The following is an 82,245-nucleotide window of genomic DNA, read 5'->3' as shown; positions in this document are numbered from 1 at the left end:
CATCCGAAATTCATCGTCTCAGCTCACGCTGCAGCGGGTGTTTTGCAGACCTTCCCAAGGCGGCATGTTTGCCCGCCCAAGCCGTACGATGTGCGGCCTGGGCAGGCGCAATGGGGTTTCTGGCGGCTGCAGCGCCGGTCATGGCCCAGAGTGCTGCGCCCGTGGTTCGTGAATCTGGAGTTTTGCAGCCGGTCTCGATGGACATTGTGGAAGATGATGAGATTCGCGCCGGCCAACTGCAGGTCAATTTGTCGGAGAGTCTGGGCGCGTTCCGGGCCTTGTGATTCTTGATCGACAAAACAATGTGCAGAACCTGCAAGGTGAGATACGTGAGGGCAATGGCCGATATTTCGAAGCAGCGACCGGCCGGGCGGCGGTTGTTGGTTCGGCGTTTCGACCAGGGAATTCATTAACACAAGGCGAGCAGCATGAAGTGGCAGATGTTTGGGCGTGCGCGCGTGGTGGTCATGATTGCGGCGCTTGCAGGCTCCGCAGTTTTTGCGGCTGAGCACACGCACGGCGTTCATGGATCACACGCCATGTCCCAGAGCGGCGCGGCGAAGGACACGAAGGAACTGCCACGGCTGCGCATCGTGTCGCCGCTTTCCGGGGCGCAGGTCGAGCCCAACATGGAGGTCGAGTTCGAGACCGATGCGGATCTGGCGAACATGACGATGAGCGCCAAGTCCACTGGTGTTCATCTGCATGTTGGTATCGACGGTACGTCTCTGATGCCGATGATGGCGGACCTGGCACGCGTGGGGAAAAACCGTTACCGCTACAAATTTGACCTGCCCGCCGCTCTTGGTCAGCGCGTCATTTGCGTGTACTGGTCCGATGCATCCCACAAGACCATCGAATCCTCGGTACAGAAGGTGAGTGTGGTGGTCGTACAGAATCAGGGCAAGGTCAAACCATAAACGGACGGTCAAATCGTCCCTGGGGCCAATGAATATGAGTGCAAGTCGCTAATAGCATCGTCGGCACATGAAGTCGTTTCCCGTATACCCACAATGAAATAGAGCCGCCTCATGAAAATCGAAAAAACGTTGAAACACGTACTCGCCATCGCTGCCGTTGCCTGGGCAGCCGGTCCTGCTTTTGCGCAGGACACGCCTGTCGGTCTCTGGAAGACGATTGACGACGACGGCAAAACGGTGAAAACCTTGATACGCATCACCGAATCGGCTGGCGTGCTCAGCGGCGTGATCGAAAAGCTCCTCGATCCCAAGGCAGCGACAGTTTGCGAGAAGTGCACCGGCGAGCGCAAGGACAAGCCGGTGGTCGGGATGACGATTATTCGCGGCATCAAGCGCAATGCCGATGACACCACGCTGTGGGACGGTGGCGAGGTGCTCGATCCGGAGAACGGGTCGACCTACCGGCTGCGTCTGCGGCCCGCCGAGGGCGGCAAGAAGCTCGAGGTTCGGGGTTTCATCGGCGCTCCGGTGTTCGGGCGCTCGCAAACTTGGGTGCGTGCCGAATGAACGCCCGGCGCAAGATGGTTTCGTGGCTCGTCGCGCTGCTGGCAATGACCGCCACTGGCACGGCGCTGGCGCATGCCGCGCTGGTCAAGTCCGAACCGGCACGGCGGGCGACGCTGTCCAAACCACCGCTGCAGGTCAGGCTGTGGTTCAACGAGCGGCTGGAGCCCGAGTACGCGACGATCAGCATGATCAAGGAAGGTGCCGGCCCGGTCACGACCCAGAAGGCCCGGGTTGACAAGGACGACCCCAAACTGCTGGTGTTGGAGTTGCCCATGCTCAGCCCGGGTGCCTATACGGTGAAATACCGGGTGCTCTCGGTCGATGGCCACACGGTTGATTACGGTTATACCTTCACCGTGAAGGCCGAGGGCTCCGGGAAGTAAATGGAGTTCCTCGGCACGGCACTGCGCTGGCTGCAATTGACCAACGGCCTGGTGCTGTTGGGCAGCTTTGCCGTGCTGTTGCTCGCTGGGCCTGGCCGAAGCCCGGATGCAGCGCGCTGGCGCGCAGCGATCCTTGCCGCCGCGCCATGGCTGGTGGCACTGCTGCTGGCCACAACGGCAGGTCTGTTGATGTTGCAGGCGGCTTCGGTCAGCGGCCGCGGAGAGGCAGTTTTTGAATGGTCCGAATGGACCCGGTTGCTGGAGCGAACGCGCTACGGTGCGGTATGGAAACTGCGGCAGGCGACGGCGCTGATCTTGTTGCTGCTGCTGTTGGGTCGTGGGCCTCTGATCGCGCGGTTCGGCGAGCGCGTCGTCGATGTGGTGCTGCTCATCCCGGCGCTGCTGATTAACGCAGCCGCGGTATTTACAGGGCACGGCGCAGCCACGGAACCGCTTTGGCTTGCAGGTGTCGGCCATGTCGTGCATCTGCTGGCGGCTGGCGTTTGGGCTGGCGGCCTGCCGGCGCTGGCCTACGGACTTCACATGGCTGCGGGAGGTCGGGATCCGCTGTTCCGGAAGATGTTCCTCGGCGTGGTGCGCCGCTTCTCGGTGCTTGCGACGGTTTGCGTTGCACTGATCGTTGCGTCCGGAGCCCTCATCGCGTACCTGCAGTTCGGCGCGCCGACCCGCTGGCCCGCGCGGACAGACGACATCTTCGGCGGTCTGATGACGGTGCTCGAACGCAGCCTGGCGCCGCTGCTCGCCACGTCGTTCGGTCTGCAGGTGCTGGCCAAGATGGTTCTGCTGATGCTGGTGCTGCTGGTTGCAGCGCGGGTTCGCTGGGTCTGGATGTCGCGTATGGGCCAGGGGGCATTCGAGCAGGGTCTTGCGTGGCAAGGCGCGGCCGGTCTGGTCCGGGTGGAACTGGGCGTTGTGCTGCTGATTCTGCTCTTCGCAGCCAGTCTGACAGGTACGCTGCCCGCGGCCCATGCTCAGATGGCGTGGCCGCTTCCGTTTCGTCTGTCGCTCGCGGCGACCTGGGACCAACCCGGGGTGGCGGCCACCGTCGTGGGCGCGTCGCTGCTGGCGATGGGGGGGCTGGTTTGGTCGCTGCACACCATCGTTTCAAGGCCACGCACGGGCGCAGCGCGGGGTGTGGACCGCTGGCGTTTGGGTATCGCAGTGCTGGCGATTTCTTCAGGCTTAACCACCGGTTTGTACGCGTTGTCGGTGGACGCCTATCCCGACACTTACCGGCGCACGAATGTCAGTTACAACGCGGTGTCGGTCACGCGCGGGGCGGTGCTGTATTCCCAGCACTGCGTGTCCTGTCACGGTCCGGGTGGCAAGGGAGACGGTCCGCAGGCCACCCGCTTGCCCACCAGGCCCGCGAATCTCACCGAGCCGCATACTGCGCTGCACACTGCGGGCGATCTCTTCTGGTGGCTCACCCACGGCAAGCCGAGAACCGCCATGCCCGGCTTTGCGCAGGAAATGACCGAAGAGGAACGTTGGGACATGGTGAACTTCCTGCGTGCGTTCTCCGCTGGCTTCCAGGCTCGCATCCTGACGCCCCAGGTGGTGCCCGGGCGGCCCTGGCTCGGTCCGCCCGATTTCGATTTTGTGACCCGGTCGGGACTGACCGCGGCGCTCAAGGAGTACAGGGGGCGCAAGTCCGTGCTGCTTGTCTTCTACTCGCAGCTCTTCTCCGCGAAACGTCTGGTCGAACTGGCGCGTGTCTATCCGCAGTTGCAATCAAGCGGCACCGAGGTGATTGCGATTGCGTTGCCGGGTGCCACTTCTTCGCTGTCGTTGCCGTTTTCTGTCGTCACCGACGGGGCGCAGGAGGCGGCGACCGCCTATTTGCTGTTCCGGCGTACATTGAACGACCCCGGCAAGACCGTCTTGGGGGCGCCACCGTCTCACATGGAATTCCTGCTTGACCGATTCGGCTATGCGCGTGCGCGCTGGGTGCCGCAGGACGAGGAGGGCGCCGGTGAAGGATGGCGCGACACGCAGTTTCTGCTCGGCCAAATCGAACGCATCAACCGCGAGCCGCAAATCCTTCCCCCGCCCGATGATCATGTGCATTGAGCGGCAGTGCTTTGCCGGGCGGTCTCCGCCGTGCACCGGTCAGATCGCTTTGACCAGCGACTTGGTGTAGATGCGGTAGGTGCCGATGCCGCGCGACACGATGTCTCCGTCGAGTGCGTCGAGCGTCACCTTCACCGAGACGTAGGCCAGCGTCTTGCCGATGTGGTCGGGTATTGCCGATGCAAACAGGATTCCTGTGCCGACCGCACGCATGAAATCCACGGTCAGGGTGACCGTTACCGACGACTGGATGATCTGGCCGCCGCCGGGGATCGGGCGGTCGATTAACGTTCTGCCCCCAACCGCATCGAGCAAGGTCAAGGGCACGCCGCCCTGGAGCACGCCGTGGGGTTGAGTTGGTCGCGCCGGATCGGTAGCCGGAAATACGGGCCACCCTCGTTGTGCAGGATGTCGTACCCTACGAGCTGCTGAAAAGGCCCGTGGAAGTAACTTGCCGACGGAGGAGGGGCTGCGCGCTCAAGTTGGCTCGACTTTGAAATAGTCCGGCTTGCCAGCAGGCCAGAATTCGCCCCACAGCAGCATCCCGCCTTCGACGTTGAGCACCTCGCCGGAAATGAACTTGCCCGAGGGTGCGGCGAGGTAGACCACCGCCTCGGCGATGTCCTGCACGTCGCCGGCCCGTTTCATCGGATTGCACGAGTAAAAGGTTGCCACATTCTCTTCGTGGTAGTTGTTGAAGCCGTTGCTCTCGATGGCGCCGGCGCCAATGCAGTTCAGGCGGATGCCGTGTTCTGCCCACTCAATGGCCAGCGTACGCGACAGCGCGATGACGCCCGCGCGCGAGGCGGTGGTGTGCGCCATGCCGGTGAGGCCGCGGTCGATGGCGGCGGTGATGTTGACGATGTTGCCGTGCCGGCCATGCTCCACCCAGCGTTTGGCAGCGCCCTGCATCATGTACCAGGTGCCGTTCAAGTTGGTGTCGATCACCGCGTTCCAGCCCTTGACGTTGAAGTCCATTGCATGGGCGGCAAACTGGCCGCCGGCGTTGTTGACCAGAACGTCAACGCCGCCCAAACGTTCCCACACGGCACTGAGCATGGCGTCCACCTGCTCGGGATCGCGGATGGTCATCGGGTAGGTAAATACCTCACGGCCTGATAAGGCGCGCAGTTTTTCGGCACAGTCCTCGAGCTTGTCGGCCTTGCGCCCGCAGATGGCGAGCGTGGCACCCAGTCGGGCAAACAGAAAGGCGATCGCCTTGCCGATGCCGCTGCCGGCGCCCGACACCAACACCACTTTGCCGGCGAAAAGGTCGTCGCGATAGACCGTCGGGAGCGCGGCCAGGGCTTCGTCGCCCGGGCCGAACTTGGGGTGTTGCGTATCGGCCGAATTCATGAGTTCACCTTGAAGTAGTCGGGTTTGGCGATGGTCCAGACTTCGCCCCAGAGCACGCCTCCGCCATCCACCGTGAGCAGTTCGCCGGTGACGAACTTGCCGCTGGGCGCGCTGAGGTAGACCGCGGCCTCGGCCACGTCCTGCACGTCGCCGACATGTTTCATCGGGTTGGCTCCGGCGAAGGCCTTCACCGCCTCGGGGGAGTACTGACGAAAGCCGGTGCTGGCGATCGCTCCAGGCGCGATGCAATTGACGCGGATGCCATGCTGCGCCCACTCGACGGCAACCGTTTTGGACAGATGGGTAACGGCGGCGCGCGCAGCGCAGGTGTGCGCCACGCCCGGCATGCCCCGCTGGAAGGTGGCGACGATGTTGACGATGTTGCCCTGCGTACCGGTGTCGCGCCAGCGGCGAGCCAGCGCATGCATCATGTACCAGGTGCCGTTCAGGTTGGTGTCGATCACCGCCTTCCAGCCCTTGACGCTGTAGTCCAGCGCTCGCTGCGGGAATTGCCCGCCGGCGTTGTTGACGAGCACGTCGATGCGTCCGAAGTGCAGCCAGGCCACGTCGATCAACTGTTCCACCTGCTCGGGCTCACGGATCGTCATGGGGTGCACCAGCACATCAGGGCTGCCGAGCCGGCGCAGCCATTCGGCGCAGGTCTCTAGCTTGGCTGGGTCGCGCCCGCAGATGACCAGCTTGGCGCCCAGGCGCGCGTACAGGAAGGCGATGGCTTTTCCGATGCCGCTGCCGGCGCCGCTGACCATCACCACCTGGCCTTCGAAGAGTCCGCTCTGGTAGACGGTGGGGCGGGTTGCGAGGGCTTCATCGTCGAAGCCGAAGGTAGTGTCTTCTGTCATGTTGTCCCTTCAGAATCGGAAAATTCCATAGTGCGGGTCGGCGATCGGGGCGTGGGCGGCGGCTGAAAGTGCCATGCCCAGTGCGTTGCGGGTGTCGGTAGGTGCCAGCAGACCGTCATCCCACAGGCGCGATGTGGCAAAGTAGGCGTTGGACTCGCGCTCGGCCTTTTCGTACACACGTTGGCGCAGTTGCGCCATCTCGGCCTCATCGGGCGCGTGGCCCTTGCGCCGCAATTGGGCGATTTTCACGTCGGCGAGGGTGTTGGCGGCCTGATCGGGGCCCATCACCCCCATGTGCACGTTCGGCCAAGCCCAGATCATGCGCGGATCCCACGCCCGTCCGCACATGCCGTAGTAGCCCGCACCGAAAGCTGCACTGGTGATGACGGTGAACTTGGGCACCTCGCTGCCAGCCTGCGCCATCAACATCTTGGCGCCGTCCTTGGTGATGCCTTCCATTTCATAGTTGCGGCCGATCATGTAGCCGGTGGTGTTTTGCAGAAACACGAGAGGTGTGCGGTTCTGGTTGCACAGCGATATGAAGTGCGCCGCTTTCTTGGAGCTGTCGCTGAACAACACGCCGTTGTTGGCGAGGATGCCCACGCGGTAGCCCCAGATGTAGGCGTAGCCGCAAATCAGGGTAGTGCCGTAGGCGGGCTGGTACTCGTGGAAGCGGCTGCCGTCCACCATGCGTGCAATCAGTTCACGCTGATCGAATTGCACCCGGTGGTCGGGTGAGACGATACCCAGCATTTCGTTGGGGTCGTAGTAGGGTGGCTCGGCATCGCGCTCGGGCAGATAGCTTTTTGTTGCGGGCTTGAACTGCGCGACGATCTCGCGGCAAATCGCGATGGCGTGGGCTTCGTTGTCGGCCGGATAGTCGACCGTGCCGGATACCTGGGTGTGTAAATCACAGCCTCCGATCTCGTCGGCGGTGTGCTCCTCGCCGGTGGCGGCCTTGACGAGCGGTGGCCCGCCGAGAAACACGCCGCCAGCGCCACGCACGATGATGCTGTAATCGCACAGCGCGGGGATGTAGGCACCGCCGGCGGTGCAGTGGCCGAACACCATCGCGACCTGCGGCACGCCGGCCTTGGACAGCAGGCATTGGTTGCGGAACACCCGGCCACCCTCGATGTACACGCCTGACAGTTCTTCAAGGAAGGCGCCGCCGCTATCGCACAGATGCAGGACCGGTAACTGGTTTTCCAGCGCGATGTCCAGCAAGCGTGCGAGCTTGCGTGGCGTCAAGGTGTACCAGACACCGCCCTTGACGCTGGAATCGTCGGCGTGGATCAGCACCTCGCGCCCGCTGACCACGCCCAGACCGGTGACCACGTTGGCACCCGGTATCTCGCCGTTGTAGTCCTCGCAGGCGGCCAGCGCCGAGAACTCAAGAAAGGGCGTGCCGGGATCGAGTAGCAAGTCCAGCCGTTCACGCACCAGCAGTTTTCCCTGCGCGCGCACGCGCTTGATCTCATGCGGCGGACGTTGGTGGCGAGTGATTTCCATGCGCTCGCGAAAATTCGCGACGATGGCGCTCATGGCTTGATGGTTTCGCCGGAACGCTTCGGATGCGGTGTCAATGCGGGAGTCGATGCGTTTCATCAATCGGTTCTCAGAGGTCTTGCAGCGTCACGAGGGCGGACTTAAGAGCGAAGGTGTTGCCAACGACAAAGTGCACCGCCTTGACCCGGGCATCGCGCGGCGCCGTCAGCGTGGTTTCCAGTTTCATGCTTTCGATCACGATGAGCGGTTGACCAACGCACACTGCATCACCGACGGCCACATGAACCGCGATCACCGTGCCGGGCATCGGTGCCTGCAGCAAGTCGGAAGCGGTACCGGTCTGGTCGCAGCCAGAAGGTCCGCTGAGATCGATCACCTCGACCTCGAGGGCGCCGGTGGCCGCGCTGTGCACGAATCGGCTGTCGCCCCGTGTGGCGATCCAGACGGCTTGCGACCGCTGATCCACGGCTACCCGCCAACGGCCATCAGCCAGCGCCTTTCCCTGCATCTCGAATTTGCGTTCGCCATGGCTGACGTGGAACACGCCATTCGCTCCACGTGTCACCACGAGGTCATGGGCCTGGCCATTGATGACATAGCGGCGGCGCATCGTCAATTCCTCCAGGGTCCCATGGCGGCGTGCATCGCGGGAATAGCGTGCACGGCGCGCAACAGTTCGCGGTCGGCGAGCACCGCCGATGCCAGTACCAGGTCGATGTCATCGGGGGTGAGAGACTCGCGCAGCTCTTCGGCACAGCGTGCCAGCATGCCGGTGTCGGCCTGGCCAGCACGGAACTCGGCATGGCGCAGTACCCGCGTGAGGTAGCGTGCGTTGGTGGTCAGACCCAATAGCACCGATTGCCCAAGCGCCAGGATGGAGCGTTCTATTGCCTGCGCACGCGTGTTTCCATGGCAGATAATTTTGGCGATCATGGGGTCAAATGCAGTGCTCACCGCCTGACCTTCGCGCACGCCGGCATCAACCCGCACGCCGGGACCGGATGGCGGCCGCCAGCACAGGATGTCGCCGGTGGAGGGGCGGAAATCATGCTCGGCATCTTCGGCGTAAAGCCTGCATTCGATGGCGTGACCAAGCTGCACGATGTCCGCCTGGGTGTAGCCGAGCGGCTCACCCTGGGCAACGCGCACCTGTTCGCGAACGAGGTCAAAGCCCGTCACCATTTCGGTGACCGGGTGTTCCACCTGCAGACGCGTGTTCATCTCAAGAAAGTAAAACTCGCCACCGGCGCCGTAGATGAACTCCACGGTGCCGGCGCCGCGATAGTTGGCTGCGCGGGCAATGCCGGCTGCGGCTTCGCAAATATCGTGGCGCTGCACCGGTGAAAGAGCCGGGGAGGGGGTTTCTTCAATGATTTTCTGGAAGCGTCGCTGCACTGAACATTCACGCTCCCAGAAATGCACCAACTGGCCATGCGCGTCGCCCATCACCTGCACCTCGATGTGCCGGGGGCGCTCCACATAGCGTTCGACAAACAACCGACCGTCGCCAAAATAGCGCTCACCTTCGCGCCGTGCGGTCTCGATCTCGCGATCCAAAACGGACAGGTCACGCACGATGCGCATGCCCTTGCCGCCCCCGCCGGCTGAAGGTTTGATCAGCAGTGGCGCGCCGAGCGCCCTGGTGCGCTCGACGAAGCTGGCCGGGTCATCATCCTCGACGGCGCTCGGTGCTACTGGAAACCCGCGTTTGGCCACGAAGCTGCGCGCGCGCACCTTGTCGCCCATCAGTTCGATGCTGTCAGGACGCGGGCCAATGAAGACGATGCCTGCGGCCTCTAGCGCACGCGCAAACGCAGCGTTTTCAGAAAGGAAGCCGTAACCGGGATGCACCGCCTGTGCCCCACTGTGCCGACACGCTTCGACCAGTTGCGCGATATCGAGGTAGGAAGCCACGGGTGTCGAGCCGTGCAATTCGACCGTCTCGTCAGCCTCCAGCACGGCCGGGCTATCGGCATCCACCGCGTGGTGGGCCACCACGGTGACGAGCCCCATGCCCTTGAGTGCACGCAGGATCCGCAGCGCGATCTCGCCACGGTTGGCGATCAGAACCTTTTGAAACACGGGCGGGCCCCTGTTGTATGGCCGGTGACGGTCACTCAACGGTGTCTGGTGTCAATCGAGCACAGGGATGGGGTCGGACACGCGCTCGAAGCGGGAGTTTTTGGCGTCCGAACGCAACACGAGCACGCTGCTCGGCGAGTGCCGGTCATTGGGGCCAAAACTGATGGGAGAAGCCAGTCCATCGGTGCCGAAGTTCTTGGTTGTTTCCAGCTTCTCGACGACACAGGCGCGAGTCAGCGCCTTGCCACAGCGGCTGATCGCGTCTTCCATCAGCAGCGCACCAACGTAGGCTGTGATCGAATAGCGGTTGAGCGACTTCAACTCGTCGGCTGACAGATATTTCTGTGCCAACCCCATAAACTTGGCCATGCCTGGCACCGACAGGTCGGTCAGAGGCGGGACATAGTCTGCGACGAAGTAGCCGTCGCCCGCGGCACCGGCGAGCGCCTGAACAGGGGTCAGGTGGGCCGAATGCACGGCAAGGAAGGTCAGCGACATCTGGTTTTTAGCGGCTTCCTTCATCAGCATCGAATGCTCGGCCACCACGCCGCCCGACGCGAGAAAGGTCGCGCCCACCTGCTTCAGACTCAGCATCTCGGCCGAGAAGTCCTTGGTGCCACGCTTGAAGGAAATCTCGGACACGCTGTTAAGCCCCAGATCCTTGATCGCCTTCTGGTAGCCGCAACGCACGTCGCTGCCAAACTCGTCATCCTGATAGACCAGCGCAAACTTCTCCTTGTGCAACTTCTTGCTAGCGACCATGTTTTTCATGGCGGCGCTCAACTCCTGACAATAGGTTGGCCCGACCACAAATACCGTTTTGTTCGGTGGAGTGAAGTGCGCTGCTGCCACTGCCATCGCGTTGATGGTTGGCAAGCGTTGCTCGTTTATGTAGGGCAGCATGGCTTGCAGCATGGCTGAGCCCGAGGTGCCGATGAGGCCGAAGATGCCTTCCACGTCGACCAGTCGCTTGACGCCTTGCACAGCACGCTGAGGCACATAGCCGTCATCTTCCTGGCGAATTTCCACCTTGCGGCCATTGATGCCACCGCGGGCGTTGACATCCTGCTCCCATACCCGCAAGGCAAGCATGTGGGCCTTGCCCAAGAGGCTAGGGGGGCCGCTGACGGGCGTCACCGAGCCGAGGACGATTTTGGCGTCGGTCACACCGGGGTCAGCAGCAACGGCGGTCGTGGCCGTCAGGCCGATGACCATGCCGAGCAGACTGGTGGCGGCATATCGAAAGTATTTGCGTGTCATGGAAAGGCACTCCTGGAGGAGAAATGGGGGTGGGGCTGGTAGCGCGTCGTCAGAATCACTTGGAACTCAGAAATTCAGAGGCTCGCTCGAATTTCCCGACGCCGGCATTCGCCTTGAGCAAAATGGGGCGGGTCCCCGACTGTCGAATATTGGGCCCGAAGGTCAAGGGGGCCATGATGCCGTCGCTGGTGAAGTTCTTGGTCTGCTCGAGCTTTTCGACCACGCAGGCACGCGTGAGGTTTTTGGTGCAGGCGTTGAGCGCTGATTCGAGTAACTGGACACCCACGTAGGCGGTCAATGAATACCGGTTCATGTCCTTGACCTCATTGGCTGAAAAGTATTTGTAGGTCAGTGCGGTGAGTTTGCCAATGCCCTGGGTTTGAGTGTCGGTCACTGGAGGCACATACTCGGCGACGTACACGCCGTCAGCTGCCGGGCCGGCCAGGGCCAGTACCGCAGGCAGATGCGAAGGGTGAGCGGCCAGACGCACGACTTGCATCTGGTTCTTCGCGATCTCTTTGAGCATTGCGGCGGTTTCGGTGATGATGCCGCCGGTCAGCACGAAGGTGGCGCCGGCGCGCTGCACGCTCAACACCTCCGCGGAAAAATCCTTCGCCCCGCGTTTGTAGGCAACTTCGATGCTGCTTTTCAAACCGAGCTCTTTCAGGGCCTGGTCGTAGCCACACTTGACATCGACGCCATAATCATCCTCCTGAAATATCAGGCCGAACTTGGAGCCTTGCAGCTTCTGGGATGTGACCAGATGCTTCATACTGGCAAAGACCTCCTGGCAGTAAGTTGCCCCGATATTGAACAGCGTCTTGTGCGGTGGGTTGAAGTGGGCGCTGTTGACGGCGATATGGTTGATGGCGGGAATTTTCTGTTCGTCGATGATGGGCAGCATGGCCAGCAACTGCGACGAGCCGGAGGTGCCGATCAATGCAAAGATCTGTTCGACATCCATCAGTTTTTTGAGACCCTGGACGGCGCGCTGTGGCACATAGCCGTCGTCCTCGATGCGAATGTCGACTTTGCGTCCGCCGATGCCGCCGCGCGAATTGACATCCTGCTCCCAAACTTTCAGGGTCGTGGCAATGGCCTTGCCAATGATGCTGGGCGGGCCGCTAAGCGGGATGACCGCGCCAAGCACGAGTTTGTCCTTCGTGACCCCGGGATCTGCCGCCAGTGCGCTGCCGAAGGTCAGTGTGGCGAGTGCGCTGAGGCAAAGGCGCTGGGTCAGCTTCTGTAGTGTTCGCATCGCAGGTCTCCTATGGAATAAGCAGCGCGTGTGCTGCAGGGTCAGAATCGGAATGGCCAATGGGTCCAGTAATGCTTGATGTCGCGCCATCGCCCCATCAGGCCATCGGGCTCAAAACGCAGGAACAACACAATCGCGAGCCCATAAATGACGCCTTTGATCTCATAGGCGGCAGTGGAGCCCGACCCGCCGAAGCTGGCGCCGATCATGCCGAACACGAAGCCCAGGCTCTCGTTGAGCAGGACGATGAATGCCGTGCCGAGCAAGGCGCCGGCCACCGAGCCCAGGCCACCCACGATGAGCATGGAGAGCGCCTCGATCGAGATCAGCAGGCTGAAGCTGTCCACGTTCAGGTAGCGTGTGTAGTAGGCCAGCAAGCCCCCGGCGATGCCGGTGTAGAAGGCGCTGACCATGAAGGCCAGCAGCTTGTAGCGCACCAGGTTGACGCCCATGGCCTTGGCGGCGATGTCGTGCTCCCGGATCGCCAAGAAGGCCCGACCAATGCGGCTGCGCAGGATGTTCAGGGTGATGAAGGTGAACACAACTACAAAGCACAGCACCACGTAGTAGTAGCCACGTTCTGCCCCCAGCGCCTGGCCGAACAGCGAGGGTTGCGGCACCGTCAGGCCTTCCGAGCCTCCGGTCAGGCTGCCACCGTTGAGGATCAGGTGGTTGATGATCACGGCAAACGCCATCGTCGTGATGGCCAGGTACAGCCCTTTGAGACGCAGCGATGGTATGCCCACGATGATCCCGGCGATGGCCGCGCTCACGCCGCCGGCGAAGATGGCCGCCAGCATCGGCCAGCCGAGTTTGCCGGCCACGATACCGGCCGTGTAGGCGCCGACCGCCAGAAAGCCCGAGTGCCCGAGCGAGATCAGCCCGGTGGTCCCGGTCAGTAGGTTCAGGCCCAACACCCCCACCGCTGTGATCAGCAGCAGCAGAATGACAGAGACATAGTACTTGGACAGCAGCAGTGGCGCGGCCGCCAGCAGCGCAACCAGCAGGCACGACCAGACGATGACAGGGACCGAGTCGGTCAGTGCCAGCAGTTGACGATAGCTTTGTTTGAAATTTCCGCTCTGCATCAGACACGCTCGATATCAGGTTTGCCGAACAGGCCATAGGGTCTGACCATAAGAACGACGAGGATCAAAACAAAACCGGCGATCTCCTTCATGCCGCGGCCGATATAGCCTTCCGACAAGTTCTCGACCACCCCGATCAGGATGCCGCCAAGTGCGGCGCCGAACACCGAGTCCAGCCCGCCCAGAATGACCGCCGGAAAGCTGCGCAGACCTGTCGTCCACATGCCGGGGTTGACGTCGTAGATCACGCCGATCAACACGCCGGCAATGGCGGCGAGACCGGCCGACAGAGCCCAGGACAAGGCGAAGATGCGCTTGACATTGATTCCCATCAGTAGGGCTGCAGTTTGGACGTTGGCGGTGGCGCGCATGGCGATACCGATCCGTGAATAGCGAAAGAAGGTCCACAGGCCGAGCAGTACAGCCGCCATCAGTCCAACGGCATACATCTGCGCCGGATACAGGCCGGCCGGGCCGATCTTGATGATTTCGGTCGGCAGGCCGGCATTGAGTGGCATGGGGTCGGCGCCCCAGATCAACACCACCACCGAGCGCAGGATCACTGCGAGGCCAATGGTCACCATCACCGTGGAAAACACCGGCTGACCGAGCATCGGACGGATGAGCAAGACCTCGATCAGCAGGCCGATCAGCACCGAGGCGATGGTCGTCAGAAGCAGCATCGGCCAGAAGCCAAATTGGAAGGTGCCGGCCAGGGTGAAGGCGATGTAGGACACCAGCATCATCAGCTCGCCCTGGGCGAAGTTCACCACGCCGGTGGCGCGGTAGATCATGGCAAAACCCATGCCGATGAAGCCGTAGACTAGGCCGACGGCAATGCCGGAAATGACCAGTTGCAGAAAATAGTCCATCAGACCGCCCCTCCACCGTAGATGATCGCGATCTCTTTTGCGAAGGTTTTTTCGATGACGTTGCGACGAACCTTCTGGGTAGCGGTGAGTTCGCCGTCGTCGTGGTCGAGTTCCTTCTCCAGAATCAGGAACTTGCGGATGTTTTCGACCCGGGCAAACAGTTTGTTCACGCGTTTGACGTCCTCGTCAACCAGTTCGCGCACCTCGGGCAGCAAGGCCAGGCTCTTGTAGGTGGTGTATGCCAGCTTGCGCTCCTGCGCCCACTTGCCCACCGTGTCAAAGTCGATCTGGAGCAATGCAGACAGGTAATGGCGCCCATCGCCCAGAACGATGGCTTCGCGCACATACAGGCTGTCCTTGAGCGCGTTTTCGATCTCGGACGGTGCGATGTTCTTGCCGCCACTGGTGATGATGATGGCTTTCTTGCGGTCGACGATCATCAGCTCGCCGTTGTCAGCCAGCGCCACGATGTCGCCCGTGTGCAGCCAGCCGTCGACGACGGTTTTGGCGGTGGCGCTCTCGTCGTGGAGATAGCCCTTGAACACGGCGGGGTGCTTGACGATGAGCTCGCCGTCGTCGGCGATCTTCCAATTCAGGCCGTCGATGGGCAGGCCTGTGGCGCCCAGTTTGACTGCTTTTTCATGCTGGAAGAAGATCACGCCGCCGGACTCGGTCATGCCGTAGACCTGGTACACCGGGATGCCTAGAATACGAAAGAATTTCAGTACCTCGGGCGAGACGCTGGCGCCGCCACAGAAGCCGCATTGCATGCGGTCTAGGCCGATGAATTTCTGCAGATTGCGAAACATCAGCAACCACAGCACGAAGAAGTGCAGGCGATCCGACAGGCTGCGTTGGCCCTCTTGCGCCTCGATCTTTTCGAACAGACGACGCCCGGCATCGAGGCAATGCTTGAAAGCCCAGCGCTGAAAGCGCGAGGCGTCCTGCATGCGAATCAAAATGCCTTGCTGCAGCTTTTCCCAGATGCGCGGCACACCCAAGAACACCGTAGGTGCGATCTCGCGCAGATTGACGGCCACCGTGTCGATCGATTCGGCGTAGTTGACCACACCGCCGGTGAGCAGATGCAAGACCGTGGAGAAGGCTCGCTCGGCCACGTGGCACAACGGCAGGTAGCAGACCACCTCGTAGTTTTGGCGGTCCAGTTTGAAATGAGTTTTGAGCTTTTCAACGGTGACGATCAGGTTGCGGTGCGAGAGCATCGCGCCCTTGGGCGGACCGGTGGTGCCCGAGGTGTAGACCAGCATGCAGGTGTCGTCGGGCTGGGTGTCCTCGATGCCGCGATCAAAGGTACCCGCGTGCTGGGTCGATGCCGCAGCGTATTGGTCGCCAAGCTCGAGCACGTCGTCAAACGACATCAGCTGGTCGTGCTTGTAGCCGCGCATTCCCTTCATGTCGACGCAGATAATCTTCATCAGGTCGGGCAGGCTGTTGGCGTGCTTGTCCAGGGCGTCGAGCACTTTGTCGACCTGCTCCTGGTCGCCGCAGACCACGAACTTGCTGTTCGAGTGGTGCACGATGTACTGCAGCTCCGGCCACGGGTTGGTGGGGTAGATGCCGACCACAATGCCACCGATGGCCTGCGTCGCGAGATCGGAGAACATCCAGTGGGGGCTGTCCTCGCTGGCAATGGCCAGGCGGTCCCCCTTTTCGAATCCGAGGGCCTTCAGGCCGTGAGCGAAGCGGCGCGCGGTCTCCAGATAGTGCTGCCAGCTCATGCGGTTCCAGATGCCATAGTCTTTCTCGCGAAACGCGAGCGCATTCGGAAACCTCTGAGCCCAATGCTTGAGTAGCTTGGGCAGGGTGGTGTTGCCGTCGCACAGCGAGGCGTCCAGGTTATCGATCACGCGGCCTCCTTGGTTTTGCTGCCCAGGTAGGCGTCGATCACGGCCGGGTTGGCCGATATCTCGGCCGGCGTGCCCTCGCCGATCTTGCGGCCGAAGTTGAGCACGCAGACGCGGTCGGAGATGTCCATCACGATGCCCATGTCGTGCTCGACCATGAGGACCGAAATGCCAAGTTCGTCCCGGATGTCAAGCACGAAGCGGGCAATGTCTTCGGTCTCCTCGCTGTTCATGCCCGATACCATTTCGTCCAGCAGGAGCAACTTGGGCTCGGTGGCCAGCGCGCGCCCCAGCTCGACCCGCTTTTGAAGGCCATAGGACAGGGTGCCCACCGGCATGTCGCGAATTTCCTCGATTTCAAGAAAGTCGATGATCTCTTCCACCTTGCGACGATGTTCTAGCTCTTCGCGCCGCGCCCGTCCAAAGAACCACGAGGCATCCAGCACGTTGGTGGCCATGTGGCAATGGCGGCCGACCAGCAGGTTGTCCACCACGCTGGCATGTTTGAATACCGCCAGGTTCTGGAAGGTCCGACCGATGCCGATGGCGGCCAGGCGGTGCGCCGGCATGCCGGTGATGTCGCAGCCATCGAAATGCACGGTGCCGCTGCTGGGCTTGACGACGCCGCTGATCATGTTGAAGGTGGTCGTCTTGCCGGCCCCATTGGGGCCGATCAGGGAATAGATTTCACCGCGCCGGACGTGAAAACTGACACCGGCAACGGCTTCGACGCCGCCGAAGCGTTTGGACAGGTTTTCGACCCTTAACAATGTGTCGTTCATGTTTTTCTCAGGACAGCCAGCGCTTTCGCCGCTTGTAGTGCTTCACGTCGCGCATGTTCTTGCGCGATCCACCTTCGCTGAAGCCGAGGTAGAACTCGCGCACGTCGTCGTTGCGCAGCATCTTGTCGGCCTCGCCGTCTAGCACCACGCGGCCGTTTTCCATGATGTAGCCATAGTCGGCAATGGCCAGCGCCATCTGTGCGTTCTGCTCTACCAGGAGAATGCCCATGCCTTCCTGGCGGCACAGGCGGGTGATGATGTCGAAAATCTCTTCGCTGATTTGTGGCGCCAGACCGAGCGTGGGCTCGTCGAGCATCAGCAGTTTCGGGGACGACATCAGCGCACGGCCAATGGCCACCATCTGCTGTTCGCCGCCTGACAGGTAGCCCGACACCGTGCTGCGTTTTTGCACCAGACGCGGGAACAGCCCATACACCATCTCCATCTGGCGCCTGGCGTCAGTCAGACTGCGCGTGTAGCCGCCCATCACGAGGTTTTCCTCGACTGTCAACTGGTCGAACAGGCGGCGCCCCTCGGGCACCATGACCACGCCGGCGCGTACGATCTCGTCTGGCGCCAGGCCGGTCAGCTGGCTGTTTTCAAACGTGATCTGACCACCTTTGATCTCTCCGTCTTCCGGATACAGTACGCCCGAAATGCCTTTGAGTGTGGTTGATTTTCCTGCCCCGTTGGAACCGAGCAAGGCGACTATGCGACCTTTGCCAACGGCCAATGAGGCCTCTCGCACCGCCTCGATGGTGTTGTCGTAAACGATCTGGACGTTGGTGAGTTTCAGCATGACAGACCGTTCCTTGCCCCGTTCTGTAGGGGCCCAACCATTGAACGGGTGTGCCGGTCGAGCGTAGTGGAGGGGTGCGCCAAGATGGCGGCCGCAGTCGTGCAGACCTTCGGGTCGGATGGGCCGGATTCGTGGGCACGACCGTGGCCTTTGGTTTCCAGGGTGCAGGTTGGGGGGGCAGTGAATTTACTCAAAGTTTGTCCCGTGTTGGCCGTGTTGGGTCGGCGACGTGCCTGCCCTGTGCCTTGCCGTTTGCCGAGTTGTGCATCTTGCCTTGTTTAGATGTCTCTAATCTAACGGTAGTTAGGTTAGAGGCTATTCGGGAAATCCCTATGCCACTGCCATCAAGTCCCGTTTCGAGTGCGAGCGGTAGCGCCTGCCCAGGCGCGCTTCCGAACGAGAGCCGGTGACTCAGCGTCGGCGGATCAAGACTGAAGTGCAACACCTGCTACCGAGAAAGGTCCGCAGCTGCAATGCAGCCCACTCAAGCGCTATCAACAACTCCAGCCCGTAGACCGAGTGACACTGGCCAGCCTGGTCCAGCAAAAGCACAGCGTTCGAACCATGGTTTTGGTCCTGGGACGCTCCCCGAGCAGCATCCGCCGAGAGCTGCGGCGTAACGCACAGCCCGCAGGCTACGCCTGCACTGCAGCACGTGCCTGTGCCCTGCAGCGCCGTCGACAAAGCGATCCGCTAAACAAGCTCCATCGCGATGGCATCCTGTACGGCCTGATGCGCCACTTTCGGGTCAGCGCTGGTCGCCCGAACAGATTGCCCTGGAGCTGATCGCCACCCTGCGTCACGCCCACAACCGATGACTACCTCGCAGCAAAGGAGAAGACCGAAGAGGTCAGATCCCTGACATGGTGAGCATCCACGTGCGCCCGCCCGAGATTGAAGACCGACAGTTCCCCGAGCACTGGGAAGGCGATCTCATCAAGGGATCGGTCAAGGCAAGTGCAGTGGGCACGCTGGTCGAGCGCACCAGCCGGCTTCTCATGCTCATCAAGCTGCCCGAGTTCAAGCCCGCCAGCGCGGTCAATGTAATGCAGGCCTTCTCTGACAAGCTCTTGGGGATCGCTGAGCCTATCGGGTCATGGCTGCCAACGCCTTGCTGTTGCCCAAGGCGCCACGGCGAGCGCAATCGAGCCGCAGGCACACCGGCCCCGTCTCTGTGCAGGCCAGCGACACGCGCTGGTGCTCTGACGGCTTCGAGATCAAGTGCGACTCGGGCTAGACCGTGACAGCCGCGTTCGCCAAAGACTGCTGTGATCGCGAGATCATGGCCTTCCTTGCATGGGAGGGCAAAAGCCTGCCAGGCGAGCCGGTGCGCGAGATGCTCATCGAGGCGGTGGAGAAGCGCTTCGGTGCGGTGGAAGCCTTGCCCTCGGGCTACCCGCTGCAATCCCTGACGGACAACGGCAGCGCCTACATCGCCCATGAGACTCAACGCATCGCACGCTCACTGGGGCTGGCGCCGGTCAATACGCCGGCGTGCAGTCCGCAGAGCAATGGCATGGCCAAGAGCTTCGTCAACACGTTCAAGCGCGACTACGTCGGGCGCATGGACTTCAGCAATGCATCGACGGTGCTGGCGCAGTTGCCAGCTGCGTTCGAGCACTTCAACGAGATCCACCCGCACTCGAGCCTGAAGATGAAATCGCCGCGCGAGTTCAGGCGGCAACGGGTTGAGCAACTACGCCGCTCTCAACTTGAACAACCGGCGCTACATTGCGTATAGGCCGTGTCCTGAAATACGGGGGCAAGATCACCGATCAGATCAATAACCGGACGCGGAAGGGTGTACTGGGCGTACGGTCCCCACTTGCGTTCCATCGGGAGCTACTCCTGAACAGCCCGCAACATTCCACACTCGATCAGTGAAGCCCATGGGGTTGTACTTCAGATTTGAATCCGCCGTCCCTCGGCTACATTCCCGCGTAGTTCGGCCCGCCGCCGCCTTCGGGCGTGACCCAGACGATGTTCTGCGTCGGGTCCTTGATGTCGCAGGTCTTGCAGTGCACGCAGTTCTGCGCGTTGATCTGTAGGCGGTCGCTGTTGTCCGGGTTTTTGACGAACTCGTAAACGCCGGCCGGGCAGTAACGGCTCTCGGGGCCGGCATATTTCGCCAAGTTGATCTGCACCGGCAGGCTGGCGTCTTTTAGTGTCAGGTGCGCAGGCTGGTTTTCTTCGTGGTTGGTGTTGCTGACGAACACGCTGGAGAGCCGGTCGAAGGTGAGCTTGCCGTCGGGCTTGGGGTAGCTGATCTGCGGCATCTCGGCGGCAGGGCTCAGGGTGGCGTGGTCGGCCTGAGTGCGGTGAATCGTCCAGGGCGGACGCTTGATGCCGAGTCTAGGCAGCAGCCACTGCTCAATGCCGACCATCAAGGCACCGACGAGGTGGCCCTTCTTGAACCATTGCTTGAAATTGCGTGACTGGTCGAGTTCGGTGTGTAACCAGCTGTTTTCGAACGCAGCTGGGTAGGCGCTGAGTTCGTCGCTGCTGCGTCCGGCGGCCAGGGCTTCAAACGCGGCTTCGGCGGCCAGCATGCCGCTCTTGATAGCGGCGTGGCTACCTTTGATGCGTGCGGCGTTCAGGTAGCCGGCATCACAGCCGATCAGCGCGCCGCCCGGGAACACGGTCTTGGGCAGGCTGAGCAGGCCGCCGGCGGTGATGGCGCGCGCGCCGTAGCCGATGCGCTTGCCACCTTCGATGTGGGCGCGAATGGCCGGGTGGGCCTTCCAGCGCTGCATTTCCTCAAAGGGACTGAGCCAAGGGTTTTTGTAGTCGAGCCCGGTGACGAAGCCAAGCGTGACCTTGTTTCCTTCCAAGTGGTAGAGAAAACCGCCGCCGTAGGTCTGGGTGTCCATTGGCCAGCCGGCCGTGTGTACCACACGGCCGGGTTGGGCGCGGGTCGGGTCGATCTCCCAAAGTTCCTTGATGCCGATGGCATGGCTTTGCGGATCGCGGCCTTCGTCAAGCTTGTATTTAGCGATGAGTTGCTTGCCCAGGTGGCCGCGCGCGCCTTCGGCAAAGATGGTGTACTTCGCGTGTAATTCCATGCCGAGCTGGAAGCCGTCGTGCGGCTGGCCGTCCTTGCCAATGCCAAGGTTGCCGGTAGCTACTCCTTTGACCGAATCGTTGTCGTCGTACAGAACCTCGGCGGCTGTGAAACCCGGGAAGATTTCCACGCCCAAGCCTTCAGCCTGCTCGCCCAGCCATTGGGTCAGGGCGCCCAGGCTGATGACGTAGTTGCCCTCGTTGTGGAAGCAGTCGGGCACCAGGAAGTTGGGTGTGCGCCTGGCACCGGTTTCGCTCAGGAAAAGCACGTCGTCGCCGGTAACGGGTTGGTTCAGCGGTGCGCCCAGATCCTTCCAGTTGGGGAATAGTTCGTTCAGTGCGATTGGGTCCATGACCGCGCCGGAAAGAATGTGAGCGCCGGGCGCGGAGCCTTTTTCCAGCAGCACCACCGAGACGTCCTCGCCCTTTTCAGCCGCGAGCTGCTTGAGGTGGATGGCCGTGGCCAAACCGCCGGGGCCGGCGCCCACCACCACCACGTCATACTCCATCGCTTCGCGGGGACCGTATCGATCGAGGAGTGAGGTAGGCTTCATGCAGAGAGAATCAAAGAGTTGGCGGCCCTGGGGCCTAAGTTGACGAAATGGGGCGGTTCAGTGGCTGTTGTCGGCCGGCAGCGGCGGTGCAGTGCGCGGTGCGCCGTCACGTTTGTAGACCATGACCGTGCGCTTGAAGGTACAGACAATGACGCCGCTCTGTTTGTAGCCTTCGGTACGCACCGTGACTACGCCGACATTGGTCCTCGACCGAGACTCACGTTTGGCCAGTACTGTGGAGCGGGAGTAAATCGTGTCGCCTTCGAACACCGGATGCGGCAACCGGACTTCATCCCACCCAAGGTTGGCCATGACGTTTTGCGAGACATCGCTCACCGTCTGCCCCGTCACCAGGGCGAGCGTTAGGCAGGAGTTGACGAGCGGGCGGCCGAACTCCGTCTGCGCGGCGTAATGGGCATCAAAGTGCAGTGGAGCCGTGTTTTGCGTCAGCAACGTGAACCAGATGTTGTCGTTCTGGGTCAGGGTACGGCCGAGTGCATGCCGATACTCGTCGCCGACCTCGAAGTCTTCATAGAATCGGCCGCGCCAGCCTTCTTTGATGGTCATTTGCTGCTCCTGCGGCGGGTTGTCCAATTTGGGAGTCCCCAGACGCAGCCGGTCAGCGTGCCACTGCGCAACGTAGGCGACATGTGGACTATTGCTGTCAGTTTCTCGGCCCGGCTTGTTGAAGTTGCCGGCAATGCATCGCGACTATGCTTTGTCATGCGTGAGAATTCCATCGAACACGATCCCCGTGATTTGACGCGAGAAGTCACGAAAAGAGCCGCGTTGGGGGTTGTACCATTCGACGGTCCAGTTCAATGCCCCAATCACGAAAAGCCGAATCATGGCCGTGCTGGTGTCGTCGCGCAATTCGCCACTGGCGAGCGCTGATTCGAGCAGCCGATCCCAATAGTCTGCGTAAGCCCGCCGCACGACCCGGTGGCGATTTTTTGCGCTGGTCGGGATTTGGCCGTAGATGCGGATGTTGGCTGACGTGAAGTCGCCATAATGCAGCATTCCCCAGAGATGGCCTTCAATGCCAGCGGCGATTCGATCTCGCCAGGGTGCACTTTCGGGAAGAGCCGCAACACGGGTGCGTACGGCATCTGCGACGATGGTGATGCCTTTGTCCAATACCTCGCCCAGGATCTGCTCTTTCGATTCGAAGTGATAGTAGATACTGCCGGCTTTGACGCCGGCAGCATCCGCAACCTCGCGCAAAGTAGTTGCTGCATAACCATGATGCCTGAATAGCCTTGCAGCTTCGAGCAGCACGCGTTCGCGTGTGGCGGGACCATCTACCTCATTTTTGCTGGGTTTTGCGTCTGTATTTGACATCATTTGACCGTTTGGTAGATCCAAATTACGAATCGTATCAAACCTAGCTTTGGTCGAAGGGGCGGCCTTGAGCAACGTCTCGTCGCATGGGGTTGCTCACTTGCGACCATTCGCCCACTGCCTGAAATCAGGCCGGCGTTTTTCCAGGAAAGCGCTCACGCCTTCTTTGGATTCTGCCGTGTCATAGTACAGGCTCAGCGCTTGAAGTCCCAGGCTGCCGATGCCGCGAATGTGCTCGGTGGATGCGTTGAAAGAGCGTTTCGCGATCGCCAGAGCGGTCGGGCTTTTTTCGACAATTTCCTTGCACCAGCGGGCGACTTCGGCGTCGAGTTGGTCGTGGGGAACGACGGTGTTGCACAGCCCCATGGCCAGGGCTTCCTGCGCACTGTAGCGGCGGCACATGTACCAGATCTCGCGTGCTTTCTTTTCTCCAACCACATGGCTCAGGTACGCCGTGCCCCAGCCAGGATCGACCGAGCCAACCTTCGGGCCGACCTGGCCAAACACGGCCTTTTCCGAGGCAATGGTCATGTCGCACAAGGTGGCCAAGACATTGCCACCGCCAATGGCGTAGCCCTGCACGCGGGCGATCACGGGCTTGGGTACGTCACGAATGGCGCTGTGAAACTCTTCCACCGGGATGCCGATGGTGCCGCGGCCGTCGTACTGGCCGGCATGAGCCGACTGATCGCCGCCGGTGCAGAAAGCACGGTCACCCGTTCCCGTGAGCACAATGGCGGCGATTCGCTTGTCCCAGCCTGCTTTCATGAATGCCTGCAGCAGTTCCTCGACGGTCTGGCCGCGAAACGCATTCATCACGTCAGGGCGGTTGATCGCGATGTAGGCCACCGAGTCGCGTTCTTCGTAGAGGATGTCCTTGAATTCCATGAGTTTTCCTTTTTGTCTGGTATTTCGACTTCGCATGTCTGCCGGCCATGCCCAAGCGTTTACCCAATCATGCTGTAACCGCCAGACACTGAAAGAACCTGTCCGGTGACATGACCCGCAGCCTTCGCTGAAGACAGGAAGACGACTGCATTGGCAATATCCTGTGGCCGCCCCACCTTGCGCAGTGGCAGCGCCTTGGCGACTTTTTCCAGTTGCTCCGGCGTGAACATGCTGCCAGCATCGATCCACATGCTGCTTCCGCCCACTTCGTCGGTGGTGCTCGGGATCGTGACGCCGGGGCATACCACGTTGCAGCGGATGCCATAACGCCCGTTTTCCTTGGCGATCGTTTTCATGAAGCTGTTGATGGCGGCCTTGACGCCGCCATACACCGCTTCACGAGGCTCACCTTGTCGGCTGGCGTCGGAACTGATGGAGACAATGGAGCCGGCGTTACGAGGAACCATGACTTCAAGCGCAGTCTTGGTGCAGTTGAGAACGCCGAGGTAGTTGATGTTGATGATCTTTTGCCACAGATCGGGGGTCGTCTGCGTGAAGAACATCAACTGGTCCCAGCCGACGTTGTTGACAAGGACATCGACGCCGCCGAACTTGTCCGTGGCCGCCTTGAACATGGCTTGCACCTGCTCAAGCCTGGTGACATCGGTCGTGACAACCTGCGCCGACGCTGCGCCGCTCGCCAGCGCGAGCTCTGCCGTTTTTTGCGCCTGCTTGTCGTCGATGTCCCCGATGGTGATGTTGGCGCCTTCTGCGGCGAAGCCGAGCACGATGCCGCGGCCAATGTTCGAGCCACCACCAGTGACGATGACCGATTTTCCTTTTAGATCGAGATCCATATTTATTGCTCCTTGGGCTTTTGGCGCCACGTTCGTGAGATTGATATTTTAACTGTCAAACAGTAGTTAGATTATGTGGCGAAATCTTTCTGTGTTTGGTCGTGGGCTTGGCCCCTGCCATGGCAATTCGCTGTGGCATTGGGTGTCACCGGTCGATTCAAGAGAGGGATGAAAATCCGAAAAACAGGATGGGAGGGGCATGATCGGTGCGCAACACACCTGACCACGCCCCTCCCAGGGGATGGCAATTACTGTTTGTTCTTTGCGAACTCGCCGGATTCTTTCTTCACGATGTCCTGGATCTCGTCGTCATACGCCGAGAACCAGTCAGTCTGAGGCACCCACTTGGCGCCATCCCACATGTCGATGCGGGTCTTGCCGCCGCCGCCATGGTCCTTGGCGGTCACCGTCACGGGGGCGAGCAGGTCTTCGGCGTCAAAGTTTTTCAAGCTTTCCAGACCGCGCTTCATCTTCTCAGGCGTGATGGGCCAGCCATTTTGTTTGATGGCCAAGCGAGCGCCCTCGAAAACGCTGGCATAGATGGCCAGACCGGTGTTGTAGTAAACATCGCTGAGATGCTTGCGGTCACCGCTGCCCTTGCCTTTCTCATACAGGTCCTTAATGATCTGCTGCATCAGCGGGTGGCTCTGTCCACCTGTAACGTTGGTGCCGCGCTTGAGGCCCTTTGCGTTTTCCAGACCGATGTTGGCGAGGTCAACTTCGTTGAGCCAGTTGACGGAGATGTATTTGTCCATCGGAATGCCGTTGCGCTTCATCTCACGCGCTGCGACAACATGCATGTTGGACAGATTCCAGCTGATAACCCAATCGGGGTTGATGCGGCGGATCTGGGTCCAAGCTGCGGATTGGTCATTGCCCGGCATCGGGTTGGGTATGAGGTGTAAATCAAACCCTTCCTTGGCCGAGAGTGTCTTCAGCACGCCGATTGGCTCCTGCCCGAATGGATAGTCGGGGTAGATGAATGCGATTTTCACGCCCTTGAGGTTGCCGTTTGCCTTGGTTTTAATGTAGTGAATATTGTTGGCCATTTGTCCCCAGTAGGTTGGCCCAATGGGGAAAATCCATTTGAACACATCGCCATCGACCGCATCGCCGCGACCTACGAAGGATTGCACCATCACATTGCCATCCGCCATGGCGCGAGGCAGAACGGCGCGGGAAACCGGAGTAGACAGAAAATCGAAGGCAATGGCGCCTTCGCGTTTCATCTTTTCGTAGCACTCAATACCTCGTTGCGGCTCGTTCCCATGGTCCTGAACCAAGATCTCGATGGGGTGGCCTTCGATGCCGCCCTTCTGATTCAATATCTTGGCGTAGTCATTTGCCGCTTGGGAAATTTGCGGCGTGACAAAGCCGTAGGACTTGCTCAGGTCATAACAAAGAGCGAATTTGATGGGTTGGGCTTGCGCCTGCGCAGACTGCAGACCGGCAAGCGCCAATCCCAGACCTGCCACGATAGAAAGCAACTTGGATCTCATGTCTGTTCTCCTAAGAATCGTACGGGTTAAAAAAGTCCGTTGGGCACGCCGTACACTACGCCCCAAGATTGAACGCGAAACCGGATACCGATGCCGACAGGGTTTCACCCTCGGTCAGGTCAGCCAGCGCTTGCGCCGGCGATAGTGCTTGATGTCATGAAAATTGTGACCTTCAGCGCCTCCGAGGTAGAACTCCTGGATGTCCGGGTTTCTCTTCATGGCCTCCGCGTTGTCATGCATCACCACGCGTCCGTTCTCGATCAGGTAGCCATGTGAGACCACGTCCAGAGCAGCAATTGCGTTTTGCTCCACCAGCAGAACAGAGAGCCCTTCTTCCCTGTTGATGCGGCGCACAATATCAAAAATTTCGGCCACGAGAAAAGGCGCCAGTCCGAGACTGGGCTCATCAAGCATCAATAGCTTGGGCTGCGTCATCAGGGCGCGACCGATGGCCAGCATCTGTTGCTCGCCGCCTGACAGGTAGCCGGACTGCGCGGTGCGCCGCTGGTGCAAGCGCGGGAAGTAGGTGTAAACCATGTCTTTGTTTCGCAGCATGTCCTGGCGGCTGCCGCGAACGGCGGAAGCCGCGATCAGGTTCTCGTCAGGGGTCATGTGCTCAAACACACGCCGCCCTTCCAGCACATGAACGATACCAAGTACGACGCGCTCCTGAGGCGCTAGCGCATCGATGTTTTGTCCCATGAAGCGCACTTCACCGCGGGTTACCAGGCCCCGCTCGGGGCGTAGTAAACCGCTGATGGACTTAAGCGTTGTGCTTTTGCCGGCGCCGTTGGCCCCCAGCAGCGCCACCATGCCGCCTTGAGGCACATCAATCGACACACCTTTGATGGCGAGCGACACGTGGTCGTAGATGACCTCGACGTTGTTTAGCGACAGCACCGGTGCGGGGCTCGCTGTAGGGTTGTGCATCAGCGTCGGGGTGGAAGTCAAGTTGTCAGTCGCGTGCATGTTGTCATCTTTACTTTCGGGCGTAGCCGAATGGCCAGACCAGCAGATAGTTGCGCAGGTTCGTGTACATCTTGCCCAGCCCCATCGGCTCAACCAGCAGGAACACAATGATCAAGGCACCATAGACCGCATGCGGGATGTGGGCCAGCGTTTCAACGCCGAGCGAGGCACCTGCGAGCTGCGCCAGCCAACCGATCAGACTGTTCATCAGACCAGGCATCAACAGAATGAAGGCGGCCCCAAAATAGCTGCCGATGACGCTGCCCAACCCGCCAACAATTACCATGGCCAGCAACTCGATGGAGACATTGACGGCAAACTGCTCCGGTGTGGCCGCCCGGTAGAAGGTGAAAATCAGGATGGCGCCGCTGACGCCGCCAATGAAGGACGAGGTCGCGAAAGCGACCAGCTTGTAATACAGGCTGTGAACGCCGATGACTGCCGCGGCGAAGTCCTTTTCACGCACGGCTACGAGCGCTCGGCCAAGCGCACTGCGGCGCAGATTGAGCATGAAGACTGTTACGAGCAGGCACCAGCCCAGCGCCACGTAATAGAGGCCAGTTTCCGACGTGACGGCTTGACCGAGCAAGCGCATCGCTGGTGCTTGCAGCGTGGCCTGGGAGCCGCCGCTGATGGCCGGCACGTGGGAAATCACCCAGTCCATCACGAACTGCAGGGCCAGCGTGCTGAGTGCCAGATACAGACCCTTCACGCGCAGCGCCGCGAAAGCGAAAACGATGCCGATGACCGCAGCCATCACGCCTCCGAGTACCACCGCGATCTCCCAGGGGACGCCGTTGCGCGCGCCATGCACTGCCGTGTAGGCGCCGATGCCCATGATGGCTGCGTAGCCGAAGTGGAACTGCCCAGCCCAGCCCAGGATCAGGTTCAAGCCGAGCACTGCCGCAGTCCACACCAGCCAGGGTAGCAGGTGGGTGCTGAGGACGAGCGAGCTCATGGTGAAAGGCGCGGCTAATGCAAAGGCCAGCAGCAAGCCGATCATCCAGCGATCAGCAGGCAACGGGAAAAGTGCCCGCGCGTCCGCGTAACTGGTGTGAAAAATTCCTGATTGACGAAAAAGCATGACCTTCAGATCCTTTCAATGTCGTGGCGCCCGAACAGGCCGTGGGGCCGAATCAGGATGGTCAGAATCAGCGTTGCGGCAACTACCAGGTCGCGGCTGCCACCACCCACCAAGGGGTCGAGATAGCCTGAAGCAACACCTTCAAGAAGGCCCAGTAGCAACCCGGCCAGAATGGCTCCGCCGATGCTGTCAAGACCGCCCAGAACGGCGACGGTCAAGCCCTTGAGTAAAAGCAGCGCCAGCCCTTGATTGACACCTTGAACCGACCCCCACAACACGCCGGCCGTTGTCGCTAGAACCGAGGACATGGCCCAGGAAAAAGCCACCCCGCGCTCAACCGATATGCCGATTGACCAAGATGCGATGTAGTCATCGGAGATGGCTCGCAGGACAATGCCCCTGCGCGAGCGAAAGAAGAAAAAGAAGATTGCAAACAGTGCCGTGGCAACCACGGCCCCCACCACGTAGGAGCGATTGAGCAGCAGCGGTCCCAGAAACAGCGGTTCGTCGCTGATGCCGATAGACATTGGACGACTTGAGCTGCCCCAGATTGCCATTGTTGTCGCGCGTATGAAGATATCCAGTCCCAGCGTCATCATCAGAATCATGATGATGGGGCGGCCCGCCAGCCGGCGCAAGGCCACCCGCTCGATGCCCATGCCGACAAAAAACATCGTCCCCATGGCCAGAGGGATGGCCGTCCACATGGGAAGGCCGATTCCATTGGCGATGGCCAGAACCACGTAGGCGCCCAGCATGGTCATTGCACCTTGCGCCAGATTGGGCACGGACGACGATTTGTAGATGAGCACAATTCCCAGCGCCACCAGGGAGTACATCAACCCCGACAGTGCGCCATTAATGGCCAATTCGGCAAATAGTGAAAAATCCATGATTCAAATCTCCTGCACCGAGAGTTGGCGCTCGATGGTGCCGACCTCCCCGGATTCGTATGTGATCCGCGCTTTCATCGTGACCGTTTTCTGGCCGCCGTAGATCGCATCGATGATGGGCGCATAGCGCTCTTCCACCACATTGCGGCGCAGCTTGCGGGTGCGTGTGATCTCGCCGTCATCGGGGTCAAACTCCTTGTGCAGCGACACGAAGTGGCACAGTTTCAGCCCATCCGGCAGGATGCTGTTGACGCGCTGCACTGCGGTCGCGATCAGATCCATCACCTCGGATTTTTGCGAGAGGTCAGCGTATGACATGTAGGAAATGCCCCGGACCTCGGCCCAATGGCCTACCGTTTCCTTGTCGATGCAGATGATGGCCGAAAGGGTGTTACGGCCGTTCCCGAGCACCGCTACATCCTTGATGTACGGACTGAACTTGAGACGGTTCTCGATGTAGTTCGGGATGTAGCGTTCGCCTTGGGCGGTATGCACCACCTCCGACAAACGCCCGAGCACCACGACATGCCCATAAGGTTCGATATAACCGGCATCGCCCGTGCAGAGCCAGCCATCCGTCAGCGCTTCCTGAGTCGCCTTCTCCAGCTTGTAATAGCCGGAGAATACGCTCCCGGAGCGCACCATGATCTCGCCGTTGTCGCTGATTTTGACTTCGACGCCCGGCAATGGCCTGCCGACCGTGTGCAGGCGTACTTCTTCGGTGTCTTGCAAGGCATTGAATGCGCTGCTCTCGGTTTGACCATAGAACTGCCGTAATTTCACGCCCAGTGCGCGGTAAAAAACAAAAGTGTCTTCGCCAATGGCCTCGCCTCCGGTGAAAGCATTTCGCAGGCGGGTCAGGCCTAGCTGATCTTTGATCGGCCCGAAGATTAGCCATTCTCCCAGCTGTCGCATCAGACGCTCTTTCAAGCTGGGCTGTTTTTCCTCGAGCTTGCGCCGTTCCGCTGCCAGCGCGGAGTTCATGAAAACATCGTAGAGCCATTTCTTGAACGGCGTCGAATCCTCCATGCGAACCTGGATGGTGGTCAGCATGTTGTCCCAGCTGCGGGGTGCGGCCAGATAGAAAGTAGGCGCGACCTCGCGCAGGTCGTGCAGCACCGTCTCCTGGCGTTCAGGGATATTGATGGTGAAGTGCAGCGCAACACCAGCGCCGACTGTGATCGCAAAGTCGCCCACCCAGGCCATGGGCAGATAGGCGAGGATGGTCTCGCCGAATGTGAAAGCCCCTCCGCGATGGGCATTGCCAACGCCGGCCAACAGATTTCTGTGGCTCAGCACGACCCCTTTGGGTTTGCCCGTGGTGCCCGACGAGTGGACGAACACGGCGGGACCGTCGGGCTGGGCCCTTTCGATCAAGGCATTTCGCAGTTTCGGGTCGGCACGCAGGCGATCCGCACCGATGGCCAGCAGCTTGTCCCATGAGAGCAGTCCTGGATTGGGATAGCTGGCCAAGCCGCGCGGCTCATCGTAAATGATGTGGTCAATTGGTTTTCCCTGATCACCCAGATCGAGCACCTTGTCGACCTGCTCCTGGTCTTCGGCCAGGACGAAGCGGACATTCGCCTCGTGCATGAAGTGGCGAATTTCGTCATGCGTGGCGTCGGGGTACACCGGCATGGCGTAACCGCCCAGCATGCCGGTGGCGAGCATACCCATATAGAGTCGAGGCCTGTTGTCGCCCATTACCAGCAAGGCATCTTCGCTACCAAACCCAAGATGCTCCATGCCAGCGGCGCAGGCCAGGGTGTCGTCGAGCAGCTGTGACCAGCTGGTTTCCTGCCAGATGCCCAGATGCTTTTCGCGCATAGCCACGCGCCGCCCCAGCAGATCGGCGTTGCGGGCCAGAATCCGGATGAGGGTTGTGTCGGCGCCAAGATCCCATGTGGTGTTGGCGTTTTTGGTGGTGTCGATGTCAGCGCGTTGCATGCGCACCTCCCAGATAGGCCTTGATCACGCGTTCATCCTTCATCACCTCGGCAGGAATCCCGGTTCCGATGGTCTCGCCATAGCTGAGCACCATCATGCGGTCGCAAATGCCGGTGATCACGTCCATGTGGTGCTCGATCAGCAGCACGGTGACATGGCGCTCATCACGCGCGTCGAGAATAAAGCGCGCCATGTATTCTTTTTCTTCTTGGTTCATGCCGGCCATGGGTTCGTCTAGAACGAGAAAGCTGGGTTCCGCCACTAGCGCACGTGCCAGTTCGACGCGTTTTTTCAGCCCGATCGGAATGCTGTCCACCAGTTCGTCACGCACGCCTTGTAGCTGAAGGAAATCTATGATTTCCTCGACCTTGAGGCGGTGCGCCATTTCGTCCTTGCGACCCAGCCACCAATACAGGGCGGTTTTTGCCACGCCGGGTTTCATGTGGATGTGGCGCCCAAGCAGGATGTTGTCAAGCACACTCATGCCGTTGAAGAGCGCCAGGTTCTGGAACGTGCGCGCCACGCCCAAGGCGGCGACCTTGTGTGGTGCCATGCCGGTGATGTCGCGGCCATTGAGCCAAATACTGCCGACCTGGGGTGGAAAGAAGCCGGTGATGGCGTTGGTCATGGTCGTCTTGCCGCTGCCGTTGGGGCCGACAAGGCCGAAGATCTCCCCGCGCTCAACACGCAAATTAACCCCCGTCAACGCGACCAAGCCGCCGAATCGCCGTTCCAGCCCCCGGCATTCGAGGACGGGTACTGCCGCCGCTTTGCTGGCCTTCATCGGAATCGGCCCCTCTTCTCCGGTCTTGAGATTGGTACTGATGGTGTTTATCACTGAAGGTGCCTATGACATTGCACGGTCGACCACCTGCCTGTGCGCAACTTGTCGACCTGACTTTTTGTTCTGCATAAAAGATTTCCATTTTGGAACCTAACATTAGTTAGGTATGAGGGGGTTTTCCCTAGTCTTTGGCAGGCAGTGGTCATGCCGCAAGGTGTTCCACGATGGTTCCTCGCGAGATCAGGGCGTCAATGGTGGCGGCGCCGTAGCCGTGCTCAATGAGTAGTTCGCGTGTGTGTTGGCCGAAGCGCGGCGGCGCGCTGTGGGCGCGCCCCGGTGTGCGTGACAGCTTGACCGGGATGCCGATGCCAGGCACACCCTCCACCTGCACCACCATGTCCCGATGCAGGGTGTGGGGGTCCGTCAATACCTGCGGAATGGCCCTGACGGCGCCGGCCGGAATGCCGGCGGCCAGCAGTTCCCGGCACAGCCACTCGCCATTTACCTGCAGCAGATGGGACTCCAACAGAGCGCGGAGCGCGTCGCGATTCCGAAAACGGTCGGCGTTGGTGGTGAAGCGCGGCTCATTCGCCATTTCGGGATGGCCGAGGAACTCGCACAGCTTTTTCCACTGTCCGTTGTTGCCGATGCCCAGGAAGACCTCACAGGTCTGGGTCGAGAACTTGTCGTAGGGCACGATGTTGGAGTGCGCATTGCCGCTGAGCTTGGGTGTCTGGCCCGACTGCAACCAATTGGCACTTTGCGGGTGCAGCAGCGACACGGCGGTGTCGTACAGCGTGGCCTCGACGAATTGCCCGCGCCCGGAGCGCTGCCGCTCGATCACCGCCAGCAGTACGCCGATCACGGCCGACAGGCCGGTGGCGATGTCGACCACCGGGACACCGACCCGCAGCGGGCCGGTGTCCGGCGTGCCGTTGACGCTCATCAGGCCGCCCAGTGCCTGTGCCACCGCGTCGTAGCCAGGCGCGCCGCCGAGCGGCCCATCGGCACCGAAGCCGCTGACCCGGCAGTGGATCAGGCGCGGGAAGCGCTCGCGCAGCGTTTGCTCATAGCCGATGCCCCAGCGCTCCAGCGTGCCGATCTTGAAGTTCTCGATCAGCACGTCGGCGTCCACCAGCAGCTTGAGCACGATCTCGCGCCCTTCGGGCTTGGACAGGTCGATCACGATGTCGCGCTTGTTGCGGTTCAGGCCGTTGTAGTAGGCCGCCGTGCCGTCGTCGGCAAAGGGCGGCCCCCAGGCGCGGGTTTCGTCGCCGGCGGGCGGCTCGACCTTGATGACCTGCGCGCCGTGGTCGGCCAGGATCTGTCCGCAGTACGGGCCACCGAGCACGCGAGAGAGGTCGATCACCTTCAGGCCGGCCAGGGCACCGAAGGAGGGAAGGGGAGCGTTGTTGCTCATGGTGGCCTGTCAATACGAGCGCGGTAGGCCCATCACATGCTCGGCGATGTAGTTCAACACCAGCTCGCGGTTCAACGGGGCCGTGCGCAGCAGTCGAACCAAGCCGTACAGGTCGTAAATGCCGTATTCCTTGGTGAAGCCGTTGCCGCCATGTGTCTGGATGGCTGCGTCAACTGCATGGATGCCGGCTTCGGCACCAGCGTACTTGGCGATGTTGGCAAACTCCCCCGCAGGCAGGCCCTGGTCGAAGGCCCAAGCGGCCTTGAGCGCCATCAGCGAGGCCATTTCGATTTCGCTGCGGGCAATCGCCAGCGGGTGCTGCACGCCTTGGTAGGCGCCAATGGGGGTGTTGTTGAACACCTTGCGATCATTGGCATAGGCAACCGCCTTCTTCAAGGCGAAACGCCCGACACCGGTGCACAAGCCCGAGAGGATGATGCGCTCGGGGTTGAGCGTGTCGAACAAGATGTTGAAGCCCTTGCCGACTTCGCCCAGTACATCGGCCTCGGTGAGTTCCACGTTGTCGAAGAACAGTTGCCATTGTGTCTCGGGAACAGGGAAGGCAACCGGAATCAGCGTCTTGCTGATGCCCTTTTTTTTCATGTCGACCATGAAGATGGTGAAGCCGTCGGTTTTCTTCTTCACGTCGGCGCGCGCTGTGGTGCGCGTGACGACCATGGCGTAGTCGGCGCAGTTGGCATCGGTGATGAAGACCTTCTGGCCGTTGAGCTTGAATCCGCCCTGTCCGTCGGACTTGGCGATGCTGGTGATCTCGATCGAGTTCGAGCCGGCGTTCGGTTCGGTGATGGCGAAGCAGAACTTGATGTCGCCGGTGCAGCCGCCCGGCAGAAAGCGGCGCTTCATCTCCTCGCTGGCGTGCTTGGCCAGCAGGCCCATGGTCATGGTCGGGCCGACCACCAGGTTCAGCAGCGGAATACCGTTGTTGGCAAGGCCCTCCATGAAGAGCAGCATCTCGGTCATGCCTTGGCCGGCACCGCCATAGGCCTCGGGGACCATGATGCCGAGAAAGCCATCGTTGGTGATTTGCTGGTACAGCTCCGTGGGGCGCTCGTTCTTGTCGGCGTAGCCGCGCCAGTAGCTGTGGTCGAACTGCTTCGAGATACGGTCTCCGTACTCGTAGATCATTCGTTGTTCTTGGTTCAGTGCGAAATCCATGGGGTGTTCTCCTGTGTGTTCGGGAGTTCTGGCTCCTTCCCTCAGAGGGAGAAGGAGCGAACTCAATCAGACCTGGGCCGAGGGGAACTTGGGCGCGCGCTTCTCGCGCACCGAGGCCACGCCCTCCTTGGCATCCTCGCCCAGGAAGCACAGCATTTCCATAGCCAGCGAGCTTTCGAAGATCGGGCGCGCCATGTTCATCCAGCCGTTGAGCGACCGTTTGGTCAAGCGGATGGCTTGCTGGCTGCCGGCGGCAAGCTTGTTGGCCACGGCCATAGCCTTGTCCATCAGCTCGGCGCGCGGCACGCACAGGCTCACCAGGCCGATGCGCTCGGCTTCCTTGCCGTTGACGAACTCGGCCGTCATCAGGTAGTACTTGGCCTTGGCCATGCCGCACAGCAGCGGCCACAGGATGGCGGCATGGTCGCCAGCGGCGACGCCGATCTTGACGTGGCCATCGGTGATCTTGGCCTCCTCGGCCATGATGCTGATGTCGGCCAAGAAGGCGACAGCCAGACCGGCACCGACGGCCACGCCGTTGATGGCCGAGATGATGGGCTTGTCGCAGGCCATCATGTTGTAGACCACGTCCGAAGCCTCGGTCATGGTGTTGGCGATTTCCTTGGGATTGCCGACCATGCCGGCCACCCATTCCAGGTCGCCGCCGGCCGAGAAAGCCTGGTCGCCCGCGCCGGTGATGACCGCCACCTTGGTCTTGGCATCGTCAGTGACCACGCCCCAGATCTTGGTCAGTTCCCAGTGCAGCCGGCCGTTGGTGGCATTCATGACTTCGGGGCGGTTGATGGTGATGACCAGCACACCGTTGGGCTTGTGGTCGAACTTGAGGAATTGAAAGTCAGCGTAGTTCATCTGGAGGCTCCTTGAAAAAAAGAAAACGAAAACGAAAACGAAAACGAAAGGCAATGGACGGTCATCGCAGCTCGGCGCGTCCGTTGTTCAGCACGACGATGTCGCGTTCGACGGCGCTGGCGCGAAAGGAAACGACGTTGCCGTCCACCCAGATCTCGGTGCGTATCGTTTCACCGGGATAAACGGGTGACGAAAAACGCACATCCAGCGACTGCAGGGCGCTCGGGTCGCCGTCGCAGACGCGCTGGGTGAGTGCCCAGCCCGCGATGCCGTAGGTGGCCAGGCCGTGCAGGATGGGCTGCTTGAAGCCGGCGGCGCTTGCCACCGCGGGTTCGGCGTGCAGCGGGTTGTAGTCGCCCGAGAGCCGGTAGATCAGCGCGGAGCGCGGCTGGGTGGCGAAATCGACACTGTGATCAGCCGCGCGCGTGGGCAACTCATGCACGGTTTTGACCGGCCCTGCCGGGCCGCCAAAGCCACCGTCGGCGCGGCAGAAGGTGGTTGAGGTCAGCATGGCCAGCAGTTCGCCGCTGGCGGCGTCCGTCACCGTGCGCTCGGTGTAGATCAGCGCCCCCTTGTCCAGCCCCTTGTCGATGATCTGGCTCACCCGCGTGCGCCCGATCACTTCGCCCTCGGGGGGCACCGGCCGGTGCAGCCGCAGACCCTGTTCGCCATGCACCAGTCGCACCCAGTCAATACCGGTGGCCGGGTCCTTGAGCCACATACCGGGATAGCCAAGCACCACCGGCAGTGTGGGCAGCGCCAGCAAGTCTTTCTCATAGACAAAGCGAAGCTCGGTCTCGTCGGTCGGGTCGGTGCCCAGGCCGACGCCCAGCGCATAGAGCATGGTGTCGCGCTGGGTGTAGTGATGGCGCACGTCCTCGAACGGCCATGCCATCAGTTGCTCGTAGTTGATCGCCATGGTGGATGGCGTCAGACGGGATCCCAGGAGAACACGATGTTCGAGCTCTCAAGCGGATAGAAGTTCTGCTTCATGGCGGGCAGCACGCGCTCGGCGATGGTCTCGGGTGTCCAGCCCTCGGCGGTGTGCATGCCGCGGATCGGGCGCGACTGGCTCATGAGGAAGATCTCGTTGCCGCGCACGGCGAAGATCTGGGCCGTGACGTCGGCCGCGGCATCGCTGGCCAGGAAGGTGGCCATGGGCGCAATCTGCTGGGTTCCAAGTTTTTTTAGTTTTTCCACGCGCGCCTGCTGCTCGGGCGTGTCGGTGGGGATGGCGCCGATCATGCGACTCCAGGCAAAGGGCGAGATGCAGTTGGATCGCACGTTGTAGCGCTGCATGTCGCCGGCGATGTGGCGCGACATGGCCACGATGCCCAGCTTGGCAGCGGCGTAGTTGGCCTGACCCAAGTTGCCGATCAGGCCCGAGGTCGAGGTCATGTGCACATAGGCGCCCGACTTCTGCGTCTTGAAATGCGGGGCGGCGGCGCGCGAGGTGAAGAAGCTGCCGTTGAGGTGCACGTCGATGACGGCGCTCCACTCCTCGGGCGACATGTTGAAGAACAGGCGGTCGCGCAGTATTCCGGCGTTGTTGACGACGATGTCGATGCGGCCGAAGGTGTCGGCAGCGCACTCGATGATGCGGTTGGCCGTGGGCCAGGTCGAGACGCTGTCGGTGCTGAGAACGGCCTGGCCGCCAGCGGCCTTGATCTCGTCGACCACCTGCTGGCCGTGGCTGGCGTCATTGCCTTCGCCGCCTACCGAGGCGCCGATGTCGTTGACCACCACCTTGGCCCCTTGCGACGCCATCAGCAGTGCGATGTCGCGGCCGATGCCCCGGCCCGCGCCGGTGACCACGGCCACTTTGTCTTGCAGCATGGTGCCCTTGTTCATGAAATGACTCCTGGTTGTTGATGTAAAAAATCAGACGGTGGCGGCCGTGCCCAGCAGGGCCGTCACCTGGCTGGAGAGAACGCCGCCGTTGCCGTGACACAGGGCGATCTCTGCGCCCGGTACCTGGCGGTCGCCGGCCTCGGCGCGCAGTTGCTGCACGGCCTCGATCAGCAGGAACATGCCGTACATGCCAGGGTGACAGCACGACAGACCGCCGCCATTGGTATTGACCGGCAAATCGCCCCCCGGTGCGATGCGCCCGTTGCGCACGAAAGCGCCACCTTCTCCCTTGGCGCAAAAGCCCAGGTCTTCGAGGAACAGCAGCGTGTTGATGGTGAAGGCGTCGTACAACCCCAGCACGTCCACGTCCTTCGGGGCCAGTCCGGCCATGGCGAAGGCGCGCGGCCCGGACTCGGCGGCGGCGGTGACCGTCAGGTCGGGCATGGAGCCGATCTGGCGGTGCCAGGTGGCCGCGGCCGCGCCCAGCACATAGACCGGTGGCTTGGGAAAGTCTTTCGCCCGCTCGCTGCGCACCAGCACCAGAGCGCCGCCGCCGTCGGTGACCAGGCAGCAATCGAGCACCGACAGCGGATCGCTCACCAGCCGCGAAGCCAGCACCTGTCCGATGCTGAGTGGATCTCGCGTGTGGGCCAGCGGATTGAGTTGTGCCCACTGGCGCGCTGCCACCGCGATGTGCGCCAGGTCCTCGCGCGTGGTGCCGTATTGGTGCATGTGGCGCGCTGCGGCCAGGGCGTAGCTGGAGATCGGGTAGCGTGGCTCGTATGGCGCCTCGTACAAGGGCGTTTCGGCCATCGACTTGAGCTTGCCGAAGCCCGAGCCCTGGTTGCTGCCGTAGCAAATGAGCGCCACGTCGCACTGGCCGGTGTGCAGCGCCATGGCCGCAGTGAGCAGGTGGCCCACATAAGACGAGCCGCCGACCATCGTGGCTTCGCAGAACTTGGGATGGATACCCAGATATTCGGCCACCGATAAACCTGCAAGGAAGTGATAGGACGAGCCGGTGAACAGGCCATCGACATCGGACAGCTTCAAGCCTGCATCGGCCAGCGCGCCGTGCACCGCTTCAGCCAAAATTTCGAGCGCGCTGCGACCAGGGGCCATGGGCACGCCGCCCAGGCTGGCGCCTACAATAGCTGCCGCGCCGCGCAGGGAAGAGGTGGCGCTCATGGTGTGGCGCCTTCGGGGATGAAGACCAGCAACTTGCCCTTGGCAGGATCATCGATCACGAGGGCCTGCACGCGCATGCCGATGTGTACCTGGTCAGGCGCAATGCCGTCGATGCGCGACATCAGCCGCGGCCCTTCCGCCAAGTCCACCAGCGCCACGTTGTAGTCGCCGCCGGCCTGTGGCTTGCGGCGCACCGTGGTGCTGGAATAGACGCTGCCGACCCCACTGGGGTCCACCCATTCGAGTCGGGCCGAACCGCAATGGGTGCACAGCACGCGCGGATAAAACACATGCTGACCGCAGGCGCTGCAACATTGGATTTTAAAGCGACCTTGCGCCAACCCTTGCGCGAACAGCGCGTCCGGGCCGCAGCCGTCAAATGCCGGATAGCCCGATGCGCTCATGACGGCAACTTCAGCACGCTGGAAGCCAGGATGTTGCGTTGCACTTCGTTGCTGCCGCCGTAGATGGTGGCCGGGCGCGCATTGTAGAAGGTGGTCAACGCATCGGTTTTGCCACCGGGCAGGGCTGTGGAGCCGGGCGTGCCGCCACTCGATCCCATGACATCGACCAGCAGGTCGGCCAGCCGCGAATAGGTTTCGGTGGCGAACAGCTTGAGCATCGAGACATCGGGTCCCAGGGTTTCGCCGCGCTTGACTTGATCGATGAAACGGCCATAGAGCGCGCCCAGGTCGGACACGTCCAGCGCCAGCTTGGTGTAGCGGTCCACGAAGCCGGTGTCTTCGAACAGGCCGAGGCGCTGCGCGGCTTCCTGCACGCGCGCCAGCGCGTACTGGCTTTGTTTGGGGCTGCCCAGGAAGATGCGCTCGAATCCGAGCAGCGCCTTGGCGATGGTCCAGCCCTTGTTAAGCTCGCCGACGATGCTGGTGCGCGGCACGCGCACGTTTTCCAGGAAGACCTCGCAGAAGTCTTCGCTGCCCGCGATGTTGCGGATGGGGCGCACCGTGATGCCCGGCGTGTTCATGTCGACCAGCAAAAAGCTGATGCCTTCCTGCTTCTTGGCCGATTTGTCGGTGCGCACCAGCAGGAAAAAGTGGGTGGCGTCCTGTGCCAGCGTGGTCCAGGTCTTTTGCCCGTTGACGATAAAATCGTTGCCACCGACCACCGCCTCGGTGCGCAGACTGGCCAGGTCGGAGCCCGAATTGGGTTCCGAGTAACCCTGGCACCAGATGTGCTCACCGGAAATGATCTTGGGCAGGTAGTAGGCGCGCTGGGCGTCGTTGCCATGGTTGATCAGCAGCGGGCCGACCATGGTGATGCCCATGTCGGGCGCGCGCGCCACGCCCCAGCGCTCCTGCTCTTCAATGAAGATGATGAGTTTCTCGGGTGAGAGTCCCATACCGCCGTACTGCGTGGGCCAACTCGGCGCGACCCAGCCTTTTTCTGAAAGCCTCAGGTACCAAGGGCCGATTTCGGACCAGCGCAGGCGCCGTTGCGGGTAGCGCCATTCGCTGGGGAAATGTTCTTCAAAGAATTCGCGCAGTGTGGCGCGAAAGCTGGCGTTGTCGAACGCATTCCAGTCAGTGGAAGTGGAGGCGGTGGTGTTCATGCGTGCTCCTGCGCGGTGGCGTTTTGGGTGAGGTTGGCGTAGCGGCGGCGCTGCTGGTTGCCATTGCCCAGCCAGGCGGCCAACACCAGAGCACGCTGCAGATACAGGCCCAGGTCGTATTCGTCGGTGACGCCGATGGCGCCGTGCAGTTGCACCGCCTCCCGCGCCACCTGCAGCCCCGCATCCGACGCGCGCGACTTGACGCGGCTTGCCAGGGCAGAGCGCGCGCTGGCGTCGGCGGCCGGGTCATCTAGCAGGGCCAGAGCCTGCGTCACCACGCTGGCAGTCAGTTCCTGCTGAATCAACAGGTCCACAGTGCGGTGCTGCAGTGACTGGAAGCTGCCTATCGGCTTGCCGAACTGGATCCGCGTTCGCAGGTAGTCTTGTGTCATGGTCAGCATGCTGCGCACAAGGGCCAGCAGTTCAACGCTGGCCAGTACCAGGGTTTCGTCGTAGGCGCGGGTCAGCGCGGCCGCGGCGGCGGCCCCTTCGGCCAGCAGGTGGCTGGCGGGCAGGCGAACGCTGTTCAAGTTGAGCTGTGCTGCATAGCTGCCGTCGGCCAGCGGCTGGCTCGACAGGGTAAGGCCGGATGCATCGGCCGGCACCCACACCAGGACCAGACCTTGTGGGTTGGTGGCGCTGACGATGTAGCCGTCGGCCCCGGCACCGGGGCGTACATGGCGCTTGTAGCCATGTATCAGCAGGGAGTCGCCCTGGCGCTCCAGCCGGGTCGCGGCCAGACCGGGCTGGTCTTTCGCGCCGGTTACATCTTCCTGCCAGGCCACGGCGGGTAGCGTGCGACCCTCGGCGAGTTCGGTCAAGAGACGCATCGATAGCTCGGTGGCACCCACATGGGACAGCAGTCGGCCGGCAAACACCAGCACCGGCACCACCGGTTCGGGCGCGACCTGAGAAGCCAGGGCGGCCGCCACCTCGGCCATCTCAGCGAAACCCTGGGCGTAGCCGCCCAATTGTTCGGGCACCAGCAGCCCGGTCCAGCCCTGCTCGGCCAGGGCGCTCCAGAAGCGGCGGTCGTAGCCCGGCACCTGTTGGCGCAGGGCGCGGGCACGGTTGAGTGGTGATTCTTTGGTGACGAAACTGAGCGCGCTTTCGCGCAGCATGGTCAGTTGTTCAGCGCGTTCGCTGTCGTGGGTGGTAGTCATGATGGGGTGGGTGCTGGCCTGGGTAAAAATAGGGTATTGCTGGCCTCAGCGGGAAGAAAATCGGTCGCGAGCTCGTGAATGTCAATAGGATTTGGGCAGGCCCAGCACCTTCTCAGCGATGAAGCACAGGATGAGTTGCGGGCTGATCGGCGCGATGCGCGGAATCATCATTTCGCGCAGATAACGCTCGACGTGGTATTCCTTGGCATAGCCATAGCCGCCCAGCGTGGCCATGGCGCGCTGGCAGGCGTTGAAACCAGCCTCGGCCGCCATGTACTTGGCAGCATTTGCGTCGGCGCCGCAGGGCAGGCTGTTGTCGTATTTCCAGGCCGCGCGCATCGCCATCATTTCAGCGGCCTCAAGCTCCATCCATGATTGCGCCAGCGGATGCTGGATAGACTGGTTCTGCCCGATGGGCCGGTCAAAGACCACGCGCTCGCGGGCGTACTTGACGGCTACCTGCAGCGCCGCCCGACCCAGGCCGACGGCCTCGCCCGCGATCAGCACCCGCTCCGGGTTCATGCCATGCAGGATGTACTCAAAGCCGCGGCCTTCTTCGCCGATGCGGTCTCCTACCGGCACGCGCAAGCCGTCGATGAAGAGTTCGTTCGAGTCGACCGATTTGCGTCCCATCTTTTCGATTTCGCGCACCTCGACAAAACTGCGGTCGAGGTCGGTGTAGAACAGGCTCAGGCCGAAGGTCGGTTTCTTGCAGTCCTCGATCGGAGTGGTGCGCGCCAGAATGAGCATCTTCTCTGCCACCTGGGCGGTCGATATCCAGACCTTCTGGCCAGACAGCACATAGTGGTCGCCTGCCCGTTCGGCGCGGGTTTTCAGACGGGTGGTGTTCAGGCCGGTGTTGGGCTCGGTGACGGCGAAGCAGGCTTTCTCCTTGCCCTGGATCAGCGGAGGCAGCATGCGGCGTTTCTGCTCCTCGTTGCCAAACACCGCCACGGGCTGCAAGCCGAAAATGTTCATGTGCACCGCCGATGCGCCAGACAGCCCCGCACCCGACTGTGAGATGGTCTGCATCATCACGGTCGCTTCACTGATGCCCAGTCCGACGCCGCCATATTCCTGTGGCAGACAAACGCCGAGCCAGCCGCCGTCGGCTAGAGCGCGGTGCAGCTCATGCGGAAAGCCGCCCAGCCGGTCCCGTTCGAGCCAGTAGCTGTCGTCAAAGCGAGCGCAGATTTTGCCGATTGCTTCGCGTATCGCTTCATGTTCCTGGTTGTGGGCGAAATCCATGGTGGTGTTCCAGTGGACTCAAATCGCCAGACCGAGGCGTGTGCCTTGGTCAATGGCGCGCAAGGCGTCGAGTTCGGCGGCCAGCTCGGCGCCGCCGATGACATCGGGCGCCAGGCCGAGCGCGCGCAATTCGGCGACCAGCGCGTTCTCGCTGTCCTGGCCGGCGCAAATCACGATGGTGTCCACGTTCAGCGTCTGCGGTACACCGTTGACGCGCAGGTGCAGCCCGGCGTCATCGATGTGTTCATAGACGCATCCTGGCAGCGTGCGCAGGCCGCGCCGCGCCAGCTCGGCCTTGAGTGCCCAGCCAGTGGACATACCCAGACTGCGTCCAGGCTTTTCAGGTTTTCTCTGCAACAGGGTGACTTCGCGTGGCGCGCTGATTGGCTGTGCCGGTTTGAGGCCACCCGCAGCTGCGGGCGAGGTATCGACGCCCCATTCAGCGTAAAACTGCTCAAGCGCCTGAGGCGCGTTGGCAGCGTTACCCTCATGCTCGTCATGCAGCAGGAAGGTGGCTACATCGAAACCGATGCCACCGGCGCCGATCACCGCGACCCGGCGGCCTGCCTGCACCCGACCCGACAGCAGATCGGCATAGCTCATCACTTTCGGGTGAGCCATGCCCAGGAGCTGCGGCAGGCGCGGGCGCACGCCGGTGGCTATCACGATGCGGTCGTAGTGACCGGCAGCGAGAGATGGGGCATCCGCCCGGCTGTTGAGCCTGAGCGTCACGCCATGCCGAGCCACGCCTTGCCTGAAATAGCGCAACAGTTCGTTGAACTCCTGCTTGCCCGGCACGGCCCGGGCCAGGTTCAACTGGCCGCCAATCTCGGGTCCAGCCTCGAACAGGGTGACCGCATGACCGCGTTCCGCCGCAGTCAGCGCGCAGGCCAGTCCGGCCGCGCCGGCACCGATCACCGCCACCTTGCGCTGCATGGCCCGTGACGGCATCAGCGAGAACTCCAGCTCGCGCCCGGCGCGTGGATTGACCAGACAGGTGGCGGGGCGGTCGGCGAAGATGTAGTCGAGACAGGCTTGGTTGCAGGCGATGCAGGTGTTGATCTCATCGGCGCGGCCCTGCGCCGCCTTGCGTACGAAGTCGGCATCGGCCAGGAAGGGGCGCGCCATCGACACCATATCGGCGTCACCGCTGGCCAGGATTTCTTCGGCCAGATCGGGCGTGTTGATCCGGTTGGAGACGATGACAGGAATCGTCACTGCTTGTTTGATGCGGGCCGCCGCAAAGCGCCACGCCGCGCGCGGCACCACGTAGGCAATGGTCGGGATGCGCGCTTCGTGCCAGCCGATGCCTGTATTGAGGATGTCAGCGCCTGCGGCCTGCACCGCCTGGGCGAGCTGGATGATGTCGTCAGCCGGGGCACCGCCCTCGACCAGATCGAGCGCCGAAACCCGATACATGAGCAGAAACTGCGACCCCAGGCGTTCGCGCGTGCGCCGCACGATCTCCACCGGCAGGCGATGACGATTTTCCATGCTGCCGCCAAATTCGTCGCTGCGGTTGTTCGTGCGCGTGACGGTGAACTGGTTGAGCAGGTAGCCCTCCGAGCCCATGATCTCGACGCCGTCGAAGCCGGCGCGTTGCGCCAGTTCGGCACAGCGTACATAGTCTTCCACCGTTTGCCAGACTTCGGCCGTGCTCAAGGCGCGAGGCGCGCGGGAGTTGATCGGGGAGGGGATGTCAGAAGCGCCCACTGGCCTGGCGACTTTTGCGTAGCGCCCTGTGTGCAGGATTTGCAGAATGATCTTGCCGCCCTCGGCGTGCACCGCCTGAGGGATCGGTCTGAGCACATCGGCTTGTGCCGTCGTGACAAGCAGGGGACCCGTTTCATCCAGCAGGCCGTCCTGGCAGGGGGCATAGCCGCCCGTGACAATCAGGCCCGCGCCGCCGCGTGCGCGCTCGGCATAGAACAGGGACAGCCGGTCGATCGACCGATCCAGCGACTCCAGACGTGTGTGCATCGATCCCATCAGCGTTCGGTTGCGAAAGGTGTGCGCGCCTACCTTCAGGACGGAGAGTAGCGTCGGAAAGAAAACAGTGGCTTCGGTGGACATGGGGAACGCCTCTTTAAAAATCTAACTAACACCTGTTCGATGATATCATGCGACAACGACCAGCCATGCAATTGGCGAGCACCTCAAATTCTTCGTCCGGATTGACGGTGTGATGCAGGCGGCGATTTCGACAACAGTCAGTCAGGAGATTTACCCATGATGTTCGACGATGACCAGATTGCGCTGCGTGACGTGGCGCGCCGCTTTGCACGAGAGAAGCTCAGGCCCGATTACCAGAAGCGCGAATCGCAACCTGGCATCGACCGGGCGTTGTTCAAGGAAATGGGTTCACTCGGTCTGATCGGTGTTGATCTGCCCGAGGAATATGGCGGTTTGGGCTTGAGTGGTGTCACGGCTGGCCTCATCACCGAGGAGATCGCCTATGGCGACTTCAACGTCAGCTACATGCAGTTGCTCAGTTCGCTGATGGGCGCCATCATTCATGCCAATGCGTCCCCCGAGCTGGCGCGCACCTGGAACAGCCGGATCGTGGCGGGCGAGGCCATCGTCGCGCTGGGGCTGACCGAACCACGGGGCGGCTCGGATGCCGCCAATCTGCAACTCAAGGCGCGTCGCGTGGGCGACGAGTACGTGCTTTCCGGCGAGAAAACCTCGATCACCTTTGCCGACCAGGCCGATGCCATGGTGCTGTTCGCGCGCACCGGAAAGCCCGAGGATGTCGCGCGCGGTATCAGTGCCTTCTTGGTCGATCTGAATCAGCCCGGCGTGCAACGCACGCGATTCAACGATGTTGGCAGCAAGATCATCGGCCGTGGCTCGGTTTTTTTCGACGATGTGCGGGTGCCGGTCGAGAACCGGCTGGGCGACGAGGGCAAAGGCTTCACGCAGGTGATGCAGGGCTTCGACTTCAGTCGCATTCTGATCGCACTGCAATGCGTAGCCGCCGCACAGGCGTCGATCGACGAAACTTGGGAATACGTCAAGGAGCGCCAGACCTTTGGCGCGCCGCTGGCGCAGTACCAGGGCGTGAGCTTTCCCATTGTCGAGTTTGAGACCCTGATTGCCGCCTGCCGCCAGCTCTGCTACCACGGCCTGGCCTTGCGCGACGCCGGCCAGCCGCACACCGCGGAAGCGGCCATGGTCAAGTGGATGGGCCCCAAGACCGCTTTCGACGCGATCCACCAATGCCTGCTGACGTTTGGGCACTACGGCTGGTCGATGGACCTGCCCCACCAGCAGCGTCTGCGCGACGTGATGGGCTTGGAAATCGGCGACGGCACGGCGCAGATCATGAAGTTGATCGTTGCTCGCGAGCGCGTGGGCCGCGCCGCCGTGCAGTACGCCAAGGAGAGCAAGAAATGATTCAGACATCCCCAGTGGAGATCAGCCGTGCCGGCGCCGTTGGAATTATCGAGTTAGCCCGCCCCGAAAAATTCAATTGCCTGTCGATGTCCGTTCATGCGGCCATCGAGGCCGCCATCGACGGGTTCGAGAAACCCGACTCCGGTGTGCGCGCCATTCTGATCCGGGCGCAAGGCAAGCACTTCTGCACCGGCGCCGACCTGGATGAGGTGAAGTCGCTGCGTGGCGATCCAGCCAGGCTCAAGCACTTCATCAGCTATGGTCACAGCGTGCTCAAGCGCCTGGAACGCAGCGATTTGCCGGTGGTGGCGGCCTGCCAGGGTCTGACCCTGGCCGGTGGCAGCGAACTGATGCTGGCCTGCGACATCATCTTTGCGGCCAAGGACGCGCGCTTTGGCGACCAGCATGCCCAGTTCGGCCTGATTCCCGGCTGGGGCGGCAGCCAGCGCATGCCACGCATTGCGGGTCTGCGCCGTGGCCTGGACCTGTTCTTTTCGGCGCGCTGGATCGATGCCGCCACCGCCGAGCAGTGGGGGCTGGTGAACTATGTGGTCGAGCCTGAGCAGTTGGGTGAAGCGGCGCTGGCGTATTGCAGCAAGATCGCCACGCGCAGCCGCATCGGCATGGCCACCATGAAACGTTTGGCACGGCAAGGCATGGAGGGTTCGTCGGAGGTCGGTCTCCAGCTTGAGGAAGACCTGGCCAGCGCGGCTCTGCTCGATGACGACGTCAGCGAAGGTCTGGCGGCCTTCGAGGCGCGCCGTACACCGGTGTTCAAGGCCTGAGAAGCTGAATGCTTTGTCTCGCGAATAGGCGCAATCACATATGACCATCCTCTCCTCCCGCATATCGACTTCCGACGACGAATTTCGGCTCAACCAAAAAGCCTACCAGGCCGTGATTGCGGACCTGCAGAGTCGTCGCCAATTGGCGCTGGCCGGTGGCCCTCTGAAAGCGCGGGAAAAACACCTGGCGCGCAACAAGATCCTGCCGCGCCATCGCGTCGAGGTGCTGCTCGATCCAGGTTCGCCTTTCCTAGAGGTCGGCATGCTTGCCGGCGAGGACATGTACGACGGCGTGCCGCCGGGTGCCAGCATCATCACCGGCATCGGTCTGGTGCAGGGCCGTCCGTGCATGATCATTGCCAACGACGCCACCGTAAAGGGTGGCACCTACTACGGCATGACCTGCAAGAAGCATGTGCGGGCGCAGCAAATTGCCTGGGCACACCGATTGCCCTGCATTACGCTGGTGGACAGCGGTGGCGCCTTCCTGCCGGAGATGGCCAACATCTTTCCCGATGTGGGGCAGTTCGGCAGCATTTTCAACAACCAGGTACGCATGTCGGCCGAGGGTATCCAGCAGATTGCCGTGGTGATGGGGCCTTGCACGGCTGGTGGCGCCTACATCCCGGCGCTGTGCGACGAGGCGGTGATTGTCAAGGAACAAGGCTATATGTACCTCGGTGGCCCCGAGTTGACCTTTGCCGCCACCGGCGAGACGGTGGATGCAGAGTCGCTGGGCGGCGCCAAGATGCACTGCAGCGTCAGCGGTGTCACTGATCATATTGCCGAAGATGACCGCCACGCGCTGGCCATCACGCGTGAAATCGTACGGGACCTGGGTGAGCAGCCCAAGCCACGCTGGACGCGTCAGCCGTCGGTGCCTCCGCGCTTCGATCCGCGCGAGATTTACGGCATCATCAGCCGCGACACCAAAATCCCGACCGACACGCGCGAGATTCTGGCGCGTTTCGTCGATGACAGCCGGTTCCAGGAATTCAAGCCGATGTACGGCGACACCCTGCTGACCGGCTTTGCGCGCATCCATGGCCACGAGGTTGGCATCCTGGCCAACCAGGGCGTGCTGTTCCCGGAAAGCGCGATGAAGGCGGCGCACTTCATCGATCTGTGCTGCCAGCGAGACATCCCGCTGCTGTTCATGGCCGACGTGACCGGCTTCATGGTCGGGCGCGCCGCCGAGCAGGCTGGCATTGCCAAAGCCGGGGCCAAGATGATCACGGCGATGGCCTCGGCCAACGTGCCCAAGTACACCATCATCATGGGCGCCTCTTACGGCGCCGGCTACCTGGCGATGTGTGGCCGCCCGTTCAACCCGACCGCGATGTTTGCTTGGCCGACCGGTCGCGCGGCCATCATGGGTCCGGATCAGGCCGCCACAGTGATGGCGCTGGTGCGCAAACAGATCAACAAGACCGAGGGAAAAGAGTGGACGCCCGAGGAAGAAGAGGCGTTCAAGGCGCCGGTACGCAAGATTTACGAAGACTTCCAGCCTGCTGCGAACTTCTCCTCGAATTTGTGGGTGGACGGCATCATCGATCCGGTGGAAACACGCGACGCCATGGGACTGCTGCTCGACCTCGCATCCCGTACTGCCGCCAAACCGACGCCGTTCGGTGTCTTCCGTTTTTAACAAGGACGCCAGCCATGCAACGCATCCACACCGTATTGATGACCCACTTCGCCGCAGGAGTTGGGCATGCTTAAGAAAGTCCTCATTGCCAACCGCGGCGAAATCGCCTGCCGCATTGCCCGCACCTGCCGCAAGCTCGGCCTGGAAGTGGCCACCGTGCACTCCAGTGCCGACCGGTTTTCCCGCCATGTGCGTGAGATCGGTGAATCGGTCGAACTCGGGGGTGCAGCGCCCAGCGAGAGTTATCTGAACATCGATGCCATCATCGCGGCGGCCCGGCGTGTGGGCGCCGACGCCGTTCATCCGGGCTATGGTTTTGTCTCGGAAAATCCGGCCTTTGTGCGCGCACTGGATGCGGCTGGCTTGACCTTCATTGGACCCCGGGCCGACACCATTGAGCGCGTCGGCGGCAAAGCCAGTGCCAAGCGCGAGGCAGCCCGCCTCGGCGTGCCGGTCATTCCCGGCAGCGAAAGCGGCATGACCGACCCAGCCGAGGTGTTGAATCTGGTGCGCGGTATGAAGCTGCCCGTGCTGCTCAAGGCCGTGGCTGGTGGCGGTGGCCGTGGCATGGCGGTGGTCGAGACGCTGGAGGGGCTGGAGTCGCGCATCGAGAGTGCCATGCGCGAGGCCGAAAAAGCCTTCGGCAACGGCGAACTGATCGTCGAGCGCTACCTGCCGCATGTGCGCCACCTGGAGGTGCAGGTGGCCGGTGATGGCCAGGGCCACGCCATCCACCTGTTCGAGCGCGAGTGCACCTTGCAGCGGCGCCATCAAAAAGTGATTGAAGAAGCGCCGTCAAGCGGTCTCAGCCCGCGTCTGCGTGAAGCTATCCTGGCCGATGCGGTCAAGCTGGCCTCTGGCGTGAATTACCGCGGCCTGGGCACGGTGGAGTTTGTCGTCACGGGCGAGGAACATTATTTCCTGGAGGTCAATCCGCGCCTGCAGGTCGAACACCCGGTGACCGAAGAAGTCACTGGCCTCGATCTGGTCGAACTGCAACTGCGCATTGCCGACACCGACAGCCTGCCGCTGGCGCAAGCCGACGTGCGGTGCACCGGTCACGCCTTCGAGGCCAGGCTGTGCGCTGAAGACGCCGCTGCGGGATTTTTACCGGCCACCGGGCGGCTGCAGGTGGTCGATTTTTCGCGCGCGGGCGTGCGCATTGAGTCCGGGGTAGACAGCGGCGACGAAATCTCGCCGCACTACGACTCAATGATCGCCAAGCTCATCGCGCACGGGCCCGACCGCGAGTCGGCGCGCCGGGCGCTGGTGGCCGGATTACGCGAAAGCACGGTGATCGGCCTGGTCACCAACCTGGAATTTCTGCATGAACTGCTGGAATGGCCGGAGACCCGCGATGCCACATTTCACACCCGCCTGATCGACGAGCGCCACGCGCAGCGCGGCGTGGTGGCTCCCGCCGCGCCGCCTCTTGAGCATCTGGCTGCTGCCGCGCTGCACTGGCTGGCGCAACGGCGTGCCGAGTCGTCCGCGCTGGGCTGCTGGACCCTCTGGGACGGTTTCACGGGCTGGCGCCTGAGCAGTGGGCCGATTCAGGCCGCACCCCAGCCGGTCCTTGTGTTGAAGGCGGGCGCGGCGGAGTGGCCAGTGCGGTTTTCGATGCGCGATGACCAGGGCAGCAGTACGCTGGTCATTGGCGAACAGCAGGTGAGCGCCACGCTCCAGCCGCTCGCGGCCGGACGCTTCCTGCTGCAATGTGGCGGGCGGGCGCTGGAACTGACGATCCGGGGCGACGCGCGGCAGACCGAACTCGCCAGTGCGTTGGGCAGCAGCTTGTTCACGGCACGACCCTATCTGGGGGGGGGCGCCGGTGACGCTGCCGCCAGCGGGCAACTGGGCGCGCCGATGATGGGCAAGGTGGTGGCGGTCAAGTCGGTGGTCGGTGAGAAGGTTGCCATCGGCCAGACCGTGATCGTGCTCGAATCGATGAAGATGGAGTTGCACGTCACGGCGCCGTTCGAAGGCAGCCTGAGCAGCCTGCGCTGCCGGGTTGGCGACATGGTTGAGCGCCACCAGGTGCTGGCCGAAGTCAGCCCGGCTTGATCGAAGGAGGTACAAGCGATGAGCAACTTGCCTGCCTCCGTCGAGTTCCATGAGGAGGGCCCGCGCGAGGGCTTCCAGATGGAGCCAAAAACCTATCCGCGGGCGGACCGCGCCGCGCTGATTGACGCTTTGAGCCTCTCGGGTCTGAGGCAGATCCAGGTTGCGTCCTTTGTCAGTGCGCGCGCGGTGCCGCAGATGGCCGACACGTCCGAATTGTTCGCCGCCATCATCAAGCGCCCTGGAACCCGCTACACGGCGCTTTGGCTCAACGACAACGGCTTCGAGCGGGCGCGCGCCTGTGAACAGGTGGATCTGGACGGCAAGCTGATGTTCTACACAACCGAGCCGTTTTCGCAGCGCAACAACAATTGCAGCGTGGCCGAGATGCGTGAACGCCAGCTCGGCTGGCTGGACCGCTACATCGCCCTGGGCATTCCGGTGGAAAAGGCCTACGTGATCACGGCCTTTGGCTGCAATCTCGGTGGCGCCGTGCCGCTGTCGGTCCTCACCGATCAGGTCCGCTGGCTGGTCGATGCCTGCGCCGACCGGCGTGTGCCGCTGCCGGCGGTCTACTTGGCCGACACCATGGGCTGGGCAAATCCCGAGGAGATCAAGCGCCGCGTCGGCGCGGTGCGCGCGATCGTGCCGGAGGCTCAGATCGGCCTGCACCTGCACGACACGCGCGGCGTCGGCGGTGCCAACGTTTATGCCGCCTTGCAAATGGGCGTGCGGCTGTTCGACAGTTCGGTCGCCGGTCTGGGCGGCTGTCCGTTCGCGGGTCACACGCACGGTGGCGCGGCCGGCAATATCTGCACCGAAGACATGGTGTTCATGTGCCAGGAACTGGGCATCGAGACCGGCATCGATTTAGAGGCGCTGATCGAGGCGTCCCTTCTGGCCGAACGCGTCATCGGCCGCACCCTGTCGGGCCATGTGATGCACAGCGGCTCGCTCAAGGGATTTCGCGCCGGCCAGCGAATGCAAGAGATTTGTGGGGCGGTGCGCTGAATCACATGACAAGGAGAAGGTCATTGGTCGAGTACAGGACAAGGTCATTCTGGTGACGGGCAGTGCGATGGGCATGGGCCAGGTCCACTGCGAGCTGCCTGTCGCGGACATGAACGCCGGGATTGGCGAAACCGTCGCGGCGGGCGTTCGTCAGCGCGGCGGAGTGGGACCGCATGTTCAACGTCAACGTGCGCTACCCCTTTTTCGGCACGCGGACGGGGGTGCCGACGATGAAGCAGGCAGGTGGTGGCTCGATCATCAACATCCTGTCTATCTACGGCCGTTAGGCGCACCCTGTGCCTATGGGGCTTCCAAGGGCGAGGTACGGCTGTTCAGTATGGCCAGCGCGCCCTATCTCGCCCCTTTCAATATTCGTGTCAATTCGGTTCACCTTGGCGCCATCGAGACGCCGATGACCAAGGACTTGTTGAGCGATCCGGCCGATCACAAATCGCTGCTCGGCACCACTCCAATTGGGCGGGCGGTGCAGCATCAGGAAGTGTCGGCGGTGGTGCTGTTCCGGGGCCTCCGATGAGTCGTCCACCGTCATGGGTGCCGAGTTGGTGGTCGATGGTGGCTACGCCGCGGTCTGACCGCGCTTCAAAGGACGAAACAGGATGTCCGTGATTCAAACGCTGGTCGATGTGCAAGGTCCGGGCTTCCGCGACAACCTTGCACACCACGCGGGCCAGATCGCTCTTCTGCGCGCACGCCTGGCCGAGGTGGCCACCGGCGGGCGCGACGCGCACATCCAGCGCCACCGCGAGCGCGGCAAGCTGCTGGTGCGCGAGCGCATCGACTTCATCGTCGATGACGGTAGCGCCTTCCTGGAACTCTCGCCGCTGGCGGCCTGGGATCAGTATGGCAACGAGGTGCCGGGTGCGGGCATCGTCACCGGCGTCGGGATGGTGGCCGGGCGGCCCTGCATGTTCATTGCCAACGATGCCACCGTCAAGGGCGGCTCGTTCTTCCATGAAACCGTCAAAAAACACATACGGGCGCAGGAGATTGCCCAGCGCCTGCGCCTGCCCTGCCTGTACCTGGTGGATTGCGGCGGCGCCTTTTTGCCGGAGCAGGACCGCGTGTTTCCCGACAAGGACCACTTCGGCAACAGCTTCCACCGCCAGTGCCGCATGTCGCAGGCTGGCCTGCCGCAGCTCTCGGCCGTGTTCGGCGGTTGCACCGCGGGCGGCGCCTACATTCCCGCGCTGTCGGACGAAGTGGTGATGGTGCGCGGTAACGCACGCATTCATCTGGGTGGCCCGTCCATCGTCAAGATCGCGATCAACGAAGTGGTCGACGGCGAAACCCTGGGCGGCGCGGAGATGCACAGCCGTGTCTCCGGTGTCAGCGACCACCTGGCCGAGGACGAGCATCAGGCGCTGGCCATGCTGCGTCAGATCGTCGCCAGCCTGCCGCCCGAGCCGCCCATGGTGCCGCCGCTGCCGCCCAGCGCACCACGTTACGACCCGATTGAGCTCGATGGCGTCGTACCGGTCGACCCCAAACAGCCCTACGACGCGCGCGAAATCATTGCGCGGCTGCTCGACGGCAGCGCTTTCCACGAGTTCAAACCGTTGTGGGGAGATACGCTGGTGACCGGCTTTGGCGCGATCCACGGCCAGCCGGTCGCCATCCTCGCCAACAACGGCGCGCTGCTGGCCGAGTCGGCTCTGAAGGGCGCGCATTTCATCGAACTGGCCAACCAGCGCGGAGTACCGCTGCTGTTTTTGCAGAACATCCCCGGCTTCATGGTTGGCACCGAGGCCGAGCGTGGCGGTATTGCCAAGCACAGCGCCAAGATGGTGTATGCCATGGCCTGCGCGCGCGTGCCCAAGCTCACGTTGGTGGTTGGCGGCTCTTATGGCGCCGGCAACTACGGCATGTGCGGCCGCGGCTTTGAGCCCGAATTCCTGTTCGCCTGGCCCAGTGCCAGAGTTGCCACGATGAGCGCCGACATTGCCAGCAACGTGATGGTCGAGCTGGCGCGTTCCAACCTGCGCGGCCCGGCTGATGAGGCGCGGCTGCTGGATATCGAACGCAAGGTACGCGAGCAGTACGCGCGCCAGAGCGATCCCTATTACGCCACCTCCCGGCTGTGGGACGACGGTCTGATCGAACCCTCGGCCTCGCGCGACGTGCTGGGCCTGGCGCTGGCGCTGGCGGCGCGCCGTGCGTTGCCGAGTACGGCAACCCCTGTTTACCGCATGTAAGAGAACCTCTATGAACACACCCACCTACGAGACCCTGCAACTGGTCGTCGACGCGCGCGGCGTGGCCCGCCTCACGCTCAACCGCCCCGACACCCATAACGCGCTCAACGCCACCCTGATCAGCGAGCTGCGCCGTGCCGTCGATTGGCTGGCCGTAGCGCCGGGCGTGCGCGCGGTGGTGCTCACCGGCACCGGCAAGACCTTTTGCGCCGGTGGTGACCTGGGCTGGATGCAGGACAACATGAAAAAGAGCCGGACCGAGCGCGTGGGCGAAAGCGGCGATCTGGCGCTCATGCTGCGCGCCCTGAACGAGCTGCCTATGCCCGTCATTGGCCGCATCAATGGCCCCGCGTATGGCGGCGGCGTCGGCATGATCTCGGTCTGTGACATCACGATCGCGGTCGATACCGGCATCTACTCGCTGACCGAGGTGCGCCTGGGCCTGCTGCCGGCCAACATCGCGCCCTACGTTGTGGCGCGCATGGGTGAAGCCAACGCCCGGCGCACCTTCCTGACGGCGCGCCGCATGAGCGCGGCAGAGGCGCAGCGCCTGGGCCTGCTCTCAGAAGTGGTGGCGGCCGATCAGCTCGACGCGGCCATTGAACGCGAACTCGCCGACCTGCTGCAGTGCGCGCCCGGCGCGGTGGCGGCCACCAAGAAGCTGGTGGCCTATGTGCAGGCGCACGATCTGCCCACCAACATGATCTACACCGCTGACAAGCTGGCCGACGCCTGGGAAACCGAAGAAGGGCGCGACGGCATTGCAGCCTTTTTTGGCAAGCGGCTGCCGGTGTGGCGGCAGGTCTGAGTGTTGGCATGAAGGCGTGCGACTGATGTTTAACACCCTCCTGATTGCCAATCGCGGGGAGATCGCCTGCCGCATCGCCCGCACCGCGCGCCGCATGGGCTTGCGCACGGTGGCGGTCTATTCCGACGCCGACCGCGAGGCGCTGCACGTGGCCCTGTGCGATACGGCCGTGCGCATCGGAGCGCCGGAGGCCGCGCGCAGCTATCTTGATGCCGCTGCCATCGTGGCCGCGGCGCGTGCCGCCGGTGCGCAGGCCATCCATCCGGGCTACGGCTTTTTGTCGGAAAGCCTGGCCCTGATTGACGCCTGCGAAGCCGTCGGGCTCATTTTTGTGGGCCCCTCGCGCGAAGCGATCCGGCGCATGGGCTCGAAGATCGAATCCAAGCGCATCGCGCTCGGAGCCGGCGTGCCGGTGGTGCCGGGCTACCACGCCGACGACCAGGACTCTGCGGTCTTGCAGGCGGCGGCCGGGGGCATCGGCTACCCGGTGCTGATCAAGGCCTCGGCCGGCGGCGGCGGCAAGGGCATGCGGGTGGTGCGCAGCGCGGCTGACTTCTCGGCCGCGCTGGATACCGTGCGACGCGAAGCGAAGGCTTCGTTCGGCGACGACCGCGTGCTGCTGGAACGCTACCTCGACGAGCCACGCCACCTCGAAGTGCAGTTGCTGGGCGACAAGCACGGGCATCTGGTCCATTTGTTCGAGCGCGAATGTTCGATCCAGCGCAACCACCAGAAAGTGATTGAGGAAGCGCCCGCGCCACACCTGCCTCCCGCCGTGCGCGAGGCCCTGTTTTCGCACGCGCTGACGATCGGGCACGCCATCGGCTACGACAGCACCGGCACCATCGAGTTCATCCACGACAGCCGCAGCGGCGACACCTTCTTCCTGGAAATGAACACCCGGCTGCAGGTCGAGCACCCGGTGACCGAGTTGACGGTCGGTATCGATTTGGTCGAATGGCAGCTGCGGGTGGCCACTGGTGAGCCGCTCGGCTTCGCCCAGCCGGACCTGACGCAGCGCGGCTGCGCGATCGAGGCGCGTGTCTGCGCGGAGAATCCGGCGGCGGGTTTTGCGCCCGAGATCGGCGCCCTGATCGACTACCGCGAGCCGCGCGGCGAGGGCGTTCGGGTCGACAGCGGCGTGCGCAACGGCAGTCAGGTTACGCCTTATTACGACTCCATGCTGGCCAAGGTAATTGCCCATGCCGACGACCGGCCGACCGCCGCACGGCGGCTCGCCACGGCATTGGACGACACGGTGCTGCTCGGCGTGCACTGCAATCTCGGTTTTCTGGCCGATCTGCTGCGCCATGACCACTTCGCGCAAGTACTCACCACACATTACATCGAACGCGCCTTTCCCACAGGCTGGCAGCCGCGCACGGACGATGGGCTGGCCATCGCGGCTGCCGCCTTGCACGGCGTGCTGATCAAACAGGCGACGGCCGGGCGCTCGGCCTGGCAGTCGCTCGGGGCCTGGCGCGCGGCCGGCGCTGGGAGTGGCACTGGCAGCACACAGGTGCTGCTCGAAGACGAGCAGCGCTGCGTGCATGAAGTCAGCGTCTCGCCGCAGGGTGACAGCTGGCGTGTGTGCGTCGGCGATCGGGAGTTGACCCTGGCGGCGGTGTTGGCCGGCGACACCCTGGCGTTGCAGCGCGACGGCCTGACGGTTCGCTTCACGGTGGCGGTGGAGCAGCACGCCAAGCAAGGCGAACGCGTGTGGCTCTCTGGCCCGAGCGGCACGTGGGCCTGGCGCCGGCTCGATCGCTGGCAGCGCGCACTCAAGGGCGCGGCGGGTGCCGATGAGCTGGGCGGCAATCTCCTGCTCGCCCCCATGCCCGGTCTGGTGACGCAGGTGCAGGTCAGTGTAGGCATGAGTGTGAACGCGGGCGACACGCTGGTGCAGATGGAAGCGATGAAGATGGTGCATACGCTGAGCGCGGTAGCGCCGGGACGTGTGGCCGAGCTGCGTTGCCGCGTCGGCGACGCGGTGCGCGGTGGTGATGTGCTGGCGATCATGGAAACAATCGAATCCGAGGAAAAGCAATGAACGAGCCGATTTATTTTGACGAGCAACACCGGCAGTTCCGGGACAACCTGCGCCGCTTTGTCGAGCAGGAAGTAGTGCCGCACGCCGCGCTCTGGGAAGATCAGGGCATGGTGCCGCGCGCGCTGCTGCGCAAGATGGGCGAACTGGGCTATCTGGGCATACGCTACGACGAAAAGTACGGCGGCTCGAAACTCGACACCGTGTACAGCGCCATCCTGGCCGAAGAACTCGGCCGTTCCACTTACGGCGGCTTCGCCGTGACGGTGATGGTGCACACCGACATGGCCTCGCCGCACCTGGCCAACTTTGGCACGCCAGAGCAGCTCGCACGCTACCTGCCGCCCATCATCGGTGGCGAGAAGATCTGCGCTGTGGCGGTCACCGAGCCCGATGCCGGCTCCGACGTGGCCGGCATCCGCACACGCGCGGTGCGCGACGGTGAGCACTGGGTCATCAACGGAAGCAAGATGTTCATCACCAACGGCGTGCATGGCGACGTGTACTTTGTCGCCGCCAAGACCGATCCGAGCGCCAAGGGTTCGCGCGGTATCTCGATCTTCATCGTCGAGAAGGGCACCCCGGGTTTTCGGGTCGGGCGTGCGCTCAACAAGAGCGGCTGGCTGTGCAGCGACACCGCCGAGCTGGTGTTCGAGGACTGCCGCGTGCCGTCCGCCAACCTGCTGGGCGAAGAGAACAAGGGCTTCTACCAGATCATGCGCAACTTCCAGAACGAGCGCATGGTGCTAGGTGCGCAGGTGATGGGCGAGGCCGCACGCGCGATCGAGCTGACGCTGGCCTATGTGCGCGAGCGCAAGGCCTTCGGCGCCACGCTGTGGGACAAGCAGGCGATTCGCCAGCGCATGGCCATGCGGGCAGCGCAGGTGGCGGCGGCCCGCCAGTTGGTTTACCACGCGGCCTGGCTGGACGCGCAGGGGCGCGACTGCGTCAAGGAGGTGTCGATGGTCAAGGCGCTGTGCGGCGAGCTGGTCAACGATGTGGTCTATGACTGCCAGCAGTTCCACGGCGGCTTCGGCTACATGCGCGAGGCCGCGATCGAGCGTATGGTGCGCGACGCACGCGTCCAAGCTATCGGTGGCGGTGCCACCGAGGTCATGCTCGAAGAAGTGGCGAAACGGTTGTGAACATGAGCACCTCTCGAGCTACTTCAGTCATTGACGGGTTGGTCGAGCTGCCTCTGAAGGAGGTCCTGCCCGGCATCCTGATGTTCACGCTGCCGGTGGACTATGGCATCGACCACGTCAACATCTACCTGATTCGCGACAGCGAGGGTTGGTGCCTATTCGACACGGGTGCCGATTGCGAGGCGGCGCGGGCCTTGTGGCTGCGCGCATTGGAAGGCCCGCTGGCGGCTGGCTTGACGCGCATCATCGTCTCGCACCACCACCCCGACCACCTCGGGCTGGCGGTGTGGCTGCACGAGCGCACCGGGGCTCCGATCCTGATGCGCGAGGAGGAGGTGGCGGTGGCGCGGCAGACGCACGTGGTCAGCATCGATGACCGCGCTTACTGTATCGACTTCATGTGCCGCCATGGGGTGGCGCCGGAAGATGCGCATCAGGTGGTGGGCGGGGTGTTGCAAAGCAATATGGCCTGTGCCGTGCCGACTCGCGTCGAGCCGCTCGAAGCCGGCCAGACCTTGCACATCGGCGATCATGCTTTCGACGTGCTGGTGCTTGGTGGACACAGCATTGCCCAAATCTGCTTGTACGAGCCCAAGCTGAAATTGCTGCTCACGGGCGACCAGTTGCTCGAGCGCATCACACCCAACATTGGTGTCTGGCCCTATGGCGAAACCGATCCGCTGCCACGTTACCTGGATAGCCTGCGCACCATTGCGGGACTGGACATCGAGTACGTCTTGCCAGCCCACCACGGCGTCTACCACGCCGGGGTCGAGCGCGCGCATGGACTGGTGGCGCACCACCAGAGGGCACTGCGCAAGTTCTTGGCGCGTCTGGGCGAGGGGGGCATGAATGCCACCGAACTCGGCTACGCCGTTTATGGCGCGCAGAGCGACCCGCTGCATGCTTACCTGGCCATGGGCGAAACCCTGGCGCACCTGCTGTGGCTGCAGCGTGCCGGCCATGTGCGCCATGAAGAAACGCCAGCCGCGACCCGCTGGTATCCGGTGACGGCGGCCAGCGAAGAGCCCACCCTCACCTTGTCTGGAGACATGTCGAGATGACAGAAACACACATCATCAAAGAAGAAGAAATCGCCAAGCGATGGCAAAAGTTCGCCCATGTGTCGCCGTATAACCGCGAACTGGGCTTCCTGCCGCACGCGGTGCACACCGACTGGTGCGTGCTCAAAGTCGAGTACCAGGAAGCACTGGTGGGCGATCCGCAGACCAGGGTTTTGCATGGCGGAGTCATCACTGCGCTGCTCGACGCCGCGCTCGGATTCGCGATTTTCGTCAAGCTGCCGGAGATACGGCCGATGGCCACGCTGGACTTGCGCATCGACTACCTCAAGCCCGCGACGCCCGGGCGGGCGATTCTGGGGGGAGCCGTTTGCTACAAGTTGACTGCAGAACTGGCGTTCGTCCGTGGCGCCGCTTACCACGACACGTTGGACGACCCAATAGCCACCGCAGTCGGCATTTACATGTTTACTTCCGGGCGACCGGTATTGCGCAACGAGGATGTGCCACGATGAAATGGACCGAACAAATTGACCATGCGCGCGCCCAGGGTGACTGGAGCGAAGTGATCCAGGCGGTGCCCTTTGCGCGTTTTCTGGACCTGCGCATTGATGTCAAGGGCGAGGAGTTCACCTGCGTCTTGCCTTTCCAGGAAAAACTGATAGGCAACCCCATGCTGCCGGCTCTGCATGGCGGTGCCACCGGAGGGTTTCTGGAATGCGCCGGATTGTTCTACCTGCTGTGGCACATGGACAGCCGGGACTTGCCCAAGACCATCGATTTCAACATTGATTACCTGCGCTCGGGCCGTCCGCAGGACACCTATGCCAACGTCGTGATGGTCAAGCTGGGCCAGCGTGTGGCGAACCTGCGCATCCAGGCATGGCAATCCAGCCCCGATAAGCCCATCGCCCTTGGCCACGGCAATTTCATGCTGCGAGCCTGAGGGTGCAGAAAGGAAATGTCCATCATGTCTCAATCTACCTACCGTTCCGTGTTCCGCCCTGGCCTGTTTGTTGGTCAAACCGTTATCGTCACCGGTGGTGGCAGTGGCATTGGCCGCTGCACCGCGCACGAACTGGCCAACCTAGGGGCCAGCGTCGCGCTTGTCGGTCGCCGCGTCGAGAAGCTGGAAGCTGTGCAAGCTGAAATCACGCAGGCCGGCGGCCGGGCCAGTATCCACGCTTGCGACATTCGCGACGAGGCGGGCGTCAAGGCCATGATCGCCGACGTGATCGCACAGCACGGCAAGATCGATGGTCTCGTCAACAACGCGGGTGGCCAGTACCCGCAGCCGGTCAAGGACATCAGCCTGAAGGGCTGGGATGCGGTGGTGCGCAGCAACCTCACCGGCGGCTTCCTGGTGGCGCGCGAAGCCTTCAACCAGTCCATGGAGTTCCATGGCGGCGCCATTGTCAACATCATCGCCGACATCTGGGGCGGCATGCCGACCATGGCGCACAGCGGTGCGGCGCGTGCCGGCATGCTGTCGTTCACCGAGACGGCGGCTTGCGAATGGGCCTGCGCCGGCGTGCGTGTCAACGCCGTGGCACCGGGCTGGATTGCCAGCAGCGGCTTTGATACCTACAGCCCCGAGATGCAGGCCGAACTGCGCAGCCTGAAGACCAAGGTGCCGCTGCAACGCTATGGCACCGAGGCCGAGATTTCGGCGGCGATTGTGTTTTTGCTGTGCGAGGCGGCGGCTTTCATCACGGGTTCTTGCATTCGGGTCGATGGTGGCGTGCCCAATGCCCGACCGACCTGGAAATTGCAGGCTCATGATCGATCCAAACCCTTCAATGGCTTTGCGCTGGCCGAACCGCCAAAGTGCCTGAGCGTCAAGGATCAATGACATGGAAGTGACTATGCAAACCCCAATCACCCCTTCGAACGATCCGTCGGCTTATCTCGCGCCCGGCCGCTACGTGGACAGCGATCACTCGGCGGTGATCGCGTTCGCGCACCGGGTGGCCGACCCTGCCATGGCGCCGCGCGAGATCGCAGTCAAGCTCTATTACGCCGTGCGTGACGAGTTTCTCTACGACCCCTACTGCTTTGACACCACGGTCGAGGGTTTGAAGGGCAGTCGCGTGATCGAGGCCGGGCGTGGCTTTTGCGTGCCCAAGGCGGCGCTGCTGGCAGCGGCAGCCCGCGTCCTGGGCGTGCCGGCACGGCTGGGCTATGCCGACGTTCGCAACCACCTGAGCAGCAAGCGCCTGCAAGACATGATGGGCACCGATCTGTTCGTCTTTCACGGTTACACCGAGCTGTGGGTTGACGGGCAGTGGCTCAAGGCCACGCCCGCCTTCAACCGCTCCTTGTGCGAGAAGGCCGGTATCCATCCACTGGAATTCGATGGCCGCGCCGATTCGGTCTTTCATGAATTCGATGTCAGCGGCCGCAGGCACATGGAGTATGTGCACGACCACGGCACTTACGCCGACTTGCCGCGCGATGAACTGCTGGCCTCTTGGCGCGCACATTACAAAACCTTCGCCGACTGGGGACAGACCGCGGACAGCGGGGCCGACTTCGCGCAGGAAGTGGGGCCGTCATCATGACGACGCGCCGGGAATTTCCCGGCTTTGCCGGTGGCTCTCTGGTGGCCGACGTCTATGGCCCAGTCGGCGCGCCCACGGTGTTGCTGCTGCACGGTGGCGGGCAAACCCGCCATGCATGGGGCAAGGCGGCACAGGTGCTGGGCGATGCGGGTTGGTACACCGTGGCGCTGGACTTGCCGGGCCACGGCGACAGTGCCTGGGCCAAGGATGGCGATTACCGCATCGAGACGCTGGCCGACACCATGTGCTGCATCTGGCGCGAACTGGGCACACCGCTGGCGGTGGTCGGTGCCTCGCTGGGTGGCCTCATCAGCATGGCCACCGTGGGCCGCGCCGATGCGCCGCCGATCAACGCGCTGGTGCTGGTGGACATTGCGCCGCGCATGGAAGAAGTCGGTGTCGAGCGCATCGTGCGCTTCATGCGGGCTCGGCCCGATGGTTTTGCGTCACTTGAAGAGGCCGCCCAGCATATCGCCGCCTACCGGGGCCGACCCATGGAAGGACCGGTTGAGGGGCTGAAGAAAAACCTGCGCATGAATGCGCAAGGTCTCTGGAATTGGCATTGGGACCCGCAACTGATGAGCGAGGCCAACCACAACCACCGGCGCGATGCGGACGGCTACGAGCGCGCTTTGCGCGGCCTGCAGGCGCCCACTTTGCTGCTGCGCGGCCAGCGCAGCGACGTCATCAGCGAAGAAGATGCGCGCGCCCTGGTGCAAACCCTGCCGCGGGCGCGTTTTATCGATCTGAAGGGTGCTGGTCACATGATCGCTGGTGATGCCAACGACGCCTTCGCCGCCAGCGTGGCGGCGTTTCTGCACGAAGTGATGCCGTCGACACAGTCCCCGTCGGGTGAAATCTGAACCAGGAGCCTGAAATGAGTTTGCGATCTTTTACGCTGCACGATCTCATCAACCGCAACGCGCGGTTGTACGGATCGAACACCGCTCTGGTGTTCGGCAATCAGCGGATCACGCACGCCCAGTACGCCGGGCGCACAGCGCGCCTGGCAGCCGGTCTGGCGGACGCAGGCGTGGGCCAGGGTGACCGGCTGGCGATACTGGCCCCCAACTGCCTGGAATACGTCGATCTGTTCGGCGCCGCAGCCCAGTTGGGCGCGATCGTGGTGCCGATCAACTGGCGGCTGTCGGCCGAGGAGGTCGCCTATGTCATCGAGGACGTGGCACCGCGGGTGCTGATCGTGGCCGATGAATTCCAGGCCCTGCTGCCGCAGCGCGGTTTGGACGACACGCTGCGCTACACGCTGGGCGCCGCGCCAGCGCCATGGCAACCCGTCAGTGAGCTGTATCGGGAGTGCGATACGCAGGCGGCGGATCTGCCCGGTCTGGCCGACGACAGCGGTTTGCTCATCATCCACACCGCCGCCGTGGGCGGTCGGCCGCGCGGCGCGCTGCTCTCGCACCGCGGCCTGATTGCCGCCAGCCTGCAGACGCAACTGGCCTGGCACCTGACGCCGACGGACGTCAATCTGGGCGTTTTGCCGCTGTTTCACGTGGCCGCCATCGGCTTCATGCTGGCCACGCAGCAGGCGGGCGGGGCGACGCTGCTGTTGACACGTTTCGATCCGCCCAGTCTGGTCAAACATATCGACGAGGACGGGGGCAGCCTGATCGGCACCTTTCCACCGATGCTGGGTGCCCTGCTGGACGCCGCAGCCGCCCAAGGCTCTTCACTGGCCAGGTTGCGCGTGGTGTCGGGGATCGATGTGCCCGAGACCATCGCGCGCTTGCGCACCACCTGTCCCCAGGCGACCTTCTGGAGTGCCTACGGCCAGACCGAGACCTCGGGCTCGGTCAGCCTGGCGCCATTTGACGAGCGCCCCGGCAGCGCCGGGCGTCCCACCGCGCTGAACATGGTCGCGGTGGTGGACGAACTGGACCGCCCGTTGCCCACAGGCGCCACCGGCGAAATTGTGGTGCGGGGGCCGATGGTGTTCCAGGGCTACTGGCGCTGTGAAGCAGACAACGCCTTCACGCTGCGCAACGGCTGGCACCACACGGGCGACATGGGGCGCGTCGATGCCGAGGGCTACCTCTGGTACAGCGGGCGTTCACCGGCCAAGGAGTTGATCAAGCCGGGGGGCGAGAACGTTTATCCGGCTGAAGTCGAGCGGGTCATTATGGAGCACCCGGCGCTGGCGCAGGTGGTGGTCCTCGGTGTGCCGGACGTTCAGTGGGGCGAGGCGGTCAAGGCTGTCTGCGTGCTGAAGGCGGGGTGCACGCTGAGTGCCGAGGAGTTGATCGAGTTTGTGGGCGGTCGCATCGCACGCTACAAAAAACCCAAGCACGTGGTGTTTGTATCGGCACTCCCCTTGGGCGGTGCCGATAGCATTGACCGCGCGGCCGTCAAGGCCGCGCACGGTGGCGCCTGATGGCCATGTCAGCCCGGTGTGCTCAAACCGCCGTTGACGCTGAGCGTCTGGCCGGTGATGGCATCGGACTCCGGTCCGGCCAAGAACGCCGCCGAGTTGGCGATGTTCTGGCAATGCACTGGAAACAGCATGCGCTTGCGCGGGTTCTCGATCATGCCCGCACCATGGCCGTCTTCGAGCGCTGGCGAGCCCGGACCCCAGCGCGGCTCGGCATCCCAGATGTAGCTCATCGCCACCGCGTTGACGCGAATGCCGTCGCGCCCCTGTTCACGTGCCAGCACGCGGCACATTTGCATCATGCCGCCTGTGGCACCGCCAATGAAAGATTCGCCGACCGTGGCCACGCGGCCCGCGGCGGTACCCACCGCGACGATCTTGCCGCGACCGTGCAGTGCCATGACGCGGGCGGCCGCCTGGATCGCATACACGCGGGTGAGCCAGTGGGCGCGGATGTAGTTGTCGAAGCCGCCGTCGCGCATTTCCTTGAAAAGGCGAAAGAACGGCAAGTCGGCACTGGCATCTGCGCCGCTGGCCACCAGGATGTCAAGGCGACCGTGGCGCTCGGCAACTCGATCCACCATGGCATGAACCGCATCGCTATTGGTCAGGTCGGCTTGTTCAAACGTGGCGCTGTAGCCGTTCGCAGCGATCTCGTTGATCACCGCCTGCCCGGCTTCGGGATTGCGGCCGTTGACGATCACGTGCGCGCCGCGCCGCGCCAACTCCAGCGCTATGGCACGACCGATGAAGGCCGTGGCACCGGTGACGAGGGCGATCTGGCCCTGAAGTGGACCGCCAGTCAAGGGTGCTGGGTTCATCCGCTGTTCTCCGGCGCTGGAGACATAAAAACCCGACTTTGTCAAAACAGCGGGACAGGCCGATCGAGGGATTGCCCGCAGAGGACCACTTTCATCCATCACCACCCCCCATCCATCACCGGACTTCAAAATGACCAAGCTGACCGACAGTGCCAAGTCGCATCATTTCAAGACGCACCGGCGCACCATCAGCGAAACCGACATCGTCACCTTCGTCAATGTGGTCGGCTTGCATGAACCATTTTTCATCGACATGGAGTACATCCGGGAGAACATGACCGGATCGCATCGCAGCCGCTTTGCGCCCGGCCCGATGGTCATCTCGCTAGGCATGGGGCTGCTGGCGACTTACGTGGCGGGCATCATCAAGGGCACGCTCAAAGGCCACGAAGTCGGCCCGTTCGGCGGTATGACCGGCGTACAGGCGCGCCTGCGCGGTGCGCTGTTTCCGGGCGACACCATTCATGTCGAAGGGGAGGCCCGGTTGCTCCCCACGACCTCGCGCGGCTACACCCTGATGGAGTTGCAACATTTGGTGATCAATCAGCGTGGCGAGACCATTGCCGACTTCACTGAAACCATTACTTTTTTGCCTGCTGCTCCGGCTCCATGAATTTTGAACTTTCGTGAGTCGTTTGCCTGTGGCAGCCCGTCTACGACTCGCGACGTCAAAGGGCCGGATCAACAGTACAGACCGGGTGGACCGGGATATTCAACACTAGGAAACTTCCAACTATGACAAAACGAGAAGCTGTGATCGTCGGCGTTGCCGACCTGCCACTGAAGGACGGCAAGGTCCTTGCGCCCATGTCGGTCCTGCAGGCCCAGGCGCTGGTCGCCCGCGACGCCTTGAAGGACGCCGGCATCGCCATGCACGAAGTCGATGGGTTGCTGACCGCCGGTATGTGGGGGGTGCCCGGTCCGGGCCAGTTGCCGACCGTGACGCTGTCGGAGTACCTGGGGATTACGCCGCGCTTCGTCGACGGCACCAACATCGGCGGCTCGGCCTTCGAGGCGCATGTGGCGCATGCCGCCACCGCCATCGAGGCTGGCCGCTGCGAGGTGGCGCTGATCACTTACGGTAGCCTGCAGAAGAGCGAGATGAGCCGCAACCTCGCCGGGCGCCCGGCGGTGCTGACCATGCAGTACGAGACGCCTTGGGGCATGCCCACGCCGGTGGGCGGCTATGCGATGGCGGCCAAGCGCCACATGCACGAATATGGCACCACCTCCGAGAACCTGGCCGAGATCGCGGTGGCCACGCGCAAGTGGGCGGCGCTCAATCCGGCGGCCACCATGCGCGAGCCGCTGTCGATCGAGGATGTGCTCCAGAGCACGATGATCTCCGACCCGCTGCACCTGCTCGATATCTGTCTGGTCACCGACGGTGGTGGCGCGTTGGTCATGACCACCGCCGAGCACGCCAAGGCGCTCGGTCGCAAGCCGGTGTTCGTGCGCGGTTACGGCGAATCACACACCCACTGGACCATCGCCGCCATGCCCGACCTAGCGCGCCTGACGGCCGCCGAAGTGGCCGGTCGGGACGCCTTTGCCATGGCGGGCATCCGGCATGACGCCATTGACGTGGTTGAGGTCTATGACTCGTTCACCATCACCGTGCTGCTGACGCTCGAAGCGCTGGGCTTTTGCAAGCGTGGCGAGGGTGGAGCCTTTGTCGCCAACCAGCGCACCGCGCCGGGCGGTGTATTCCCGCTTAACACCAACGGCGGCGGTCTGTCTTACGCACACCCCGGCATGTACGGCATCTTCCTGCTGATCGAGGCGGTGCGCCAGTTGCGCGGTGAATGCGGCCCGCGCCAGATCCAGGACGCCGTGACCGCGCTGGTCCACGGCACCGGCGGCACGCTCTCCAGCGGTGCCACTTGCATTCTCTCCACCCGGTGAACACCATGTACGACAAACCCCTGCCCGTCATCGATGGCGAGAGCCGCTCCTATTGGGACGCCCTGAAACAACATCGCCTGACACTCAAGCGCTGCCATGACTGTGGCAAGCACCATTTCTATCCGCGCGTCCTGTGCCCGCACTGCCATTCCGACGCCGTCGAATGGGTCGATGCGCGCGGCACCGGCACCATTTACAGCTACACCATCGCGCGCCGGCCGGCCGGTCCGGCCTTCAAGGCCGACACCCCCTACGTGGTGGCGGTGATCGACCTCGACGAGGGCGCGCGCATGATGACCAACATCGTCACCGACGATGTGGAGGCGGTGCGCATCGGCCAGCGTGTGACGGTGCAGTACGACGACGTGACCGACGAGGTCACGCTGCCGAAGTTCCGGCTGTTGTAGCGCCGAGGTTTCCCATATGGACTTCACCATCGATCCCGATACCGTGGCGATTGCCGAGGCAGTGCTGCGCTTCGTGGAGCGCGAAGTGCTGCCACTGCAGCAGCGCCACCACGATCTGCTGGGCAGCGAACGCACTTTGTTCGACGCCAGCGGCCGTTATGTGCCCGAGGCGCTGGCGCTGCGCCAGCAGGTGCGCAAGCGCTCCGCGGAACTGGGCTTCTACACCTTGTTCGGCGACGAAAAACTGGGTGGTGGCGGGCAGGGCGCGCAGGTCATGGCCCATGTGCAGGAGAGCCTCAACCACTGCGTGGGTCCGGCCCAGCCGCTGGTGCAGACGGTGGTGCTGCCCTCGCCCTTCACCAACGGTCTGTCGCCTGTGCTGCGGCATCTGAAGCCGGACATCTTCGCGCAGTACCGCGACGACATCGCCAGCGGCGACAAGACCCTGTGTTTTGGTCTGAGCGAGCCCGATGCGGGCTCCGATGTATTCGGCATGCAAACCCGCGCCGTGCGCGACGGTGACGAATGGGTGCTCACCGGCACCAAGCAGTGGATCACCAACTCGCCCTACGCCGATTACGCCATGGTGTTCGCGCTGACCGACCCCGAAGCCGCAGCGCGCCACAAGGGTGGTGTCACCGGTTTCTTCGTCGACACGCGCGCGTCAGGTTTTTCAGTGCCGCGCATCATCAACACCATGGGTCACCTAGGCGGCGACACCGGCGTCATCGTGCTCGACGGCGTGCGTGTGCGCGACGACCACCGGCTCGGCGACGTCGGGCACGGCTTGGCGGTGGCCATGGACGGCGTCAACGCCGGGCGCATGGGCATGGCTGCATCCTGCCTGGGCTTGGCCCGCTGGGCGCTGGACCAGGCGGTGGACTACGCCAAGGTGCGAAAAACCTTTGGCGTGCCCATTGCCGAGCACCAGGCCATCCAGCTCATGCTGGCCGACAGCGCGATGGACATCTACGCTGCCAAGACCATGATCCAGAACTGTGCCTGGCGCCTGGACAGCGGCCACGCCGCCACCGCGCAGGTCAGTATGGTCAAGGCATTTTCGACCGAGATGCTGGGGCGCGTGATGGACCGCAGCATCCAGATCCACGGCGGCATGGGCCTGACCAACGAACTGCGCCTGGAAGAGGGCTACCGCTTCGCCCGCGTGATGCGCATACCCGACGGTACGGGCGAAATCCAGCGCCGCACCGTCGCGCGCCAACTGCTGACTGGACAGGCCGACCTGTAGGCTGTGTGGATCCTCTGCAATGCCCAACCCGGAGGCAGATTGACATGATGAAAAAGAACGAAATGAAGGAACACGAACTGTTTGCGGGAGGCCATCGGCTGGCCGCCACCACCTGGGGTGATGTGGGCAACGGGCAGCCGACCATCGTGATGATGCATGGCGGTCTGGACTGCATCACCACCTGGAAAGACCTGCCTCAGGTGTTGGCCGAAGCCAGCGGCTGGCCGGTGCTGGCCTATGACCGGTATGGTTATGGGCGATCCGAGAGTCTGGTGGGTGGGCGCGAGCCCAGCTACCGGCGTGAAGAGGCTGGGCCGGTGCTTGGCGAGGTGTTGCGCCACTTTGGAATCCACAAGGCGTTGATGTTCGGCCACAGTGATGGAGGAGCCATGTCGGTGCTGGCTGCGGCGGCGCATCCTGAGCTGGTATGCGGCGTTTTTGCCTGCTCGCCAACCATGGCTGTGGATCAGTTCATGGTGGATGCCATGGCCGTCGCGCGGCGCGCGTTTGAGCAAGACGGCTTGCGCGAAAAACTTCGTCGCCACCATGGCGACAACACCGACACCATGTTCTGGGGCTGGTACGAGCCCTGGGCCAGCCCGCAGGCACTTCAATGGGACATGAGCGTCGAGCTTGCCGCAGTGCGTTGTCCGGTCTCCGTGTTGTTCGGCAATGACGATGAATATGGCTGGCGGCCCAGCGCGATTGCCTTGTTTCGCCACGGTCTGATGCCGCTTGAAGTGGCGGCGCTGCCTGGAGTTGGTCACCATCCGCAGCAGCGGGCCCGTGGGGAGACCAGGAGCATGTTGCAGCGCTTGTTTTGCCGCATTGGGCGCAGCCCTTCCGCGGAGAGCAAAAACGCCGACCAATGAGGGGTATTGCACGTCTCTTTTTTTTCTGCCCGCCAGCCTGCCCGCACCAATAAACGCTGTTAGTGTCGATCAGAGCACGCTTGGCGAGCCAGCATGCCTGCCAGCGGCGAGAGGTCGGTCAGTTCGTCGAGCCGTGCCACCAGGTCTATCAGCTCGTCGCACTCGTCAGGTATGAGCACAGACTTGACCAGCCGGCGAAACTTTTCCTCCAGGCGCTGCTGCTGCTCCAGCAGGTCGCTGGCTGGGCGCCCACTGTCGTAGCGTTGGCGCAGCACTGTGCCGCTCTGAGTCTCGATCACCACCTCGCTGAGGGTGAGGTCCGGGCATTGAGGTGCGAGCAAAACCTGCACCCGATCACGCAGCGCCACCACCTCGGGCGCGTATACGGCTTCGTCACTGAACGCGTCCAATCCGGCGGTGTCGACCCCGGCCAGCGCCATCGCCACCGTGTGACGGAGACTGAACTTGGCCTCCAGCCCGGTGCGCGGCTCCGCGATGTTGCATACACCCTCGCAGGCGGAACTGGCACGCACCGTCACGCGGCACACGTCATCAACCCGCAGTGCGTGTTGCAGGCGCAAGTGGCTCGCGGCCTCAATGGCGGCATGTGTGCCATAACAGGCGGCGTGGAACTTGAACAGGTTGTGGCGCAGATGCCAGCCGCCGTTCGGCGTGGCCACCGCAGCTCCCAGCGACGCGGTACCACCGTGCGTGGCGATGAGGCCTTGCGGACACTCAATCGCATCGGCACGGCTGGTGAAGCCGCGCGCGGCCAACTGGGCCGCCTGCAACGGCTGCCTCACACGCTGCGCTGGCGCCGGACACAGCCAGATCGCTAACCGCACCTACCAACCGCCTTCACGCGTAGCTGTCAAAAAAAACGCTGCGACCGAGCAGACACCTAGGGTTTTCACTGGGCATATATGTCGAATGTCGATAATAATATCGACATTATGACGAGCCGCGTGCTACCGAATCCTGAGTCAGTCGGTTCAGGAATGTGGGGAAATTTCTGTAATGACCATGTGAGAAATGCAATGAATGCGAGAACTCCAAACAGCCAGACCATGGGGGGCGACAAGTCATTTGGGGATGCGTCGCCAGCGCCTGGCGCAAGCGTGCGAAGCCTGATTGAGGCGACGTTTCAGCGGTTGCGGGCGGACATCGTGGAGGGGCGACTCGCTGCTGGCTCCAGACTCGCCATTGAAGATCTCAAGTCGCGCTATGAGGTGAGCGGCGGGACCGTGCGGGAGGCGCTTTCCCTGCTGGTGGCCAATAACCTGGTGCAGACGCAGGCCCAGCGTGGATTTCATGTGACCCCCATGTCTCTGGATGACATGCGTGATCTGGCAACCACGCGGATCGCGCTTGAGTGCGAAGCGCTGCGCCAAAGTGTGCTGAATGGCGACGCCGAATGGGAGGCGCGGGTCGTCAGTTCGTATCACCGGCTCTCGCTCCTCGACGAGCGCACCATGCGCGATCCAGTTCACTTGTTCAATCAGTGGGAGCAAGCTAACCGCGACTTTCACGAAGCCCTGATCTCAGCGTGTTCATCCGCCTGGACCCAGCGGTTCCTGTCCATCCTGTATTTGCAAATGGAGCGCTACCGCCGATTGACGGCAATGCACAACCAGCCTGCCAGAAACGTGCATGAGGAGCACTTGGCACTTCGTGACAGCGTACTCGCGCGTGATGTCGAGCGCTGTACTCAGTTGTTGCGGGCCCATATTGAGTCATCGATTTTGGTGGTTCGGCAATTCGGTTTGTTGCGGTGACGCCAACATCACAGGTATTTTTTTGGTGTGATGGAAAAGCTAGGTATTTTTTCCGCCCTGCCAAGGGTATTTCAACGGAGATATTAAGTCATGAGTTCAGTAATCAAAGAAGCGCAGGAGTCCCCAGTGAAGTGGACGCGCAATTGGACGCCCGACGCGATCCGGGCTCTGGTCGATCAGGAAAAAGGACTGCTTGACCCACGCATCTATGCCGATCAGGGTCTTTACGAGTTGGAGCTTGAGCGGGTTTTTGGCCGCTCCTGGTTGTTGCTCGGGCATGAGAGTCACGTTCCTAAAACCGGGGACTTCCTGACCACATACATGGGCGAAGATCCGGTCGTCATGGTGCGGCAGCAAGACAAAAGCATCAAGGTTTTCCTGAATCAGTGTCGGCATCGCGGCATGCGCATCTGTCGCACGGATGCCGGTAACGCCAAGGCGTTCACCTGCAGCTACCACGGCTGGGCCTACGACATTGCAGGCAATCTGGTGAACGTGCCCTTTGAGAAAGAGGCGTTTTGCGACAAGAAGGAGAGCGACTGTGGCTTTGACAAGGCCGACTGGGGTCCGCTGCAAGCGCGCGTAGCCATCTATAAGGGCCTGGTATTCGCTAACTGGGACGCGGAAGCGCCTGATCTGGAGACCTACCTCGGTGACGCGCGCCCCTATATGGACGTCATGCTGGACCGTACACCGGCGGGAACCGAGGCCATTGGCGGCATACAGAAGTGGGTCATTCCGTGCAACTGGAAGTTTGCCGCCGAGCAGTTCTGTAGCGACATGTACCACGCCGGCACGATGTCGCACCTGTCCGGCATTTTGGCGGGCATGCCGCCAGAAATGGATTTGTCGAATGCTCAAGTCCCTACCAAAGGGAATCAGTTCCGGGCCAATTGGGGCGGGCACGGAACGGGATGGTTTGTTGACGAGCCGGGCATGCTAATGGCCGTGATGGGTCCCAAGGTCACCCAGTACTGGACTGAGGGTCCGGCCGCTGACCTTGCAGAAAAGCGTCTGGGTCAAACCATGCCGGTTCGACGCATGTTTGGCCAGCACATGAATATCTTCCCCACCTGTTCATTCTTGCCCGCTATTAACACCATCCGTAGCTGGCACCCGCGTGGCCCCAACGAAATCGAGGTATGGGCATTCACTCTGGTCGATGTCGATGCACCCGAAGAGATCAAGGAAGAATACCGCCGGCACAACATTCGTACATTCTCTGCAGGGGGTGTGTTTGAGCAGGACGATGGCGAGAACTGGGTCGAGATTCAGAAAGTGCTGCGCGGTCACAAGGCCAAGAGCCAGCCGCTCAATGCCCAGATGGGCCTGGGTCGGTCAAAGACCGGACATCCTGATTTTCCCGGCAAGGTCGGCTACGTCTACGCCGAAGAAGCGGCTCGGGGCATGTACCACCACTGGGCTCGCGTGATGTCGGAGCCAAACTGGGCCACGCTCAAACCCTGATCAGGGCGCAATCGTTAAGTCGTTCAATCGGATGAAAATTCATCATGGGGCGGACGTGCTTGTGCCAACAGCGCGACGAGGTTTCGCTCCCTGATACTCACTTGGAGATAAGCAGTCATGACAAACCCATCCCCCCATTCTTTCAAAACATTTGAATGGCAAAGCAAGGCCGTTGGCCTCGAGTTGCAGAACGAGATTGAGCAGTTTTACTACCGCGAAGCGCAGTTGCTCGACCACCGGGCTTACGAGGCATGGTTTGCCCTGCTTGAAAAGGACATCCGCTACTTCATGCCGCTGCGCACCAACCGCACGCTCCGGGAGAGCAAACTTGAGTATTCCGGCGACCAAGATTTTGCTCATTTCGACGAAACCTATGAAACCATGTACGGTCGCATCCGCAAGGTAACCTCGGAACTGGGCTGGGCGGAAAACCCGCCGTCCCGAACGCGCCACTTGGTCTCCAATGTCCTCATCAATGAGGCGGCTGAGCCCAACAGCTTTGAAGTGAGTTCCGCCTTCATTCTCTACCGCAATCGCTTGGAGCGCCAGGTCGACATCTTCGCGGGCGAGCGGCGGGATGTGCTGCGCCGCGCCGACAACGGTCTTGGCTTCAAGATCGCCAAGCGCACCATCCTGCTGGACCAGAGTACGTTGTTGTCGAACAACCTGAGCATCTTCTTCTAAGCAAGCAACCTGCACCCGCCTGAACCGAGGAAGCTGCCATGACGAAAGTGCGTCCGTTTTTAATCGGCATCGGCCTTTTTTACATCATCAACCTCATTGGGACGCTTCCTTTTAGCACCTTGGGTTTGTTCGGCACGATGTACCCAGGCGTCGAACTGCGCGTCGGTGAGCCTATCTTCACCGTGCTGCAGGACGCCTGGGCGGTTGTCGGTCTTCAGTTGGGCGCCATCGGGGTGGTCGCCTTGTGGGGCGCACTCGATCCGGTTCGCTATGAGGCCGTCATTCCCGTGGTCATTGCAACTGAAGTCGTCGATAGCCTGTGGGATTTTTACAGCATCGTGTGGAGTCACGAGGCCTTGTGGTTCGGGCTTGTCACGTTGGCGATCCATGTGATGTGGATTGGCTGGGGCCTACTTGCCTGGAGTGCCGTGGCGTCGAATCGCTGAGGAGATTGAATCACTCACCAGCTCCCCACCAACAGCCGACGAAGCGCCTGCTGGCCAGTGACTGTTCGCCCAAGGCGATTTGAATCTTTCGAACCAGTGACAAGAAGCGATATGAAATTTACCCGAGTTTGTGAGCGAAGCGATGTACCTGAAGGCGAAGCCCTGAAGGTCGAAAGTGGAGACACCTTCGTTGCGATTTTCAATGTGGATGGCGAGCTGTTCGCCACACAAGACCGCTGCACCCACGGCGACTGGTCCCTGTCTGAGGGCGGTTATCTGGATGGCGACGTCGTGGAATGCTCGTTGCATATGGGAAAGTTCTGTGTGCGCACGGGCAAGATCAAATCCCCGCCGCCCTGTCAGGCATTGAAAGTATTCCCGATCCGCGTCGAAGGCAATGAAGTGTTTGTCGACTTCGATGCTGGGTATCTGGCGCCATGATCGAAACAATAGAAACCATCGCCATCATCGGCGCCGGCTTGACCGGGGCGATGGCTGCGCACGCACTGCGCGCCCAGGGGTATGCCGGGCGCCTCCACCTGATCGGGGACGAGTCGCGGCAGGCCTATGACCGGACCACCCTGTCCAAGGCGGTGCTGATGGGCGAACCGCCCGAGCCGCCCGCGATCATGGACACATCCTGGTACGCATCGGCCCATGTGGATGTCCAGCTCGGACGGCGGGTGAGTTGCCTGGATGTGGCCAGTCGCCAGATTCAGTTCGAATCGGGCGCCCCGCTGGCTTACGACCGGCTGCTGCTGGCCACCGGCGCGCGCGCCCGGCGCGTGGCGATTTCGGGTTGCGAATTGGAAGGTATCCATACCTTGCGCGACCGCGCCGACAGCTTGGCACTGCGGCAGGCGCTGCAACCGGGCCAGTCGCTTGTCATCGTCGGCGGCGGCCTGATCGGTTGCGAGGTGGCGACCACCGCCCGCAAGGCTAGCGTCAATGTCACGATTCTGGAAGCCGGCGACGAGTTGCTGCTGCGCGTGCTGGGCCACCAAACAGGGGCGTGGTGCCGGGCTGAACTGGAACGCCTGGGCGTCCAGGTTGAGCGCAACGCGCAGGCCTCGTGTTTCGAAGGCGAAGAGCGTGTGCGTGCCGTCGTCTGCACCGATGGCCGCAAGGTGGCGGCCGACCTGGTGCTGGTCAGCATTGGCGCCGATCCGGCAGACGAGCTGGCCCGGGCGGCTGGCATCGCCTGCGCGCGCGGCGTTCTGGTTGACGCCACGGGCGCAAGCTCGTGTCCGAGGGTGTTCGCCGCCGGTGACGTGGCCGCTTGGCCGCTGCGGGGCGGCGGCCAGCGCTCGCTGGAAACCTATCTGAACAGCCAGGCGCAAGCCGAAGCCGCCGCCAGCGCCATGTTGGGCAAGCCCGTGCCGGCGCTACAGGTGCCGACCTCGTGGACGGAGATTGCGGGCCACCGCATCCAGATGATTGGCAATGCCGAAGGACCAGGAGAAATCGTCTTGCGCGGCGAGGCGCAGACCGGCCAGCCGCTGGTGTTGTTCAGGTTGTTTGATGGCTGCGTTGAGGCCGCGACGGCGATCAACGCTGCGAAAGAATTTTCCGTGGCGACCCGTCTGGTCGGCGCACGGGTTCCAGTTTCCGCCGGGCAGTTGCAGGACGCCGGCTTGAACCTGCGGGATTTGCTGAAAGCCAAACCGCAGTGATGAGCTCGACCGGCGATTTGCCTTAACTTAACGACAAGGAGATTGAAAATGAAACTGACAGGTGAAGTGGTGTTGATTACAGGGGGCGCTGCCGGGCTGGGGCGCGCCTTGGTGGACCGGTTCGTGGCCGAAGGCGCCAACGTGGCAGTGCTCGACAAGTCGGCGGATCGTATCAAACAGCTGGAATCCGATCATGGCGACAACGTGGTGGGCATCGTCGGCGACGTGCGCTCACTGCGAGACCAGAAACAGGCCGCCGAGCGCTGCGTGGCCAAGTTCGGAAAAATCGACACCCTGATCCCCAACGCAGGCATTTGGGACTACTCGACGGCACTGATCGATCTTCCCGAAGACAGCATCGATGCCGCGTTCGACGAGGTCTTTCACATTAATGTCAAAGGCTATATCCACGCTGTCAAGGCTTGCCTGCCAGCCTTGGTCGCTAGCCGTGGCAGCGTGATCTTCACGATCTCGAATGCGGGTTTCTATCCCAATGGCGGAGGCCCCCTTTACACCGCAGCCAAGCACGCAGTCGTGGGCCTGGTGCGCGAGCTGGCGTTCGAACTGGCGCCATACGTGCGCGTCAACGGTGTGGCTCCAGGCGGCATGAATACGGATCTCAGAGGCCCTTCCTCGCTGGGAATGAGCGGGCAATCGATTTCGACCGTGCCGCTGGCCGACATGCTGAAGTCCGTGCTGCCGATTGGTCGCATGCCTGAGACCGAGGAGTACACCGGTGCTTATGTGTTTTTTGCCACACGAGGCGATGTGGCACCCGCGACCGGTGCCTTGCTGAACTACGACGGCGGCATGGGCGTCCGTGGATTCTTCTCGGCAGCCGGGGGCGCGGACTTGCTCGAAAAACTGAATATCAGTCATTGAACTTCGACGAAGGAGACAGAGATGAGTATCAAAAGCTTGGGGTACATGGGATTTGCTGTCAAGGATGTGTCCGCTTGGCGTTCGTTTCTAACGCAAAAACTGGGCCTGATGGAAGCGGGTGCCACCGATGACGGCAGCCTGTTCCGCATCGATTCGAGAGCCTGGCGGATTGCCGTTCAGCCGGGCGAAGTTGACGATTTGGCCTACGCGGGCTACGAGGTGGCCGATGCGGCTGGGCTGGCCCAGATGACCGAAAAACTCAAACAGGCCGGTATCGCAGTCACCTCGGGAGATGCCTCGATGGCCAAGCGCCGCGGTGTCATGGGATTGATCTCGTTTGCCGATCCTTTTGGCCTGCCCTTGGAGATTTATTACGGCGCCAGCGAGGTGTTCGAAAAGCCGTTCATGCCCGCTGCAGCGGTGTCGGGTTTCTTGACCGGGGAGCAAGGGCTGGGTCATTTCGTGCGCTGCGTTCCGGATTCGGACAAGGCGCTGGCGTTTTATACGCAGGTGCTCGGCTTCCAGTTGTCGGACGTCATCGACATGAAAATGGGACCGGACGTGACGGTTCCGGCGTATTTTCTGCACTGTAACGAACGCCACCACACTCTCGCGATCGCAGCTTTTCCGCTGCCCAAGCGCATTCACCACTTCATGCTCGAAGTCTCGTCGCTCAATGACGTCGGTTTTGCGTTTGACCGGGTTGACGCTGACGGCTTGATCACCTCCACGCTGGGGTGCCACACCAACGACCATATGGTGTCGTTCTATGCAGCGACCCCGTCCGGAGTCGAGGTCGAGTACGGCTGGGGCGCCCGCACCGTGGACCGCTCCTGGGTGGTGGCACGGCACGACAGTCCGAGCATGTGGGGCCACAAGTCGGTGCGCAACAAAACATGAACAGCAACCTGAACATCATGGGAGTCCCTGCATGAAGCTTTACTACAGTCCTGGCGCCTGCTCCCTGTCACCGCACATTGCGTTGCGCGAGGCGGGCCTGAACTTCGAGTTGGTACAGGTCGATCTGGCGAGCAAGAAGACTGCCTCCGGGCAGGACTACCTTGAAATCAACCCGTTCGGCTACGTGCCTTGTCTGCAGCTTGACGACGGCCGCATGCTGGCCGAAGGCCCCGCCATCCTGCAATACGTGGCCGATCAGGTGCCCGGCAAGCTACTGGCGCCGGCCAACGGCAGCTTTGAGCGCTACCACTTGCAGCAATGGTTGAACTTCATCTCGACCGAACTGCACAAGAGCTTCAGCCCGCTGTTCAACCCTGCCGCCAGCGAGGACTGGAAAAACGCGGTGCGGCAGACCCTGAACGCCCGGCTGGGGCAAGTGGCGCGGCAACTCGAGCGTGCGCCTTATCTGCTGGGCGATCAATTGAGCGTGGCTGACATCTATCTGTTGGTCGTGCTCGGTTGGGGCGCCTATGTCAACCTTGATCTTTCGCCCTGGCCCGCGCTGCAGGCCTTCATGGGCCGAGTCGGAGGCCGCGAAACGGTGCAGGCAGCACTGCGAGCCGAAGGCTTGATCAAGGGCTGAACAGGCTCCCAAGGCCGCTGAAGCGGCCCGCTCGGCGCACTGCCGCCCAAAACATGCGCCAACTATTTCTGGAAAATCCGAACCGACATGACCCCTGAACTGATCGAAACCCTGGGCGACGAGCTCTACAGCGCCCTGTGCGCGCGCACCGTGGTCGAGCCGCTGACCAGCCGCCATCCCGACATCACCATCGAGCACGCCTACCACATCCAGCAGCGCATGATCTCGCGCCGCCTGCAGGCCGGCGAGCGCGTTGTCGGCAAGAAAATCGGCGTCACCAGCGCGGCCGTAATGAACATGCTGGGCGTCTACCAGCCCGACTTCGGCTACATGCTGGACGGCATGATCGTCAGCGACGGCGGCAGCATCGCCATGTCCTCCCTGATCCAACCCAAGGCCGAAGGGGAAATCGCCTTTGTCCTGAAAAAGGACCTCATGGGCCCCGGCGTCACCAACGCCGACGTGCTGGCTGCCACCGACTTTGTCATGCCCTGCTTCGAGATCGTTGACTCGCGCATCCGCGACTGGAAAATCAAGATCCAGGACACCGTGGCCGACAACGCCTCCTGCGGCATGTTCGTGCTCGGCAGCACCGCCGTCGACCCGCGCAAGATCGATCTGAAGACCTGCGGCATGGTGCTGGAGAAAAACGGCGAGATCATTGCCACCGGCGCCGGCGCCGCCGCGCTGGGTTCGCCGGTCAATGCCGTGGCCTGGCTGGCCAACACCCTGGGCCGCCTGGGCATCGGTCTGAAGGCCGGCGAGGTGATTCTCTCCGGCGCGCTGGCCGCCATGTTCCCGGCCCAGGCCGGCGACCACTTCCGCATCAGCATCGGCGGCATCGGCGACTGCTCGGTGCGTTTTCACTGACTTTTCCGGACATTCAGCACATGACAAAAAAAATCAAATGCGCCCTGATCGGCCCCGGCAACATCGGCACCGATCTGCTGGCCAAGCTGCAGCGCAGCGCGGTATTGGAGCCGGTCTGGATGGTCGGCATCGACCCGGAATCCGACGGCTTGAAGCGCGCCCGCGAGATGGGCATCAAGACCACCGCTGACGGTGTTGACGGTCTGATTCCCCACATGCAGGCCGACGTCGTGCAGATCGTCTTCGACGCCACCAGCGCCTACGTGCACGCCGAGAACTCGCGCAAGGTCAACGCCGAAGGTGCCCTCATGATCGACCTCACGCCCGCGGCAATCGGCCCGTTCTGCGTGCCGCCGGTCAACCTCAAGGAACATGTCGGCAAAGGCGAGATGAACGTCAACATGGTCACCTGCGGCGGCCAGGCCACCATCCCCATGGTCGCGGCCGTCAGCCGCGTGCAGCCGGTGGCCTACGGCGAAATTGTGGCCACGGTGTCGAGCAAGTCCGCCGGCCCGGGCACCCGCAAGAACATCGACGAATTTACCCGCACCACCGCCGGCGCTGTGGAAAAGGTGGGTGGCGCCAAAAAGGGCAAGGCCATCATCATCCTCAACCCGGCCGAGCCGCCGCTGATCATGCGCGACACCGTGCACTGCCTGCTGGAGAGCGAACCCGACCAGCCAAAGATCACCGAGTCCATCCACGCCATGATCAAAGAGGTGCAGAAGTACGTGCCCGGCTACAAGCTGGTCAACGGCCCGGTGTTCGACGGCAAGCGCGTCTCGGTCTACCTCGAAGTCGAAGGCCTGGGCGACTACCTGCCCAAGTACGCCGGCAACCTCGACATCATGACCGCCGCTGCGGCCCGCACCGCCGAGATGTTTGCCGAAGAAATCATCGCCGGTCGGCTCACGCTCAAGCCCGTCCACGCCTGAACCACTCAAGAGAACCACCATGAAGCTACAAGGCAAAAAAGTCAGCGTTCACGACATGACGCTGCGTGACGGCATGCACCCCAAGCGCCACCTGATGACGCTGGAGCAAATGAAGAGCATTGCCTGCGGCCTGGACGCCGCCGGCGTGCCGCTGATCGAAGTCACCCACGGCGACGGCCTGGGCGGCAGCTCCGTCAACTACGGCTTTCCGGCGCACAGCGACGAGGAATACCTGGGCGCCGTGATTCCGCTGATGAAGCAGGCCAAGGTCAGCGCACTGCTGATCCCCGGCATCGGCACCGTCGAGCACCTCCTGATGGCCAAAGACCTGGGCGTGGCCACCATCCGCGTCGCCACCCACTGCACCGAAGCCGACGTGTCGGAGCAGCACATCACCCAATCGCGCAAGCTGGGTCTGGACACCGTGGGCTTCTTGATGATGGCGCACATGGCCAGCCCGGAAAAACTGGTCAGCCAGGCACTCTTGATGCAAGGCTACGGCGCCAACTGCATCTACGTCACCGACTCGGCCGGCTACATGCTGCCCGACGACGTGAAAGCGCGCCTGAGTGCCGTGCGCGCCGCGCTCAAGCCCGAGACCGAACTGGGCTTTCACGGCCACCATAACCTGGCCATGGGCGTTGCCAACTCGATCGCCGCGATTGAAGCCGGAGCCACCCGCATCGATGCCGCCGCCGCTGGCCTGGGCGCCGGTGCCGGCAACACACCGATGGAGGTGTTCATCGCCGTGTGCGCGCGCATGGGGATCGAGACCGGGGTCGATGTGTTCAAGATACAGGACGTGGCCGAAGACCTGGTGGTGCCGATCATGGACCACATCATCCGCATCGACCGCGACTCGCTCACGCTGGGCTATGCCGGGGTCTATTCGAGCTTCCTGCTGTTTGCCAAACGCGCCAGTGCGAAGTACGGCGTGCCGGCGCGCGACATCCTGGTCGAACTGGGACGGCGCGGCATGGTCGGCGGGCAGGAAGACATGATCGAAGACACCGCCATGACCATGGCGCGTGAACGTGGGCTGACCTTGACCGTCGCATGAATTCAAACCCGGCGCGGCATGAAGCGCGCCACCTGACTGGTTTTCACTCCATTCACTTAAAGGATAAAAAATGACAGCACTCACCGAAAGTTCCACCAGCAAGTTCGTGAAAATCAATGAAAAAGGTTTTTCCGATTTCAAGATTCACTACAACGAAGCGGGTAACGGCGAAACCGTCATCATGCTGCATGGCGGGGGCCCCGGCGCTGGCGGCTGGAGCAACTACTACCGCAACATCGGCCCCTTTGTCGACGCCGGCTACCGGGTGATCCTGAAGGACTCGCCCGGCTTCAACAAGTCGGACGCGGTGGTGATGGACGAGCAGCGCGGCCTGGTCAACGCCCGTGCCGTCAAAGGGCTGATGGATGCACTGGGCATCGACCAGGCGCACCTGATCGGCAACTCGATGGGGGGCGCCACGGCGCTGAACTTCGCTATCGAATACCCTAAGCGCATCGGCAAACTGATCCTCATGGGACCTGGCGGCCTTGGCCCCAGCATGTTCGCGCCGATGCCGATGGAAGGCATCAAGCTGCTGTTCAAACTGTACGCCGAGCCATCCTATGAAACCCTGAAACAGATGATTCAGGTGTTTTTGTACGACCAGTCCCTCATCACCGAAGAGTTGCTGCAGGGCCGCTGGGAAGCCATTCAGCGCCACCCGGAGCACCTGAAGAACTTCCTCATCAGCGCGCAAAAGGCACCGATTTCAAGCTGGGATGTGTCTGCCAGGCTTGGAGAAATCAAGGCCAAGACATTCATTACTTGGGGGCGCGATGACCGCTTCGTTCCGCTGGACCACGGCTTGAAGCTGGTCTGGAACATTGATGACGCGCGTTTGCATGTGTTCTCCAAGTGCGGCCACTGGGCGCAGTGGGAGCATGCCGATGAATTCAACCGCTTGGTGATTGATTTCCTGCGACAGGCCTAAGGTGCAAGCCTTGCCCGTTCTATGGATGGCCATGGGCGGGCCAATAGAGATGCTTGTTCGTTAAAGAGTTAATTATTTTTAAGGAGACAAAATGAAACATGGATTTATTGGCCCGATCACTGTGGGTGTATTGGCAATCACATCTCAGTCGGCACTGGCGGTCAGCGACGTTTTTCGGTTCGTTGGGCATGGCCCGGTGTCGGCGGCGATGGGCGGTGCTGCCACCGCGTTCGACGTGGGTGCTGCCGGCATGATGACCAATCCGGCGACACTGTCGCTGATGCCCCAAGGGTCGGAGTTCCATCTCGGCATGGATATCATTTTTGCTGACCTTTTAATCAGGAACCCAGAGACAGGGGAGGTTGCCCGCTCCAAGACTCACTCCAACAACCGCGGCCCCTATGCCGCCCCCCAATTGGCATATACCCATCGCAGCGGCTCCTTGGCGCTTGGCGTCGGTCTCTTTCCGCAAGGTGGGGTTGGAACAGAATATGGAAACAGCAGTTTTCTTTCCCGCGCCACCGGTGGCCTGGCTACCGGGCTCGAGAACTCGAGTCGCCTGCTGACCTTGAACATTCCCTTTGCGGCGAGCTACGAAGTCAATGACAAGCTGACCGTGGGTGCAAGTCTCGATGTGATGTGGCAGGCCATGAACCTCGAGATGCTGCTTGGCGCGGATCAGGTTGGTTCGCTGATCGGATCGGGCCGCGCGAGCGGTAGCCTTGTGCCCGTGCTCGGGGGCTTGCCTGACTTGCGCGGTGCGCATTTAAGCTTTACCAAGAACCAGCCCGTGGCAAGTGGTGCTGATGCTTGGGGTATTGGCGGGCGCTTGGGGCTGACCTACAAGGCCTCCAAAGAGACGGTTCTGGGTGCTGCGTATTCCATGAAGAGCCGCATAGGTGACATGAAAGGTGATGCCACCCTGACTGCGATCGACGCCGTGGCCGGACAGGTTCCGCTCAAAGGCATGATCAGCGTGCGTGACTTTCAAACGCCGGCGCAATTGAATCTTGGCATAAGCCACCGGTTGAATGAGAAATGGATGATTGCTGCCGACGTCTCCCGGATCTTCTGGAAGGACGCCATGAAGAACATCAATGTCGGGTTTGTGGCGGATAGCGGCGCCAATATCGACATATTGTTGCCGTTAAATTTCAAGGATCAGACTGCCCTGTCGCTCGGAGCCGCTTACCAAACCGGCAAGTGGACGCTGCGAGGTGGCGCCCGTTTCACGACCCAGGCGCTGCGTTCCGAGACCATGCTGGCGGTCATGCCTGGCATTACGACGACGTTCGGCTCGGCGGGGTTTTCTTATCAGTTCTCGCCGGCAAGCAAGCTGGATTTTGCCTGGACCCATTCCTTCAAGAAGAAGATGACTAACGCCAGTTTGCCCAATACATCCGCGCCGATAAGGGCAGAGCATGCCCAAGACAGCATCGGTCTGGCCTATTCATACAGGTTCTGAAAAAGCCGTAAAAAACGGGGCTTATTCAAATCTGAAGTGCAACACCCTGGGTTTCAATGAACGAGTCGGACCTGATTTATTCAGATTGACGCAAAGGCCAAGCGATGGGCTGAGCTG

Annotated in this window: 80 protein-coding genes and 2 pseudogenes; 45 read left to right on the top strand and 37 right to left on the bottom strand. The window is 62.3% G+C overall.

All coding sequences use genetic code 11. From position 1 onward, the window contains the following. The 5 genes from IV113_RS09240 to IV113_RS09220 form a co-directional block, all read left to right on the top strand. Positions 1-284: hypothetical protein (locus tag IV113_RS09240; protein ID WP_291083446.1), on the top strand; the 284-nt coding region annotated here is incomplete at its 5' end. A 144-nt stretch (positions 285-428) separates the two neighbouring features. Then, the gene (locus tag IV113_RS09235; protein WP_210825652.1) at positions 429-920 is read left to right on the top strand and encodes a hypothetical protein; all 492 of its coding nucleotides are present in this window, start codon (positions 429-431) and stop codon (positions 918-920) included. A gap of 111 nt (positions 921-1,031) precedes the next feature. Then, a complete protein-coding gene (locus IV113_RS09230) occupies positions 1,032-1,487 on the top strand; it encodes a DUF2147 domain-containing protein (protein ID WP_210825654.1) in 456 nt (151 codons plus the stop codon). Next, positions 1,484-1,870, top strand: a complete 387-nt coding sequence (locus IV113_RS09225) for a copper resistance CopC family protein (RefSeq protein WP_210825656.1) — start codon at positions 1,484-1,486, stop codon at positions 1,868-1,870. The genes IV113_RS09230 and IV113_RS09225 overlap by 4 nt, the downstream gene beginning before the upstream one ends. Further along, a complete protein-coding gene (locus IV113_RS09220; protein WP_210825658.1) occupies positions 1,871-3,964 on the top strand; it encodes a c-type cytochrome in 2,094 nt (697 codons plus the stop codon). A gap of 39 nt (positions 3,965-4,003) precedes the next feature. On the opposite strand, the gene IV113_RS09215 is transcribed toward IV113_RS09220, so the two are convergent. The 13 genes from IV113_RS09215 to IV113_RS09155 form a co-directional block, all read right to left on the bottom strand. Then, positions 4,004-4,285 (bottom strand): PaaI family thioesterase, encoded by a 282-nt coding sequence (locus tag IV113_RS09215; RefSeq protein WP_291083438.1) that lies wholly within the window; start codon positions 4,283-4,285, stop codon positions 4,004-4,006. A gap of 156 nt (positions 4,286-4,441) precedes the next feature. Next, on the bottom strand, positions 4,442-5,320 hold the full coding sequence (locus IV113_RS09210) for an SDR family oxidoreductase (protein WP_291083435.1): 879 nt from the start codon (positions 5,318-5,320) through the stop codon (positions 4,442-4,444). Further along, positions 5,317-6,180 carry an SDR family oxidoreductase gene (locus IV113_RS09205; RefSeq protein WP_291083432.1) on the bottom strand — a complete coding sequence of 288 codons (864 nt, stop codon included), beginning with the start codon at positions 6,178-6,180 and terminating at the stop codon, positions 5,317-5,319. The genes IV113_RS09210 and IV113_RS09205 overlap by 4 nt, the downstream gene beginning before the upstream one ends. 9 nt (positions 6,181-6,189) lie before the next feature. Next, positions 6,190-7,788, bottom strand: coding sequence for a carboxyl transferase domain-containing protein (locus tag IV113_RS09200; protein WP_363318595.1), 1,599 nt, complete (start codon positions 7,786-7,788; stop codon positions 6,190-6,192). A gap of 10 nt (positions 7,789-7,798) precedes the next feature. Then, entirely contained in the window at positions 7,799-8,299 is a 501-nt protein-coding gene (locus IV113_RS09195; RefSeq protein WP_291083426.1) for an acetyl-CoA carboxylase biotin carboxyl carrier protein subunit, read from the bottom strand. Positions 8,300-8,301: 2 nt separating this feature from the next. Further along, a complete protein-coding gene (locus IV113_RS09190; protein ID WP_291083423.1) occupies positions 8,302-9,810 on the bottom strand; it encodes a biotin carboxylase N-terminal domain-containing protein in 1,509 nt (502 codons plus the stop codon). A 12-nt stretch (positions 9,811-9,822) separates the two neighbouring features. After that, positions 9,823-11,031 carry an ABC transporter substrate-binding protein gene (locus tag IV113_RS09185; RefSeq protein WP_291083420.1) on the bottom strand — a complete coding sequence of 403 codons (1,209 nt, stop codon included), beginning with the start codon at positions 11,029-11,031 and terminating at the stop codon, positions 9,823-9,825. Positions 11,032-11,086: 55 nt separating this feature from the next. Beyond that, positions 11,087-12,289 carry an ABC transporter substrate-binding protein gene (locus tag IV113_RS09180; protein ID WP_291083417.1) on the bottom strand — a complete coding sequence of 401 codons (1,203 nt, stop codon included), beginning with the start codon at positions 12,287-12,289 and terminating at the stop codon, positions 11,087-11,089. Between the two features lie 41 nt (positions 12,290-12,330). Further along, positions 12,331-13,377 (bottom strand): branched-chain amino acid ABC transporter permease, encoded by a 1,047-nt coding sequence (locus tag IV113_RS09175; protein WP_291083414.1) that lies wholly within the window; start codon positions 13,375-13,377, stop codon positions 12,331-12,333. Then, the gene (locus tag IV113_RS09170; RefSeq protein WP_291083411.1) at positions 13,377-14,249 is read right to left on the bottom strand and encodes a branched-chain amino acid ABC transporter permease; all 873 of its coding nucleotides are present in this window, start codon (positions 14,247-14,249) and stop codon (positions 13,377-13,379) included. Before IV113_RS09170 ends, IV113_RS09175 begins: the two co-directional genes overlap by 1 nt. Next, positions 14,249-16,117, bottom strand: a complete 1,869-nt coding sequence (locus tag IV113_RS09165; protein ID WP_291083408.1) for an AMP-binding protein — start codon at positions 16,115-16,117, stop codon at positions 14,249-14,251. The genes IV113_RS09170 and IV113_RS09165 overlap by 1 nt, the downstream gene beginning before the upstream one ends. Next, positions 16,114-16,896 carry an ABC transporter ATP-binding protein gene (locus IV113_RS09160; protein ID WP_291083405.1) on the bottom strand — a complete coding sequence of 261 codons (783 nt, stop codon included), beginning with the start codon at positions 16,894-16,896 and terminating at the stop codon, positions 16,114-16,116. Before IV113_RS09160 ends, IV113_RS09165 begins: the two co-directional genes overlap by 4 nt. Before the next feature lie 7 nt (positions 16,897-16,903). Next, the gene (locus tag IV113_RS09155) at positions 16,904-17,695 is read right to left on the bottom strand and encodes an ABC transporter ATP-binding protein (RefSeq protein ID WP_291083402.1); all 792 of its coding nucleotides are present in this window, start codon (positions 17,693-17,695) and stop codon (positions 16,904-16,906) included. A 519-nt stretch (positions 17,696-18,214) separates the two neighbouring features. On the opposite strand from IV113_RS09155, the gene IV113_RS26230 reads away from it, so the two are divergent. From IV113_RS26230 to IV113_RS09145, 3 genes and pseudogenes are all read left to right on the top strand, one after another. Further along, entirely contained in the window at positions 18,215-18,481 is a 267-nt protein-coding gene (locus IV113_RS26230; RefSeq protein WP_363318594.1) for a helix-turn-helix domain-containing protein, read from the top strand. A gap of 35 nt (positions 18,482-18,516) precedes the next feature. Further along, a pseudogene (locus tag IV113_RS09150) lies at positions 18,517-18,756 on the top strand (IS30 family transposase); the annotation flags it as partial. A 26-nt stretch (positions 18,757-18,782) separates the two neighbouring features. Continuing rightward, positions 18,783-19,436, top strand: a pseudogene (locus IV113_RS09145) (integrase core domain-containing protein); the annotation flags it as partial. Between the two features lie 187 nt (positions 19,437-19,623). Here IV113_RS09145 and IV113_RS09140 read toward each other — a convergent pair. From IV113_RS09140 to IV113_RS09035, 22 genes are all read right to left on the bottom strand, one after another. Next, positions 19,624-21,309, bottom strand: coding sequence for an electron transfer flavoprotein-ubiquinone oxidoreductase (locus tag IV113_RS09140; RefSeq protein WP_291083399.1), 1,686 nt, complete (start codon positions 21,307-21,309; stop codon positions 19,624-19,626). A gap of 57 nt (positions 21,310-21,366) precedes the next feature. Beyond that, on the bottom strand, positions 21,367-21,876 hold the full coding sequence (locus IV113_RS09135; RefSeq protein ID WP_291083396.1) for a MaoC family dehydratase: 510 nt from the start codon (positions 21,874-21,876) through the stop codon (positions 21,367-21,369). Positions 21,877-22,020: 144 nt separating this feature from the next. Further along, entirely contained in the window at positions 22,021-22,725 is a 705-nt protein-coding gene (locus IV113_RS09130) for a TetR/AcrR family transcriptional regulator (RefSeq protein ID WP_291083393.1), read from the bottom strand. A gap of 21 nt (positions 22,726-22,746) precedes the next feature. Then, the gene (gene badI, locus IV113_RS09125) at positions 22,747-23,538 is read right to left on the bottom strand and encodes a 2-ketocyclohexanecarboxyl-CoA hydrolase (RefSeq protein ID WP_291083390.1); all 792 of its coding nucleotides are present in this window, start codon (positions 23,536-23,538) and stop codon (positions 22,747-22,749) included. Between the two features lie 59 nt (positions 23,539-23,597). Further along, complete coding sequence (locus IV113_RS09120; RefSeq protein WP_291083387.1) at positions 23,598-24,395, bottom strand: SDR family oxidoreductase; 798 nt, start codon at positions 24,393-24,395, stop codon at positions 23,598-23,600. A gap of 248 nt (positions 24,396-24,643) precedes the next feature. Further along, positions 24,644-25,894 (bottom strand): ABC transporter substrate-binding protein, encoded by a 1,251-nt coding sequence (locus IV113_RS09115; RefSeq protein WP_291083384.1) that lies wholly within the window; start codon positions 25,892-25,894, stop codon positions 24,644-24,646. 114 nt (positions 25,895-26,008) lie between these two features. Further along, positions 26,009-26,824 carry an ABC transporter ATP-binding protein gene (locus IV113_RS09110; RefSeq protein WP_291083449.1) on the bottom strand — a complete coding sequence of 272 codons (816 nt, stop codon included), beginning with the start codon at positions 26,822-26,824 and terminating at the stop codon, positions 26,009-26,011. A gap of 49 nt (positions 26,825-26,873) precedes the next feature. Next, positions 26,874-27,947, bottom strand: a complete 1,074-nt coding sequence (locus IV113_RS09105) for a branched-chain amino acid ABC transporter permease (RefSeq protein WP_291083382.1) — start codon at positions 27,945-27,947, stop codon at positions 26,874-26,876. Between the two features lie 5 nt (positions 27,948-27,952). Continuing rightward, positions 27,953-28,840, bottom strand: coding sequence for a branched-chain amino acid ABC transporter permease (locus tag IV113_RS09100; RefSeq protein ID WP_291083379.1), 888 nt, complete (start codon positions 28,838-28,840; stop codon positions 27,953-27,955). A 3-nt stretch (positions 28,841-28,843) separates the two neighbouring features. Beyond that, complete coding sequence (locus IV113_RS09095) at positions 28,844-30,787, bottom strand: AMP-binding protein (RefSeq protein ID WP_291083375.1); 1,944 nt, start codon at positions 30,785-30,787, stop codon at positions 28,844-28,846. Further along, positions 30,774-31,625 (bottom strand): ABC transporter ATP-binding protein, encoded by an 852-nt coding sequence (locus IV113_RS09090; RefSeq protein WP_291083373.1) that lies wholly within the window; start codon positions 31,623-31,625, stop codon positions 30,774-30,776. The genes IV113_RS09095 and IV113_RS09090 overlap by 14 nt, the downstream gene beginning before the upstream one ends. A gap of 148 nt (positions 31,626-31,773) precedes the next feature. Next, the gene (locus IV113_RS09085; RefSeq protein WP_291083371.1) at positions 31,774-32,991 is read right to left on the bottom strand and encodes a CaiB/BaiF CoA-transferase family protein; all 1,218 of its coding nucleotides are present in this window, start codon (positions 32,989-32,991) and stop codon (positions 31,774-31,776) included. Between the two features lie 9 nt (positions 32,992-33,000). Continuing rightward, complete coding sequence (locus IV113_RS09080; RefSeq protein WP_291083369.1) at positions 33,001-34,167, bottom strand: acyl-CoA dehydrogenase family protein; 1,167 nt, start codon at positions 34,165-34,167, stop codon at positions 33,001-33,003. A 66-nt stretch (positions 34,168-34,233) separates the two neighbouring features. Continuing rightward, positions 34,234-35,037, bottom strand: a complete 804-nt coding sequence (locus IV113_RS09075) for an enoyl-CoA hydratase/isomerase family protein (RefSeq protein WP_291083367.1) — start codon at positions 35,035-35,037, stop codon at positions 34,234-34,236. Between the two features lie 61 nt (positions 35,038-35,098). Beyond that, positions 35,099-35,956 (bottom strand): MaoC/PaaZ C-terminal domain-containing protein, encoded by an 858-nt coding sequence (locus tag IV113_RS09070; RefSeq protein WP_291083365.1) that lies wholly within the window; start codon positions 35,954-35,956, stop codon positions 35,099-35,101. A gap of 11 nt (positions 35,957-35,967) precedes the next feature. Further along, positions 35,968-36,888 carry an SDR family oxidoreductase gene (locus IV113_RS09065; RefSeq protein WP_291083363.1) on the bottom strand — a complete coding sequence of 307 codons (921 nt, stop codon included), beginning with the start codon at positions 36,886-36,888 and terminating at the stop codon, positions 35,968-35,970. 30 nt (positions 36,889-36,918) lie between these two features. Further along, positions 36,919-38,076 (bottom strand): thiolase, encoded by a 1,158-nt coding sequence (locus tag IV113_RS09060; RefSeq protein ID WP_291083361.1) that lies wholly within the window; start codon positions 38,074-38,076, stop codon positions 36,919-36,921. After that, the gene (locus IV113_RS09055; protein ID WP_291083359.1) at positions 38,073-38,480 is read right to left on the bottom strand and encodes a Zn-ribbon domain-containing OB-fold protein; all 408 of its coding nucleotides are present in this window, start codon (positions 38,478-38,480) and stop codon (positions 38,073-38,075) included. Before IV113_RS09055 ends, IV113_RS09060 begins: the two co-directional genes overlap by 4 nt. Beyond that, a complete protein-coding gene (locus IV113_RS09050; RefSeq protein WP_291083357.1) occupies positions 38,477-39,646 on the bottom strand; it encodes an acyl-CoA dehydrogenase family protein in 1,170 nt (389 codons plus the stop codon). The genes IV113_RS09055 and IV113_RS09050 overlap by 4 nt, the downstream gene beginning before the upstream one ends. Beyond that, the gene (locus tag IV113_RS09045) at positions 39,643-40,809 is read right to left on the bottom strand and encodes an acyl-CoA dehydrogenase family protein (RefSeq protein ID WP_056278211.1); all 1,167 of its coding nucleotides are present in this window, start codon (positions 40,807-40,809) and stop codon (positions 39,643-39,645) included. Before IV113_RS09045 ends, IV113_RS09050 begins: the two co-directional genes overlap by 4 nt. Positions 40,810-40,890: 81 nt before the next feature. Then, complete coding sequence (locus IV113_RS09040; protein ID WP_056278207.1) at positions 40,891-42,057, bottom strand: acyl-CoA dehydrogenase family protein; 1,167 nt, start codon at positions 42,055-42,057, stop codon at positions 40,891-40,893. An 18-nt stretch (positions 42,058-42,075) separates the two neighbouring features. After that, a complete protein-coding gene (locus IV113_RS09035; protein WP_291083352.1) occupies positions 42,076-44,130 on the bottom strand; it encodes an NADPH-dependent 2,4-dienoyl-CoA reductase in 2,055 nt (684 codons plus the stop codon). A 156-nt stretch (positions 44,131-44,286) separates the two neighbouring features. Here IV113_RS09035 and IV113_RS09030 point away from each other — a divergent pair, with 156 nt between their 5' ends. The 18 genes from IV113_RS09030 (at position 44,287) to IV113_RS08945 (ending at position 63,146) form a co-directional block, all read left to right on the top strand. Beyond that, entirely contained in the window at positions 44,287-45,453 is a 1,167-nt protein-coding gene (locus IV113_RS09030) for an acyl-CoA dehydrogenase family protein (protein ID WP_291083351.1), read from the top strand. Further along, entirely contained in the window at positions 45,450-46,238 is a 789-nt protein-coding gene (locus IV113_RS09025) for an enoyl-CoA hydratase/isomerase family protein (RefSeq protein WP_291083349.1), read from the top strand. Before IV113_RS09030 ends, IV113_RS09025 begins: the two co-directional genes overlap by 4 nt. 40 nt (positions 46,239-46,278) lie before the next feature. Next, positions 46,279-47,886, top strand: a complete 1,608-nt coding sequence (locus tag IV113_RS09020; protein ID WP_291083347.1) for a carboxyl transferase domain-containing protein — start codon at positions 46,279-46,281, stop codon at positions 47,884-47,886. Positions 47,887-47,952: 66 nt separating this feature from the next. After that, positions 47,953-49,950: a biotin carboxylase N-terminal domain-containing protein gene (locus tag IV113_RS09015; RefSeq protein ID WP_291083345.1), complete on the top strand. Its 1,998-nt coding sequence runs from the start codon at positions 47,953-47,955 to the stop codon at positions 49,948-49,950. Between the two features lie 18 nt (positions 49,951-49,968). Continuing rightward, a complete protein-coding gene (locus tag IV113_RS09010; RefSeq protein WP_291083342.1) occupies positions 49,969-50,958 on the top strand; it encodes a hydroxymethylglutaryl-CoA lyase in 990 nt (329 codons plus the stop codon). 173 nt (positions 50,959-51,131) lie between these two features. Then, positions 51,132-51,245, top strand: coding sequence for a hypothetical protein (locus tag IV113_RS09005; RefSeq protein WP_250637255.1), 114 nt, complete (start codon positions 51,132-51,134; stop codon positions 51,243-51,245). Positions 51,246-51,295: 50 nt separating this feature from the next. Continuing rightward, positions 51,296-51,493: an SDR family oxidoreductase gene (locus IV113_RS09000; RefSeq protein WP_056278186.1), complete on the top strand. Its 198-nt coding sequence runs from the start codon at positions 51,296-51,298 to the stop codon at positions 51,491-51,493. An 82-nt stretch (positions 51,494-51,575) separates the two neighbouring features. After that, positions 51,576-53,171: a carboxyl transferase domain-containing protein gene (locus tag IV113_RS08995; RefSeq protein WP_182118930.1), complete on the top strand. Its 1,596-nt coding sequence runs from the start codon at positions 51,576-51,578 to the stop codon at positions 53,169-53,171. A gap of 10 nt (positions 53,172-53,181) precedes the next feature. Beyond that, the gene (locus IV113_RS08990; protein ID WP_069047281.1) at positions 53,182-53,979 is read left to right on the top strand and encodes a crotonase/enoyl-CoA hydratase family protein; all 798 of its coding nucleotides are present in this window, start codon (positions 53,182-53,184) and stop codon (positions 53,977-53,979) included. Between the two features lie 25 nt (positions 53,980-54,004). Further along, entirely contained in the window at positions 54,005-56,029 is a 2,025-nt protein-coding gene (locus tag IV113_RS08985; RefSeq protein ID WP_291083331.1) for a biotin carboxylase N-terminal domain-containing protein, read from the top strand. After that, positions 56,026-57,171 (top strand): acyl-CoA dehydrogenase family protein, encoded by a 1,146-nt coding sequence (locus IV113_RS08980; protein WP_056278176.1) that lies wholly within the window; start codon positions 56,026-56,028, stop codon positions 57,169-57,171. The genes IV113_RS08985 and IV113_RS08980 overlap by 4 nt, the downstream gene beginning before the upstream one ends. 2 nt (positions 57,172-57,173) lie before the next feature. Further along, positions 57,174-58,235: an MBL fold metallo-hydrolase gene (locus tag IV113_RS08975; protein ID WP_056278172.1), complete on the top strand. Its 1,062-nt coding sequence runs from the start codon at positions 57,174-57,176 to the stop codon at positions 58,233-58,235. Continuing rightward, positions 58,232-58,708 carry a PaaI family thioesterase gene (locus tag IV113_RS08970; RefSeq protein ID WP_056278169.1) on the top strand — a complete coding sequence of 159 codons (477 nt, stop codon included), beginning with the start codon at positions 58,232-58,234 and terminating at the stop codon, positions 58,706-58,708. The genes IV113_RS08975 and IV113_RS08970 overlap by 4 nt, the downstream gene beginning before the upstream one ends. Then, positions 58,705-59,139 (top strand): PaaI family thioesterase, encoded by a 435-nt coding sequence (locus tag IV113_RS08965; protein ID WP_056278166.1) that lies wholly within the window; start codon positions 58,705-58,707, stop codon positions 59,137-59,139. Before IV113_RS08970 ends, IV113_RS08965 begins: the two co-directional genes overlap by 4 nt. A gap of 24 nt (positions 59,140-59,163) precedes the next feature. Then, the gene (locus IV113_RS08960) at positions 59,164-60,045 is read left to right on the top strand and encodes an SDR family oxidoreductase (RefSeq protein WP_056278584.1); all 882 of its coding nucleotides are present in this window, start codon (positions 59,164-59,166) and stop codon (positions 60,043-60,045) included. Positions 60,046-60,058: 13 nt separating this feature from the next. Beyond that, complete coding sequence (locus IV113_RS08955) at positions 60,059-60,754, top strand: transglutaminase family protein (RefSeq protein ID WP_235501454.1); 696 nt, start codon at positions 60,059-60,061, stop codon at positions 60,752-60,754. Continuing rightward, entirely contained in the window at positions 60,751-61,617 is an 867-nt protein-coding gene (locus tag IV113_RS08950; RefSeq protein ID WP_056278160.1) for an alpha/beta hydrolase, read from the top strand. The genes IV113_RS08955 and IV113_RS08950 overlap by 4 nt, the downstream gene beginning before the upstream one ends. A 14-nt stretch (positions 61,618-61,631) precedes the next feature. Then, the gene (locus IV113_RS08945; protein ID WP_056278157.1) at positions 61,632-63,146 is read left to right on the top strand and encodes an AMP-binding protein; all 1,515 of its coding nucleotides are present in this window, start codon (positions 61,632-61,634) and stop codon (positions 63,144-63,146) included. 8 nt (positions 63,147-63,154) lie between these two features. On the opposite strand, the gene IV113_RS08940 is transcribed toward IV113_RS08945, so the two are convergent. Then, positions 63,155-63,964: an SDR family oxidoreductase gene (locus IV113_RS08940; RefSeq protein WP_291083308.1), complete on the bottom strand. Its 810-nt coding sequence runs from the start codon at positions 63,962-63,964 to the stop codon at positions 63,155-63,157. A gap of 130 nt (positions 63,965-64,094) precedes the next feature. Here IV113_RS08940 and IV113_RS08935 point away from each other — a divergent pair, with 130 nt between their 5' ends. The 5 genes from IV113_RS08935 (at position 64,095) to IV113_RS08915 (ending at position 68,397) form a co-directional block, all read left to right on the top strand. After that, positions 64,095-64,577: a MaoC family dehydratase gene (locus IV113_RS08935; protein WP_056278151.1), complete on the top strand. Its 483-nt coding sequence runs from the start codon at positions 64,095-64,097 to the stop codon at positions 64,575-64,577. A 122-nt stretch (positions 64,578-64,699) separates the two neighbouring features. Continuing rightward, complete coding sequence (locus IV113_RS08930) at positions 64,700-65,869, top strand: acetyl-CoA acetyltransferase (RefSeq protein WP_056278147.1); 1,170 nt, start codon at positions 64,700-64,702, stop codon at positions 65,867-65,869. A gap of 5 nt (positions 65,870-65,874) precedes the next feature. Then, positions 65,875-66,276: a Zn-ribbon domain-containing OB-fold protein gene (locus IV113_RS08925; protein ID WP_034694630.1), complete on the top strand. Its 402-nt coding sequence runs from the start codon at positions 65,875-65,877 to the stop codon at positions 66,274-66,276. A gap of 16 nt (positions 66,277-66,292) precedes the next feature. After that, positions 66,293-67,525 carry an acyl-CoA dehydrogenase family protein gene (locus IV113_RS08920; RefSeq protein ID WP_291083294.1) on the top strand — a complete coding sequence of 411 codons (1,233 nt, stop codon included), beginning with the start codon at positions 66,293-66,295 and terminating at the stop codon, positions 67,523-67,525. Between the two features lie 44 nt (positions 67,526-67,569). Next, positions 67,570-68,397 carry an alpha/beta hydrolase gene (locus IV113_RS08915; protein WP_291083291.1) on the top strand — a complete coding sequence of 276 codons (828 nt, stop codon included), beginning with the start codon at positions 67,570-67,572 and terminating at the stop codon, positions 68,395-68,397. 59 nt (positions 68,398-68,456) lie between these two features. On the opposite strand, the gene IV113_RS08910 is transcribed toward IV113_RS08915, so the two are convergent. Next, the gene (locus tag IV113_RS08910) at positions 68,457-69,242 is read right to left on the bottom strand and encodes a hypothetical protein (protein WP_291083288.1); all 786 of its coding nucleotides are present in this window, start codon (positions 69,240-69,242) and stop codon (positions 68,457-68,459) included. A 192-nt stretch (positions 69,243-69,434) separates the two neighbouring features. Between IV113_RS08910 and IV113_RS08905 the strand changes: the two genes are divergently transcribed. The 14 genes from IV113_RS08905 to IV113_RS08840 all read left to right on the top strand — a co-directional run bounded on the left by IV113_RS08905 (position 69,435) and on the right by IV113_RS08840 (position 82,128). Then, on the top strand, positions 69,435-70,172 hold the full coding sequence (locus IV113_RS08905) for an FCD domain-containing protein (protein WP_177135413.1): 738 nt from the start codon (positions 69,435-69,437) through the stop codon (positions 70,170-70,172). A 90-nt stretch (positions 70,173-70,262) separates the two neighbouring features. Further along, positions 70,263-71,639 (top strand): SRPBCC family protein, encoded by a 1,377-nt coding sequence (locus tag IV113_RS08900; protein WP_056270855.1) that lies wholly within the window; start codon positions 70,263-70,265, stop codon positions 71,637-71,639. A 117-nt stretch (positions 71,640-71,756) separates the two neighbouring features. Then, a complete protein-coding gene (locus IV113_RS08895; protein ID WP_056270858.1) occupies positions 71,757-72,323 on the top strand; it encodes an aromatic-ring-hydroxylating dioxygenase subunit beta in 567 nt (188 codons plus the stop codon). Between the two features lie 38 nt (positions 72,324-72,361). After that, complete coding sequence (locus IV113_RS08890) at positions 72,362-72,769, top strand: BphX family protein (RefSeq protein ID WP_291083278.1); 408 nt, start codon at positions 72,362-72,364, stop codon at positions 72,767-72,769. 111 nt (positions 72,770-72,880) lie between these two features. Next, positions 72,881-73,210, top strand: a complete 330-nt coding sequence (locus tag IV113_RS08885) for a non-heme iron oxygenase ferredoxin subunit (protein WP_291083275.1) — start codon at positions 72,881-72,883, stop codon at positions 73,208-73,210. After that, positions 73,207-74,442: an FAD-dependent oxidoreductase gene (locus IV113_RS08880; protein ID WP_291083272.1), complete on the top strand. Its 1,236-nt coding sequence runs from the start codon at positions 73,207-73,209 to the stop codon at positions 74,440-74,442. Before IV113_RS08885 ends, IV113_RS08880 begins: the two co-directional genes overlap by 4 nt. 48 nt (positions 74,443-74,490) lie before the next feature. Next, positions 74,491-75,324, top strand: a complete 834-nt coding sequence (bphB, locus tag IV113_RS08875) for a cis-2,3-dihydrobiphenyl-2,3-diol dehydrogenase (RefSeq protein ID WP_056270871.1) — start codon at positions 74,491-74,493, stop codon at positions 75,322-75,324. A gap of 21 nt (positions 75,325-75,345) precedes the next feature. Then, positions 75,346-76,224 (top strand): biphenyl-2,3-diol 1,2-dioxygenase, encoded by an 879-nt coding sequence (bphC, locus tag IV113_RS08870; RefSeq protein ID WP_291083269.1) that lies wholly within the window; start codon positions 75,346-75,348, stop codon positions 76,222-76,224. 31 nt (positions 76,225-76,255) lie between these two features. After that, positions 76,256-76,867: a glutathione transferase GstA gene (gstA, locus tag IV113_RS08865; protein WP_291083266.1), complete on the top strand. Its 612-nt coding sequence runs from the start codon at positions 76,256-76,258 to the stop codon at positions 76,865-76,867. An 87-nt stretch (positions 76,868-76,954) separates the two neighbouring features. Then, positions 76,955-77,737 carry a 2-oxopent-4-enoate hydratase gene (gene dmpE, locus IV113_RS08860; RefSeq protein WP_056270877.1) on the top strand — a complete coding sequence of 261 codons (783 nt, stop codon included), beginning with the start codon at positions 76,955-76,957 and terminating at the stop codon, positions 77,735-77,737. Positions 77,738-77,757: 20 nt separating this feature from the next. After that, entirely contained in the window at positions 77,758-78,672 is a 915-nt protein-coding gene (bphJ, locus tag IV113_RS08855) for an acetaldehyde dehydrogenase BphJ (protein ID WP_291083263.1), read from the top strand. Positions 78,673-78,691: 19 nt separating this feature from the next. Beyond that, complete coding sequence (gene bphI / locus IV113_RS08850; RefSeq protein WP_056270880.1) at positions 78,692-79,732, top strand: 4-hydroxy-2-oxovalerate aldolase BphI; 1,041 nt, start codon at positions 78,692-78,694, stop codon at positions 79,730-79,732. Between the two features lie 70 nt (positions 79,733-79,802). Continuing rightward, a complete protein-coding gene (bphD, locus tag IV113_RS08845; protein WP_291083257.1) occupies positions 79,803-80,663 on the top strand; it encodes a 2-hydroxy-6-oxo-6-phenylhexa-2,4-dienoate hydrolase in 861 nt (286 codons plus the stop codon). 91 nt (positions 80,664-80,754) lie between these two features. Further along, positions 80,755-82,128 (top strand): outer membrane protein transport protein, encoded by a 1,374-nt coding sequence (locus tag IV113_RS08840; protein WP_291083254.1) that lies wholly within the window; start codon positions 80,755-80,757, stop codon positions 82,126-82,128. The last annotated feature ends 117 nt before the right edge of the window (positions 82,129-82,245 follow it).

Origin of the sequence: Hydrogenophaga sp. (genome assembly GCF_018780385.1) — a bacterium.
Lineage (GTDB): Bacteria > Pseudomonadota > Gammaproteobacteria > Burkholderiales > Burkholderiaceae_C > Hydrogenophaga.
The sequence above is the reverse complement of the archived record's forward strand: the minus strand, read 5'-3'. Positions and strand labels throughout refer to the sequence as shown.

Coding starts and splice junctions, on each gene's coding strand:
- IV113_RS09235 (WP_210825652.1), top strand. CDS start 429: ATGAAGTGGCAGATGTTTGGGCGTGCGCGCGTGGTGGTCATGATTGCG.
- IV113_RS09230 (WP_210825654.1), top strand. CDS start 1,032: ATGAAAATCGAAAAAACGTTGAAACACGTACTCGCCATCGCTGCCGTT.
- IV113_RS09225 (WP_210825656.1), top strand. CDS start 1,484: ATGAACGCCCGGCGCAAGATGGTTTCGTGGCTCGTCGCGCTGCTGGCA.
- IV113_RS09220 (WP_210825658.1), top strand. CDS start 1,871: ATGGAGTTCCTCGGCACGGCACTGCGCTGGCTGCAATTGACCAACGGC.
- IV113_RS09210 (WP_291083435.1), bottom strand. CDS start 5,320: ATGAATTCGGCCGATACGCAACACCCCAAGTTCGGCCCGGGCGACGAA.
- IV113_RS09205 (WP_291083432.1), bottom strand. CDS start 6,180: ATGACAGAAGACACTACCTTCGGCTTCGACGATGAAGCCCTCGCAACC.
- IV113_RS09200 (WP_363318595.1), bottom strand. CDS start 7,788: ATGAAACGCATCGACTCCCGCATTGACACCGCATCCGAAGCGTTCCGG.
- IV113_RS09195 (WP_291083426.1), bottom strand. CDS start 8,299: ATGCGCCGCCGCTATGTCATCAATGGCCAGGCCCATGACCTCGTGGTG.
- IV113_RS09185 (WP_291083420.1), bottom strand. CDS start 11,031: ATGACACGCAAATACTTTCGATATGCCGCCACCAGTCTGCTCGGCATG.
- IV113_RS09180 (WP_291083417.1), bottom strand. CDS start 12,289: ATGCGAACACTACAGAAGCTGACCCAGCGCCTTTGCCTCAGCGCACTC.
- IV113_RS09175 (WP_291083414.1), bottom strand. CDS start 13,377: ATGCAGAGCGGAAATTTCAAACAAAGCTATCGTCAACTGCTGGCACTG.
- IV113_RS09170 (WP_291083411.1), bottom strand. CDS start 14,249: ATGGACTATTTTCTGCAACTGGTCATTTCCGGCATTGCCGTCGGCCTA.
- IV113_RS09160 (WP_291083405.1), bottom strand. CDS start 16,896: ATGAACGACACATTGTTAAGGGTCGAAAACCTGTCCAAACGCTTCGGC.
- IV113_RS09155 (WP_291083402.1), bottom strand. CDS start 17,695: ATGCTGAAACTCACCAACGTCCAGATCGTTTACGACAACACCATCGAG.
- IV113_RS09140 (WP_291083399.1), bottom strand. CDS start 21,309: ATGAAGCCTACCTCACTCCTCGATCGATACGGTCCCCGCGAAGCGATG.
- IV113_RS09135 (WP_291083396.1), bottom strand. CDS start 21,876: ATGACCATCAAAGAAGGCTGGCGCGGCCGATTCTATGAAGACTTCGAG.
- badI (WP_291083390.1), bottom strand. CDS start 23,538: ATGGAATTCAAGGACATCCTCTACGAAGAACGCGACTCGGTGGCCTAC.
- IV113_RS09120 (WP_291083387.1), bottom strand. CDS start 24,395: ATGGATCTCGATCTAAAAGGAAAATCGGTCATCGTCACTGGTGGTGGC.
- IV113_RS09115 (WP_291083384.1), bottom strand. CDS start 25,894: ATGAGATCCAAGTTGCTTTCTATCGTGGCAGGTCTGGGATTGGCGCTT.
- IV113_RS09110 (WP_291083449.1), bottom strand. CDS start 26,824: ATGCACAACCCTACAGCGAGCCCCGCACCGGTGCTGTCGCTAAACAAC.
- IV113_RS09105 (WP_291083382.1), bottom strand. CDS start 27,947: ATGCTTTTTCGTCAATCAGGAATTTTTCACACCAGTTACGCGGACGCG.
- IV113_RS09100 (WP_291083379.1), bottom strand. CDS start 28,840: ATGGATTTTTCACTATTTGCCGAATTGGCCATTAATGGCGCACTGTCG.
- IV113_RS09095 (WP_291083375.1), bottom strand. CDS start 30,787: ATGCAACGCGCTGACATCGACACCACCAAAAACGCCAACACCACATGG.
- IV113_RS09085 (WP_291083371.1), bottom strand. CDS start 32,991: ATGAGCAACAACGCTCCCCTTCCCTCCTTCGGTGCCCTGGCCGGCCTG.
- IV113_RS09080 (WP_291083369.1), bottom strand. CDS start 34,167: ATGGATTTCGCACTGAACCAAGAACAACGAATGATCTACGAGTACGGA.
- IV113_RS09075 (WP_291083367.1), bottom strand. CDS start 35,037: ATGAACTACGCTGACTTTCAATTCCTCAAGTTCGACCACAAGCCCAAC.
- IV113_RS09070 (WP_291083365.1), bottom strand. CDS start 35,956: ATGGCGATCAACTACGAGCAACTGATGGCATGGCCGTTCGAGGACGTG.
- IV113_RS09065 (WP_291083363.1), bottom strand. CDS start 36,888: ATGAACAAGGGCACCATGCTGCAAGACAAAGTGGCCGTGGTCACCGGC.
- IV113_RS09060 (WP_291083361.1), bottom strand. CDS start 38,076: ATGAGCGCCACCTCTTCCCTGCGCGGCGCGGCAGCTATTGTAGGCGCC.
- IV113_RS09055 (WP_291083359.1), bottom strand. CDS start 38,480: ATGAGCGCATCGGGCTATCCGGCATTTGACGGCTGCGGCCCGGACGCG.
- IV113_RS09050 (WP_291083357.1), bottom strand. CDS start 39,646: ATGAACACCACCGCCTCCACTTCCACTGACTGGAATGCGTTCGACAAC.
- IV113_RS09045 (WP_056278211.1), bottom strand. CDS start 40,809: ATGACTACCACCCACGACAGCGAACGCGCTGAACAACTGACCATGCTG.
- IV113_RS09040 (WP_056278207.1), bottom strand. CDS start 42,057: ATGGATTTCGCCCACAACCAGGAACATGAAGCGATACGCGAAGCAATC.
- IV113_RS09035 (WP_291083352.1), bottom strand. CDS start 44,130: ATGTCCACCGAAGCCACTGTTTTCTTTCCGACGCTACTCTCCGTCCTG.
- IV113_RS09030 (WP_291083351.1), top strand. CDS start 44,287: ATGATGTTCGACGATGACCAGATTGCGCTGCGTGACGTGGCGCGCCGC.
- IV113_RS09025 (WP_291083349.1), top strand. CDS start 45,450: ATGATTCAGACATCCCCAGTGGAGATCAGCCGTGCCGGCGCCGTTGGA.
- IV113_RS09020 (WP_291083347.1), top strand. CDS start 46,279: ATGACCATCCTCTCCTCCCGCATATCGACTTCCGACGACGAATTTCGG.
- IV113_RS09015 (WP_291083345.1), top strand. CDS start 47,953: ATGCTTAAGAAAGTCCTCATTGCCAACCGCGGCGAAATCGCCTGCCGC.
- IV113_RS09010 (WP_291083342.1), top strand. CDS start 49,969: ATGAGCAACTTGCCTGCCTCCGTCGAGTTCCATGAGGAGGGCCCGCGC.
- IV113_RS09005 (WP_250637255.1), top strand. CDS start 51,132: ATGTTCAACGTCAACGTGCGCTACCCCTTTTTCGGCACGCGGACGGGG.
- IV113_RS09000 (WP_056278186.1), top strand. CDS start 51,296: ATGGCCAGCGCGCCCTATCTCGCCCCTTTCAATATTCGTGTCAATTCG.
- IV113_RS08995 (WP_182118930.1), top strand. CDS start 51,576: ATGTCCGTGATTCAAACGCTGGTCGATGTGCAAGGTCCGGGCTTCCGC.
- IV113_RS08990 (WP_069047281.1), top strand. CDS start 53,182: ATGAACACACCCACCTACGAGACCCTGCAACTGGTCGTCGACGCGCGC.
- IV113_RS08985 (WP_291083331.1), top strand. CDS start 54,005: ATGTTTAACACCCTCCTGATTGCCAATCGCGGGGAGATCGCCTGCCGC.
- IV113_RS08980 (WP_056278176.1), top strand. CDS start 56,026: ATGAACGAGCCGATTTATTTTGACGAGCAACACCGGCAGTTCCGGGAC.
- IV113_RS08975 (WP_056278172.1), top strand. CDS start 57,174: ATGAGCACCTCTCGAGCTACTTCAGTCATTGACGGGTTGGTCGAGCTG.
- IV113_RS08970 (WP_056278169.1), top strand. CDS start 58,232: ATGACAGAAACACACATCATCAAAGAAGAAGAAATCGCCAAGCGATGG.
- IV113_RS08965 (WP_056278166.1), top strand. CDS start 58,705: ATGAAATGGACCGAACAAATTGACCATGCGCGCGCCCAGGGTGACTGG.
- IV113_RS08960 (WP_056278584.1), top strand. CDS start 59,164: ATGTCTCAATCTACCTACCGTTCCGTGTTCCGCCCTGGCCTGTTTGTT.
- IV113_RS08955 (WP_235501454.1), top strand. CDS start 60,059: ATGCAAACCCCAATCACCCCTTCGAACGATCCGTCGGCTTATCTCGCG.
- IV113_RS08950 (WP_056278160.1), top strand. CDS start 60,751: ATGACGACGCGCCGGGAATTTCCCGGCTTTGCCGGTGGCTCTCTGGTG.
- IV113_RS08945 (WP_056278157.1), top strand. CDS start 61,632: ATGAGTTTGCGATCTTTTACGCTGCACGATCTCATCAACCGCAACGCG.
- IV113_RS08940 (WP_291083308.1), bottom strand. CDS start 63,964: ATGAACCCAGCACCCTTGACTGGCGGTCCACTTCAGGGCCAGATCGCC.
- IV113_RS08935 (WP_056278151.1), top strand. CDS start 64,095: ATGACCAAGCTGACCGACAGTGCCAAGTCGCATCATTTCAAGACGCAC.
- IV113_RS08930 (WP_056278147.1), top strand. CDS start 64,700: ATGACAAAACGAGAAGCTGTGATCGTCGGCGTTGCCGACCTGCCACTG.
- IV113_RS08925 (WP_034694630.1), top strand. CDS start 65,875: ATGTACGACAAACCCCTGCCCGTCATCGATGGCGAGAGCCGCTCCTAT.
- IV113_RS08920 (WP_291083294.1), top strand. CDS start 66,293: ATGGACTTCACCATCGATCCCGATACCGTGGCGATTGCCGAGGCAGTG.
- IV113_RS08915 (WP_291083291.1), top strand. CDS start 67,570: ATGATGAAAAAGAACGAAATGAAGGAACACGAACTGTTTGCGGGAGGC.
- IV113_RS08905 (WP_177135413.1), top strand. CDS start 69,435: ATGAATGCGAGAACTCCAAACAGCCAGACCATGGGGGGCGACAAGTCA.
- IV113_RS08900 (WP_056270855.1), top strand. CDS start 70,263: ATGAGTTCAGTAATCAAAGAAGCGCAGGAGTCCCCAGTGAAGTGGACG.
- IV113_RS08895 (WP_056270858.1), top strand. CDS start 71,757: ATGACAAACCCATCCCCCCATTCTTTCAAAACATTTGAATGGCAAAGC.
- IV113_RS08890 (WP_291083278.1), top strand. CDS start 72,362: ATGACGAAAGTGCGTCCGTTTTTAATCGGCATCGGCCTTTTTTACATC.
- IV113_RS08885 (WP_291083275.1), top strand. CDS start 72,881: ATGAAATTTACCCGAGTTTGTGAGCGAAGCGATGTACCTGAAGGCGAA.
- IV113_RS08880 (WP_291083272.1), top strand. CDS start 73,207: ATGATCGAAACAATAGAAACCATCGCCATCATCGGCGCCGGCTTGACC.
- bphB (WP_056270871.1), top strand. CDS start 74,491: ATGAAACTGACAGGTGAAGTGGTGTTGATTACAGGGGGCGCTGCCGGG.
- bphC (WP_291083269.1), top strand. CDS start 75,346: ATGAGTATCAAAAGCTTGGGGTACATGGGATTTGCTGTCAAGGATGTG.
- gstA (WP_291083266.1), top strand. CDS start 76,256: ATGAAGCTTTACTACAGTCCTGGCGCCTGCTCCCTGTCACCGCACATT.
- dmpE (WP_056270877.1), top strand. CDS start 76,955: ATGACCCCTGAACTGATCGAAACCCTGGGCGACGAGCTCTACAGCGCC.
- bphJ (WP_291083263.1), top strand. CDS start 77,758: ATGACAAAAAAAATCAAATGCGCCCTGATCGGCCCCGGCAACATCGGC.
- bphI (WP_056270880.1), top strand. CDS start 78,692: ATGAAGCTACAAGGCAAAAAAGTCAGCGTTCACGACATGACGCTGCGT.
- bphD (WP_291083257.1), top strand. CDS start 79,803: ATGACAGCACTCACCGAAAGTTCCACCAGCAAGTTCGTGAAAATCAAT.
- IV113_RS08840 (WP_291083254.1), top strand. CDS start 80,755: ATGAAACATGGATTTATTGGCCCGATCACTGTGGGTGTATTGGCAATC.